Source organism: Verrucosispora sp. WMMA2121, assembly GCF_027460185.1.
GTDB classification, from domain to species: Bacteria; Actinomycetota; Actinomycetes; order Mycobacteriales; family Micromonosporaceae; genus Micromonospora; species Micromonospora palythoicola.
Map to the genome: position 1 here is coordinate 4,764,763 of NZ_JAPZBH010000006.1, position 115,343 is coordinate 4,880,105.

Here is a 115,343-nt window from a genome sequence, read left to right on the forward strand (position 1 = left end):
GGAGCTGGTGGTGAAGGCCGGTGAGCTGGAGTACGGCACGCAGTACGCGTTCACGGTCGTCTCGGTCAACGACAAGGGGGCCGCGTCGCAGGCGTCGCCGGTGAGCAACACGGTGGTGCCGTTCACGGTTCCCGGGGAGCCGCTGGAGTTGCGGGCGGGCACGGTGGCCGACCAGCCGGGGACGGTGGCGGTGCAGTGGTCACCGGCGGTGGCCAACGGTCGGCCGGTGACCGGTTACGTGGTCGAGGTGGGCGGCGAGCGCAGCGAGGTCACCGACACCCGGGCGACCGTGGGTGGGCTCGGTGACGGTCAGAACGTCACGGTGCGGGTCCGGGCGGTCAACGAGGCCGGCGAGGGTGCGCAGGCGACGACGACGGCGCGTACGGTGGCCGCGCCCCGGGTGACGGTGACCGGTTCGTCGGCGACCGCGACGGCGGCGACGGTGACGTTCACCGTGGACGCCGGTGGCGGTGAGGCCAGTTGTACGCTGTCCCGGTCGGGTCAGCCGGCGAAGACTGGCCCGTGTTCGAGCATCACGATGAGCGGGTTGGCCCCCGGCACCAGCTACACCTTCACGGTGACGGCGACCAACGCCGCCGGCCGCGGCACCGCCACGAAAGCGCAGCAGACCGACGCCCTGTTCGGCGTCGCGACCTGCAACAACGGCGACTCGGGCGCGGAGGCCACCTACTGCGACCGGGACCGTGACGGCCGCAACGGCAACGAGATCTTCTCGGTCACCCGGCAGGACAACGACCGCCAGGTCGGCTGGGCGAAGCCCGGCACCCGGTTGAAGGCGTACTGCAAGCAGCGGGGCGAAGAGGTGTACGCGTACATCTACAACAACGAGAAGCGCAGCACCTGGTGGGTGCAGGTCGACTACAGCGGACGCAACTACATCCCCTGGGCCTGGCTCAACCTGGAGGGCGGGGACGACATCGGCGTCCTGCCCACCTGCTGATCCACCCCAGGCGAGGAGCACCACCGTGAACAGCCAGGAACCGCTCACCCAGCAGGAGGTGCAGGGCTTCGCCGCCCTGGCCGCCCGGCTGGCCGAGAACGTGAACACGGTGGTGCTCGGCAAACCGCAGGTGGTGCGGCTGGCGTTCACCGCGTTGTTCGCCCAGGGGCACGTGCTGCTTGAGGACGTGCCCGGGGTGGGCAAGACGACGCTGGCCCGGGCGATCGCGGCGACGGTGCAGGGACAGTGGCGGCGGATCCAGTTCACGCCGGACCTGCTGCCCTCCGACGTGTCCGGGGTGACCATCTTCAACCAGGCCACCCGGGGCTTCGAGTTCCACCCCGGCCCGGTCTTCGCCAACATCGTCATCGCCGACGAGATCAACCGGGCGTCGCCGAAGACGCAGTCGGCGCTGCTGGAGGTGATGGAGGAGCGGACGGTGACCGTCGACGGGGTGCGGCATCCGGTGCCGCAGCCGTTCCTGGTGGTGGCCACCCAGAACCCGGTGGAGATGGACGGCACGTACCGGCTGCCCGAGGCGCAGCTGGACCGGTTCCTGGTGAAGTTGTCGGTGGGGTATCCGGACGAGTCGGTGGAGGTGGAGGTGCTGCGCGGGGCGACGGTCCGCTCCCCCGAGGCGCTCGCGGCGGTGACCGACACCGCCACCGTCGGCGAGATGGTCCGGATGGCCCGGCGGGTGCACATCGCCGAGCCGCTGTACGCGTACGCGGTGCGGCTGGCGGCGGCCACCCGCACCCATCCGCAGGTCCGGGTGGGGGTCAGTCCACGTGGGGTGATCGCGTTGACCCGGGCGGCGTGCGCGTACGCGTTGATCGACGGGCGGGGCTGGATCATGCCGGAGGACCTGAAGACGCTCACCGAGCCGGTCTTCGCGCACCGGCTGCTGCTCACGCCCGACGCCCAGGTGCGCGGGGTGACCGCCGCGGACGTGCTGCGGCAGGCGGTCGCCTCGGTGCCGGTGCCGCTGCCGTCGGGCCAGCCGGCCCCGGCGCACCCCTGACCGGCGAGGTCTGGCGTGGGGATCACCGCCCGGGGCATCGGTCTGCTCGTGGCGGCCGTGCTGCTGCTGGGGGCGGGTTTCCGGTTCGGGTACCCGGAGTTGACGTTGCTCGGCGCGGCGGCCGGCACCGCACTGGTGGTCGCTGTGGTCGCGGCGGCCCGGCGGCCCCGGCTGCTGGTGTCCCGACGGGCCGACCCGGACCGGGTGGCCCGGGGCGAGCCGGCGGCGATGACGTTGACCGTCCGGAATGCGGGGCGGGTGCCGGCGGCGAGCATGCTGGCCACCGACCGCTGCGGTGACCGGGTGGTGCCGGTGCCGGTGCTGCGGTTGCGGCCCGGCGCGGACACCACGGTCAGCTACCCGGTGCCGACGAGCCGGCGTGGGGTGGTGCCGGTCGGGCCGCTGCGGGTGGTTCGCCGCGACCCGCTCGGCCTGATGGTGCTGGCCCGTTCCTACGGTGACGTCGTGCCGGTGTGGGTGCACCCGCGTGTCCATCCGCTGCGGGCGGTGCCCACCGGCGCGGGCCGCAGTCTCGACGGGCGGGTCGACGCGGTGCCGCACGGTTCGATCACCTTCGACTCGCTGCGGGAGTACGTCGTCGGTGACGAGTTGCGTCGGGTGCACTGGCGCACCAGCGCCCGGGTGGGTGAGCTGATGGTGCGGGAGAACGTGGACACCAGCCTGCCCCGGATCGTGGTGCTGCTCGACAACCGATCGTCCGCGCATCCGGATCGGGTCGGCGGGGTGGCGGAGTCGTTCGAGTCGGCCTGTGAGGCGGCGGCGTCGGTGGTCACCGCGGCGGTCCGCGAGGACCTGCCGGTGGTGCTGCTGTTCGTCGCCGCCGAGGACACGTCCGCCGGATCGATAGGGACCGGTCCGGGCCGGACGGCGACGGGCGGTGGTGAGGCGGACGGCACCGGGCGGGACGGCGCGGCCCCGGGCGGCGGAAACGGCTGGGGCGGGAGCGCGGCGGGTGGCGGTGCCGGCGGCGACGGGTCGGGGACCGGTCCGAGTGGACCGTTGGACCGGTTGGCGGCGGTGACGCTTACCGGCGAGGGCACGCTGGAGGCTGCGGTGGCGCGGCTGCGCCGCGACCGGCTCGGCGACACGCTTGTCGTCCTCACCGGACCGGGAGCGAGCGACGATCTGGGACACGTCGGGGCGCTGCGCGGCGCGTACCCGTCGGTGGTGGTCGGGATCTTCGGGGCGGCGGAGCCGACGCCGCCGGGCGCGGCCGGGCTGGTCGTCGTCGACGCGGCCGACGGGGCGGCCTTCGCCGCCGAGTGGGACGGGGTACGCCGGTGGTGAGGCTGCTGCGGGCGGTGGCGGTGCCGGCGACGCTCGTCGTGCTGGTCACGCTGGCCGGGGTGGTGCTCGGTCGGGTGTACGCGGGGTCGCTGCTGACGATGCTGGTGGCCGGCGCGGCGGTCGGGTCGGTGCTGGTCAGCGTCGTGACCCGGCGGCTGCCGTCCTGGCTGGTCGCGCCGGTGTCGGTGCTGGCCATGCTCGGGTGGACGGCGGTGTCCCTGCGGGTGGCCGCCACCGACGCGCAGCTGCCGGGCGGGTTCGTCGAGGTGGCCGGCGACGCCGCCGGCAACGCGATTCCCCGGCTGCTGACCGCGATGATCCCGGTGCAGGCCACGCCGGACACGGTCCTGCTGCCGGTCGTCGCCGCCTGGCTGGCCGGGCTGGCCGGCGCGGAGGTGGCGCTGCGGGCCGGGCGGGTGCTGCTGGGCTACCTGCCGCCGGTGCTGCTGCACGCCGGTGCGGTGTACGTGGTCGGACCCAACGCGGAGCCGGCGATCGGTGCGACGGTGGCGGTGGTGGTGACGGCGGCGCTCGGGTTGGCCGTGTCGTCCCGGCCCCCGGACGGCGACCCGGTCGACGGGCTTTCCCCGGCGGGCCGGTCCGGGCTACGGGCCCGGCTGGCGGTGGCCTCGGCCGCCGGTACGGCGGTGGTGGTGGCGCTTGCCGCGCTGCTCGGCCCGGCGGTGGCCGCCCTGGTGGAGACCCGACCGGTGGATCCCCGGCGCTACGTGCAGCCGCCGCAGGTGGAGACGCTCGACGAGAACCCGCTGATCCGGATCTCCGGCTGGGCGTTGAATCCGGAGCAGGAACTGTTCCAGGTGGCGACCGACCTACCCGGCGACGCTGGCCCGGCGGACCCGGCCGAGGGTGCCGCGTCGACCGGTGCCGGCGTGCGGATCCGGCTGGCGGTGCTCAGCGACTACGACGGGGTCACCTGGCGGGTGGGTGCGACCTACCGCAACGCCGGCCGGGTCCTGCCCGCCACCGAACCGGCGCCCCACGCCACGGTCGAGACCGTCCGGCAGGAGATCACCATGGGTGACCTCAGTGGCCGGTTGCTGCCCGCGGTGCCCACCCCACGCGAGGTCAGCGGTGCCCGGGTCGCCTACGACCCGGGCACCGGCACGCTGATCCGCCCCGAGGGTCTCACCCCCGGCCTGCGCTACACGGTCACCTCGGCCCGGGAGCGCCCGGACAGCAACCTGCTGGCCACCGCGAACACCCCGGCCGGCGACGCGGTGGCCCGGGTGCTGCACGTTCCCGACGGGGCACCGGAGCAGCTGCGCCGGCTGGCCACCCAGCTGGCTGAGGAGAACGGCGCGCCGTACGCGCGGGCGGCGGCGATCGAGCAGTGGCTGGCCGAGCACTACCGGCTGGTCGCCGACGCGCCGAGCGGCCACGCCTACCCGAATCTGGCGTTCTTCCTGTTCGGGCCGCGTAACGGTGGCGGGCAGCGCGGCACGTCCGAACAGTTCGCGGCGTCGTTCGCGGTGCTGGGTCGGCTGGCCGGGCTACCGACCCGGGTGGCGGTCGGCTTCGCTGCCCCCTCGTCGGGTCCGGTGCGGGCCGCCGACGCGTACGCCTGGCCGGAGGTGCTGTTCGACGGTCTCGGCTGGGTGGCGTTCGACCCGCTGCCCCGACCGGACGAGGAACCCCGGCCGGTGGAGGAGGACTTCCGCCCGCAGCCGGAGGACCCGCCACCGTCGGAGCAGCCGGAGCCCACCCTGGAGCCGACCGCCTCGCCACCGGCGCAGGCCGCGCCCGGCGGACCCGCCGACGGTGGCGGCGTACCGACGCCGGTGCTTGTCGGTGGCACCGGCGGTGGCCTGCTGCTCGTCGTGGTGGCGTTGCTGGTCACCCTCGCTGGGCTGCGCCGGGCACAGACCCGGGCCCGGCTGCACCGGGGTGACCCCGGCCACCGCATCGCCGGTGCCTGGCGGGAACTGACCGACGCGTTGCGGCTGGCCGGCCAACCGGTCGCCGCGGACCTGTCCGCCACCGAGGTCGCCGCCGTGGCTGGACGAACCCTGGCCGAGGCCACCCGTCGCGACGTCGTCACCGCCGAAGCCACTTCCACCGCCGACGAGGACCGTCCGGTGTCGACGGCGGCGCAGCTCGCCGTCGATGACCTCGCCACGCTGATCAACCAGGTTGGCTTCGCGCCCGGCACGGCTACCGCCGAACAGGCCGAGGTCGCCGCCGAGGCCGCCACCACCTACAGCGCGACGCTGCGCGCCGCCCACCCCCTCTGGCGTCGCCTGCTCTGGTCGGTCCACCCAGGCCCCCTCCGCTGGCCCCGCTAACCCCAATGCCGCTCAGTTAGGGAGACGGGGCGTCTGTCAAGAGCGTGTCGATAGACGAGGGCGGCGGGGTCTCGGTATAGAGGTTTGTCACTCCAAGACAGCCTCTGGACCGGGAGCCCCGCCGTTGGAACAGTGTGCCATTGCTCGGACCGCCACGGTGGCAGCCGGCCGGTTCGCGCCAGGTCATCTGGGTGAGTTGACGCAGCAGGTGCCCTTCGAGATGGTCGATGCCGTCCTGGCGCAGACGCGGGCGGTGCAGGCGCGGGTGCGGGATCTGCCGTCGCGGGTGGTGGTGTATCTGCTGCTCGCGGCGGGGTTGTTCACCGAGTTGGGTTATCGGCAGGTGTGGGCTCGGCTGGTTGCTGGTCTGGACGGGTTGCCGGTGGCGATGCCGACTTCCTCAGCCCTGTCTCAGGCTCGCCGTCGGGTTGGGGACAAACCTTTGGCAGCGTTGTTCCGGCTGGTGGCAGGTCCGCCTGCCGGGGCTGGGCGATGGCGAGGTCTGCTGGTGTGTGCAATCGACGGCACCAGCATGTTCGTGCCCGACAGCACGGCGAACCTCGCGGTCTATCCTCGTCAGGCCGGAACTCACGGCGGCTCGGGCTATCCGATGCTGCGGCTGGTCGCGGTCGTCGTGTGCGGCACGCGGACCCTCATCGATGCGGTGTTCACTCCCATCAGCACCGGCGAGTTGAGCTGCGCCGCTCGTCTGCTGGGCTGTCTGCACCCGGGCATGCTGCTGCTGGCCGATCGGGGCTTCGCTGCCCGCACGATGATCGAGCAGTTCGCCGGCACCGGCGCTGACCTACTCATCCGTGACAAGGACGACCGGCGGCTACCCGTCATCCGCCGCCATCACGACGGTTCCTGGCTGTCGGTCATCGGCACGATGAGCGTCCGGGTCGTCGACGCCGAGATCGTCGTGAGCATGAACGGCAAACGCCACATCGGCCGGTACCGGCTGATCACCACCCTCACCGACCAGCGCCGTTTCCCGGCCATGGACCTGGTCACCCTCTACCACCACCGCTGGGAGATCGAAACGGCATACCTGGAGTTGAAGTCCACCCTGCTGGGCGGACGGGTCCTGCGAGCCCGAACCCCGAACGGGATCAGTCAAGAGGTCCACGCCCTGCTCACCACCTACCAAGCGGTCCGGCTGGCGATGGCTGACGCCACCGCCAGCCGGCCCACGACCAACCCCGACCGGGCCAGCTTCACCATCGCCGTCCACGCCGCCCGAGACCAGATCACCCACGCCGCCGGTGTCATCGCCGACACCGTCATCGACCTCGTCGGAGCCATCGGCCGCGCCGTCCTGGCCGACCTGCTCCCCCCACGCCGCACCCGAATCAGCCCCCGCGTGGTCAAACGCGCGATCTCCAAACACCGCGCCAAAGGCACCATCGACCGCACCACCTACCACGCCACATTCAAGATCAACATCCTCGACGCGGCAGCATTGACAACCAACCCACCGCCCTAACTGAGCGGCGTTGCCGCTAACCCTCACCCGCCTACCGTGATCATGCAGTCGTGGCACCTGACAAAAAGGATCTTCGCCACCTTTCGGGTGCCACAACTGCATGATCGGCGACGCGGTGCGGCGGAGGGATCGGCGATCAGGGGGTGGCTCGGAGGCGGCGGACGAGTTTGCGGAGGCCGGACTGCCAGCCGTCGGGGTCCTCGGCGCGGCGGCGGGTGTAGTCGGCCACCTCCGGGTGCGGCAGGATCAGGAACCGTTCCTCCGCCATTCCGGCGACCGCAGCGGCGGCCACGTCGTCCGGGCTGAGCACGGCGCCGGAGGCCGCGATGATGCGGGCACCCAGGTATCCGGCGGCCAGTCCGTCGGCCAGCATCGGGGTGTCGACTCCCTGCGGGCACAGCGCGCTGACCCGGATGCCCTGGTCGCGGTAGGTCACCGAGAGCCATTCGGCGAAGCCCACGGCGGCGTGCTTGGTGGTGGTGTAGGCGGCGTCGCCGACGGCGGTCAGCACTCCCGCCGCCGAGCAGGTGTGCAGCAGGTAACCACTGCCCCGGGCGAGCATCGCCGGCAGCACCGCCCGCGCGGCGTACACGTGGGCGAGCACGTTGACCCGCCAGGACCGTTCCCACCCGGCGTCGTCGACCTCCACTCCCCCACCGGTGCTCACTCCGGCGTTGGCGCAGAACACGTCGATCCGGCCGTGGCGACGTTCGGTGTCGGCGACCAGGGCGCGTACCTGTTCCTCGTCGGTGACGTCGACCGCGACCCCACGGGCCAGCGGGCCCACGGCGGCGGCGACCGCCTCGGCGGCGGCACCGTCGAGGTCGGCCAGGACCAGGGCGGCGGCGCCTTCGGCGGCGAACCGCCGGGCCAGTGCCGCACCGATCCCCCCGGCCCCGCCGGTGATCACCGCTACCCGGTCGGTGAGGTTCACGCCGCCTCCTTGGCGTCGCGGCCGAGCCGGGCGAGCAGCGTGGTCAGGGCCGCCGGGTCGGTGGCGGTGGCCTCCGGGGTGGGCAGCAGCGCCAGCACCGGCACGTCCACCCCGGCGTCGACGTACCGGTTCACCTGTGCCCGGCACCGCTCGGGTGAGCCGTGCAGGATCAGCGCGTCGACCACCTCGTCCGGGATCGCGGCCAGGGCGGCCCGTCGGTCGCCGGCCGCCCACGCCGTCCACATGCCGGCGAGTGCCTCCTGCCGGCCGAGCCAGCGGTGGAACTCCGCGTACGCGGGTACGGTCAGATAGCTGGTGATCATCCGTCGGCCGAGGGTGCGGGCGTACCCGGCGTCCTCGGTGGGACAGACGAAGATCCGCGCGACCACCTCGAACTGCGCCCGTCGTCGCCCCAGCTCGGCCACCGCCCGGGGCACGTCGGTGGCGGCGAGCCAGTTGAGGATCACTCCGTCGGCCTCGGCGGCGGCCAGCCGCAGCATGCCGGGACGCAGCGCGGCCAGCAGCAGCGGCGGCGGCACCGCCGGCGGCCGTTCCAGGGTGAACCGGCGGACGGCGAAGGTGTCGAAGGCACCGTCGACGGTCTCCCCGCGCAGCGCCGCTCGCAGGAAACGCAGCACGTCCCGGGTGCGCCGGAACGGTTCGGTGAACTCCACGGCGTTCCAGTCGGAGACCACCACCGGCGACGACGCGCCGATGCCGAGGGCGAACCGGCCGGGGGCGACGTCGGCGAGCGCGGCGGCGCTCATCGCCAGCAGGCCGGGTCCACGGGTGAACGCCGGGGTGATCGCGGTGCCCAGCCGCAGCCCGGGTTGCCAGGCGGCGGCCAGCGTCAGCGGGGTGAACGCGTCGGCCCCGTTGACCTCGGAGGACCACACGTCGGTGAAACCGGCGTCGGCGAGGGCCGCGTACACCGCGGCGTGGTCAGCGAGCGGGATCCCGCCCATCGGCACCGTCATTGCCCATCGCGTCGTCATCGGTCGATGGTGCCCGGCCCGGCCTCGTCGGGCAAGGTCATGGTGACGGTCGCAGGACCGTCACCAGCGCTAACCTGTCCAGCGTGACCTTCTCCCTGGTGGCCCGCTCCGACGACGGCCGACTGCACGGCGTCGTCGTGGCGAGCCGGTTCCTGGCCGCCGGCGCCCTGGTGTCGGGGGCCGCGGCCGAGGTCGGCGCGATCGCCACCCAGGCGCACGTGAACCTGGCCTACCGGCCGCAGGGGTTGGCGCTGCTGCGGACCGGCGTGACCGCCGCCGGGGTGGTCGCCGGCCTGGTCGCCGCCGACCCGGAACGCGATCACCGGCAGCTCGGTGTGGTAGCCGCCACCGGGTCGGGTGCCACCTGGACCGGAGTGCACTGCCGGGGGTGGGCCGGTGGGCAGGCCGGCGACGGCTGGGCGGCGCAGGGCAACATCCTCACCGGCCCGCAGGTCGTCGACGGGCTGCGCGACGCCTGGCTGACCGGTACCGACCTGCCGTTCCCGCAGCGGCTGCTGGCGGCGCTGCGGGCCGGCGAGGCCGCCGGGGGTGACCGGCGCGGCCGGCAGAGCGCGGGGCTGCTGGTGGTGCGCCGTGGCGGCGGGTACGGCGGCACCGGCGACACCATGATCGACCTGCGGGTCGACGACCATCCCGATCCGATCACCGAACTCGACCGGCTGCTCGCGGTGCACACCCTGCTGTTCAGCCGGCCCGATCCGGCGACCCTGCTGGACCTGACCGGTGCGCTGGCCGCCGAGGTCGCCGGCCTGCTGACCGCGCTCGGGTATCCGGCCGACCCGGCGGAGCCGGAGGACGCGTTGGTCGCCTGGGCCGGGTTGGAGAACCTGGAGGAGCGGCTGGCGCCCGGTCGGATCGACCCGGTGGTCCTGGCCCACCTGCGGGCCGCCGTTCCGCACGTGCCGGCGCCGCGCACCGCCGCCTGACCCACCACCCACCGGCCGCGTTCCGGCTATCGGGCCGGTGGCGGCTCGCGCGGGCGGGTGCGCGGCGGTCGGACGCCGGTCAGCCGCCGAAGGCGAGCAGCCGGATGCCGGCGGTGTCGAGGGCCTGCTGCTCGGTCCGGCTGCGCGGGCTGCGGCCGGTGGCTTTGCCGATCAGGGTCAGCTGGTCCCAGCCGAGGTCCGGCGGTAGGGCCTGCCCGCCGGTGAGCAGGTCGGCGATCACCCGGGCTGCGGTCGGGGTCAGCCACGGTGGCCGGTCCAGCGCCTCGGCCAGGTCGAGGCCGTGCACGCCGACCTCCACCACCCGGGTACGCAGGAACTCGGTGACCGTCATCGCGTCGCCGTGCCGGGTGCGTACCACCCGGTCGGCGGGGTGGGCGTCGACCGCGGTGAGGGTGGCCCGCCAGGCACGGTCGAAGTCCGTGGCGAGCACCGTGCCGGTCCGGCCCGGCGATGGTCCGGCGTCGCCCGCGGCGGCCTGATCCCGGGCGGCGGCGATCCGGGCGGCGTCCACCGCCGGGAGGAACTTCGCCGCGCCGAAGTAGCCGGCGGCGTCGACCTGGGCGGGGCCGGGCGCCGGGGCGGCCAGCATGTCGGCCAGCCGGCCGGCTCCGGTGCGCACGTGGGCCAGCAGGTCGGCCACCGTCCACGGCGCGCAGCGGGTCGGACGGTCCAGGTCCGACCGGTCGAGGGTGCGCAGTACCGTGCCGAGCCGGTCGCACTCGTCGTGGAAGGCCGACCGTACGGCGCCCATCGGCTCAGCCCTTGTAGCGGGGGACCAGACGGTGCACGGCGGTGAGTACCAGCGCCATCACCACCGCCATGGAGCCGGCGATGCCGGCGGCGCTGCCCGCGTAGCCGACGAACAGCGGACGGCGGGACAGCTCCGCCGCCGGGGTGGACCGCAGCCCCACCAGCCACCACAGGGCCAACGCACAGCCGGCGATCGCCAGCAACCCGCCCACGCCCAGCAGCAGGGCGGTGAGCCGGTGCGCGTCGCCGGCCGCGACCTCCGCCCGTTCCCGTTGGGTGATCAGCAGCAGCAGGCCGGCCAGGGCTGCCCAGACGCCGACCACCAGGAACGCGGCGACCGCGTCGCTGGGCCGGTGCCAACCCGCCGACAGGGTCGCCACCCCGGCGGTCGCGGCGTAGCCGGCACCGATCACGGCGCCGGCGGCCCGCACCTTCGGCGGCAGTACGAGGACCAGGGCCACCGCCACCGACCCGGCGACCGTGGTGTGCCCGCTGGGCAGGCTGTTGCCGACGTACACCCGTTCCAGGTCGATGCCGTAGTCGGGGCGGCTCAGCCCGTACTTGAGCAGTTGGGTGGTGACGTTGGCGCCCGCGATCAGCAGGGTCGCCGCGACGGCGAGGGCGACCCGACCCCGGATCAGCGCGATGAATCCGATCATCACGGTGACCGCCAGCAGCGACACCACGGACATGGCGTTGAGGATCCGGTCGACCGGCTCCTCGATGTGGTCTTGGCCGATGCGGTTACCGGTGAGAGCCACCGTGTCGATCCACTGACCGACCTCCGTGTGCAGGGCGAACCGCCAGACGGCGATGAAGGCCGCCGTCTGGATGAGGGCCAGCACGACCAGCCAGACCGCTGTACCACCCCGGGGCGTCACGCGCACCCGCACAACTTAGCGGCACGCTCGCGGCGTCCGGCCGCTGGCCCGCCCGTGGCGTGGCGATAGGTTGGCCGCGGGTGAAGGAGGGCACGTGACCGGTACCTCGGAGCGGGACGCCACCACGGTCGGGCGGGGCGAGTCACTGGCCGATCTGCTCGGTGGGCGTCGAGGAGCCGTCGACGCCACCGTGCCGCCGGTCGCGGTCGCGGTGGGCTGGCTGGTGGCCGGTCGGTCGGTCCTGGTCGGGGTGGTGGCGGCCCTGGTCGCCGGGGCGGTGGTGGCCGGCTGGCGGTTGCGCCGTGGTGACCGGCCCCGGTCGGTGCTGGTCGGGCTGCTGGCGGTCTGTGTGGCCGCGCTGGTGGCGGTGCGCACCGGTCGGGCCGAGGACTTCTTCCTCGTGCAGGTGCTGGCCAATGCCGCCAGCGCGCTGGCCTGGGCGGTGAGCATCATCGTCCGGTGGCCGCTGCTGGGGGTCGTCGTCGGCACCACGCTGGGTCAGCGCGGACGCTGGCGACGTGACCCGGCGCTGCTGCGGGCGTACGGGCGGGCCAGTTGGGTGTGGACGGGAACCTACCTGCTGCGGGTGGCGGTCTTCGTGCCGCTGTATCTCGGCGGTCACGTGCTCGCCCTGACCGCCGCCCGGGTGGGGCTGACCTGGCCGCTGGTCGCGGCGGCGTTGGCGGTGAGTTGGGCCGTGCTGCGCCGGTCGCTGCCGGCCGGTCATCCGGGGCTGCGGCACCCGGTGCCGCCGCCGACCGGCCCGGCCGCGAGCCGGCCGGACACCGGCGAGCCCGACGCGTCGGGGCTGGGACAATAAGGGAGAGGCCGCCACGGGGGGAGCGGCCTCTCCGGTGATGTACGTTACTCCGTCCCGGGCCGGGTTGTGATCCCGGGGCGGTCACTTTTTTTCGCTATGTGCGCGCCGTGCCCGGCGGCTCGTCGGTGGTGGGGTGGGCCGACCGCTCCGCTGCGTCGGCCAGAGGGCCGACCCACCCCGGCCTGACCGTGGGTGTCAGGCCGTCAACCGGACCTGCCTCTACCCCCGAGGCCCGGCCGGCGCCTCCGGGTGGGTCAGTGCCCACCCGGAGGAGTTCGTTCAGCCGTTGGGGAACAACTTCCCGTAGTCGGCGTAGGCCATGGCGACGTCCGCCTGGGCCCAGAAGCGGTGGTAACGGAACTCTGGCTCCGGCCCACCGTCGAGGTACGCCTGCACCTTCGGCCACGCCGGGTCGTCCTTGTAGAACGACCGGATGTCGACGAAGCTCTTGCCCGGGGCGATGACGTCGCCGTTGGGCATCTCACCGGTCCAGCCCGGCGGGATGTACAGGCCCTGCCCGGTCGAGGCGTCGTAGACGTCGTCGAAGCGCCGGTAGTCGCCACGCTTCTCCACCGTCGAGACACCCTGGGCGTCGCTGTGCGAGTGCAGCGCGTCCAGCAGCCCCTTGGCGGTTTCCTTCGCCTCGGTGTTGCCCGACTTGGCCGCGTACGCGATCAGGGTGCGGGCGTAGGCGGCGGCGACGCCGACGTCCTGGCCCCGGTTGATCACCTCGACGTGCAGGTTGTTGTTCGGCTGCGGGTTGGTCGGGTTCCAGTTGGTGGGCTGGCCGGTCCATTCCATGTCCGACGGGATGGACCAGTCCTCACCCAGCGTGGTGTGCTCGATCGCCCACGGCACCCACTTGTCCAGCAGCGCCTTGGCCTGGGCGTTGCCGCTGACCAGGTACAGCTCGGCGATGCGCTGCATCGACCAGGCCTGCATGCCGAACCACTGGTTCGACGGCGGGTCGTTGTAGACCGGGTCCTCGTCGTAGAACATGCCGTAGAAGGTGGCCGTGCCGGCCGGCGGCTGGCCGTAGTGCCCGCCCCAGCTGTTGGTCGCGCCACCGGCGATGCCGCCCTCGGCCGACTGGAGCCAGGTGTAAAGCTCCAGTTGCCGGTTGAGGCTGTTGGTCCAGTCCGCCGCCGCGGTCGGCGAGCGCGGCTTGAGCTCGTCGACGTTGGTCAGCGCCCAGGCCGCGAACGGGTTCTGGTAGCCGAAGTGGCTGTGGCTGGAGCCGATCCGCCAGGACCAGTTCTGGCTGGTCTCGTACGCGCCGCCCCAGGCGTAGTACCAGGACAGCAGGTAGTGGGCGGAGGTGCGGCCGGAGCCGGCCGGGCAGGCGCTGGCCCCGACGCAGTTGCCGACCCGCTTGAAGTACTTGTCGAACAGGGCGTACCGCAGGTAGTCACCCATCTTGGCGGCCTTGGCCACGGTGGCCGCGACGTCGGCTGCCTTGTTCTGCTCCTTGGCCCAGGTCAGCGCCCAGTACGCGGCCTGCACGGCGCGCGCGTCGGCGTCCGGGGCGTTGGTGTACTTCCACTGCTTGGCGGGGGCCTGCGACTCCTTGATGAACAGGTCCAGGTAGCCGTACTGGCCACCGTGGGCGAAGGTGTCGCAGGACGGCTGCGGCACGGTCTCCCACACCGACTCCTGGGTGCCCCGCTGGAAGGTGTTGATGTACGCGGGGCGGGTGGTGCCGTCGCCGCAGCGGCCGTAGCCGTAGACGTTGTCGACGTCCAGCAGCCAGTGCATGCCGTAGACGGAGCCGGTGTTGTAGGTCGACCGCAGTTCCGCGCGCAGCGGGTCCTGGCCGACCGGCACGTTCGAGTCCAGCTGCGACGGGTACTGGCTGGGCAGGTCGTGCTCGGCGGCGTAGGTGGCGTCACCGGCGGAGCCGGCGGTCGGCTGGTCGGCGTCGGACGGGATGATGTAGCGCTCCATCACCGTCCAGGCGTTGTTGAACGGCGTCCAGTTCTGGGTCACCCGACCGTAGTAGGCCTCCAGCCACAGCCAGAAGCTGAACGCCTCGGAGGTGGTCTCGTGGCCGTGGTCCGGCGCCTCGACGATGAGCGTCTCGATGGAGTGGTACGGCACGCCCTCCGGGCTGAAGTAGCCCGCGTTCTTGATCTTGTTGTACTGGGTGAGGAAGCGCTGCACGTACTCGTCGTCCCCGCCGGGCACGTCGTTGTCGATCTCGGTGACGGTGACCGTGGCCGGGGTGTGGCCGGTGGCCGAGGCGGTGACGGTGGCGGTGCCACCGACGGTGTCGGAGTCCTCCGCCGCCCGGACGGTCACGGTGACGCCGGTGTTCCAGTTCGACGTGGTCAGCGTCGCCGAGGTCGGCGTGACGGTGACGTCCGCGTCACCGGTCCGCGCCAGGCTCACCGCGACGTTCGCGGAGGGCGCCCGGCTCAGCTTGAGGTTGAACGTCGAGCTGCCGCCCTCGGGGACGGTCACCGCGGTCGGCGTGGCGACCAGGGCCGGCGAGGTGGAGGCGGCGACGGTGAACGACCGCTCGGCGATCGCGGACAGGCCGCTGTTGTCGTACGCCCGGGCCTGCACCGTGTAGTCACCGGCCGGCAGGCTCTCCAGGGTGTACGCGTACGGCGCGCTGGTGTCGGTGTTGACCAGCAGGCCGTTGCGGTAGAACTCGACCCGGGCGACGGTGCCGTCCGGGTCGCTCGCGGTGGCGGTCAGCGGCACGGTGGCCGGGGCGGTGAACGGGCCGGCGGGCACCGACAGGCTGACCGTCGGGGGTTGCTGCGCCGTACCGCCACAGGTGACCCCGTTGACCGAGAACGAGGTCGGCTTCGCGTTGGTGCCGGAGTACGAGCCGTTGAAGCCGATGCTGGTGCTGCCGCCGGCCGGGATGTTGCCGTTCCAGGACTCGTTGACGGCGGTGACCTCGTTGCCGCTCTGGCTCCACCGGGCCGACCAGCCCTGGGTGACCCGCTGGTTGCCGGGGAAGGCGAACTTCAGGGTCCAGCCGTTGATCGCGTCACCGGTGTTCCGGATGGTGACGTTGGCGGTGAAGCCGTTGCTCCAGTCGTTCGTCGTATAAACCACGTCGCAGGCCGGTGCGGCCTGTGCGGCGGCGGCGGGAACCGTCGCCCCACCGATCGCCAGCGCCGCGGCGGCGAGCCACGCCAGGCGCCGACGTCTAGCCAGGTTTCTCATCTGCGCGGTGTCTCCTCGGACCAGGCCGGTGGCGATGGCGCCCCGGCGGTGACACCTCGGGAACGACAGGTCCGCCGAGGTGCCAGTGGATGGTGGTCGCTGCGGCCCGGGTGGGGCCGGCGCGGCGGGGCACCGTACGGGACGGCAGCTGCTCCCGCTGCTGGCAGGACGCCGTACCGGACGAGCCGGAAGCCCTCGGCGACCCGCGCTCACGCGTACCTTGGCTCCGCGCGGTCGATCGACAGTGTGCCATGGAAGCGCTCCCAACACCAGCGAGTGAGCTTCCGGAAACACCGACTTGTTTCGATCTCGTTTTGGGGCTTTCACAAAGCCGTGACGGGCGTTACAGTCGCAGCAACGTCGATGGGAGCGCTTCCATCGACAGAGTTCCACCCGGAATATCGCCCGGGGTCGTGCCCACGGCTCCGGGGAACAGACCACAGGCCGACGGCGGGCCAGCCCGGACACCGCCGTCAGCCGTCACCCCACCACAGTGGAGGGAGGTGGATCCTCAGCCACTCGCGTGGCCCGGCTCCCGCGCGACACGCACACTGGGACGCCAATCCGAACGTGCGTGTACCGCAACACGGTGGGGACGGGGGTTGCCCTCCCCCGTCCCCACACTAAACCCCCGTTCACGATGGGAAAAGAGGCCGACGGGTCAGACGCGCACCACCCGCGCGCCCCGCACGGCAGTCGACCCGCCCGCCGACCGCCATCCGCGACGCCCCGCCGACCGCCCGGGCGCGCACCACCGGTCCGCCCGCGGCACTCGGCGCAACCCGGTCCCGCCGCACCAGCTACCCGACCGGCACCGCGCCCTTCCCCACCCACGTCATCCCGCCACCGAAGCCGTCCGCCCCACCCCCTCGTGACGACTCGGCCCAGCGGGGACCGCCTACCCTCTACCCTTCTTGGGAGCGCTCCCGGGCGTAGGCGGTCGTCCCCATCCACGAGGAGAACCCATGTCGATACTCACCAGGCGGCACCTGCTGCGCCGCGCGGCGCTCTCGGCCACCGCCGCCACCCCGGTCAGCGCCGTGCTCGGCGCCACCGCCGCAGCCACCACCGCCACCGGTCTCGCCGGCTGCCAGACCGGCGACCCGGCCGACGACACGGCCACCGCGTCGTCCCCGGCCACCCGGCGTTCCTTCCCGCCCGACTTCGGCTGGGGTGCCGCGACCTCCGCGTACCAGATCGAGGGCGCCGCCAAGGAGGACGGGCGCGGCGAATCGATCTGGGACACGTTCAGCCGCACCCCCGGGCGTACCCGCAACGGTGACACCGGCGACGTGGCCGCCGACCACTACCACCGATATGCCGAAGACCTCGATCTGATGCGCGACCTGGGGCTGCGCAGCTACCGGTTCTCCATCTCCTGGCCGCGCATCCAGCCCGACGGAACCGGCGCCGCCAACCAACGCGGCCTCGACTTCTACCGTCGCCTCGTCGATGGCCTGCACGAACGCGGGATCGCCCCGATGGCCACGCTGTTCCACTGGGATCTGCCGCAGGGTCTGCAGGACACCGGCGGCTGGGAGAACCGCGACGTCGCCCAACGCTTCGCCGACTACGCCGCGATCGTCTTCGACGCCCTCGGCGACCGGGTACCGGTCTGGCTGACCATCAACGAGCCGAAGACCGTGGTGCAGAACGGCTACCTCTTCGGCCATCACGCCCCCGGTCGGCAGGACCCCGACGCGGCGTACCTGGTCGCGCACCACCTCCAGCTCGCCCACGGCCTCGCCGTCCGTGCCCTGCGCGCCACCGGGGGGAAGAGCCGCATCGGCCCCGCCTTCAACCTGCACCCCTGCTATCCCGCCGACGACTCGGCCGCCGCCGCGGAGGCCACCCGCCTCTTCGACGGCTACGAGAACCGCCTGTACCTCGACTCCGCGTTGACCGGCAGCTACCCGGCCGACGTGCTGGCCGACCTCGGACCCGACAGCCGGATGGTCCGCGGCATCCGCGACGGCGATCTGGACATCATCTCCACCCCGATCGACCTGCTCGCCGTGCAGTACTACACCCCGATCTACGTCACCGCGTCCGGCGGCACGACGCGCCGCTGGCCCACCTCGGAGGCGGAGTGGCAGCAGATCTACCCGGACGGGATGTACGACATCCTGACCCGGGTCACCCGCGACTACGGGCCGATCCCGCTCACCGTCACCGAGAACGGCCTGCCCACCGCCGACGAACTCGGTGCCGACGGCACCGTCGAGGACGACGGCCGCGTCACGTTCCTCCGCGACCACCTGACCGCCGCCCACCGGGCCGTCGCCGAGGGCGTGCCGCTGGAGAGCTTCCACGTCTGGTCCCTGCTCGACAACTTCGAGTGGGCCGAGGGCTACGAGCAGCGTTGGGGACTGATCTACGTCGACTACCCCACCCAGCGGCGGGTGTTCAAGCGCAGCGCCCACTGGTACCGCCAGGTCATCGCGGACAACGCGGTCTGACCCGCCCGCCTCGGCGGCGGCCCGGCTTCGGGCCGCCGCCGAGGCACGTACGATCCCCGCATGCGTGATCGAAGCGGGTTGGGCCGGCCGTTCTGGACCTTCTGGAGCGCGGCCGCGCTGGCCAACCTCGGCGACGGCATCCGGGTCGCCGCTTTCCCGCTGCTGGCCGCCGCCCTCACCGACGACCCGCTGGCCGTCGGTGCCGTCGCCGCGGCCCAGTTCCTGCCGTGGCTCGTCTCCGGTCTGCTCGCCGGCGCGCTCGCCGACCGCCGAGGGGCCCGCACGCTGCTGGCCGCCGCCGACACCGGCCGCGTCGTCGTGCTGGCCGCGCTGGCCACCACGGTCGCCCTGGGCTGGGCCACCATCGCCCACGTCGTCGCCGCCGCGTTCCTGCTCGGCGTCGGCGAGACCATCCGGGACACCGCCGCCCAGACCGCCGTGCCCAGACTCGTGCCCGACGCGCAGCTGGAGAAGGCCAACGGACGCCTGGTCGCCGGGGAGATCGTCGGCAACGAGTTCGTCGGTCCACCGGTGGGCGCCCTGCTGTTCGTGCTGGGTGCCGCCATCCCGTTCGCCGTCAACGGGGCCGCCCTGGCGCTGGCGGTGATGCTCGTCCTCTCGCTGCCGCTGACCCTGGCGCACCGCGCCACCCCGGACCCCGCCGACGCCCCGCCGGCCACCGACGGTGACGGCGTCCTGGCCGGCCTGCGCTGGCTCCTCCGCCAGCCGATGATGCGTACCCTGGTGCTCGTCACCGCCGCCGTGGCGGCCGCGGACACCGCCTGGTTCGCGATCTTCGTACTCTACGCCCGCGACGCTCTCGGCCTCGGCGCGTTCGGTTTCGGTCTGCTGCTGGCCACCGGCGCGGCCGGTGGCCTGCTCGGCTCGTTCGCCGCCGACCGGGTCCTCGCCCGCTTCCACCACCGGTCCGTGCTGACCTGGTCGATGGCCGTCACCGCCGGCGTGCCGGTCCTGTTGGCCGTCGTCGGGCACCGCGCCGTCGCGGTGGTCGTGGTGGTCACCACCAGCGCCGCGTTCGCCGTGCTCAACGTCGCCGCGCTGTCGGTACGCCAACGGCTGGTGCCGGGCGGGCTGCTCGGGCGGGTCATCGCCGCCTCCCGCCTGGTCACCTACAGCTGCACCGCGCTGGGCGCGCTGGCCGGTGGTGCGCTGGCCGCCCGGGCCGGCATCGAGGCACCGTTCCTGTTCAGCGGCGTCGTCGCCGTGGCCGCGACCGTCGCCTGGTGGCTCGCTTCCCGCCCCACCACTCCCGGTGCCGGGCTCGGCCTACGGTAACGGCCGGCAGCCGCCGCCCCGCCGGCTCAGCGGGGCAGCGCCTGCTGCAGTTCGGCGCGCAGGGCCGGGGTCAGCATCTCGCCGGCCTGCTTGGCCAGCCGGGCCATCTCGTAGCCCACCACGCCGATGTCCGCGTCCGCCGCCGCCAGGGTGGCCAGGATCGAGCCGTCGCGTACCTGCATGACCAGGAAGTAGCCCCGCCCCATCTCCACCACGGTCTGCTTGACCACGTCCCCGTCGAACATCTGGGCGGCGCCGGCGGTGATGCTCATCAGCCCCGAGGTGACCGCGGCGAGCTTGTCGGCGTGGTCCCGTGGCAGGTGGTCGGATATCGCGACCAGCAGCCCGTCGGAGGAGACCACCACCGCGTGCGCCACGCCGGGCACCCGCTCCGCGAACGCGCTGACCAGCCAGCTCAGGTCGCGAGCCTCCTGCGACAACGTCATCACTTCCGTCCTCCTTCGCTCCACGCCCCGAGCGGTGGCACGGGTATCTCGGTGGTCTCCTCGGCCTCGGCCCGCCGCACACCGCTGTACAGCCTGGACAACATCCCGCCGACGGCTTCCGGGTCCGGATCGTCGCGGGTCGGCTGCCGCTGCTCCGGGCGGGCCGGCTGGGTCACCGCACTGAGCTGCGCCATCGGCACCCGCATCGGCAGGCCGCGCTCGTTCGTCCCGGCGGTCACCGGCACGGCCGGCGGTGCCGGTGCGCCGGCACCGGCCGCGGGGACCGCCGACGTCGGTCCCTCCCGCGACCACCAGCCGCCACCGCCGCTCGGCGGCACCGCCGCCGGGGCGAGTACGTCCTCCGCGCGTACCGGCACCGGATGGGCCTGGCGGGGCACCGTGGTCGGACGGCGTCCGGCCACCGGCAGATCCGCCGGCCCCGGGTCGGCCGGGGCGACCGCGGCCGGGCGAGGTGTCGCGACCGGCAGCCCGCGCGGCGACGGCACCGGGTCCAGGCTCGGCGGTGGCGCCGCCGCGAGCAGCGGACGCGGCAGCCGTACCCGGGCCACCAGCCCACCGGCACCGCCGTGCAGCCGCACCTCGATGCCGTGCCGGGCGGCGAGGTGACTGACCACGAACAGACCCATCCGCTCGACCGTGGCCACGTCCGCCGCCGGCGGGGCGGCCAGCACCGCGTTCGCCTCGGCCAGCGCCGTCGCGCTCATCCCGAGGCCCTGGTCGGCGATCTCGATCACCGCACCGGGTCCCTCCACCCGGGCCATCACCTGCACGATGGTGTCCGGCCGGGAGAAGGCGGTGGCGTTCTCCAACAGCTCGGCCAGCAGGTGCACCAGCTCACCGACGGCGTGCCCGACCACGTGCAGGTCCGCCACCGCCTCGTGTCGCACCCGCTGGTACTGCTCGATCTCGGCGCTGGCCGCCAGCAGTACCGCGCTCAGCCCGATCGGCCGGTTCCACCGGCGGGTCGACTCGGTGCCGGCCAGCACGAGCAGGCTCTCGTCGTTACGGCGCATGCGGGCGGCCAGGTGATCGAGCTTGAACAGGTTCTCCAGCTGCTCGGGGTCGCCCTCCTCGCGCTCCAGGTCGTCGAGCAGCTCCAGCTGCCGCTCCACCAGCACCTGACTGCGCCGGGCGAGGTTGACGAACATCGCGTTGACGTTACGGCGCATGTTCGCCTGCTCGACGGCCACCCCGACGGCGCTGCGGTGCACCGCGACGAACGCCTCGGCCAGCTCACCGATCTCGTCGAGGGACCGCACGACCGCCGGCGAGACGTCGATCGGCGGTACGCCACCGGAGACCGACCGCAACCGGGCCAGCGCCTCGGGCAGCTCGATCTGCGCGATCCGCAACGCCTGGGAGCGCAGCAGCCGGATCGACCGGGCCAACGACCGACCGATCAGCACCGAGATCAGCACCGCCACCAGCAGGACCGTGATGATCACGCCGACGACCAGCAGCGTCTCCCGCAGCTGGGTGTCGCTCGCGTCGTCGGCCTGCCGCGCCGAGGCCGCCAGCACGCTCGCCTCGAAGCGCTGCAACAGCTCGTGGCGGGCCTCGCTGGCCGTCCACCACTGCTCCGCGTCCAGCACCGCCGACCCCGACACGCCCTGCGCCAGCGCCTGTTCCTCCATCCGGGAGGCGGCGACGAAGGCCGGATCCAGACTCATCTCGTCGTAGCGGTTCACCTGTGCGGTCGTCGCCGCGATCCGGAACGCGCCGAGCGCGGTCAGCTGGCGCGCCCGCAGGTCGGGCAGCTGGGCCGCGTCCTCGGAGTCGTAGCTGCCGGCCCGGGCCGCCGAGTACAGCTCCGCCCGGACCCGCGAGGAGAGTTCCTTCGCCCGGGCGAACTGCACGTAGCGCAGCACCGCGTCGGCCAGCTCCGGCCGGTCGGCGCCCGGCGTCGGCTGGGCGAGCAGATTCAGCAACGCGTCGATCGCGCGGTGGTAGTTACCGATGATGGTGTCGTCGGTGAGCAACACCGTGGTCATCGTGTTCCGGATGTAGTCGACCTGCTGGTACGCCTGGGAGGCCACCACGTAGACGTCCCGCCACGAGGCGTCCGCCTCGGCCAACGGCTCGGCCGCCGCGCGCAGCTCCGCCGCCGCCTGGTCGGCGGCGTCACGGTAGGGCTGCAACACGGCCAGCCGCTCCTCGCCGGCCTCCTCGTCGGCGGCGTCACGCAGGGCGGGCAGTTCGCCGGCCGTGCGGTCACGCTCCAGCTGCAACCGATGGGTCAGCGCGGTGATCTCGCGCCCGATGCCGACCTGCGCGGCGAAGTCACCCAGGACGCTGGCCCGGCCGACCAGGCTCTGGGTCTGCACGCCGGCCAGCACCAGGAAGGCGACCGACGGGATGACCAGCACCGTGGCCAGCTTGGTGCGCATCCGCCAGTCCTGCAGGCGCAGGGCAGAGCGACGCCGGTGGGGTACCACCCGGACGTCGAACCGACGCCGGCGGTGCTGCGACACCCCGGGCGCCTGCTCCGGTCCTACACCCACCCGCTCCTCCTCCCCCACGCGTCCGCCGCGGTCCGGGGAGCGCGGTCCATCCAACCAGGCCCGAGAGCAGTGTCAACGCCCTGCCCTTATGAACGGTTAAGGAAGGGTACTGCCGGTCGCCACCCTATGCCGAGGTCGCCGAGTCTTGATCATCCGTCCGGCCGATGTCGGCGACCACCACGGCATCGGCGATCCGGCCGGTGGCCACCAGCGCCGCGCCGGTGGCCCCGATCTCCGGGTGCCGCGCGAACCGGACCGGCCGGGGAGCCAGCACCGCGGCGAACGCCTCCCGCCACCACGTCGAGGCGGCTATCGCGCCGCCACCGAGGACCACCTCCACCGGCCCGCCCACCGTGGACTCGAGCACCACCAGATCCTCGACGACCTGCTCGCACACCCCGTACATGAGCCCGGCCAGCATCTCCACCGCGGTGGTGCCGAAGCCCAGTCCGCGCAGCTCGCCCAGCCCGGCCGGGCGGATGCCCGGCGGACGGTCGCCGCCGAACCGCACGTTGGCCGGCCGGCCGCCGTCGGGCGGCAGCAGCGCCAGCGCCTCCTCCAGCGCCCGGCCGGTCGGCAGCCGTAGCTCCCGGTCCGCCCAGGCGAACAGGTTCCCACCCGAGGAGTACGCGACCCCGGTCACCACATGGTCGTGGTCGACGCGGTAGCGCCACAGCCGGTGCGGCAGCACGGTCGACCCGGCGGACGTCGGCATCCGCTGCAACAACCGGACCGCGGAGGACGTACCCACGGTCACCGCCGCCCGGGTGGGATCCACACAACCGGAGCCGACGTTCGAGGCGGCACCGTCACCGAGCGGTGGCGCCCAGCGGGCCCGGGCCAGTGCCGGCCACCGCCGGCCGTACTCCGCGCGCAGCCCGCCGTGCCAGTCGCGGGGGGCCAGTTCGGGCAGATCGGCGCCGTCGCTGCCGGCCAGGGCGCGTGCCTCCGGGTCCCAGTCCAGGGTGTGCAGGTCCAGCAGGCCGGTGCCGGACGCCTGTGACATCGACATCGGCGCCTCGGCGAGCAGCCGGCCGAGCACGTACTCGACCAGGCCGGTGAAGCGGGCGATCCGCGCCCCGGTGCGGGCGCGCAGCCAGGGCAGCCGCACCGACCAGTAGCAGCGGTGCCACCAGGTGCCGGTGCGCTGGTGGAAGGCGTCCGGGTCGGCCGGACCGACCGCCGTCGCCGGCGGCTCGGGCCGGGTGTCCAGCCAGGTCAGCACCGGCCCGAGCGGCTCGTCGCCGGCGCTCAGCGGCACCACCGAGTGCCACTGGCCGCTGACCGCCACCAACTGGACTCCGTCCAGCCAGCCCTGCCCGTGCAACTCGTCCAGGCACTCGATCAGGCAGGCCAGGTAGGCACGGGCGTCGAGGGTGCCGGCACCCTCGTCGTCGACGGTGACCACCATCCGGCGACGGGCCAGCGCCCCCGGCAGCGGTTGCGCGTCGTCCAGCACGAGCCCACGCACCGAGGAGGTGCCCAGGTCCAGCGCGAGAATCTTCATCGCGGGTCAAGGTACCCGGTGATCCCCACGGCACAACGCTGGCGCGCACCGGGTCCGCCGATCGGCTTCCACGACGGCCGTCCGACGCGTAGGGTGTTCGCATGCTCGCGCGACTGACCTGCTGGTGGCCCGCCGACCCGGCGGCCCTCCCCCGCGCGTAGCTTCAACCCACGCGGCCGCCCGACGAGGCGGCCGCCGGTCATGTCCCGGTCCCCGGGGCCGCCCCCGACAGCGGTCGCCCGGCCCGAGGAGACCGATGCACCAGCTGACCGACCTGCTCACCACGCTCGCCGCCGGCCTCGACCCCGGCCCGTTCGCGCTGTTACGCCGCGACGGCGCCGAGCATCTCGACCTGTTCACCGGCACCGTGACGACCGTCGACCGGCTCGCCGACATCCCCCTGCCCGCCGCCACCGCCGGCCCGCAGACACTGGCCCTGGTGCCGTACCGGCAGATCGCCGAGCGGGGCTTCGCCTGTGTCGACGACGGGGTGCCGCTGGAATGCCTCCGCATCGACCACCACCACCGGCTGCCGTTGGCCGGTGTGCTGGACGCGCTGCCGACCGAGCCCGTCCGCACCACCGGCGCCGCCTTCGACACCAGTGACGACGAGTACGCCGCCACCGTGGCCCGGGTGCTGGCCGACGAGATCGGCCACGGCGAGGGCGCCAACTTCGTCATCCACCGCACCCTGCGCGCCCAGGTGCGGGGCGCCCCGCTGACCGCCGCGCTGGCCGCGCTGCGTTCCCTGCTGACCCGCGAGCGCGGGGCGTACTGGACGTTCGTGGTGCACACCGGAGCGCGCACCCTGGTCGGCGCCAGCCCGGAACGGCACGTCAGCGTCGACGACGGTCTGGTGATGATGAACCCGATCAGCGGCACCTTCCGGCACACCGGTGCCGCCGCCGACCGGGCCGCGCTGCTGCGCTTCCTCGCCGACACCAAGGAGACCGAAGAGCTGTACATGGTCCTCGACGAGGAGTTGAAGATGATGGCCACCGTCGCCGAGCGGGGCGGGCAGGTCGTCGGGCCGTACCTGAAGGAGATGTCGCACCTGGCGCACACCGAGTACCTGCTGGCCGGACGGGGCACGAAGGACGTCCGTGAGGTGCTGCGGGAGACGATGTTCGCGCCGACGGTGACCGGCAGCCCGATGGAGAACGCCTGCCGGGTGATCGCCCGACACGAACGCACCGGGCGTCGCTACTACTCCGGGGTGCTGGCCCTGCTCGGCCACGACGAGACGGGCCGGCAGAGCCTCGACGCGCCCATCCTGATCCGTACCGCCGAGATCTCCCCCACCGGTGAGCTGCGGGTACCGGTCGGTGCGACGCTGGTGCGCCACTCCACCGCCGCCGCCGAGGTCGCGGAGACCCACGCCAAGGCCGCCGGTGTGCTGGCCGCCCTCGGTCTCGGCCCGCAGGCGCCGGCCGGGCCGCACCCCACGCTCCGTCTCGCCGACGACCCGCAGGTACGCGCCGCCCTCGCCGCCCGCAACGCCCCGCTGGCCCGGTTCTGGCTGGACCAGCGGCCACCGGGAGCGCTGGCCCTGCCCGCCCTGGCCGGCCGCCGGGCCCTGATCGTCGACGGGGAGGACACCTTCACCGGGATGCTGGCCCATCAGCTCGGCGCCCTCGGCCTGTCGGTGACCGTCCGGCCTTGGCACGACGAGCAGCCGGTCGGCGCGTACGACCTGGTGGTGGTCGGTCCGGGCCCGGGTGACCCGAACGGTGACACGGAGAAGATGACCAGGCTGCGTGCCCTGCTCACCCGGTTGCTGGACGCCGGACACCCGACGCTCGCCGTCTGTCTCGGTCACCAGCTCCTCGCCGGTCTGCTCGGGTTGCCGGTGCACCGCCGCGACGCGCCCTACCAGGGGCTGCAACGCACGGTCACCCTGTTCGGCACGCCCCGCCGGGTCGGCTTCTACGCCACCTTCACCGCCCGCGCCGCCACCGACCACCACGACGGCCCGTACGGACCGGTGGCACTTGCCCGTGACGAGGCCGACGGTGCGGTGCACGCCCTGCGCGGGCGCGGCTTCGCCGGGGTGCAGTTCCACCCCGAGTCGGTGCTCAGCCCGGACGGGCTGGCGGTCCTGACCGACCTGCTGCGCGATCTGCTGCCGGCGCCGGCCGGTGAGTTGTCCCCGGCGGCGCAGGCATAGCCGGATCGATCCGGGGTAGCGCTGTGAACAGCCGGCGGTCCGGGCGGGTCTGAGAGCCCCCGCCCGGACCGCCGGTCCTGCTGTCCCGACCTAGCCGGCGAGGCCCTGCTTGAGCGCGGCACCGATGCGCACCGCCCGCTTCGCGGTCAGCGCGGTCGCCTCCAGCGCGATGTGGTCGGGCGCGGTCTCGCCGTTGTTGCTGGTGTGCGAGGCGCCGTACGGGTTGCCGGCGGTGAACTGGCTCGGCTCGGTGTACCCGGGGGTGACCACGATCCCGCCCCAGTGGTAGAAGACGTGGAACAGCGACAGCAGCGTCGACTCCTGCCCGCCGTGCTCGGTGGCGGTGGAGGTGAAGCCGGAGTAGACCTTGTTCGCCAGCGCCCCCTGGGCCCACAGCGGGCCGGTGGTGTCGATGAACTGCTTGAGCTGGGCGGCGATCAGGCCGTAGCGGGTCGGCGAACCGAAGATCACCACGTCCGCCCAGCTGAGGTCGTCCGGCTGTGCCTCCTCCACGTTCTGGGTCTCCAACCGGTGCGCCTGCCATCCCGAGTTGGAGCGGATCGCCTCGTCCGGCGCCAGCTCGCGCACCTTGCGCAGCCGAACCTCCGCGCCCGCCTCACCGGCGGCCTCCGCCGCCGCCTGCGCCATCTGGTAGGTGATGCCGGTCGCGCTGTAGTAGATCACCGCCACCTTGACCTGTGCCGCCATCGCTCGTCCTTCCTCATCGGGATCAGCTCCGGCGACTACCCGATGTTTGCGGCGACAAACATCGGTCGGTGTCCACCGGTCGACGGACACCGCCGTTCCGTCCACCGGTCGTCCCGTCCGCCACCCCAGCCGGCAGACGATCGGAACCATGAGCGACACCCCCACCGTCCGCGTACGCGGACTCCGTAAGACCTACGGCGACACCGTCGCCGTCGCCGGCCTCGACCTTGACGTCGCCGCCGGCGAGGTGGTGGCCCTGCTCGGCCCCAACGGGGCGGGCAAGACCACCACAATCGAGATCCTGGAGGGCCACCGGGACCGCGACGCCGGTGAGGTGAGCGTGCTCGGTCACGATCCGGGTCGCGCCGACCTGGACTGGCGGGCCCGCATCGGCATCGTCACCCAGGACAGCGGCGACCTCGGCGAGTTGACCGTCCGGGAATCGGTACGCCACTTCGCCCGCTACTACCCCCGCCCCCGCGATCCAGCAGAGGTCATCGAACTGGTCGGCCTCACCCCGAAGGCCACCGCCCGGGTACGGACTCTCTCCGGGGGCCAGCGCCGTCGTCTCGACGTCGCCCTCGGCATCGTCGGCCGCCCCCGGCTGCTCTTCCTCGACGAACCGACGACCGGCTTCGACACGCAGGCCCGCCGCCGATTCTGGGACCTGATCCGGCACTTGTCCGGTGCCGGAGGCTGCACGATCCTGCTGAGCACCCACTACCTCCAGGAGGCCGAGGCGCTGGCCGACCGGGTCGCCGTCATCACCGGCGGCCGGATCGTCGCCGACGCGACCCCGGCCGCCCTCGTCGGGCAGGCCTCCGCACGCACCGTCGTGCGATGGGCCGACGGCCGGCAGGAGACCGACGACCCGGCCGCGCTCATCGCGACGCTCACCGCCCGGTACGGCGGTGCCGTGCCGGGGCTGACGGTCAGTCGCCCGAGCCTGGAAGACGTCTACCTCGACCTGCTCGGAGGCGGCTCATGACCACCACCGTCCGACCCCGCAAACCGCAGCGTCCGTCGGCGGTGCGGCTCGGCCTGCACCGCGCGACGATCGAGCTGAAGGGCTTCCTCCGGGAACGAGACGCCGTGGCGTTCACGTTCGCCATGCCGGCGGGGATCCTCGCCCTGCTCGGCTCCATCTTCGACGGGGTCTACCCCGGCAGCGACGTGACCTCCGCGCAGTACCTGGCGCCCAGCATGATCGCCGCGGGGGTCGCCTCGACGACCTTCATCAACCTGGGCACCGGCATCGCCGCCGACCGGGACGACGGCACCCTGCGCCGGCTGCGTGGCGCGCCGATGCCCCCGTCGGCGTACTTCATCGGCAAGATCCTGATGGCCCTGGTGGTCACCGTCGGCGAGGCGGTCGTGCTGCTCGGCATCGCCGTGCTCGCCTTCGACCTGTCCCTGCCCACCGCCCCGGTCCGCTGGGTCACCTTCGGCTGGGTGTTCCTGCTCGGGGCCACGGCCTGCGCCCTGACCGGCATCGCCGCGAGCAGCCTCGCCGGCTCGGCCCGCAGCGCCGGTGCCGTGATGAACCTGCCCTACCTGGTGCTGGCCTTCATCTCGGGGGTGTTCTACACCCCCGTCGGTCAACTGCCCGAGCCGCTGCTCACGGTCGGCTCACTGTTCCCGCTCAGGTGGATGGCGCAGGGCTTCCGATCGGTGTTCCTGCCCGACAGCATCCTCGCGCAGGAGGTCGTACCCTCCTGGGAACACGGCCGGATCGCGCTCGTGCTGGCCGCCTGGTGCGTCGGAGGGATGGTGCTGTGCCTGACCACCTTCCGCTGGCGGGGTCGACGCTCCCGGTGACCGCGCCGGCACCCGTCCCGGACTCGTGGAGCGGACGGTACCGGCTCTGGGACAGCTACTTCGCGCTGGCGGGCGCCGGCGTAGCTGTGGTCGTGACCGCCGACACGTGGTGGTCGCCGGCGACCCGCGTCGGCTGCCTCGCGCTGTTCCTCGCCCTGGCCTGCTGGTACCTCGGCTTCGGCCGAAGGCTGATGCGGGAATCCATCGAGGACTGGCGGGGCTACCTCTACCTCGCCGGAGTGGCCCTGCTCTACGTGCCGGCGGTGCTGCTCAACGGCAACGCGTCGTTCCTGTTGTTCGTGCTCTGTCCGCAGATGTTCATGGTGCTGCCGGCCGTGCCGGCGGTGCTCGCGGTGGTGCTGTTCAACTCGGTGCACATCGTCGTCCTGGCCACCCGCCTACCGGACCTGGGCGACCTCGTCGCGCCGCTGCTGGTCGCGGTGATTGTCGTGTTCGTCGTCTGCGTCCTGGGCGTGTGGTCGCAGCGCACCGTCTACGAGAGCGCCCGACGTGCCTACCTGATCGCCCAGCTGGAGCGGACCAGGGCCGAGCTGGCCGAGCTGTCTCACCAGGCAGGCATCGCCGCCGAGCGCCAACGACTCGCCGCCGACATTCACGACACCGTCGCCCAGGGCCTGTCCAGCGTGGTGATGCTCGTCCAGGCCGCCGAGGCCGACCTGGACGGCGCCCCGGACCGGGCCCGTCAGCACCTGGCGCTGGCCCGGCAGACGGCCCGGGAGAACCTGGTCGACGTGCGGACACTCGTGGCCGCGTTGACGCCCGCGCAGCTCGCCGGCGCGCCGTTGGAGCGGGCCCTGCACCGGCTGGCGGAGCGGTTCAGCCAGCAGACCGGCGTACCGACGAACTGCGTGGTCTCCGGCACCGGCCCGGCGTCGCGCACGGATCTGGAGGTGGTGCTGCTCCGCGCGGCACAGGAGGCGCTGGCCAACGTCCGCCGGCACGCCGACGCCCGGGCGGTCGCCGTCCTGCTGTGCCACGACGACGGGCGGATCGCCCTGGAGATCGCCGACGACGGCACCGGCTTCGACGTCGATGCCGCCACCGACGGCTACGGCCTGGCCGGGCTGCGGGCCCGCGTCGAGCAGGCCGGCGGCTCGCTCGTCGTACGCTCCGCACCCGGCGCCGGGACCACCGTCCGGGTGGAGGTGCCCTACTGATGATCACTGTTTTGCTGGTGGACGACCATCCCGTGGTCCGGGCCGGTGTGGCCGGCATGCTGGCCGGCGCGCAGGACATCACGATCGTCGGTGAAGCCGGCGACGCGGTCGAGGCGGTGACCTGGGTGCGCCACCGCCGACCCGACGTGGTGCTGATGGATCTGCGGCTGCCCGGCGGTGACGGGGTCGAGGCCACCATCCGGATCCTCGCCGAGTCACCACGGACCCGGGTGGTGGTGCTCACCACCTACGAGACGGACACGGACATCCTGCGCGCCGTCGAGGCCGGTGCGGCCGGCTATCTGCTCAAGGACGTCGCGCGGGCCGACCTGATCACCGCCGTCCGCACCGCGGCGCGCGGCGGCACCGTCCTCGCTCCGTCGGTGGCCACCCGGCTGCTGCACCAGGTCCGCCGGCCGGCCCGCGGCGCCCTGTCCCCTCGGGAGGTGCAGGTGCTGCGCCTGGTGGCCCAGGGCTTGTCGAACGCCGAGATCGGTCGCGAACTGCACATCAGTGAGGCGACCGTGAAGACCCATCTGCTGCGTACCTTCAACAAGCTCGACGTCTCCGACCGCACCGCCGCGGTCACCACCGCGATGGCCGCCGGCCTCCTGTGAACCGTGCCCCGGCGGGCGGATTTCCGGTGGCCGGCAGCGGCGGCGGGGTGGCAGGCTGTCCGGCGATGGAGATCAGGATCGCGACCACCGACGACTGGCCCGGCATCTGGCCCTTCCTGCGCGAGATCGTCGCCGCGGGTGAGACGTACACCTGGCCCCGGGACGTCGACGAGGCACAGGCCCGGCAGATGTGGCTGGTGCCCCCGCCCGGGCGCACCGTGGTCGCCGTCGGCACCGACGGCACGGTCCTCGGCTCGGCGAAGCTGACCCCCAACCAGCTCGGCCCCGGGGCGCACGTCGCCAACGCCAGTTTCATGGTCGCCCCGGCGGCGGCCGGGCGCGGCGTCGGGCGGGCCCTCGGCGAGTACGTGCTGAACCTGGCCCGCGCCGACGGCTACCGGGCGATGCAGTTCAACGCGGTGGTGGCGGTCAACACCCGTGCGGTGGCGCTGTGGCGGTCGCTCGGCTTCGAGGTGGTGGGGCGGATCCCGGAGGGCTTCCGACACTCCACCGAGGGCTACGTCGACCTGCTGGTGATGCACCGGCGGCTCTGAGCGGCGCGCCGGCCGTCGCCGGATAGCCTGGGCCGGTGATGCTGCCCCTGCCGATCGGCGAGTTCCAGGCGTACCTGTTCGACTGCGACGGCACGATCGTCGACTCGATGCCCCAGCACTACACCGCGTGGCGCGACACCCTCGACCGGTGGGGTTGTGCCTTCCCCGAGGACCTCTTCTACGCCTGGGCCGGGCGACCGAGCGCTGACATCGTCGTCGCCCTGAACGAACAGCACGGCCTGGACATGCCGGTGGAGACGGTCGTCGCCCACCGCGAGACCCGTTTCCAGCAGCTGCTGCCCACCGCCACCGGTATCCCCGGGGTGCTCCGGCACATCGACGACGCGCACGGCCGCATCCCGTTCGCCGTGGTCTCCGGCAGCACCCGGGAGGCGGTCACCGCCTCACTCGACGCGCTGGGCATCCTCGACCGATTCGACGTGCTGGTCTGCGCGGGCGACTACGCCCGTCCCAAGCCCGACCCGGAGCCGTTCCTGCGCGCCGCCGAACTGCTCGGCGTACCGCCGACGTCCTGCCTGGTCTTCGAGGACGCGGACCTGGGCATCGAGGCGGCGACCGCGGCGGGCATGGCCGCCGTGCGGGTGCCGCCGCCGCGCCGGGGCTGACCGCGCGGCTTGCTCAAGATATCCGCAAGTTGCGTGGTTCACAGTTCTCGGACAGGTAGGAAAACGTCATCCTGATGACACCGGTGCCGGCGATCCGCGTCGCCGCCCCGCACCGGTCGACCTGAACGGGGGATCGCGCTCCGCCACCAATGATGTTGGCGTAGCGCGATCAGGGGAGCCGCCCGGCCACCGGGCAGGTCGTGTTGTCGGTGCCCGCACCTATGCTGCCGTCGACCACCGAGTGGAAGGCGGCCGACGTCGTGGCAGCTCCCGGCACGATCGCGCTGAGCGGCTCCGAGGCCCTCGCGCTGCGGATGACCAGCCTGTTGCTGCGCCCCCATCCCAGCGTCGCCGCGCCGACGACGGTGGCCGACGTGGTGGAGTGGTTCGGCGCCATGCAGGCACAGGACCTGGCCAGCGGCATGTGGTCGCTCGGCGTACGGCTGCCCGGGTTCACCCAGGCCGAGGTGCACGCCGCGTTGGAGCGCCGCGAGGCCCTGCGGACCTGGCCGATGCGCGGCACCATCCACCTGGTGCCGGCCCGCGACGCCCGCTGGCAGTTGGAGCTGACCGGCGTACGCGCGCTCGCCGGTGCGGCCAAGCGACGCGAGTTCCTCGGGCTGTCGGAAGCGGAGGCGGACCGCGCGGCCGACGTGCTGGGCGAGGCCCTCGCCGGCGGCGGCCGGCTGACCCGCGCCGAGTGCGTGGCCACGCTCGTCGCGGCCGGCATCGACGGCGCCGGCCAGCGCGGCTACCACCTGCTGTGGTACGCGGCCCAGCGCGGCGTCACCTGCATCGCCCCCAACGTCGGCACCGAACAGACCTTCGCCCTGCTCGACGAGTGGGCGCCCGGCCAGCGCCAGCTCGACCGCGACGAGGCGCTGGCCACCCTGGCGCTGCGCTACTTCCGCGGCCACGGTCCCACCACCCGGCAGGACTTCGCCGGCTGGACCGGCCTGACCGCCGCCGACGCCAAACGCGGCATCGCCGCCGCCGGTGCCGACCTGACCACCGTGCTCGTCGACGGCGCCGAGGCGGTGCTGCACACGCCGCTGCTGGACGCGCCCCGCGCCGCGGTGGACGACGTGCTGACCCTGCCCGGCTTCGACGAGTACCTGCTCGGCTACAAGGACCGCGCGCTGATGCTCGACCCGGAGCACAAGCAAGCCATCATTCCCGGCGGCAACGGGGTCTTCCAGGCCACCGTCGTGGTCGGCGGCCGGGTGGTCGGCACCTGGAAACGCAGCCTGGCCAAGACCCGCGTCACCCTGACCGTGCACCCGCTGGTCGACCTCGATCCGGCCCACCGCGAGCAGGTCGAGCAGGCGCTGCACCGGTACGCCGACTTCCTCGGTCTGCCACCCCGGATCACCTGGAACGACTGAACCCGGCACCGACCACGGCGAACAGGCTGGCGAGCCCCGCCAACACCGCGACCGGCCCGCCCGGCCCGAGCGACGGGCGGACCGCGGGGACGACCGGGCCGAGGAACACCTCGGCGTAGCCGGCCATGACGACGACGGCGGCCACGATCGTGACGACACCGAGCCCACCGGCCACCAGCGGCAGCCACCCTCGACGGCCCGGCCCGACGAGCGTCCACGCGGTGACCACGTTGAGCAGCACGGCCGCGCCGACATACCAGGCCCATCCGGGGAACTCGGTGAGGCGTACGGCCCGGTCGCCGTACCAGGCCCAGGGCAGGCCGACGGCCGCGACGAGGGCTCCTGCCGCGCCAGCGACCGCAGTGGCCCGAACGACGACCTTCGACATCACGTCCTCCCACCACGTCTGCTGGCCGTTACCCGGACCATGGCACGGGTCCGCAACCGGCAGGCGACCTCCAGGTCGGCACCGCCCTTCAGGACGTCAGGTCGGCGGTCAGGAAGTCGCGCACCGTGTCGGAAATGGTCGGCCAGTCGGCGGCGAACTCGTAGAAGTGATGATCGGCCTGGCTCTCGATCAGGTCGGCTCGGGGTATCCCGGCGACCAGAGCCTCGGCGTGCGCGAACGGCACCGCACCATCGCGGCGGCTGGCGATCACCAGGGCCGGTTGGGTGACCTGCCCGGTGAGGTCATCCCGGGGGCGCAGGTCGTTGCGGAACCCGGCGCCGGAACGCATCCGGGAGAAGAGCCAGACCAGTCGCGTACGCTGCGCCGGGGTCAGCCCGGCCAGCACCTGGTCCGCCGGAGGGGTGGCCAGGCCGGCGAGCAGTTGCCGTAAGCCCCGGTCCGGCGCACGGCGCAGCAGTGACCGCATCCCGCCCCACGTCACGCCCTCGGTCCGGGGCGAGAACATCAGCCCCGCTAGGAGGCGGGTACGGCGGTCCGGATAGGGCAGCGGCCCCAACGCGCCCTGCAGAATCAGCCGCTCCACCAGGTCCGGATGACGGGCCGCGAAGGCCACCGCGGTCGGTCCGCCCGCGGAGATGCCGACCGCCGCCGTGACCCGCTCGAAGCCCAACTGCCGACACAGTTCGGCGGTCACGTCGGCGAAGCCGGGCACGGTCGTGCCGGTGGTGACAGGAGTACGGCCGTACCCCGGACGCGACGGCGCCAGCACGGAGATGTCCGCGTCGGCGTAGACCCGCTCGTCCAAGGTCAGACCGGCGCGCATGTGACCACCGTGAAACACCACGACGACCGCGGCCCCGCGCTGGTCCAACCGATACTCCACCGGGCCGGCGGACAGGGTCACGGTGGTCGTCGGCCGCTCCATCATGGAGGTCATCGGGTCGACACCCCGCTGCGGACCTCGCCCGCCGCGATCCGGGACGCCGCCGTGCGCAGAACACCGGGCACGAGCCGGCGATGCAGGACCGACAGCGGAGGCCAGACCAGGCGTGCCAGCCAGCGGTCGTAGCGTAGGAATGTTCCGAGAGCCACGCTGTCACCGCTTGCCTGGACGACCAGGTTGGCGGCCAGGAACCACGAGGCGGCCTCGAGTCGGATCCATTCCACACCCTGCTCGCCGGTCTGCCAGCCGGCTACGGTGTTCGCCGATGCGGTCCGGCTGAGCCGCAGGCCCAGCAGGCCCCGCCACAGAAACAGTTCGATGGCGTCGGGCGTGTCACCGAACATCACCCGAGCCCACCGTTCGGCCGTTGCGGCGACGTCGGTCGGCAGCACGAAGTGGTCGGCGTAGTCGATCCGGGACAGGGAGCTGAGGGTACGCACCGACGCGGGCACACGTTCGGTCCCGACGGTGCTGGCGGTGCCGCCTACGGTCATGGTGACAGCTCCATTCCTAATATACGGTGGCGTATATAGCTACGGTAGCGGATGTATACGGTGGTGTACACAACGGAACGAGGTGAGACGCAGTGGCTGTCACCCGCACGCCCCGCGACCGGTGGATCGAGGAGGGCCTGCTGGTCTTGGCCGAGGGCGGCCCGGACGCCGTCCGGGTCGAGGTGCTCGCGAAGCGGCTCGGCGTCACCAAGGGCGGCTTCTACGGCTTCTTCGACGACCGTGAGGCGCTGCTACGCGCGATGCTCGACGTGTGGCAGCGCGAGAGCACGGACGAGGTGATCGCGCGCGTCCAACGTGAGGGGGGCGACCCGCGCAGCCAGATCCAGCGGGCCGGCGTGCTCACGTTCTCAAGTAGCCGGTTGCTGCCGATCGACCTCGCGATCCGCGCCTGGGCGCGGCGCGATGAGGTGGTCGCCGAGCGGCTGCGCGCGGTGGACAACCGGCGGATGGCGCTGCTGCGCCAGATGATCGGCACCTTCTGTTCAGACCCGGAAGAGATCGAGGCCCGCGCCCTGCTCGCCTTCTGCATGGCGATCGGCGTGCACTTCCTGGCCGCCGATCACGAGCAGCGCACCCGACGTGCGGTGACACAGCGTGCGGTCGACCTGTTGTTCGATCGCGCGCCCCGACCAGCAGCGGCCGAAACAGCGACACGCGAGCGCTGATATCCCCGGCGCGAGGCCGTGTGCGTTGCGGACGGTTGCGCACAGCGCTGTGCCACGTCGGCATCTCGCGCGGCCAGAAAAGCCCCCAGCCCACAAGGGACGGGCACTCCTACGCGGGTCCGGGTCAGGTCCGACCAGGGACCCGGGCGACGAACGCCCGCCATGCGGACAAGCGAAGCTCAACGCCGGGCCGCGCCGTCGGACTCGTGTTCTGCCTCCGGCAGAGTCCATTGGCTATGTCGCGCCGCCGCTGCTTGGCTGGGCGGCATGGAGATACTGGTGCTGGGCGGGACGGCATGGCTGGGGCGGGAGGTGGCCCGGCAGGCCGTCGGACGGGGACACGGTGTCACCTGCCTGGCCCGTGGCGAGAGCGGCGCGGTGCCGGACGGTGCGACCCTGGTCGCTGCGGACCGGAGCGACCCTGCGGCGTACGGCGCGTTGCGTGGCCGCGACTGGGACGCCGTCATCGAGGTGTCGTGGCAGCCCGGCTTCGTCCGGCAGGCCCTGCACGCGCTTGGCGACCGGGCCCGGCACTGGTGCTACGTCTCGTCGGTCAGCGCCTACGCCAGCCACGACACACCCGGCGCCGACGAGTCGGCGGCGACCCTCCCGGCGACGGTTCGGGACGTGGTCGACCGTGCCGAGTACGGCGAGGCGAAGGTGGCCTGCGAGCAGTTCTCCACGACCGAGGTGGGAGACCGGTTGCTGGTGGCCCGCGCCGGGTTGATCGGCGGCCCCGGCGACCACACCGATCGCTCCGGCTACTGGGTGGCGCGAGCCGCCCGCGCCCCCGAAGCGCCGATGCTGGTACCCCGTACCCCCGATCTGCCCACGCAGGTGGTGGACGTGCGCGATCTGGCCGCCTGGCTGCTGGACAGCGCCGCAGCCGGCACGGTCGGCACGTTCAACGCGGTCGGGCCGGTGATCCCTTTCGGCGAGTGGGTCGCGCTGTGCCGGGCCGTCGGCGGGCACACCGGACCGGTGGTCGACGTCGACGCCGGCTGGCTGGTGGCCCGCGGCGTGGCCCAGTACATGGGCCCGGAGTCGCTGCCGATGTGGCTGGTCGAGCCGGGCCACTCCGGCTGGTCGGCGCGCAGCGGTGCGGCGGCGGCCGCCGCCGGCCTACGCCACCGGCCGCGCCCGGACCTGCTGGCGGACACCCTAGCCTGGGAACGGGAGACCGGACTGCACCGCGACCGACGCGCCGGCCTGAGCGCCGGCCGAGAAGCCGAGCTGCTCGACGCCCTGCCCTTGCCCGACCGGCCGACGCCGTAACTGGCCGAGGATGCGCAACTTCGGGGAGCTTGTCTCATCCTGTTTGTGCTGGTGGGCGAGTCTTGACATGGGCATGGCAGGTGTTTGGTTGCAGGTCAGGGGCCGGATGATCTTTGTGGTGATCGTCTGACTCGGATTCCGCGGGAAGTCTGCGGCGTGGCGACCCGGGACATGAAGGAACCCTCGGCGAGGGTTGCTGGTCGTGACACACATCAATCCGCCCACCGAGGGCCACGAATTGGTCTACCAAGTCCGCCTGCCCGTGTCCAGTGACACTGTCGCGCTGGTGACCGAGGCGATACGCACCTACCGGCGGCAGGTGAAGTCCCGCTGGCGCAAACTATCCGACCTGCAGACCACCACGATCGTCCTGGCGGTACTGCGCCACGACCAGCGTCCCGCCGACCTCGCCGCCGCCCACGGGGTGTCCCACCACAGCGTCCGCCGCTGGGTCAGACAAGTCATCACCACCGTGGCGCGGATGGCGCCACGTCTGGACCGTGTCCTGGCGGCCGCCGCCCGCACCTACCACGAACAGCCACTCCTGCTCGACGGCACCTGCGTGCCCGTGCACGCACCCGCCGACAAGGCCAAAGAACGACGCCACTGGTGCCTGAAACACAAAGTCCACCACCTACGCGTGATGACCCTGACCGACCAACACGGCCGACTCCTCTGGCTCTCCGCGGCCACCCCCGCACGACTCCACGAAGCCACCCACGCCAAACGCCTGCACCTGCCCGCCCGCCTGCGCCACCATCACCTCGCGATCATCTGCGACCGCATCCACACCCGCCTCGACGACCAACCCACCACCAACCCCACCGTCCTCGTCGGCCGCCGCGCCTGCCGCAACCACAAACTCACCCCCGCCGAGAAAACCGCCAACACCCTGCTCGCCCGCGAACGCGTCGCCAACGAACACGCCCACGCCCACCTCAAGAACTGGCGCATCCTCACCCGACTACGCCACGGCTGGCACCACCACGCCACCACCCTGCTCCGCGCCCTACTCGTCCTCACCAACACCGAAATCAACCGCTGACCCAGACAAACGATCACCACAAAGATCAACTAACCCATGGCCTGCGACCAAACACCTCACACCACCACGTCAAGCCCCCACCACCAGCACAAACAGGATGAGACAAGCTCGGGGATGTTGCTGCCCCGGCGCGTCCTGAGGCAGCAGTACCCCCGAAGTTGTCGGCGGCCCGGCCCGGCACGTGAAGGACGGGCACTCTCGTGTGTCGGGGTCAGGCCCGATGGGTGAGCTGGGCGACGAACGCGCGCCATGCGGACGGGGCGAAGGTCAGCGCCGGACCGTTCGGGTTCTTCGAGTCGCGGACGCCGACGACACCGGGAAGATTGTCAGCAACCTCGACACAGTTGCCGCCGCTGGTGCCGCTACGCGTCGCCTTGCGCCACCGCGCGCCGTTCAGGTCCATTGGTTCGCCGCTTCCTTGATGAGGTTTAGGGACTGTCGCCGAGGAAGGGCCTCAGTCCGGACGCTCTCCCACCGCTGAAAGAGCGTATCGAGGTCGGCTGGTCGGTCCACCACATCACCGCCAAGCTGACTTTCGAGGTGCCCGATCCAGCTCCCGTCCGACATGTGTGCCAGGGAGAGCGGCCCGGACAACCCGGCGTGAAGGCCGACATCGGCCGGGATGACGTGGACGCTGATGTTGGGTCGCTCCGCGCAAGCTACAAGGTGCGAAAGCTGCCCGGCCATCATTTTCTCGCCCCCGTCGCCCACACGCCGGATTGCTCCCTCATCAACGACAACGACGAGTTGGGGTGGAGACTCCCGCGTGAGGATCGCCTGCCGTTCAAGTCGACCGGCGACCCGGCGATCCACCTCGTCATCGGTCAGGCGGGGGTCGAGCCGGAGGACGGCGTGAGCGTATGCCTCGCTCTGCAACAGGCCCGGGATCAGGTTGGGTTCGAAGTAGCGGAGTTGCGTGGCGCCGCGTTCGGCGTCGAGCCACGGCAGGAACCAGGACGGTGTGCCGAGCTTCATCGCCAGCCGCTCGAACAGGCCACCGGTGCTCAGCGCGCGGTCGGCGCCTCGGGCGAAGTCCAACGTCAACGCCCGAGTGCCACCCTCGACGGCGCTGACGTGGGAGGCGCTGAAGCCCGCGCCGCGACCGAATGCCTCCTGCGTCATGCCGGCCGCTCCCCGCGCCCGGCGGATCTCGCCCACGATGAAGGACGCCACCGGGTTTGGCGTGTCTCGCATTCAGGGCTCCTCACACTGAAGATCGACTAGCCATGTCGCCACCGGGTCAGCAGCCGTTTCGCCAGCTCAGCCCAGACGACGAAAGCACCTTCCGAGAGTAATGGCCGCCCTAGCAGAGTGTCACCAGCGGAACCGCGGACGTGGCACGGCCCGTCGGCGGGACCAGCACCGGGCCGCCCGACGGGCGAGCACTCTCGGGCGGCCCTCCCCCACTCTGTCGACTGAGGAGGCCCACGGTGCCCGTTCCGGAGCCCGCCACCGCCATATCCGCGTTCCGCCGGCCGGCCCGCCTTGATCGTCGCCATGTCGGGTGACGCGGGAGGACGGCACCCCTCGGGTCTCCCCCGGCGTGTACCTCCTGGACCGCGCGGCCTCCCCGCAGTTCGCCAGCCCGATCCTGGTGCGGGTGATCCGCGAGTTGCCCGACCGGCACCCGCCGCACGGGTGGACCTGGGTGGACTGCTATCAGCTCGACCGGCACGGCGACGCGACGGAGAAGCGGCAGTTGTTCGTGATGCCGCACGGCATGCGGCCGGTGAACGTGCCACCGGTCCCCTACGCCGCGCGTGGACGCCCGCCCCGCTCCCGCCCCACGCGGGCGGACGGGTGAGCACCGGCCCGCACGAGCATGTCGCGTCCCGTCCGACCTGGCGGTGCCGGGCCTGCGGGATCGCCTGGCCCTGTTCTCCCGCGAAGCTACGGCTGCTCGCCGAGTACCGGGAGAACCTGCCAGGCCTGATGGTCTATCTCGTGACGCTGCGCGAGGAGGCCGCCGAGCAGTTCGCCGCGGCGTGCGGCGGCGAGCCGCCCACCGACCTGCACCCGCGGTTCACCGACTGGGTGCCGGCCCGATCCAGGTAGGCCGCCCGCCCCGGTCCGCGCACTCCCCCGGTGCGGGCGCGGGGCGGGCTCTGCCGACGACCGGCGTTTTCGGTGATCGCCCGGTGGTGACCTGGCCTCGTACGCTTCGGGGCATGGCACGGCGATCGTCGATGGAGCTGCTGGCCCGGTCGGCCTGGGTGCGTCTGGCGCACGGCGTGCGGACGCGGACGCTTCCGGTCCTGCTGTTCTTCGCCGGACTGTCCGCCGTGATGCTCCTCCTGGCTCGCGGTGCCGCCGAGTACGGCCGCACGCTGGCGATGGAGTTGGGCGCCGAGTTCGTCGGTGCACTGGTGGTGATCTTCGCGCTCACCCCGATCGTCCGGCGCTCCCAGCAGGGCCGCGTCCGCGAACACCGCCACCTCGACTTCTCCTGGTACACCGACCGGGTGATGACCGCGACCAGGTCGGTGCGCGTCCTGCACACGTTCTCGCGGTTGTTCTCGCCGCCGTACAGCCAGCGATTCCTCGCCGCGGCGGCGGGTCTGATACGCCGGGGCGGCCGGGTCGAGGTCCTGCTGATGCACCCTGACTCGGTGGCCGCGGTGCTGCGGACGACCGAGTTGGCCGGACGCCGCGACGTGAGCCAGGAATCGCGCCGCAACCTGCAAACACTCGAAGCCTTTCGGCAGGGCCTTGACGAGACCTCCCGCGCACGCTTCGAGGTCCGGCTCTACACCGCCGCCGCATCGGTGCAGATGTACCAGTGGGACGACAAGTTGCTGGCGTCGTTCCTACCGCTGGGCAAGCTCTCCGGCGATCACTCGCAACTGGAGGTCTCCACGGTGTCGCCGCTCGGCAGCTTCGTCACCGAACGCGCCGACGAGCTGTGGGACGGTGGCGTGGCGCTCACCGAGTACTGGCTGACGGGTGTCACCCTCACCGACGAGGAGGGACGACGGCGGTACTCGTGCCGGTTTCTCGACATCGGCGACCGGCACTACCTGGCCGACGCTCGGGTGATCGCCCATCTTGCCCGCGCCCACAACGGCTCGGTCAGAGTGGAGCTGCGACGGTGCCCCGGGACGGTGCACGAGGTGGATGTGATCACCGACGGCGACCCGGACCTGGCGTTCGTACGGCAGCGATTCCTTGAGAAGTACGGCCATCCCGAGCACGTCTTCGCCCGCCTCAACCCGCTCCCGCCGGTCTGACCGGTACCGCGACGCTCGATCAGGCGGGTTCGGCGGTGTGGCCGAGTTCGCCGGAGATCTGGTTCGCGGTGTCGAGCAGCAGGGGAAGGCTCTCCTTGAGCTGGTCGAGGCTCGCGATGACCTCGATCGCGGTCATCGAGGCGGCGGCGATGACCCGTCCACGGGAGTCCCTGATCGGCGCGGCCACGCACATGACGTACGTGTCGTGTTCGCCGTTGTCGACGGCCCAACCCTGGTCGCGGATGCGGACGAGTTCGGCGTCGAGCGACTCGCGGTCGGCGTACGTGGTGGGGGTGAACCGTTCGAAGACGACGTGGGACAGGAGGCGGTCGCGTTCCGCCGTCGGCAGGTACGCCAGGATGGTCTTGCCCACGGCGCTCGCGTAGATCGAGACCGCGCGCCCGATCCGCGACGGTAGCTTGACCGCGTCGACGGCCGGGCTGTCGACCTTGTCGATATAGATGATCTCGTCGCCGGTCAACTGCGCCAGGTGCACGGTGTGGCCGGTCTTGCGCTGGAGCGTTCGCAGGGGCGCGGCGGCGAACTGGCGCAGGTCCATCGAGCCCAGCGCGAGTTCCGACAGTTCGATGATGCCGCTGCCGAGCACGTAGGTCCCGGCGCCGGTCCGGCGGACGAAACGCGCCGATTCGAGCGTCTGGAGGATCCGCAGGGCGGTGGACTTGTGGACCCCCAGGACGTCCGCCGCCTCGGTGAGGGACAGCGGATGTTCCGCGGCGCGACGGATCAGGTCGACCGCACGGCGAACCGATTGCGACACGGTGGCGTCTCCCTCCACGCGGCGACCCCGACGATCGCCCGTTGCATCATACGCAACGGCTTGCGCTGCTCTCGCAACAGGCCGTTGACACCGTTGCATATAGCGCTACGATCGTTGCAGATTCCAGCTCGGCGACTCTGACCTGCCACAGGGGAGCGACGATGAGCAAGGAGCCCTGGTTCGGCGGTGCCGCCGAGGCGTTGCCGGACGATGCCGAGGACAGCGTCCTCATCGGCCGGATCTGGGACCCGTCCGTCGACGGCCCCTCCCCGGTGACCGTCCGCGACGGCGACGTCATCGACCTCAGCCGCCGGTTCCCGACCGTCCGGGACATCTGCGAGCTGCCCGAACCCGCCAAGACCGTGGCCGGGTCGGACGGGCCACGGGTCGGCGGCTTCGACGAGCTGCTGGCCAACACCGGTGCCACGGACCGGGACCGGAGCCGGCCCTGGCTGCTCGCCCCGGTCGACCTGCAAGCGCTCAAGGCTGCCGGCGTGACCTTCCCCGTCTCGATGCTCGAACGCGTCATCGAGGAGCGGGCCCGGGGAGACCTGACCCGCGCGGCGGACATCCGTGGCCGGATGTTCGCCGACATCGGTGCCGACCTGGACAGCCTGGTCCCCGGCTCGGTCGAGGCGGAGCGGCTCAAGGCCGCACTGGTCGCCGAGGGCCTCTGGAGTCAGTACCTGGAGGTGGGGATCGGGCCGGACGCCGAGATCTTCACGAAGGGCCAGCCGCTCTCCGCCGTCGGCACCGCCGTCCCGGTCGGCGTACTCGCGGCCTCGACCTGGAACAACCCGGAGCCCGAGGTCGCGCTCATCGCCCAGTCCAGCGGCCGGATCGTCGGTGCCACCCTGGGCAACGACGTGAACCTGCGCGACGTCGAGGGACGCTCGGCGCTGCTGCTCCCCCGGGCCAAGGACAACAACGCCTCCTGCGCCCTCGGTCCGTTGATCCGGCTGTTCGACGAGCGGTTTCCGCTCAGTCGGGTACGCGAGCTGACGGTGGGGCTCCAGGTCCACGGGGTGGACGACTTCCACCTGGCGGCGACCTCGGAGATGGCGCGGATGGCACGCGACCCGGAGTCGCTGGTCCGGCAGTTGATCGGCCCGCACCACCAGTATCCCGACGGCGCCGTCCTGATGCTCGGCACCATGTTCGCTCCCACCCAGGACCGCGAACGCCCCGGCGAGGGCTTCACCCACCAGGTCGACGACGTGGTGCGGATCGACTGCCCGGCGCTCGGCACCCTGGTCAACCGGGTGTGGCACGCGGAGCGGTGCGAGCCGTGGCGGTTCGGCGTCCGCGATCTCATGGGCAATCTGGCAAGGAGAGGACTGCTGTGAAAGTCACCACCACCGATCCGCGCGACGGCCGGCAGCACCCGACGGATCTCGTCGAGACGGACGAGTCCGGCGTGGCGGCGATCGCCGGCCAGGCGTCCCGGGCGGCACAGTGGCTGTCCGACCTGGGCAGGGCCGGCCGGGCGCGGTTGCTGGAGGCGGTCGCGGCCGCCCTGGAGTCCCGACGGGCGGATCTGGTCGCGACGGCGGAGGCGGAGACCGGGCTGGGTCAGGCGCGACTCGACTCGGAGCTGACCCGGGCGGCGGTCCAGTTCCGGATGTTCGCGGCGGTGCTGCGCGACGGTGGGTACCTGGAGGCGGCCATCGACCACGCCGCCGACACGCCCCTCGGGGCCGGCCCGGACGTGCGACGGATGCTCGTACCCCTCGGGCCGGTGGCCGTCTTCGGCGCCAGCAACTTCCCGTTCGCCTTCTCCGTCGCCGGCGGCGACACCGCCTCGGCGCTGGCCGCCGGCTGTCCCACGGTGGCGAAGGCGCACCCGTCCCATCCGCTGACGTCGCGCGCCTCCGCCGACGCGATCGAGTCGGCCGTGCGCGACCTGGGCGGGCCCGACGGTGTGCTCACCGCCGTGTACGGGGAGCGGGCCGGCCGTTGGCTGGTCCGCCAGCCGGCGATCCGGGCCGCCGCCCTGACCGGCTCGGTCGGCGCGGCCCGCGCCATCCAGGCGGCCATCGGCGAACGCGCCGACCCCATCCCGTTGTATGCCGAACTGGGCAGCGTGAACCCGATCGTCGTGCTGCCCGACGCGGCGGCCGGCCGGGGGGACCAGATCGCCGACGGTTTGTTCGCCTCCTTCACCGCGTCGGGCGGCCAGCTCTGCACCAAGCCGGGGCTGGCGTTCCTCCCGGCGGACCCGGCAGGTGACCGCCTGGTCGACACGCTCCGGGGCAAGGTCGCCTCCGCTGGCGGATCGGTCCTGCTGAACCAGCGCATCCGGGACGCGTACGAGAGCGGAGCCACCGCGTTGGAGAAGGCCGGCGCCCGCCTCGTCGCGCAGCCCCGGATCGACGCCGGAGCGGGCTTCACGGTGGCACCGACGCTGCTGGAGGTCGACCTGCCGGGCCTGACCGCCGAGATCGCCGACGAGTGCTTCGGCCCGCTGCTGGTCGTGGTCCGCTACCGCGACGTCGCCGACCTCGACGCCGCGCTGGCGACCGTGCCGCCGTCACTCACCGGCTCCGTGCACCGCGGGCCGGGCGACGACACCGACGCCGTACGCCGGCTGGTCGACGTCTTCGCCGCCCGCGCCGGTCGGATCGTCTTCGACGGCTACCCCACCGGCGTCCGGGTGTCGTGGGCGCAGCACCACGGTGGTCCCTGGCCGTCGACCAACGCCGTGCACACCTCGGTGGGCGCCACCTCGATCCGACGCTTCCTGCGCCCGCTGGCCTGGCAGAACGCTCCGGAGTGGATCCTCCCCGAGGAGTTGCGAGACGAGTACACCGCCATTCCCCGCCGAGTCGACGGGAGGTGGGTGCCCGGGACCGATCCCCAGCCCTGACGTCGACGCATGGCACCTCGCGCACCGAGCCCGAAGGGAACCACGTCAATGAAGACGACACGAACACTCGCCACGGCCGCGATGCTCGCCGCCACGATCGGCCTGGTCGCCTGCTCCTCGGACGACGGCGGCAGCGACGCGAGCAACTGCACCAACACCATCACCAAGCAGGATCTGCCGGTTGTCACGATGTGGGCCTGGTACCCCAACATGCAACTGGTCGTGGACAACTTCAACAAGGCCAACGACGAGGTCCAGGTCTGCTGGACCAATGTCGGACAGGGCGGTGACCAGTACGACAAGTTCCAGACGGCCATCTCGGCGGGCACCGGCGCGCCCGACGTGGTCATGGTCGAGATGGACCGGATCCCGACCTTCCAGATCCAGAACGCGCTCGTCGACATCAGCGGGTACGGCCTCGACGCGGTCCGGGCCAACTACGGCGAAGGCGCCTGGAAGGACGTCTCGGTCGGTGACGCGGTCTACGGCGTACCGGTCGACGGTGGTCCGCTGGCGATGATCTACCGGAAGGACATCTTCGACAAGTACGACGTCACCCCGCCCAAGACCTGGGCCGAGTACGAACAGGCCGCCCAGAAGGTGAAGGACGCCGGTGGACCGCTCTTCGGCGACCTCGGCGCGAACGTCCCGGCGCTGATGATGGCGCTGCAGATCCAGAAGGGCGCGGCCCCGTTCACCTACGATCCCGCCCAGCCCGAGTCGATCGGGGTACGGCTGAACGACCAGGCCTCCAAGGATGTGCTCGACTACTGGGGCGGCCTGGTCCGCAAGGGCCTGGTCGGAACGCAGGACCAGTTCACCCCGGAGTACATCTCCGGAGTCATCAACGGCAACTACGCGACCTACATCTCCGCCGCCTGGGCGCCCGGGTACCTGACCGGCGCGGGCGTCGGCCAGGGACAGGACACCGGCACCTTCGCGGTGGCGCCCCTGCCGCAGTGGGACCTGAGCAGTCCGGTCCAGGTGAACTGGGGCGGGTCGGCGTTCTCGGTCACCAGCCAGTCGAAACAGCCGGAACTCGCGGCCAAGGCCGCCTACGGCCTCTACGCCGACCAGGAGTCACTCACCGACGGCTGGACCAACCAGATCATCTTCCCGCTCAACCTGACCGCGCTCAACGATCCCGAGTTCGTCGACCTCGAGGTGGCGTTCTTCGACGGCCAACAGGCGAACAAGGAGGTGTACATCCCGGCCGCCAACGCCTACCAGGGCGTCGTCTACAGCCCGTTCGGTCAGTACTACTTCGACGCGATGACCAAGCAGATCAGCGAGATGAGCGCCGGCTCCATCACCGGTTCGCAGGCTGCCGACCGGATCCAGGAAGACGTGACGAAACACGCCACCGAACAAGGTTTCACCGTTCAGTGACCGACCGGGTGGGCCGGCCGTCCTCCCCCGGCCGGCCCACCCTCGACCCCCAGCGGCCCACGTCCCGGAGCCCGAGATGACATCGATCACCGCCAAACGCGCACCGCGCACCCGCCATGAGAAGCGCAAGACCCGAGGCACGATCCACCGCCGGGAGCACCTGACGGGGTGGCTGTTCGTCGGGCCGTTCGGGGTCGTCTTCCTCGCCTTCCTCATCGCCCCGCTGGGGTACGCGCTCTACCTCAGCCTGTTCCAGAAGAAGCTGATCGGCGGCACCAGCTTCGTCCTGTTCGACAACTACGTGAAGGCGTTCACCGACCCGAGCTTCCTGTCCGGAGCGTGGTTCGTCATCCGCTTCGCGTTGGTCGCCATTCCGGTCCAGATCGCCGTCGCGCTGGCCATGGCGCTCATCCTGGACGCGGTGACCTCGCTGTTCACCCGCTTCTCCCGCCTCATGATCTTCCTGCCGTACGCGATCCCCACGGTCATCGGGGCGGTGATGTGGGGGTTCCTGTACAGCCGGAGCTTCGGCCCGCTCACCGACGTCTTCGGCTTCTTCGGTGCCACCGCACCCGACTTCCTCAGCAGCAACCTGATCTTCTACGGCCTGCTGAACATCGTCACCTGGCAGTGGGCCGGCTACTACATGATCATCCTGTACGCGGCCCTGCAGGGCATCGACCCCACGCTCTACGAGGCCGCCCGCATGGACGGCGCCGGACGATGGCAGGTCGCCCGGCGGATCAAGATTCCGCTGATCGCGCCCGCGCTGATCCTGATCCTGGTCTTCTCGCTGATCGGCACCCTGCAGTTCTTCAACGAGCCGCAGATCCTGCGATACCTCGCGGCGGGCACGATCGGCTCGGACTTCACGCCCAACATGTACGCGTACCAGCAGGCGTTCGGGCTGGCCAACTTCAACTACGGGTCGGCGATCTCGTTTGCCCTCGGCGGAGTCGTCTTCATCTGCGTCTACGCCTTCCTGTTCTTCACCCGCAAGCGGAGGAGCTTCCTCTGATGTCCGAGAGCGACAGCGCCAGCGCCGGCCACCGCCGCGCGCAGCGCCACCTTCCGCTGCAGATCCTGCTCGGCTTCCTGGTGATCTACTTCCTCGTGCCGTTCTGGTGGGTCGTCGTCAACAGCTCCAAGGACGCACCGGGCCTGTTCGGCGGCGGCAACACCCTCTGGTTCGCCGACCAGGTCGACTACCTCGGCAACCTCAGGCAGTTGTTCACCTACGACGGGGGCATCTACCTGCGGTGGCTGCTGAACTCCACGTTGTACGCCCTCGCCGGTGGGGTCGGTGCCACCGTCCTGGCGGTCATGGCCGGCTACGGGTTCGCCAAGTACCGGTTCGCCGCCCGGCGCTTCAGCTTCGCCGTCGTGCTCGGCGCACTGATGGTGCCCGCCACCGCCCTGGTCATCCCGACCTTCATCATGTTCGCCCGGCTCGGCCTGACGAACACGGTCTGGGCCGTGATCCTCCCCTCGCTGCTCAACCCGTTCGGTGTCTACCTGATGCACGTGTACGCGCGCGACGCGGTGCCCGACGAGATCCTGGACGCGGCGCGGGCCGACGGCGCGGGCGAGGTACGGACGTTCCTCCAGATCGCCCTCCCGCTGATGCGTCCCGCGGTGGTCACCGTTCTCCTGCTGTCCGCCGTCGCGTCCTGGAACAACTACTTCCTGCCGCTGGCCATGCTCTCCGACAACCGGCTCTTCCCGGTCACCGTCGGCCTGGGCCTGTGGCAGGGGGTCGCCTCGGCGAACAACGCGGGCGGCACCTCGCTGTGGAGCCTGATCATCCTGGGCTCCCTCGTGTCGGTCATTCCACTGATCATCGCGTTCTTCAGCCTCCAACGACACTGGCGCGGCGGGCTGTCCGTCGGGGGCCTCCGGTAGCTCGCCACCGCCGACCGATCAACCGTTCATCCCCCCTCGACCGCCGCGCACCGCGCGGCCAGACCGTTGACAGGAAGGTGTGCCGATGTCGATGACGAGTCGACCGTTGCGCAGCGGCCAGTGGTTCGGTGCCGACGGCCGCAACGGGTTCATCCATCGCTCCTGGATGCGCAACCAGGGCTTCGCCGACGACGTCTTCGACGGCCGGCCGGTGATCGGCATCGCCACCACCTGGTCGGAGCTGACCCCGTGCAACGCCCACCTGCGCGAGCTGGCCGAATCGGTGAAGCGCGGCATCTGGGAGAGCGGCGGCCTGCCGCTGGAGTTTCCCGCGATGAGCCTCGGCGAACCCCTCATGCGGCCCACCACCATGCTCTACCGCAACCTGCTGGCGATGGAGGCGGAGGAACTGATCCGGGCCAACCCGCTCGACGGCGTGGTGCTGCTCTCCGGCTGCGACAAGACCACACCCGGTCTGCTGATGGGGGCGGCCAGCGTCGACCTGCCGACCCTGTTGATCACCGGCGGGCCGATGCTCAACGGCAAGTTCCGCGGCCAGGACATCGGGTCCGGCACCGCCGTCTGGCGCTTCACCGAGGATCTCCGCGCCGGCCTGGTGACCGCGGCCGACTGCGCCGAGGCGGAGGTCTGCATGTCCCGTAGCCGGGGTCACTGCATGACCATGGGCACCGCCTCCACGATGGCCTGCGTGACCGAGGCGTTGGGCGTGCAGCTGCCGGGCGCCGCCGCGGTTCCGGCGGTCGACTCCCGACGGTACGCGCTCGCCCACGCCGCCGGGCGGCGCATCGTCGCCATGGTCGACCAGGACCAGCGCCTGTCCACGGTGCTCACCCGCGAGGCGTTCGAGAACGCCATCCGGGTCAACGCCGCGATCGGCGGCTCCACCAACGCCGTGGTGCACCTGCTGGCCATCGCCGGCCGCGTCGGCGTGCCCCTGTCGCTCGAGGACTTCGACGCCCTCACCGGCGACGTGCCCATGCTGGTCAACCTGATGCCGTCCGGGACGTACCTGATGGAGGACTTCGCGTACGCCGGTGGGGTGCCGGCGGTGATGGCGGAGATCGCCCCCTTCCTGCACCTGGACCAGATCACGGTCAGCGGGAAGAGCGTGGCCGACAACATCGACGGCGTCCAGTGCTGGAACCGGCAGGTCATCGGCACCCTCGCCGAACCCTTCCAGCCCGCCGGATCGGGCACCGTCGTGCTGCGTGGATCCCTCGCCCCGTCCGGGGCGGTGCTGAAGGTCTCGGCCGCCTCGGCGCACCTGCTCACCCACACCGGGCCGGCGCTGGTCTTCGACCGGATCGAGGAGTACGCCGTCGCCGCCGACGATCCGGATCTCGACGTCACGCCCGACACCGTCATCGTGGTGCGCAACGCCGGACCGCGCGGCTACCCGGGGTTCCCCGAGGTGGGCAACGTGCCGATGCCACGACGGCTGCTCGCCGACGGCGTCACGGACATGGTGCGGATCTCCGACGCCCGGATGAGCGGCACCGGCTACGGCACCTGCGTCCTGCACACGGCGCCGGAGGCGTCGGTGGGCGGTCCACTCGCGCTGGTCCGCACCGGCGACCTCGTCCGCCTCGACGTCCCGACCCGCCGCCTCGACCTGCTGGTCGACGAGACCGAACTCGCCGAACGCCGCGCCGCCTGGCAGCCGCCGCGACCGGCGGCGGACCGCGGTTGGCTACGCCTGTACAGCGAGCACGTCCAGCAGGCCGACAAGGGCGCCGACCTGGACTTCCTTGTCGGCGGCAGCGGCAGCGCGGTGCCCCGGCACTCACACTGACCGGTCACCTGGGTACATCTGTTGTCGCTGGGACGACAACAGATGTACCCAGCGGTCATCGCGACCGGTCAGTCGGCGAGGGTGCCGGCCGCGCGGCCCTCGTGCAGCGTCAGGTTGCGGCCGTCGGACGGGTCGAACAGGTGGATCTTCTCCAGGTTGAACCAGACCCGCCGGTCCTCCCCCTCGGTGACGGTCGACTCCGCCGACAGCCGGGTGACCAGGTTCGACCCGGCACCGCCGAAGTCGGCCGCGCCCGCGTCGGCGGCCAACTCCTCGAGTTCGGCGGAGGTGGCCCGCTCCCCCTCGACGCTCAGGTAGACGTACTTGTCCGAGCCCATCGACTCGACGATGTCCACCGGGGCGGTGAACTCCGTGCCCCGACGGCGGGTCTCCTCGTCGACCAGCTCGGCGTCCTCGAAGTGTTCCGGACGGATGCCGAGGATCAGCTCCCGAGGGGCGTCGGCCCCCTCCAGCTCGCGGCGGATCCGGTCGCCGATCGGCACGTCACCCAGGGCGGTACGCAGCGTGCCGTCCTCGACCGTGGCGGTGAGGAAGTTCATCGACGGTGAGCCGATGAACCCGGCCACGAAGAGGTTGTTCGGGTGGTCGTACAGCTCCTGCGGCGGACCGACCTGCTGCACCGCACCACCGCGCATGATCACCACGCGGTCGCCGAGGGTCATCGCCTCGGTCTGGTCGTGGGTGACGTAGACGGTGGTGGTGCCGAGCTGCTTCTGCAGGCGGGACACCACGGTCCGCATCTGCACCCGCAGCTTGGCGTCCAGGTTGGACAGCGGCTCGTCCATCAGGAACGCCTTGGGCTGCCGGACGATCGCCCGGCCCATCGCCACCCGCTGCCGCTGCCCGCCGGAGAGGTTGGCCGGCTTGCGGTCCAGCAGCGGCGTCAGCTCCAGGACCTTCGCCGCGTCCTCCACCTTCTGCGCGATCGTCTCCTTGTCCAGCTTCGCCAGCCGCAGCGGGAAGGCCATGTTCTCCCGGACGGTCATGTTCGGGTAGAGCGCGTACGACTGGAACACCATGGCGATGTCCCGGTCGCGGGGGGCCTTGTCGTTGACCCGCTGCCCGCCGATGCGCAGCTCACCGGAGCTGATGTCCTCCAACCCGGCGATCATGTTGAGGGTGGTGGACTTGCCGCAGCCGGAGGGGCCGACCAGGATGACGAACTCGCCGTCGGCGATCTCCAGGTCGACGTCGCGCACCGCTGTGGTGCCGTCCGGGAACTTCTTGCTCACCTTGTCCAGCACGATGTCAGCCACGAGTTTCTCACCTATCCCTTGACGGCGCCGGAGGTCAGACCGGAGACGATGCGGCGCTGGAAGAAGAGGACGAAGAGGATGATCGGCACCGTGATCACCACGGCGGCGGCGCAGATCGCGCCGGTCGGGTCCTCGAACTGCGAGGCACCGGTGAAGAACGACAACGCCACCGGCACCGTGCGCGAACGCTCCGTGGAGGTCAGCGAGATGGCGAACAGGAAGTCGTTCCAGCAGAAGATGAAGACCAGGATGGCCGTGGTGAACAGTCCCGGCGCGGCCAGCGGGGCGATCACCCGCCGGAACGCCTGCCCCTGGGTGGCGCCGTCCATCTTGGCGGCCTTCTCCAGGTCCCACGGGATCTGCTTGAAGAACGCCGACAGCGTGTAGATCGCCAGCGGCAGCGCGAAGGTGATGTACGGCAGGATCAGGCCCGGCCAGGTGTCGAACAGGCCCAGTTGCCGCTCGATCTCGAACAGTGGCGAGACCAGCGACACCTGCGGGAACATCGCGATCAGCAGCGAGACGCCGACGAGCAGCCGCTTGCCGGGGAAGTCCAACCGCGAGATCGCGTACGCGGCCATCGCGCCGAGCACCACGGCGATCGCGGTGGCGATCAACGCGATGCCGATGGAGTTGACCAACGCGCGAACGAACTGGTCGGTGGCGAAGATCGTCCGGTAGTTCTCCAGCGTCCATTCCCGTGGAATGAACTTCCCGTCGGTGAGCGTCGCCGGCGTCTTGAACGACAGCGACATGATCCACAGCACCGGGGTCAGCGCGAACACGACCACGGCGACGTCCAGCAGGCCCCAGCGCACCTTGGCCCGGGTGGTGGTGTCAGCCATGTCAGCGCCTCTCTCCGTCGTCGCTGCCCGGGGCAGCGGTACCGAACAGCTTCACGAAGACGAACGCGATGATCGCCACGGTGATGAAGATCAGCACCGACATGGTCGAGCCGATGCCGAGGTTCAGCCCTCGGATCAGGTTGTTGTAGGCGATCATCGACACCGACGAGGTCTCGTTGGCCCCCGACGTGAGCACGTAGATGTTGTCGAAGACCCGGAACGCGTCCAGGGTGCGGAACAGCAGCGCCACCAGGATCGCCGGCTTCATCACCGGCAGCATCACCTTGGTGAACCGCTGCCAGGCGGTCGCGCCGTCGGTGGAGGCGGCCTTGAGCAGATCCTCCGGCACCAGCGCCAAGCCCGCCATCAGCAGCAGCGCCATGAACGGCGTGGTCTTCCAGATCTCCGCCAGCATGATGATCGCCAGCGAGCTGGCCCGCTCGGTCAACGGCGCACCGTCGGAAAACAGGTTGGCCAGGTACCCGGTGCCCGGCGTCCACGCGTACCGCCAGGAGAAGGCGGCCACCACCGTGACGATGCCGTACGGGATCAGCGCCGAGGTCCGGACGATCCCCCGCCCGACCAGCGTACGGTGCATGATCAGCGCGAGGCCCATGCCGAGCACCAGCTCCACGGCCACGGTGACCACTGTGATCAGCATGGTCACCCCGAACGCCGTCCACCAGAACTCGTTGGTGAGCACGGTGGCGTAGTTCTGCAGACCGACGAACTCCCGCTCGGCGGGGAACCGCAGGTCGTAACGCTGCAACGACAGCCACACCGAGTACAGGATCGGATAGGCGGTCACCGCCAGCATGACCAGCGCCGCCGGGGCACACAGCAGCCAACCCAGCCGGCGCTCGGCCCGCTTGTTCTCGCTCAGCGCCGCCTTGCCGCGCCGGTTGTCGCGTTGGGCGGGCACCGCGGCGTGCCCCCCGCTGCGGGTGTCGGTGCCGTCGGCGGCCACGTCCGCGCCGGCCGGGGTCGAGTTGACGCTCATGCCGTCCCTCCGCTCCGCTCCGGGCCGGCCTGAGGCACCGGCGCACTGAGCCCGATGGTTCGCTCGCGGTGCTCGCTCACGGCAGGACTCCCCTCGACTCCAGGGCGGCGGCGACCGCCTCGCGCAGTTCGTCGGCGGTCGCCTGCGGGTCGATCGCCGACGGCGGCGACAGGATCGCCGAGGTCACGGTGGAGATGCTCTGGTACGCGGGGGTCAACGGCCGCACCGCCGAGTCCCGCAGCTGTTCGAGGATGGTCTCCTTCATCGGGTACGCCTCGTCCATCTCCGGGTCGTCGTAGACGCTCTCGATGGTCGGCGGCACCCCGTCGTTGATCGCGGAGAACTTCTGGTTCTCCGCGTTGCGCAGGCACCTGGCCGCCTCGAAAGACTCCGCCGGGTGCTCCGAGTACCGGCTGACGGCCAGGTTGATGCCGCCGATGGTGACCCGCCCCGGCGTGCCCTCCTCGACCCCGGGCACCCGGGCCCAGGCGACCTGCTCGGCCAGCTCCGGGTTGGCCTCCTGCATCGCCGGATAGACGTACGGCCAGTTCACCTGGAACGCGCCGTTGCCGCTCTGGAACTCCAGCCGCACCGGATCCTCGGTGGCGTTGCTGAACGACGGCGAGGTCACCCCGGAGGTGGCGAAGTCGCGCAGCACCTCGAGCGCCCGGACGGCGCCGTCGTCCACCACGGCCTCGGTGCCCTCGTCGTTGAGGATGTTGCCGCCCGCGCTGGCCACGAGGGTGTTGTAGAGGACCACGAGTCCCTCGTACTGGGCGCCCATGGTGAGCACCTGATGCGGCCGGCCCTGATCCCGCAGCCGCTGCGCCATCGAGATCATTTCGTCCCAGGTGGTCGGCGGCTCGGGCACCAGGTCCTTGCGGTACCACAGCAACTGGACGTTCGTGTTCTTCGGCGCGGCGTACAGCTTGTCCTCGTACCGGGCGGTCTCCAACGGCCCTTCGAGGGTGCCGTCCTCCACCTCGGCGCGGTCCTGCCCGGTCCACTCCCGGATCCAGTCGGCGCTGGCGAACTCCTGGGTCCAGGTCACGTCGAGGCCGAGCACGTCCATGCCGTCATCCTCGGCCGCGAGCCGGCGCACCATCTGCACCCGCTGCTCGTCGGCCTCCCGCGGCAGCACCCGGTTGACGATGCGGTACCGCCCACCCGCCTCGGTGTTGCACCGGTCGACCACCTGTTGGAGGTTCTGCTCCGGCGGGTAGTACAGGTTGATCGTGGGCACCCCGCCGTCGTCGCCGGAGGCACACGCCGCCATCGGTGCCACAAACGTCAGTGCCGCGGCTGCCGCCGCCATCCGCACGCGGGGCCGGCGTCGAACGCCGACCGGATCACTCCGCTCGCTCATGACCCTCCCCTCGATCTCGGCCAACAGCCGGGGAGGTCTCCGTGCCCCGGCGCACGGCGAGACTGCCAGGGCGTGTGACCTGCGGTTTCGCACCCCTGCGTTTCGTGGTTGAAACACTGCCCGAGCGGGGGAGCCGCGAAACCTGCCCGAGCCGAGGCGCGCTAAACACCGAAGTGTGTGGCCCATGTCACGGCGCACCGGCAGCCGCGGCACGGGCGGGGCCGCGCCCTCCGGCGGCGGATGTCGGTGCCGGCCGGCATGATCGGCGGATGATCGCACGCTTCAAGGACCTCTGTCTCGACGCCGCCGACGCGCACGCCCTCGGCGGGTTCTGGGCCCGAATTCTGCACGGGGAGCGTGTCGACGTCGGTGACGGCGACACCCGGGTCGACCCGCCCACCGGTGCCAGCGCGGAATCGATCTGGGTCAACCGGGTGCCCGAACCGCGTACCGTCAAGACTCGCGTACACCTCGACCTCCGATTGGCCGAGGCGAGCCCGGCGGCGCTGCTGGAAGCCGGCGCGCGGCTGGTCCGCGAGCCGGACTCGGAGATCAGCTGGTGGGTGCTGGCCGACCCCGACGGCAACCTGTTCTGCGCGTTCGCTCCCGGAGACGAGTCCCGCCCGGGGCCGTTCGAGCTGGTGGTGGATTCCGCCGACCCGAGCGCCCAGGCCACCTGGTGGGCCGGCGTCGTCGGCGGCGAGGTCGAGGTCAGCGAGCAGGGGTACGCCTCGGTCAACGGCGCGGCCGGCTTCCCCTGGGACCACTGGGTCTTCGACCCGGTGCCGGAGCGCAAGAGCGTCAAGAACCGGATGCACTGGGACGTCGACCTGACCGACCCCGAGCCGTCCGCACTGATCCGGGCCGGAGCCACCCTGCTGCGGGAGCCGGACGACGCGGTGTCCTGGTGGGTGTTGGCCGACCCGGAGGGCAACGAATTCTGCGCTTTCCCACCGGGGGACTGACCGGCCGGTGCTACCGGGCGACCGTCAGGTGGACTAGCGTTTAACAAGCTCCGCCGCCAGCGCGTACGCCGTCGCCGTCGATACGCCACCGGCCGACCCCGACCCGCCCGATCGGTTGGTTCTCGCGGGAACAGCCCCTCACCGGTTACCGGTTGGGCAGGATCGTCCCCAACGAGGAGGTGCCGCCGTGGTGCAGGACACCCGCGCTCTCACCCTGACGTTCGAGGTGAGCGGCCTGCCACCGGTCAAGACCGAAGCGCTGTCCATCTTCGCCGCCGGACATCGGCAGGCGACGAGGGTGCGCGCCCTGTTGCAGGCCGCCTGCGCGGCCGCGCAGGAGACCGGCTGGACGCCACTGTCCGGCCCGATCGAGATCGACCTGACCCTGCGCTGCCCGTCCGGGCACCGCACCTCCGACGCCAGCACCCTGCTGGGTGGGGTGTGCGCGGTGCTCCAGGACAAGAAACGGGTCGCCAGCATCGGACTGGCCCACCTCGGCGTGCTGGTCGACGTCGCACTCTACGACGACGACAAGCAGATCCGCCGGCTGTCCTACCTGGAACAGCCAGCCGAGGAGTTCTCGTACCAGGTGCGCGTCGCCGCCGTGCCGGACGGGGTTTGACCGACGGCAGCGGTGGGGTACCGCAGCCGCCGATGAAGGGAGCACCAATGTCGGAGCCACACGTCACGCTGGATCCCCACGACCCGGTGCAGGAGAAGCTGCGCGGGCCGCTGGAGGAGCAGCTGACCTCTGCCCTGCAGGTGGCCACCGACCGGGTGCGCGACAGCTACGCCGGCGAGCCGGTGGAGCAGGTCTGCCAGCGGCTGCTCGACGAGACCCGGGCCGGCCTGCACCCCGACATCGCGGCCGGCTTCGAACCGGACATGGACGAGTTGTGCCGGGTGGCGGTCGCTATTGTCCGGGGCGCCGTCACCTGACGTTCATGCCGCGACCGGTCTCGCCCGCGCTTCCGTCCTCGGCCGGGCCACCAGCTCGGCCAGGTAGTCGCTGACCAGCGCGGGCAGCCGGTAACCGAGGGGCTCGTCCCGGTAGACCAGGTGCGCGTCGACCAGGCCCTCCAGTGCCCGCCACACGCGCTCGGTGGTGACGCCGAGCCGCGCCGCGGTCTGCTCGGGAGCGACCGACGCCTCAGGTGACTCCCCGAGCAGCGCGAGGATCCGGCCGGTCACCTCGTCCGTGGCGCGGACCGCGGCGACCCGGGTCGCCAGACTCCTCCGCACGGACAGGTCACCGAACGCCAGAACGTCCAGCCGGCCGCGCCCGTCGTCCGCCCGCTCCGCCAGAACGCCGACCGGCAGCTCCGGACGGCTCGCCAACCGTGCGGCGGCGATCCGCAGGGCCAGCACCGAACCGGCGCAGAGCCGGACGAGCCTCGCCGTGGCGGCGGGTTCCGCCTCGAGCCGGTCGGCGCCGACATGGGCCGCCAGCAGCGCCCGCGCCTCGGAGTCGGTAAGCCGCCGCAACCCGACCGACGTGACGTCGTCCAGGCCGTACAGTTTCCGCAGGCCCACGACGATCAGCGCCGGACCGGGCCCGGCGGGGACGAGCGGTCGCACCTGTTCCGCCCGGATCACCCCGTCGAGCACCAGCAGGATCCGCCGGCCGGCGACCCGGGTCCGGTACCAGCCGGCCCGCTCGTCCACATCCTCCGGCACCTCGTCCGCCGGCACACCCAGGGCGCGCAGCACCCGGCCCAGCACCTCACCGGAGGTCACCGACGGCCGGGACCCGAGGTCGACGAAGACCTGCCCCTCCGGGAACTCCGCGGCGACCGCGTGCGCCGCCCGGACCCCGACCGCCGTCCTCCCGCTGCCGGCCGGCCCGCTGACGACCACGGCGGCCGGCCTGCCGCCGCGCGCGGCCGCGACCACGTCCGCCACTTCCCGGGTACGCCCGACGAACGTCGTGAGGTCCGCCGGCAGTTCCCGGGGTACGAGGGCAGCCGGGGTCACGAGCCGGGACTTCTCGTCCGGCCGGCTCCGGGCACTGTCGCCGTGCGCCAGATCGGGCGACCGATCCAGCATCGACCGGTGCAGCGCTGTCAGGTCCTCCCCCGGCTCGATACCAAGGTGTTCGTCGAGCGCCGCGCGTGCCTCCTGGTACGCGGTGAGCGCCGCCGGCATGTCCCCGCACCGGTAGAGGGCGAGCATCAACTGCCCCCACGCGCGCTCCCGCAGCGGGTGCGCGGCGAGGTGGCGCCGCAGTTCACCGAGGAGATCGCCGTGCTCGCCGACGGCCAGGCGCGCCTGCGCCCACTCCTCGAACACCTGAAGGCGCTGCTCCTCCAGGCTGGCCCAGTGGCCGTCCAACGCCGGACCCGACGGAAGTCCGTCACCGGCGCGGCCCCGCCAGAGATCAAGCGCACCGGTCAGCGAGGCGACCGCCGAGCCGTGACGCCCGGCCGCCAGGTCCACCCGGCCCGCACGGGCCAGCCGCTGGAACCGGTCGACGTCCAGTTCCTCGTCAGCCACGCACAACTCGTACGCGTTGGGACGGGCGACCAGCCGGTCACCGAGCACCTTGCGGAGCCTCATCGCGTGCGACCGCAGGTTGGCCACCGCAGAAGGCGGCGGCTCGTCGCCCCAGGCCACTTCGGAGAGACGGTTCAGCGAAACCGGCCGGTTCGCCGCCAGGGCCAGGGCGGCGAGGACCGCCTGCCGCTTCACGGATCCCGGCGTGACGGTGGCACCGTCTACGATCAGTTGCATCCGGCCGAGTAGCCTGAGGTCAACCTGCATGTTTCGCTCCCCCGTTGAGCCTTCGAGCGCGCTCAGGCTAAATGCCGGCCGCAGGCGACAACAAGATGCATCGATCGACGACAATCGTGGCGATTGTCTATCGGCTACGACGGCGCGTCAGCGTAACGATCCGGCGGGTAAAAACGCCTAGCCAGCAAACCCATGCAGGCCAGGCCCGCTCTCACACAGATCATCTTGCAGCTAGCGCCGTTGAGATCTCGAGCAGGTCGGCGGGTGAATGCGCAGCTGGTCCCGCCGGGTTGCGCCGACTGTGTCGCCCATCGCACACCAGGGCACCGTTGACGTCGGACCGCCAGCGAGGCCACCTCTCCGGCTGCCGCAGCATATACGCGGCCAGTTCACCCGCTCCCACTCCCGCGCCACAACTCCTCAACGCGGCGGCCACCATCCCGTTCGCGTCGGCCGGCAGGTCCGCGTCCCCGAAGGCGGGTAGCAGCAACAGCAGTCGAGCATGCGGCTCGACGATCCCATGCGGATCGCCGGAGAGGTTGGCGGCGGCTACGAGCTCCGGCCAACTCATTCCCGGCCGGAACTCGTGCCCTCCCACACTTGCCAGAACCAGCTTGGAATTCTGACCGGATCGACGCAAAACAAACTCCGTACTGTTGTCGTCCGGCTCATTCCAGTAGACCAGATCGATCTCGTATCCATCACGCAGGCTGATCCGAAACACCGGCCACTCGTCAGGATCGGTCAGTCGATCGAAGTATTCAAAGCAGGCCGCTACGTCAACCGCGAAAGCCTCGGTGACCAGCGAATCCCGGTGGGGCGCCATCGTGGCCGACAAGTAGGTCGGCCAGAACAGGAAATCCTGAAGCATCGACGCGCCATCGATCAGCGGGAATTCTTCAAACCCGGCGATCACGGTTCCCTCCTCCCAACCTCAGGGCAACACATGTTCCGAGCCCTCCTGTGAGTCGAGGGTGCGGCTGACGTTCAGTTTGCGTTTTGTCGACGTCCAAACCCCTACAGATTTTCCAAGCGAGAGGTGAAGGGTGCGCCGGCAGGCAGCCGCCGCACCCTTCACACCGTTCAGGAACCAGTCGCGTTACGACAAATCGTTTCGGCGTACTCCACCTCGGATGCCGTCCAGCGCGAGCGGTCCAAACGACAGACGCCATGCGCAGCTTGAAGCGCCGATGGATGCCACTCGATAAGCTCAGCCATCGCGTGCAATGCCGCTTCTCGAGGACGAGCGCTCAAACCATCGATGACCATTCGCGTCAGGCACCATACGACCAGGTAAGCCTCATCGTCCGAGTAGGCGCCGAGCTGGTCAGTGAAGGAGTCTAAAAGGTCACCTTCATCGAAGCCTACCTCTCTTATGCAGCGGACAAGTGTCGTGATTAGATAGGACGCTTCGACCATATTATCAGCTCCACGGATACGGAACGTTCGACGGCCAGGGGATGTGGGTCGCGTTGGCCGCAGCCGGATTATAGTTCGAACTCCGTGGATTGTGCACTCCACTCGGGTAGAGATTGCCAGCCGGGTCGAGAAACCGCTGCCCGACCTGCACGCGGTAGGTGACACCACTGGCCGCGTTCGAGCCGGCTGGCGCCGTCGAATCAGGGCCGTGGATGCGAAGACGAATCGTCTGCCCATCCTGCAACCATTTGTACTCCACCCCGTACTGAGCACCACCACCGGAGTGAGGGGTAAGATCCCGCTTCGACGCGGATGCCGGCACCAGGTCCAACGGGTTGTCCGGAAGGGCCACGCCCGCCTTGGCCTTCGGCTTGGGAAAGGCAGGATCCGGCCGGCCGGCCTTGGCCGCCGTCCTGAGCGCCTTTAGACCAGCGCTGATTCCGCCACCGGCTCCCGCTTTCCCGGCACTGATCGCCAGTTCAGGCCCCATCCCTCCCGTTTGATAGCCGGCCTCATAGTAATTCCCTGCCTTGATATTCTCGTAGATCTCGCAGGCGCCGGTGAGGGTGCAGCCCCAACCGATACCGTTCCCCATCGGAGTCCCGGGAGCGTGCCCGTACTTCTGGCTCCAGTTGATCGACTCCTCAGCCATCCCCTTAAAGGCTCCCACCGGATCCTTTGCGAAAGAGATCAGGCCGCTCGCCGTGTCCGCACCCCAGTTGTCCCAGCCAGCTCTGGCTCCGGCCACAAACTCACCAAGGCTCCTAAAGAAGTCATGACCATCAATCTCGATCGCACTGACAGGGTTGCCGCCGCCGTAGGCGTAGCGGTTGCCGGTCCAAGGGTTCGTACCGAGGTTCATGTCGGCCAGGGCCCCGTTGTAGCTGTCCCGGGACAAGAAGCGGTTGAGGCCGGGGCTGTAGTCGCGGAAGCCCATGTCGTACGACTCGGAGGCTTGGTCCCACCGCTTGGCGTTGAACCGGTAGGCGTTGTACGGCTCCTTCGTCGGATCCGCGGCGTCGGGCTTGTCGATACCGGTGAACTCGGCCTCGTTATTCATGCCGTACGCGGTGTAGCCGTACGTGGCCTTCGTGTTGCCGGTGGCGTCGGTCAGCTGTTCGACGTCGGTGTGCGGGTTGTACCCGTAGTACGCCTCCTCCTCGGTGCCGTCGTCCTTGTGCGTGATCTGCGAAAGCCGCTGGCCCCAGGGCGAGTACTGGTAAGACTTGGTGAGCTCGCCAGCCACCTCCTCGTCCAGCACCTCTGACGACAGGCCCAGATAGTTGAAGGTGGTGGTCTTCTCCTCCGCCCCGCCAACGTCGGTCGTCTTGGTCGCCGTGCGGTCCAGCGGGTCGTAGGTGTACTTCGTCACCGTGGTGCCGGTGCCGATGTTCTTGCGGTTCTCGATGACGTGGTCGAACCCGTCGTACAAGTTCTTTTCGATCACCACACCGGCCGCGGTCACCGTGTCGAGCCGGCCGAACGGGTCGTAGTTGTACGACGCGGTCGCGCCACCCGCGGTGGCCGTGTGCAGCCGGTTGCGGTCGTAGTTGAAGGTGGTCGTGGTGCCCTTGATCGTCTGGTTGATGACGTTGTTGTTGGCGTCGTGGACGTAGGTTTCCGTGTCGGCGCCGTCACCGGCCCTGACCAGTTGTGCGAGGCGGTCACGCGGATCGTAGGAGTAGTCGCTTGTCGTGTTCAGGTACGCCGAGTTGTTGTCGGCGTTCATCTTCTTCGCGACGTCCCGCGTGCGGTTGCCGTTCAGGTCGTAGGTGAAGGTGTGCTCGGACACCAACGTCCCGTTCGACTTCTTCTCGACCTGGTGCCTCAGCAGACCGTCGAGGTAGTACGTGTAGTCGACGGTGTTGCCGTTGCCCTTGGTCTCCTGCTTCTTCTCACCCCGATCGGTGTAGATGAAGGTGGTCGTCTTCTTGTCGGCGTCGGTGGCGGACTTGCCGTTGACCACCGTCGACACCAGGTCACGCTCGTCGTAGCCGTAGCTGGCGTACTGCTTGTCGTGCTCCGTGGTCAGCGGGGCACTGTTCTCGTTGTAGGTGAACGACGTCGTGTTCTTGACCGTCCCCGACTTCCGCTCGGTCACCGTCTGCACCTGGTTGAGGCCCGTGTAGGCCACCGAGTACGTGTCCACTCGGGCGTTGGGCGACGAGTCGGTGATGGTTTGCAGGTTGCCGTTCGGGTCGTACCGGTAGGCGTAGTCGACCTTCTCGTTGTCGGTCACACCGGTGGTGTCCCGCACCACCTTCACCGCGTCCGCGACGACCGTGCCTGTCGCCTGGTCGGACAGCGACACCGTGTGGCTGTTGCCCTCGGTGAGGCTGTACGAGCCGAGGCTCACCCACGTCCCGGCGTTGGCGGTCTGGTTGACCGTCTTCACCGTGTCCCCGCCACCGTGCTTGACGGTGTACCGAGCGTCCGTGGCGGCGCCGGACACCTGCGGGTAGCGGGCGAACACCTCGTACGTGCCGGCCTGCGGCACGTTGAGCTGCCAGGTGAAGGTGTTCGTGCCGGTGCCCGCCGGCCGGGTGGCGTAGTTCGGGCCGTACTTGTTCCCGGCCGTGGTCGCGGCCGTCCAGGTGCCGGTGGTGGTGACGTTGTTGAAATCGGAGTTGTCCACCAGCACCACGTGCTTGCCGACCGGCACGCCGTCGTCCGTGCGGGACGCCAGCTTGCCGTCCGGGAAGTACGACCAGGTCATCGTGCGGTTCGACGATCCACCCGCCGACGTCACCGTCCGCGCCGTCTGCGCGCCGAGCTTGTTGTAGTCGTACGTCGTGACGATGTCCCACGGATCGCTGCTGGACTTGGTCCAGCCGTTGTCAAAGTACGAGTACGTCGTGTCGTTGCGAACCGACTCACCCGCCGAGGGCGGCATGCTGGCCCTCGCCAGCCGGCCCACGTCGTCGTAGTGGTAGGTGGTGACGTCCGCGGTCTTGTAGCGGGCGTCGTCCTTGTCGTACGCGGTGCGGGTCTCCTTCACCCGGTTCAGCTCGTCGTAGACGCTGACCGTGGCGAAGTCGTCCGGGTCGTCCGTGGTGGCCACACCGCGCGGGCTGATCACCCGCGTCTGGTTGCCGACCTCGTCGTACTCGTACTTGGTCGTCCGGTAGGTGATGTCGCCGTTGTCGTTCTTGTGCGGCACCTTCACCTCGGTCGGCTTGCCCCGCCGGTCGAGGGTGACCTCGGTCGTGTTGCCGAGCTGGTCGATGGTCGCGGTGACGAGACCGTCCCGGTCGTACCGGCTGGTGGTGAACTTGCCGATGGCGTCGGTGACCTTGGTGACCCGGTGCGCCCAGTCGTAGTCGTAGAGGGTCGTGTAGTCGGTGGTCGGCGCCGACGCGTTCTTGCGCGGGTCGACCACCTTCTTCACGTTGCCGACGTTGTCGTACTCGTAGGTGATGCGGTGCCCCTCGGCGTTTGTCACGCTGGTGAGCTGGTAGATCGGGTCGTACGCGTTGGTGGTGACGTAGTCGCCGGCCACCGTCGGCGTCAGGTTGCCCTTCGGCTCGGTGGCGGTCAGCAGGTTGCCGACCTTGTCGTAGGTGAAGGACGTCTTCCGCTCCGGGTCACCGGTCTGGTCGACCGGCGCCAGCGTGTAGGTCAGCTGGTCCGCCTTGTCGTACGACGCGGTGGTGAGGGCGCCGTTCGGGGCGTACGACTTCACGACGTTGTCGTTCTGGTCGTACTCCGGGGCCGGGGTGACGACGAAGTCGCCGGCCGCCTGGTCCTTCGGTACCCGGTTCTCCAGCGGACGGCCGAACGTGTCGTACGTCTGCGTGGTGTCTTTGCCGTACGCGTCGGTGACCTTGGTGACCTGGCCGCGCACGTCGTAGACGAACGTCGTGGCCTTTGTCTTCGCGTCGATGATCTTCTGTGGGTAGCCGTTGTCGTCGAACAGGTCGTTCTTGGTGGTGTTGCCGTTGGCGTCGGTCGCCGTCAGCATCTGTCCCCACGCGTCGTAGGTGTAGGAGGTCTTGTAGTCCTCCGGGTCCGACGTCGTGTTGCCGATCGGGTCGACCACCCAGGCGAGGTCACCGTCGGCCTCGTAGCCGAAGGTGTGCTTGCGCCCCTCCGGGCTGGTCTTTTCGACCAGATCGGCGACATAGCCGTTGAGCTGGCGCTGGTAGTTGAGCACCGTGCCCGAGGTGCCGTTCTTGACCGCCTCCGCGTCCTTGATCTCGGTCGGGTAGCCGGTCTTGGCGTCGTACGCCCAGGTCGAGACCGCGCCGTTGGCCTCCTCCAGCCGGGTGACGTTGTGGTCGTCGTCCCAGCCGAGCTTGGTGATCTCGTTCTTCGCGTTGGTGGTCTGGTACGGGCGGCCGTAGCCGTCCATCCGGTACGCCGTCGCGTGGTCCTCCGCGTCGGTGACAGTGGTGTCGATGTTGTTGCCCTGCGGCCCGTCCGGGTCGGTGTACGCGAATTGGGTCGCGTGGTTGAGCCGGTCGGTGTAGGACTTGGTGGTCCAGTGCCACTTCGGGTCGTCCCCGGTCTGCGGGTAGTTGTAGACCAGGTTGGTCGCGTTGGCCCGCGGGTCGGTGACCTTGACCAGCTTGACGTTCTTGTTGCCCTGGGTCATGTCGTAGGCGAACTTGAACGTCTTCGGCGCGCCGTTGGTGGAGCCGGCACCGTCGATCAGCTCACCGAGCAGGCCCTTGTCTGTGTAGGTGAAGGTGAGCTTACGGCCCGAGATGTCGGTGATCTGCGAGACCTTGTCGATGATGTGCGGGTTGGTCAGGTTGGTGCCTGACTTCCGCGTCCAGGTCGTGTCATCGATGTAGTCGAACGCCTGGCCCTTGGCGTGGTAGTCGACCGTGAGGGTGCGTCGGTCGGCCGCGTCGGTGATGTAGCGGAGAAACTTCGTCGGCTTGTTGTTGGACTTGCGCTCCTCGTACACGAAGCGCATCTCGTTGCCGTTGTTGTCCACCACGCTGGACAGGAAGCCCTCGCAGTCGTAGAAGAACTGCGTCCGGTCCGGCTTGGTGAGCACCCAGGCCCGCGGCTCCTGCGTATTGGGCTTGCAGTCGACCGGGGTGTGCTTCTGCAGGTAGAGGTGCACGCCCTTCGGGCTCTTCCACTCGTTCGCCGCCGCGTCCCAGGTGAACCAGTGGCTGGTGCCGTCCCCATCGGTCAGGGTGATCTTGGTCGGGTTCGGGTTGGGGTGGAAGTCCAGCGGGGTGCCCAGCCGCATCAGCGACGACGCCTGCAGCGACCAGCCGTAGCCGGCGACCGTGTCGGAGGTGTCCAGCGAGTTGTACGCCAGCCGCACGAACGTCGACAGACCCCGGGACGGGTTGGTGAACGCGTTGTACGACCAGACGGTGTTGCCGGCGTACAGGTTGTTCATCACGGTGGAGCCGGCGCCGGTGTTCTTGCCCGCGTACGAGTAGAACTTCTCCAGGCCGAGCTGATCGGAGGTCGGCTCCTCGACCGCCACGTTCTGCGGCAGCGCCTTGATCGGCGTGGTCTCCGACAGCTTCTTGCCGGTGAGCTTGTTACGCAGTTCCCACTGAAGTACGTAGGGCGTGCGCTTGCTCCCCTCCGTCGACGACGGCGGGGCCTTCACCTGGGCGGCGACGTCCACCGTGCCGCCGGCCGGCACGTTCTTCGGCAGCGGCGTGCGCAGCTCGAAGCTCGCGTCGGCACCGTCGGTGACACCGTCGGCGCGCTTCCAGTCGTACGACAGCTCCCAGTCGCTGGTGTTCCAGGCCGCGAGCGTCGGGTTCGACACGGTCACCGGCAGCGTGTACGTGGTGTTCGGCGTGAGCACCTGCGGGGTCGAGGCGGCGTAGTACGTCGACTCGGCGGTCTGCTCAAGGTAGGTGACCTCAAGCGTCGGCCGCAGCATCGGCTCGGCACCCTCGGAGGAGAGCAGCATCGCCCGGGCGGTCTGGTTGACCTCGTCGCGCTGGCGCAGCAGCAGGCCGTAGTTGCTGGCCGGGGTCTTCACCCAGCCGTCGACGGCGGCGGTGACGTCCCAGGTCTCCCACTCGGGGTCGTTGGTGAAGCCGTTGAAGCTCGCCTTCCAGGCGGCGTCGTAGTCACCGCCCGGCGTGGTCCAGGCGTTCACCCCGTCGTAGGTGTTCCACGTTGCCTTCGTCTCGTTGAAGGCGCGCTTGAGCTTGTAGACGTCGACGTACTCGTCGGTGTCCGTGCCGGGGAACAGCGCGTTGTTGTACATCCGCAGCTCGGCGCCGACGACCCTGGCGTCGGTCGGGATGCCGCTCAGCGTCGGGAACTTCACCACGCCCCGGGAGTCCCCGTAGTACGGCGAGTTGTTACCCGGGCTGACGTAGGGATCCCCGTCGTAGACGTCGACGTTCTCCGTCGGCCGCGCCGCGGAGAGTGTGGTGTCGATGACGCCGTTCGAGCCGGTCGCGTCGGTCGCCGCGGTCCGGTAGATCCGGGTGATCTGGCCGGCCTTTGGCAGCATCGCCGGCTGCGTCGGGCCGGCGAGCAACTGCCCGTCGCGGGTCTTCACCGCGACCATGTAGTAGAAGAACTTGCGGGCCATCGGGTCGGTGTTGTCGGCCGCCGTCGGCTCCGCGGTGGTGTCCTGATAGGTCCGCGTGCCCGACGAGACCGGGGCGACGAGCGTCGCCGCCGAGGGCGTGAAGTTCTGGTGCACGTTCCGGTGCACCTGGTACTCGACGATGTCGTCACCGGTCGCCGTCGACGGGTCGACGTACGCCGGCCAGGACAGCACCGCACCGGTCGAGGTGATCGTGGTCGGCGGGTCCACCGGAACGCCCGGCCGGCCGTAGGTGACGACCAGCTTCGGCAGGTTGTAGTCCCGCCGGTCGTTCGCGTACGCGTACTCCGACGCCTCGTAGATCGGGCCACCCCGGTCCTTGGTGGCCTCGTCCAGGGCCTTGATCATGAAGCCGTGGTTCGAGTGCGTCCCGTTCACCCAGTCCTGCACCAGGTTGCGGACCGGGAACGAGGTCCACACGCTCGACTTGGCGTTCTTCTTGACCGCACCGGCCTTGGTGAAGCGCACCGCGTCGGCGTTCGCCGACGTGCCCGGAACGCCGTTGAGGACCACCTTGCCGGTGGTGCCGGCCACGAACGGGTGGGTGCCGAGGGTGACCCACCTGCCGGCGCTGTCGGGCGTCGTCTGGTCGACGGTGTAGGCCTTCGAGCCGCCGCTGTGGTGCACGGTGTACTTCGCGTTCGTGGGTCGGTCGGAGGCGCCGACGTAGTGCACCTCCACCTGGTAGTCGCCCGACTCGGTGATGGTGGGCACCCAGGTGTGGGTGTCCGACGAGCTGGAGCTGCCGTGGTAGCGGTAGTCGCCGTTGACCGCCTTCGGCGTCAGCGTGGCGTTGCTGGAGTACGGCCACGAGCCGACCACCGACGTGCCGGAGTCCCCGTCGTCCTTGGTCACCACGTTGCCGGCCGGGGCGCCCGCGATGTTGCCGCTCATGTTCGCCCAGGTGGCGGTGCCCTCGGACCATGCCGTGGTGACCCGCCGCGCTTCCATCGGCACGTCGTAGGCCCACTGGGTGTGGGTCTGCGAGTAGTACAGCTGCAGCTGCGCGTCGTCGATGGGCGTGTTCGCCGGGATGGTGCCGAGGTTGAACCTCAGCAGCGACCGCCAGGTGTGGGTCGCCTCGGTGCCGACCTTCAGTTGGTAGGTGTCGTTGTAGTTCTTGCTCGTGTTGCCCGAGTAGATCTGCACGTCCTGCGCGTCGGCGGGGACGGGCTGGATCTTGATCGTCGGGTCGATGACCACCGGGTAGACGCGCGCCGGGTCGGCGAGCCAGCCGGCGTCGGCGGTCACCGTGATCGTCGAGGTGCTGCCGGACCGGGTCACCGTCTGGGTGACCTTGTCGCTCCACACCTTGCCGTGCGGGGACGACCTGTCGTCCTTGTCGTCGTACATGAACGGCGCCGGCATCACGAAGGCCGGCTCACCACCACTCGCCCGCACGAAGGCGATCGAGCCGTCGTCCCGCTGCTGCGCGGTCAGGCCGGCGGTCTCCAGGGTGAACGTGTACGACGCCGGTCCGCTCGGCGCCTTCCGCAGAACGATCTTCTCCTTGAGTGCGGTTGCGGTGACGTCGTAGACGACGTCGGCGCCGTCGGCGATGCCCGGGTAGGTGACCGTCGAGCCACTGACCTTCGGCGTCACGTCCTGCGCCGCACCGGCCAGGCCCAGTTCGATGCTGCGCCCGTCCCGTTCGAAGCGGACCAGTTCGTCGGAGCTGTCACCGAACAGGCTGGTGAAGGTGTTGCTGCGGTTGGCCTGGATGTAGCCCTTCTCGGTGGTCGGGCGGACCTTGGTGTCGATGGGCTGGAAGCGGCCCTTGGCGTCCTGGTAGTGCAGCGGCACCGCGGAGATCTCCGCCTGCGTCCGTCCGTCGGAGAGCTGGTAGACGCGGGCGTTCTCCGTCCGCTTGCCGGTCAGCTCCCGGACCCGCTTCTGCGGCGGCCATGCCTTGGCCGGTAGCGCCTTTTCGTGGACCGTCAGCCCGGCGGTGACCACCTCGGGCTTGGTGCGCCCGACACCTCCGCCGACCAGGTCCCTCGCCGCGCCGCCGATGCGCTCCAGCAGGCCCGGCCCATCCTCGAAACCCGCTGCCTGGTCGGGGCTGTCATGGGTCAGCAGCTGCCTCCCGCCGACGGTGCTGCCCACCAGCGTGACCGCCAGGACCGCGATCAACGATCCCCGTAGTGTTCTCTTCACCCGTCACCCTCCGGTCAAGGGCCAATACGACGGGTAGAAGCTAGGTGCGGTCGATACTTCCCGGGCTATCGATCAGATATCGAGGCGTCAGGCCTTTCCGCGGGTCCTGTCGCCCCTCGAAGCGGGGATTGCGCAGACGCATTGGGGCGGGCGGCCAGCCGCCGCTCAGAAGTGGAGGAGCAGGTCCGGGAAGGCGGCGAGGCGCAGCAAACCCGCGTCCGCCAGGTCCAACTCGTCGTGTTCCAGCACCCAGGTGTTCGCGTTCGGGATGAACACCGCGTTCCAGCCGGCGGTCCGGGCGGGCAGGATGTCCGAGCGTGGCGAGTTGCCGATCATCCAGGCTCCCGCCGGTTCGAAGCCGTGCTCCTTCGCCAGCCAACGGTAGGTTTCCACATTCTTCTCCGCCACGATGTGCGCGGCGGAGAAGTGGTGCAGCAACCCGCAGGCGTCCAGCTTGCGCTGCTGCTCCGCACGCTCGCCCTTGGTCAGCAACAGCAGCTCGTGCCGGGTGGCCAACTCGTCCAGGGCGTCGGCCACCCCCGGCATCAGCTCGACCTGATGCGTCACCAGGGCCACCGCCAGCTCGTCGATCTCCCGGCGCTCCGCCTCGGTGGCCGGCCGCCGGCGCAGCCGTTCCAGACAATCCCGCAGGCTGCGCAGGAAGACCTTGCTGCCGTACCCGTGGGTGACGGTGTTGGCCCGCTCGATGTCGTCGAGCACGGCCCGCAGTTGCACCCGGTCCAGCGTGGGATGGTCCAACCACTCCAGGAAGTCGTCGATCACCCGCTCGAACACGACGTTGTTCTCCCAGAGGGTGTCGTCGGCGTCGAAGACCAACACCCGTCCCGGTTCGATGGCTGCCCCACGCGTCACCTGGCGGACTCTAGGCGAACCGGCGCACGCCCGACGACCCGAATACTGCGGACCCTTGATCGTCTGCATTCCAGTGACCCGACACGCCGGCACGACGGTCACTGGAATGCAGCCGATCGTCGGCTCAGGCCGGCGTGAAGACCACCCGGGAGCGGATCCGCCGGAAGCCGGTCCGCTCCAGCTCCGCCACCACCGCCACCCGGTGCGCGTCCACGTCGGCGACCACCTCGTACGCCCCGCCGCCGGCCAACGCCGCGACCGCGTCGGCCAGCAGTTCACCCAACACCGACTCGTCCAGCAGGCCGAGGTAGGCGATCATGGGGAAACAGGCGTCGGCCGTCGGCCCCGCCAGCCCCACCGGTTCGTCACCGTGCAGTGCGACGCGCCAGTTGCCGAGTGGCGTACCGGTCAACCAGGCCATTGGATCGCGGGCCAGGTCCACTCCGGCCACCGCCCGGGCGGTCTCGGCACCGGTCAGCACGACCGGCTCGGCGATCCGGGCCACCAGCGCCTCGATCTCCGCCGCGTCGGCAGCGGGGCGGAAGGAGAACCGGCCGGACGGAGCCGGCAACGGACCACCCGCCCAACTGAACCGCAGCCGCTCCCCCCGCTCGACCAGTCCCGCGAGCCGGGCCGCAGCCATCGTCGCCTCGGCTACCGCCCGCACCTCGGGCTGCCACCGCCAGTAGGCCGGCAGCGCCGCGTGGTACACCTTCGGGCCGCCCAGCGCGTCATGCGCGGCGCGCAGCAACGCGGCACCGATCTCCGACGCCGTGCCGACCGGCCCCGCAGGGTCGACCGGCCCCGCAGGGTCAACCGGCCCCGCAGGGTCGACCGGCCCCGCGGAGCCGACCGACCCCGCGGGATCGACCAGCCGCACGGTGTCGACCGACCCGGCGGGCTCGGCCGGCCGCGCCGCACCGGTGAACGGACTGAGATCCAGGTCGAAGCGTTCCAGCCACGGTTCGCCGACGGAACCGGGCAGCAACAGCCACGCGGCGCGGCCCACCACCCGGTCGCCGCGCAGCGCGATGAAGGTGTGCTCCGGCCGGTAGCCGCCACCGGCGATCCCGTCGGCGTAGCTGATCTGTCGCAGTTGCGGCAGCGGGTCGGGCATCGAGTCGAACGGCTTCTCCTCGCCCGCGACGAGCGGGCGGATGACCACATCGGTCATGGCAGATCCTCCGGGACAGCGACGCCCCGGGTCAGATCCGCGTGGACGCCGGGCCGCGGACGGGGCGCAGAACATCGGACATTGTTCTGACCTCCTCTCCACTCGATCGGCGTGCCAGCGAACCTACGCCCCCACCCCACCCCCCGCAACCACCCGCCCCCTCCCCTACCTCCTTCCCCCTTCCGGTTGATCAAGAAGTTTGCGTCGTTCCCGCGCACGAACTCCGACCAGAACTTCTTGATCACCGCGCCGGGATGGGCCGGGCGGGGCCGGGAGGGTGGGGTGGGTCAGTGGGGGTTGAAGAGGGTTCTGCTGAGGAGGTGTTCGCGGTGTTCCTGGGTTTCCGGGCGCAGTCGGCCGCCCCGGGTGAGCATCACCATGCCGTGCAGCAGGCTCCAGCCCAGCTCGGCGAGAATGTCGGCGTCCCGGCCGGCGGCCAACGGCGTCAGCGCGGTGCGCAGCTCATCGAAGGTGGCCGCCACCGTCTCGGGGACCTGCTCCGCGCCGAGGGTCAGCTCCGGTGTGTGGGCGAACATCGCGTCGTAGACCTCCGGATTGGCGTACGCGAAGTCCAGGTAGGCCGCCATCACCGCCGGCCAGACGTTCGCCGGGCAGTCGACCGCCGCACGCGCGTCGGTCAGCGCGGCGGCCAGGTCGGCGAAGCCTCGCACCGCGACGGCGGCGACCACCGCGTCCCGGTCGGCGAAGCGCTGATAGAGGGCACCGAGGTCGACGTCGGCGCGTTCGGCGAGCCGGCGGGTGGTCATCGCGGCCAAGCCCTCGGCCTCGGCCAGCTGCCAGGCGGTGGTGACGATGGCGTCGCCGTCCCGCCCGGTGCCTGGTTCGTCTGCTCCGGACACGCCGCTGATGCTAGCCCCGCATCACGCAGGGTCATGGCATCACGACGGATTGGCGACTGAAGGCGGCGGCGCGGTCAGCGGCGCAGGGTGAGGATGAGGTCGGCGACCAGGGCGGTCCAGCCCGTCTGGTGCCAGGCACCCAGGCCGGCGCCGTTGTCGCCGTGGAAGTATTCCGGGAAGGCGACCAGGTCGCGCCAGTCCGGGTGGGTCTGGAACAACTGCGCCGCGCCGTAGATCGGCCGGCGGCCCCAGCCGTCGCGGGTGAACAGCGCGATCAAGCGGGCCGACAGGTCGTCGGCGATCTCGTCGAGGGTCTTCTTCACCCCGGAGCGGGTCGGGTACTCCACCTGGAGGTCGTCGCCGAAGAACGCGGCGTAGTCCCGCAACGCGCTGATGAGCAGGAAGTTGGTCGGCATCCAGATCGGCCCGCGCCAGTTGGAGTTGCCACCGAAGAGGCCGCTCGTCGACTCGGCGGGCTCGTAGCCGACGCAGAACTCCTGCCCGCCCAGCGTCACCGCGAACGGCTTGTCCAGGTGGGCGCGGGACAGCGTCCGCAGCCCGTACTCGGAGAGGAACTCGTCGGTGTCCAGCATCCGGGCGAGCAACCGCACCACCTGCTCCGGGCCGCACATGGACAACAGTCGCTGCTGCCGCCCGTCCGGGCCGAGCCGCCGCGCGCCGACCACCGAGGCGTACTCGGGCCGGTTGGTCAGGAACCAGCGCAGCCGGGCGCCCAGCTCGGGCAGCCGGTGCAGGGTCCGCGCGGTCAGTCGGGTCACCGCGGCCAGCGGTAGCAGACCCACCACCGAACGCACCTTCAACGGCACCTTCGTGCCGTCGGCCAGCCGCAGCACGTCGTAGAAGAACGCGTCCTCGTCGTCCCACAGCCCCTGGTCGTACGCGGCCGCCGCGATGTAGGCGAAGTGTTCGAAGAACTTCGTCGCGGTGTCCACCCAGGTGCGGTCGTGCTCGGCCAGCACGATCGCGATGTCCAGCAGGTTGAGCGCGTACATCGCCATCCAGCCGGTGCCGTCGGACTGCTCCAGCACCCCGGCCACCGGCAGCGCGGCCGAACGGTCGAACGGGCCGACGTTGTCCAGCCCGAGGAACCCGCCCTCGAAGACGTTGTTGCCGCCGGTGTCCTTGCGGTTGACCCACCAGGTGAAGTTCATCAGCAGCTTGTGCATCATCCGGGCCAGGAAGTCGTGGTCCCGGCTCCCGTCGATCTCGAACACCTTCAACGCCGCCCAGGCGTGCACCGGCGGGTTGACGTCGCCGAAGGCCCACTCGTACGCCGGGATCTGCCCGTTGGGGTGCAGGTACCACTCCCGCAGCAGGAGCAGCAACTGTTCCTTGGCGAAGTTGGGGTCGACCCGGGCGATGCTCACGCAGTGGAAGGCCAGGTCCCAGGCGGCGTACCACGGGTACTCCCACGGGTCCGGCATGGAGATCACGTCGAAGCTGGTCATGTGCCACCAGTGGCTGTTGCGCCCGTACCGGCGACCGGCCGGCGGGGTCGAGCCGGGGTCGCCCTCCAGCCACCGTTTGACGTCGAAGTGGTAGAACTGCTTGCCCCACATCAGCCCGGCGATGGCCTGCCGCGCGATCAGCGCCTCGTCGGCGCTGGCCTCGGCCGGGATGACCGCGTCGAAGAACCGGTTCGCCTCGGCGCGACGGGCCCACACCACCGCGTCGAAGCCGTCGCCCAGGTCGGCCGGCGGCGGCTGGCCACCGCCCGGCGGTGGGGCGGTACGGGTCAGCCGCAGCCGGATCCGCCGTTGCTCGCCGGCCGGCACGTCCAGCACGTAGTGCAACGCCCCCTTGGTGCCCTCCAGGTCCGGGTTGACCGTCTCCGCGCCGTCGACCACGTGGTCGTTGATGCCGTCCTTCGGGTACGGGGTACGACTCGGCAGCCCCCACAGCCGCTCGGCGTTCGTGTCGTTGTCGCAGAGCAGCGGCGTCGGGTCGCCGTCGCCTTCGAGCATGATCTGACCGAGCACCCAGTGCTCGCCGACGAGCCGCCGCCCCGAGCCGACGATCCGGGGCACCCGGTCACCGCCGGGCAGGTTCCACGACCAGGTGTTGCGGAACCACAGGTGCGGCAGCACGTGCAGCCGGTCGGCCTCCTCACCACGGTTGGCCACGGTCACCACGACGCACATGTCGGTCGGGCCGGCCTTGGCGTAGTCGACGGTCACCGCCCAGTACCGGTCGTCGTCGAAGATGCCGGTGTCGACCAGCTCGTACTCGGTGTCGTCCCGGCCGCGCAGCCCGTTGACCGCGACCAGCTCGTCGTACGGGAAGGCGGCCTGCGGGTAGTGGTACCGCCACCGCATCCAGGAGTGGGTGGGCGTGGAGTCCTCGTACCACCAGTACTCCTTGGCGTCCTCGCCGTGGTTGCCGCCGTCGCCACCGAGGCCGAACATCCGCTCCTTGATGATCGGATCCCGTCCGTTCCACAACGCGAGAGCGAAACAGAACGTCTGCCGGTCGTCGCACACGCCCGCCATGCCGTCCTCGGACCACCGGTAGGCTCGGGACCGCGAATGGTCGTGGGGAAAGTAGTCCCAGGCCGTGCCGTGCTCGCTGTAGTCCTCCCGTACCGTCCCCCACGCCCGCTCGGACAGATAGGGACCCCATGCGCGCCAGTCCTGCTCCCCGGCATCGGCCTGGGCGAGCCGGATCCGCTCGACGTCGGGGGCGGAGGGCGAACTGTCATTGATCACCTGAACATCTTCGACGCCGCCGGGGTACTTCTCCACAGCGGCCATTGTCGTCGTGTCGTGTTACACCTCGCCGCCGTGGAGGAAAGTTGATCGAGATTCGCTACGGTTCGCAGGTCTGCGGCGAGCTGACCAGCGCCGCCAGCCGCGAGTGGCTGGTCCCCGACGGCCTGGGCGGATTCGCGATGGGCACCGTGGGTGGGTTGCGCACCCGCCGCTACCACGGGCTGCTGGTGGTCCCGGGCGCGACGCCGGCCTCCCGCAGGGTGGGACTGGCGAGCCTCGATCCGGCGGTGCTGCTGCCCTCCGGCGCCCGGGTGCGCCTCGGCGCGCACGAGTGGGTCTCCGGTGACGTGGATCCGCGCGGCTTCGAGCTGCTGGAACGCTTCGACCTGGCCGACGGTCTGCCGCGCTGGCGGTGGCGGGTCGGCGACGTGGTGATCGAGCGGGAGCTGGCCATGCTGCCCGGCCGTTCCTGTGTCGCGGTGGTGCATCGGCTGGTCAGCGGCCCTCCGGTCGAGCTGGAGCTGGCCGCCGCCGGCACCTGGCGGGACGCGCACGGCGAGCGACGCGGCGACGGGCCACCCCTGCGGATGGATCCGGTCGACGGTGGCGCGGTGATCGAGGGGGCGTACCGGCTGTCCGGGCCCGGCTGGTCGCCGCAGGGCCACTGGTGGCGGGGCGTGTACCACCGCGAGGAGGCGGCCCGGGGCCTGCACCCGGACGAGGACCTGTGGTACGCGGGCCAGTTCCGCGACACCCTGCACCGCCCCGGGGACACGCTGTCGGTGCTGGCCTGGGCCACGGACCTGGAGCAGGAACCGCCGCCCGGCCCGCAGGTGGTGGCGGCGGCGCGGCACCGCAACCGGCAGGTGGTCGCGGCGGCCAGGCCGGCCGACGCGGTCGGGGCGACCCTGGCGCTCGCCGCCGACGCGTTCGTGGTGCGGACCGCCACCGGGCCGGACGTGGTGGCCGGCTACCCGTGGTTCGGCGCCTGGTCCCGGGACACGATGATCTCGTACGAGGGGTTGTTCCTGCGTACCGGTCGGGCCGACCTCGGCCGCGAACTGTTGCGCTCGTACGCGGCGACGCTGTCGGAGGGGATGCTCGCCAACACCGCCGACACCGGGCGGGTCGAGTACAACACCGTCGACGGCACGTTGTGGTTCCTGCACGCGGTCAGCCGGCACGTCACCGTCACCGGCGACACCGACCTCGGTGACGAACTGCTGCCGGCGCTGCGCGCGGTGGTCGACGCGCACGTGGCCGGCACCCGGTACGGCATCGCCGTCGACCCGGCCGACGGACTGCTCACCTGCGGCGCCCCCGGGGCCGCGCTGACCTGGATGGACGCCCGGGTGTACGGAGTGCCGGTCACTCCGCGACACGGCAAGCCGGTCGAGGTCAACGCCCTGTGGATCAACGGGGTGGCCGGGATCGCCGAACTGGCCGAACTCGCCGGACAGGACGCCGACGGACTGCACCGGCTGCACGATCGGGCGGTCAAGGCGTTCCGGGACCGCTTCCCCACCCCGGCCGGCTGGCTGCACGACGTGGTCGACGCGCCCGCACCGGCGTACCCGCTCGGTGGTGCCGCCCACCACGACGACGACCTGCTGCGTCCCAATCAGCTGCTGGCCTGGTCGCTGCCGTTCGCGCCGATGGAGCCGGACGTCGAGGCGTTGGGGCACCTCGGGGCGGGCCTGCTCACCCCGCTCGGCCCGCGCAGCCTGTCCCCGGACTGTCCCGGCTTCCTCGGCCGGCACCGGGGCGGCCCGGCCGAGCGGGACACCGCGTACCACCAGGGCACGGTCTGGCCGTGGCTGATCGGCCCGTACGCCGACGCCGTCCGGCGGGCCGGGCTGCCGGTCGACGACCTGTTCACCGGTCTGGAGGCGCACCTGAGCGAGTACGGCCTCGGCTCGGTCAGCGAGACCGCCGACGGCACGGCCCCGCACACCGCCACCGGGTGCCCCTTCCAGGCGTGGTCGGTCGCGGAGCTGCTGCGCGTCCGCCGGTAGCGCTTTACACCCCCGCAACGGTTACGTCTCCGCTGGTTAGCCAGCTACGACCAGGATTGGTCCCGATCCGGCCGCAACGCGAACGCCACCCGTCAGGGGGCTTCCCAGGGGTGCGCGGAGACAACTCAAAGGGGGCGCGTATGTCACCGAACGCCGACGTGATCGACATCAACCCCGCACGCTCGCAGCGGGTGCTGATGCTGTCGTGGGAGTACCCACCCGTGCTTGTCGGCGGGCTCGGCCGACACGTGCACGCCCTGTCGGTGGCCCTGGCCGCCGCCGGTCACCACGTCACCGTCGTCACCCGCCACACCGACGGCGCACCCCTGGAGGAATACGTCGACGGCGTCCACGTCATCCGCGCCGCCGAAGACCCCGTCACCTTCCCCCTCGCCACCGGATCACTACTGGCCTGGACCATGGCCTTCAATCACACCCTCACCCGCGCCGCCCTGCACGCCGCCACCACCGCCACCTACGACGTCATCCACGCCCACGACTGGCTCGTCGCCCACACCGCCATCACCCTGCGCGACCACCTCCACCTCCCCCTCGTCACCACCATCCACGCCACCGAAGCCGGCCGACACCAGGGCTGGCTCCCCGACGAGATGAACCGCACCATCCACGGCGTCGAACACTGGCTGAGCACCGCCTCGAACCGCGTCATCGCCTGCTCCGGCTACATGCGCGATCAGGTCACCACGCTGTTCGACACTCCCGGGCACCGGGTCGACGTGGTGCCCAACGGCGTCGACGACCGGGCCTGGCGGGCCCGGCCCCGCGCGGTCGCCTCGGCCCGCGCCCGCTTCGCCGGTGACGGTCCGCTGGTCGGGTACGCCGGCCGGCTGGTCTATGAGAAGGGCGTACAGCACCTGGTCGACGCGGTGCCGAAGCTGCGCGCGCGGCATCCCGGCCTGCGGGTGCTGATCGCCGGAGACGGGCCCTACCGGGGCGAGTTGGAGGACCGGACCCGTCAGCTCGGGCTCGGCGGCACCGTCCGCTTCACCGGTTTCCTCGACAACACCCAACTGCCGGCGGTGCTCGGCGCCACCGACGCGACGGTGGTGCCCAGCCTCTACGAACCCTTCGGCATGGTGGCGCTGGAGGCGGCGGCGGCCGGAGCTCCGCTCGCCGTGGCCCGCACCGGCGGGCTGGCCGAGATCGTCGAGCCGGGTGTCACCGGCGTCACCTTCCCGCACAGCGACCCGTCGGCGCTGGCCGGTGCCGTCGGGCAACTGCTCGGTGACGAAGTCTTCGCCCGCCGGGTCGCCCGGCAGGCACGCAGCATGGTCGGCCGACGGTACGGCTGGGCCACCATCGCCGCCCGCACCGCCGAGACGTACGCCGCGGCCCGCCGCGAGCACGTCGCGCCACAGCTCCGGTGCACCGCCGAGCTGCCCACGCGCCGGCAGACCATCGCCATCCCGGACGGCAACCTCCTCGCGGTGGGCGGGGCCGCCTCCTGAATGGACCGGCCGGATAGGTGAATCCCGATCCGCTGGCTAGGGTCTGTGTCGACGTCCACGGTTCGACCGAAGACGTCGACCAGACCCTGGGGGTGTACGCCGGACGCGGCGGATGGGAGCGATGTGCGAGCGGTGATCGCCGGCCGGTACCGGTTGCTCGATCAGGTCGGGCGCGGCGGGATGGGGACGGTCTGGCGGGCCGAGGACGAGCTGCTGCACCGCCAGGTGGCGATCAAGCAGGTGGTGCTGCCGGCCTGGCTCGGTGGGGACGAGCTGGACCAGTTGCGGGCCCGTACCCTGCGTGAGGCGCGCACCGCGGCGCGGCTCAACCACCCCAACGTGGTCCGCGTCTACGACGTGGTCTCCGAGGCCGACGTGCCGTGGATCGTGATGGAGTACGTGCCCTCGCGCACCCTCCAGGACCTCCTCGACGCCGACGGGCCGCTGCCGCCGCGGCGGGCCGCTCGGATCGGTCTGGCCCTGCTGGACGCACTGCGGGCGGCGCACGACGCCGGGGTGCTGCACCGCGACGTCAAGCCGGCGAACGTCCTCGTCGCCGACGACGGCCGGGTGCTGCTCACCGACTTCGGGCTGGCCGTGTTCGACGGCGGCGATCAGACGATGACCGGGCCCGGCACCATCCTGGGCTCGCCGCAGTACGTCGCGCCGGAACGGGCCGCCGAGGGGGTGTCCAGCGAGCAGGCCGACCTCTGGTCGCTCGGCGCCACGCTGCACGCCGCGGTCGAGGGCCGCGCCCCGTACGCCCGCAGCACCGCCATGGCGACGCTGAGCGCGCTGGCCGCCGCGCCACCGGACCCGGCGCCGCACGCCGGGCCGCTGTCGGCGGCGCTGGCCGGGCTGCTGCGTCGCGACCCCGCGCACCGCACCGACCACGCCGAGACGCGCCGCCGGCTGCTGGCCGCGGCCGGGCCCGCCGACGAGCCCGCCCGGCCGGGTGAGCAGACCACTTCGCTGCCCACGGCCGGCTCGTCGCCCGCCGGCACCGCCGCGTCGCTCGGGGCCGCAACCGCTCCGGCGACGGCAGCCGCCTCGCCCCGTCGTGAGCCGGCCGGGCAGCCGACCGCCGACGAGGCGGCCCGGCCGCCGGTCGGGCACCGGAACCAGACCCGGCACGATCCGGACCAGACCCACCCGGAAGCGCCGGACCGGGCCCACCGGCACGACGCGGACCGGAGTCACCGGGACGAGCCGGACCAGACCAGCGGGCACGGCCCGGAGCGGATCGGCGACTCCCCGTCGCCCACGTCGTCCGCCGGCACCTCGACGGGCACGCCGGACGCCGGGCCACGCCGGGATGCCGTGGCCCGGCCCTGGGCCCTGGCGGCGGTCGCGGTGCTGGTCGCCATGGCGGCCGGGATCGGCACCGCCCTCACGGTGGTCGGCACGGGCGCGGACCAGTCCTCGGAGCCGGGCAGCCCTCAGCCGTACGACGTGGGCGCGCCCGGGCCCGACAACCCGTTCCCGCGCGACGGGCGACGCCCGCCCCCGCCACCCGGCGGCTTCGTCCCTCCGCCGCTGCCCTGCGTCCGGCCATGGGTGGACGGTGCCTCGCTACGCTCCGCCCCACCTCGGGCCGGCGACAGGTTCCGGCCGCCCGCCGGGTGGGTGTGGCATGCCGACGCCGGCGGCTTCCGGGTGGCGTTGCCGGCCGACTGGCGGCACTCCCGCGAGGACGACGTCGCCTGCTTCCAGGATCCGGCCACCGGTCGCGCGTTCACCGTGGCGGACAGCGCGGACGCCACCACCGAGCCGACGGCCCGACTGCGGGCGGTGCGGGATCGGGAGTTGGCCGGCGGCACCCTGCCGGGCTACCAGGAGTTCCGGCTCGGTCGGGTCGGCGACGCGATCGAGTGGGAGTTCAGTTGGCTGACACCGCACGGTGACCGGCTGCGCGCCACGCAGATCGTGCCGGACGGTCCGGCGCGGGGCCGCTCCTGGACGTTGGGCTGGATCACGCACGAGCGGGACTGGACGACCGCGGCGAGCCAACTGGCCACCGTCCGGCTCGGCTTCCGAGCCGGACGGTAGAACCGGCGGCACCCGGCGTCAGCCGGTGAGCGCCACGACGCCGCTGACGGTCCAGCGGTTGCCCTCCGCGTCTTCCGTGGTGAACGCACCGACCGGCGGCAACACAGCCACCGCCGTCCCATGGCCGACAGATCGTGCCGACCGACCGCTACGCGCTGCCATACTCCCTGGTGGTCGGCGCGGTCCACGGACCAACTCCGACAACTGTCCGAAGTGGACGAAAAAGACGGTCCCCCTGCGGCGCCGCCGCGAACTACAGTGGCGTAGTTTTGGCGCTCAAGATCCCTGGGGAGGGCGAGCCGAGATGATGGGACCGTCGCACGCGCTGTCTGGCGCGGCGGTATGGCTGAGCGGGTCCTGGGCGCTACAGCACTTCTACGACTACGAGCAGTCGCCGTTGGCGTTGGCCGTCGGCACCGCCGTCTGCGCCGGTGGGGCGCTGCTGCCCGATCTCGATCTGTCCGGCAAGGTCACCCGCAACCAGGGTGGCGCCACCGTGGCCCGTACGTTCGGCGTCTTCTCGCTGTTCGTCGCCGAGGTGGTGGAGAAGGTCTCGCTGGGCGTCTACTACGCCACCAAGCTCAGCCGCGACCCCAAGCGCAGCAACGGTCACCGGACGCTCACCCACACCATCCCGTTCACGGTGCTGGTGGGTTGGGGCACCACCACGCTGTGCGCCCGGTACGGCAAGTGGGCGGTCATCGGCATCCTGTTCTTCATGATCGGTCTCGCCCTGCGCGGCCTGTTCGACGAGTGGGCCGAGCGCGCGGGCTGGGTCATCGTCACCCTGGTCTCGGCCGGCGCTGCCACGTTCACCGCGGCGAACCTGCCCGGCGACCGGGGTTATCCGATGATCGGGCTGGCCGTCGGCGTGGGCTGTTTCGTGCATATCATCGGTGACATGATCACCCGGGCCGGCGTACCGATCCTGTGGCCGATTCCGATCAAACGCCGGATGTGGACACCGATCAGCCTGCCCGACAGCATCGCGCTGCGGGCCGGCGGCAAGACCGAGATCGTCGTGGTCCGCACCGCGCTGACCGTCGTGTCGGTGCTGGCCGCGGTCGGGCTGGTCGCTCCCTCGGTGCTGCAGAAGTTCAATCTCGACCTGTGAGCGTCGAAGCCGTCGACCCGGTGGTCGTGGCCGCCGACGAGGTGGTGCCACGGTTCTGGCAGCGGCTCGGCCTGCCCGGCCTGGTCGACGTGCACGTGCACTTCCTGCCGCCGAGGCTGCGCCGCCGGGTGTGGGAGTACTTCGACTCGGCCGGCCCGCTGGTGGGGCTGGAGTGGCCGATCCGGTACCGGTGGAGCGACGCCGAACGGGTCGACCACCTCCGTCGGCTGGGGGTACGGGCGTTCAGCGCGCTCGCGTACGCCCATCGGCCCGGCATGGCCGAGCAGCTGAACCGGTGGACGCTTGACTTCGCCCGCGACACCCCCGGATGCCTGCCGTCGGCCACCTTCTTCCCCGAGCCGACGGCGCCGCGCTACGTCGCCGAGGCGATCGACGCCGGCGCCCGGGTGTTCAAGGTGCACGTCCAGGTCGGCGGTTTCGCGCCCACCGACCCGGCGTTGGCGCCGGTGTGGGACCTGCTCACCGAGGCCGGCGTGCCGGTGGTCGTGCACGCCGGGCACGCCCCGGTGGGCACCGCGCACACCGGGCCGGAGCCGTTCGCCGCACTGCTCGCCCGGCACCCACGGCTGCCCGCGATCGTCGCCCACCTGGGTGCTCCGGACTATCCCGCCTTCCTGGATCTCGCCGAGCGGCACGAGCGGGTACGCCTGGACACCACGATGGCCTTCACGCCATTCTTCGACCGGTTCGTGCCTTTCCCCGCCGACGAACTGCCCCGACTGCGCGAGCTGGGGCTGGCCGGCAAGGTGCTGCTGGGCAGCGACTTCCCGAACATCCCCTACCCGTACGCCGACCAGTTGACCGGTCTGGCCCGACTCGACCTGGGCGACGACTGGCTGCGGATGGTCTGCTGGCAGGCCGCCGCCACCCTGTTCCACCTGCCCACCCCCACCCACCCACCTTCCCGTTGATCAGATCGACTGTGCCGCCAACCTCATGATCAACAGGGCTGGACGGGGGGTGGGTCAGACGCCGACGCGTTGTTCGGGGACGGTCAGGCCGTACAGGGCCATCAGTTCTGGGGTGTCGACGCGGCTGCCGTCGGCGACCGCGTCGCAGGCGATGTCGACGATCTGGTCCTTGTGCGCCAACAGGTACGGGCGGGCGCCGACATCGGCGCTGGCCAGGGTGGCGATGCCGGGCCAGTGCCGGCGGCCGAACAGCATCGGGTAGCCGCGTAGGCCGTTGTAGGTGGCACAGACCAGCACGTCGGGGAAGGGCAGCGCGGCCACCCGACGGACCGCCGCGGCCGTGAGCCCCGGCATGTCCACCGGCACCACCACCGCCGCCTCGACCCGGTCGTCGTCGATGCCGGCCAGACCGGCCCGGATGGACGAACCGACGCCGGTGCCCCAGGCGCGGTTGACCACCACCGTGGCGCGACTCAGGTCGGCGGTCTCGCGGACCTGGTCGGCCGCGGCACCGAGGACGACCACGATCTGCCCGCAGCCCGCCTCCGTCAGCGTGTCGATCATCTGGTCGACCAGCGGCTTGCCGCCCTGGTGCAGCAGGGCCTCCGGCCCGCCGATCCGACGGCCACCCCCCGCAGCGATGATCATTCCTGCGATCCGGTTCAGAGCTGCGCTCCCTCCAGCGTGGAAGCGGTCGGAGCCGCGCACGGCCCCGACCCTCCCGTCCTACGCACACCGTTTGCAACGACAGCGGTCGGAGGAGAGTGGCGGGGCATTTGGTGTAAATTGGGTATCTATCCGGACTGCATGGACAGTTCTCGGGTACGAGCGGCAGCGGCCCGGCCACCAGTGCGTTCAGGCCGGGCTATGGCTCGCGACGGGTGGCCAGCCGCAGCCGGCGCTTGACACCGCCGGCCGCGCGGGTCCGCAGCCGGGAGAGGACGTTCACCTTGTCGGATGGTGCGTCCAGCTGCTGGCTGAGGATGTCGGCGTTGTCCAGCATGCCGACGATCGTCTCGACGGCGACCTGGAGTAGCTGGTTCTCGTCCAGATCGTCGGGGCTGATGCTCTCCCGCATCACGGTCGGCCGCAGTTCGTCGAGGTCACCGACGATTCGACACGGATAGTCCTGAAGCTCCTTGATCTGCTGCTCGGCCAGCTCCCGCACCCAGTCGGCCCGGTCCAGACCGACGCCGAACGGCGTCCCCTCGCGCTGCTTGAGCACCGCGTCGACCAGGTGCCGATGGACCACCTTCTGGTACGGCGTCCGCAGCGGATACCTGTCGCCCAACGCCAGGTTGACCCGGCGGAGCAGTTCGATCTCGGCCGCGCCGAGCGACGGGTTCGAGATGGGTTCGGCCAGTTCACACAGCCCGTCCGGGATACCCAGGATGCCGGCGAACCGCTGCCACAGCAGGTCCCTCGGTGCGCCGGGCGGCGGAACCGTCACCAGATACCGGTGCTGTGGGGGGACCAGGTCGCCCCAGCGGCGCAGCATGCCCGGTGCGGTGTGGTTGTGCCAGAAGGTGTCGGCCCTGCCCTCCTCGACGGCGCGCAGGAAGGCCCCGAACCGCCAGCCGCTGCGCGCCCGGATGCTCTGCTGCCAGAAGGACGGGAACGTCCGCCACAGGTCACGGCCGGCCGCGATGACGTGGACCTCGGCGGCCTCCAGGCTCTGCACCGCCCGGGCGGCCTGGGCATCGGTCGCCGCGCCCAGCCCCTCGTTGCTGATGATCGCGTCACCGGACCAGTCGCGCACCTTCTCGGCCAGCCGGTCCCACGTCCAGTAGGCGTCGCTGTCCCGCCAGGGCGCCACGCGCAGATCGGCCATCGCGTGGTCGTGCGCCGCCGCACTGGCCGGCAGCAGAATGCCGGCGTCGGCCAGGGCGGCACTGTTGTTCCAGAGCACGTTCTGCACATAGGTGCTTCCCGTTTTCGGCGCACCGATGTGCAGATAGACGCGCCTGGCCATGCCGCCTCCCTGGAATCGACATCACGTCGACCGACGTGGTCACGTTTGCGGAGCCAGGGTGACATACCGCGGGCGTACGCCAAAACAGCGGGCGACGCCTTTTGAGGCGGGCGAATTCCGGGTTGTTCGACGATGCACGGACCACGAAAACGAGGTGAACATCTGGTTGCCGGCGTACGCGGTCGGCGGTTCGTCGAGGGCGATCACGCCGCGTCGGCGTAACACTCCACTATGGACAGATCCACCGGAAAGCGGACCGGCGTGTCCCCGAACAGCAGCGTGGTGGCGCGCCGACCGGCCCGGTCGACCGCCTCGGCGACCTGCTCGGCCTGCTCCGCCGGGCAGTGCACGATCACCTCGTCGTGTTGGAAGAAGACCAGCTCGGCCGGGCTGCCGGCCAACTCGCTGCGAAGCACCGCGAGCAGGGTGGAGGCCCACTCGGCCGCGGTCGCCTGGATGACGAAGTTGCGGGTGAACCGGCCCCGGGACCGGGCCGCCCGGGCTCGCGGCGACTGGACGTCACCGGCATCGTCCGGGTCCGCCGGGGCGTCGTCGGCGCCGAATCCCCCCGTGCCCGGCGGACAGGTCCGCCCCAGCCAGGAGCGCACCAACCCGCCCGCCTCCCCGGTCCGCGCCGCCGCCTCGACGTAGTCGAACGCGGTCGGATAGCTGTGTCGCAGCACCGCCAGGGCCGGCACCGCCGCCCCGCCGGTCTGCCCGTACATGGCGCCGAGCAGCGCCAGCTTGGCCCGGGCCCGGTCGCCGTCGAACGCGTCCCGGGCCAGCGCGGCGTAGAGGTCACCGGTCGCCCCGGCGGCGGCGAGCCGAACGTCACCGGAGACGGCCGCCAGCACCCGTGGCTCCAGTTGCCCGGCGTCGGCCACCACGAGCCGCCAGCCCGGGTCGGCCACCACCGCCCGGCGGATCACCTTCGGGATCTGCAACGCGCCGCCACCCCGGGTGGCCCACCGCCCGGACACCACCCCACCCGGAACGTACTCCGGCCGGAACCGCCCGTCGCGGACCCAGGCGTCCCGCCACGCCCGGCCGTGTGCCGTCCAGATCCGGTACAGCTCCTTGTACTCCAGGACCAGCGGCACCGCCGGATGGTCGACCCCGCGCAGCACCCAGGCTCGGGTGTTCGGCAGCTCCACGCCGACCCGCGCGAACGCCTTCAGCAGCTCGGCCGGACTGTCCGCGTGCACCTGCCGGACCCCGAACGCGTCGGCGATCCGCGCGGCCAGCTCCGCCAGCCGGCGCGGCGGCCCACCCACCGGAGAGGGCTCGCCCAGCAACTCGGCGAGCACCGCGTCGTGCACATCGGCCCGCCAGGGCAGCCCGGCCGTGCCCATCTCCGCCGCGATCAGCGCACCAGCCGACTCGGCCGCCACCAGCAGCCGGAACCGCCCCGGGTCGCCGGTCGCCGCGACCCGGGCGAGCTGGTCGGCGTACACCCGGGTCAACGCGGTGATGCCGGGCCCCGGCGGCCCCGGGACGGCGTCGAAGAGCGCGGCCTGACCCGCGCCGGGCGGGGTGGCGGCGCGCGGCGGCGGATCGGCCGGCACCGGCGCACCGGTCAGCCGCGCCCAGGCCGCCGCCAGCGCGCGGGGCTCACCCCACCGGCCGGCGTACCCGAGCAGCAGCGCCTCGGTCAGCTCCACGTCGTGACACCGCCGCACCGCGACCCCGGCGCGGAGCAACGTCGGGTAGAGCGTGGCCCCGGACGCCCAGACCCAGCGCGGCCGATCGGTGCGCTCGCGGGCGGCCACCGCGGCGGCCAGGTCGACGACCGGTTCGGGCGCGCCCAGCGGCGCACCGGTCGGGTCGAGGGGGTGCAACACTCCCCCACCCCGCTCGTCAGAGACCACCGCCACCAGCACGAACGTGATTCTGCCCGGACCGTGCGACAGACCGGAGCCCTGCTCGTCAGTCTCGACGCAGGTTCATCCGTAGCAGTTCGGATTCGTCGGAGATCCCCGGTGGCGCCTTGGTGCCCGCCGGGAGCAGCGACCACACCTCCTGCTTGCGCACCAAACGGGGACCATCCAACTGCAGCCGCTCGCCGCCGACGGACAGCCGCGCCGTGCCCGCCGCCAGGACGTTTCGCACCCAGTCGGTACGCGGCCCGTACAGGGGCACGAAGAGGTATCCGTCGGGCAGCGGATGGGCGTCGAGCGGAGTCTGGTACGTCCTGCCGGACGACCTGCCGACGTGGGTCAGGACCGGTCGAACCCCCCGACGGATCTCCCGCGGGTTGACGACCCGCTTGTTGAACCGGGCGAGCCAGCGCGGTAACGGCATGCGAACCTCCTCGTTCCTCGTGCGCGTCAGCGAACACCACCGAACCACCTGGCCAACGCCACCTCAAGGGTCTGCTGGTCCTCGCCGACCCAGGCGACGTGTCCGTCGGGCCGGAGCAGCACCGCCGGCACGTCCAGTTCCTCGCTGGTGTCGACGACATGGTCAACCCGGTCACGCCAGCCGCCCACTGAGAGCCGCCCGGTCTGGTCGAGCAGCAGCCCGGCGCCGGAGCGCAGCAGCCCGAACAGTCGCCCGCAGGTGAGCTGGACGTCACGCAGCCGCCGCCCGAGCAGGGGATGCCCCTCGCCGAGGTCGTACCGGACGCTGATCGCCGTGATCTTCTCGATCAGGTACCGGTTGACGTCGTCGAAGTCCATCAGCTGCGTCAGCAGCCGTCGGACGGCGCGCGGCCCCGGTTCGTTGGTGGTCAACTCCATCTGGGCACGCGTGTTGTCGAGCACGTCCGCCGCCACCGGATGCCGCTCGGACTCGTAGGTGTCCAACAGGTCGTCCGGTGCCCAGCCGTCGATCGCCGCCGCCAACTTCCAGCCCAGGTTGAACGCGTCCTGGATCCCGAGGTTCAGCCCCTGCCCGCCCAGCGGCGGGTGCACGTGCGCCGCGTCGCCGGCCAGGAACACCCGGCCGACCCGGTAGCGCTCGGCCTGGCGGGTCGCGTCGCCGAAGCGCGACAGCCAGCGGGGCGAACGCACCCCGAAGTCGGTGCCCGCGTACGCCCGTAGCTGTTGCGTGAACTCGGCGAGCGTCGGCGGCGTCGACCGGTCCTCGGCCACGCCCTGCGCCGGCACGACCACCCGGAACACCCCCGGTGTGCCGGACGGACCGACGCCGAACCGCTTCTCGGTCCTGCGTACCCGCGCCACCACCTCGCTGATCTCCTCCGGGGAGGCGGTCACCGCCATCTCGCCCAGCAGCGTGTCCACTCGCGACGGCTCGCCGGGAAAGCCGACCCCGAGCAGCTTGCGCACGGTGCTGCGCCCGCCGTCACAGCCGACCACGAACCGCGCGCGCACCGGCGACGCGCCGTCGCCGAGCTGGACGGTCACCCCGTCGTCGTCCTGCTCCAGCCCGACCGCCGGGCAGCCCCGCCGGATCTCCGCGCCCACCTCGGCCGCGTGCGTGGCCAGCAGCCGGTCGGTGAGCGGCTGCGGAATGCCGAGCACGTATCCGTGGGCGGTGTCCAGCCGGTCGGGGGCGGGCTTGTCGATGCCCGCGAAGAATCCCCGGATCGGAAACTGCTTACCGTTCTCCAGAAACCGCGCCAACAACCCGCGCTGATCCATCACCTCGATACTACGCACGTGCAGCCCGAGCGACCGTACGAACGGTGGTGGCTCGACCTCCTTCTCCAGCACGAGCACGCTGGCGTGCCGCAGCCGCAATTCGCTCGCCAGCATCATGCCGGTCGGCCCGCCACCGACGATGACCGCATCGAACATGAATCCCCCCGGAAATGCCAATTCTTCAGCTCGGTGGACGATTGTGCGTCACGACCGGGGTCTTGCCGCAATACCGGGGGTGCGGTATATGTTGACAGTGACAAGGAGTTCTCCTCCTTGCCGTTGTGCTTTCCAGGTCCAGCAGGTCCAGGCACGCGATGACCGACAAGATCGACTTCAAGAAGACCATCGACGCCTACCGGGCACCACGGGGACGGTTCCGGATCGTGGACGTGCCCGACCTGCGGTACCTCATGGTCGACGGCCACGGCGATCCGAACACCTCACCCGCGTTCACCACCGCCGTCGAAGCGCTCTACCCGGTGGCGTACAAGCTGAAGTTCGCCAGCAAGCGCGACCTCGGCCGCGACTACGTCGTCCCGCCGTTGGAGGGCCTGTGGTGGGCCGACGACATGGCCGCCTTCACCACGTCGCGGGACAAGTCACAGTGGAACTGGACCCTGCTGCTCATGGTCCCGGACTGGATCGACCGGGCCATGTTCGACGCCGCCGTCGGGCAGGCGGGGGCGAAGAACAGGCCGGTACGCCTCGACGACATCCGCCTGGAACCGCTGGCCGAGGGACGATGCGTCCAGACACTGCACGTGGGCTCCTTCGACGACGAAGCCGCCGTGCTCGCGGAACTGCACGACGAGTTCATCCCGGCCCAAGGGCTGCGCATGACCGGCAAACACCACGAGATCTATCTCAGTGACTTCCGCAGGGTCGCGCCCGACAGCAGGCGCACCCTCCTGCGGCAGCCGGTCACCGCCGAGGCCGCGCCGTCGAAACCAGGATGACCGCGACACCGGCGGCACGTAGGGTCCGGCCATGTCCCGCACCGAGCTGCGGCCGTTCACGGCCGCCGACCTGGCCGCCTGCGCCACCTTGCTCGCCGAACGGCACCGCCGGCACCGCGTCGCCCAGCCGCTGCTGTCCGCCCGGTTCGAGGACGTCGCCGCGACGCTGGCCGAGCTGACCACCGCGTACGAGACGCCGGACGCGTCGGGAGCGGTCGCTCACCGCGGCGGCGTCCCGGTGGGTTTCGTCCTCGGCGCGCCGAAGCCGTCCCCGCTGTGGGGGCCGAACATCTGGGTGGAGGCCGCCGGAATGGCGGCCACCGATCCCGAGGTGATGCGCGACCTGTACGCGCTCGCCGCCACCCGCTGGGTCGACGAGGGCCGCACGGCGCACTACGTCGTCGTGCCGGCGCACGACCCGGAGCTGGTACAAGCCTGGTTCCGGCTGGGTTTCGGCCAGCAGCACGCGCACGCAATCCGGCCCGCCGCCCCACCGGCAGCGATCACCCCGGCCGGGCTGTCGGTGCGTCGGGCGACCCGGGCCGACATCCCGGCACTCGCTCAACTCGACCGTGAGTTGCCGCTGCACCAGGGACAGTCGCCGACGTTCTCCGCCGGCCCGATGAGCACGCTCGAGGAAGCCGCCGCCGAATGGACGGCCGACATCGACAACCCCGCGTACGCCACCTTCGTGGCCGAAGCGGACGGCCAGGTGGTCGGCTCCGCCACCGGTTGCGCCTTGGAGAAGTCGAGTTCGCACCTGAGCCTGGCCCGCCCCGAACACGCCGGGTTCCTCGGGTTCGCGGCGGTCCTGCCGCACGCCCGGGGCGTCGGCGCCGGACGAGCTCTCGGCGCCGCGGTCGTCGACTGGGCGGTGTCGGCCGGCTTCGACAGCGTGGTCACCGACTGGCGAGTCACCAACCTGCTCTCCTCGCGAGCCTGGCCGAAGCTGGGCTTCACCGAGACGTTCCTCCGGCTGCACCGGCTGATCCGCTACTGACCGCCAGATCCGTCGCCGTCGTAGACGTGGGCCGGCTCGTCACGCCAGCCGGCAGTGCGCTACCACCGTCGACGCGGTCCGGCCGCTGCGATCAGGTGGCCGGCTGCTGCCCCGGCCAGAACGGCCACTCCTCGAACGACCGGCAACGTCCGTCGTCGGTGAACCGCATGATCCAGAGGTCGCGGTATTCCTGGTCGACCGGGTCGCCGTAGCGGACCTCCTGGCGCGACACCGCGGTGTCGCCGTCGACCGCGACGATGTCCGTGGTCATCTCGAACACCTCGTCGGGGCCCTTGCGCTGCTGCTCCCACATCTCGGCGATGGCCGGCAGACCGACCACAGGCGTCCAGTACGGTCCCTGCCGATAGCTCGCGTCCTCGGTGAAGAGCGTGACCAGCGCCTGCGTGCCCGGCGTCCGCCAAAGCCGCTCGTAGGCGGCGATCCAGTCGGCGACCTGCTTCCTGTCCATGGACAACACCCTGCCATCCAACGGCGACCGGCGGCGGGATCGTGGACACCTCCCACGCTATTCGCCGGTCCGAGTGCGCCGCTCGCGCAGCCACACGAGCAGAACCATGCCGATGTTGACGACGGCGAGGATCAGCAGGGACGCGTCGCCGGTGTCGGTGGACCTGTCGATCGCGAAGCCCTCGCCGCCGGCCATCACCGTGTTGACGGTGGTGAACAGCACGTTGTTGGCGACGTGGAACGCGACCGGCGCCTCGACGCCACGGCTGACGATCGCCATCAGGCCGGTGCAGACGCCGAACAAGGCGTAGTACCCGAAGAGCCAGGGGTCGGTCGACCCGTGGACCACGGCGAAGCCCACGCTGGAGATCACGAGCCCGAGGGCCAGGGCCGGACGTACCGGACGCAGCCAGGACGCGGCGGCGGGCAGCACGGCGCTGCGGAACATCAACTCCTCGCCGGTGGCCTGGATCGGGGTGCTCAGCATCACGATCACCAGCATGGCGATCGTGGTGCCGGTGACACCGAAGCTGGTCCAGCCCGGCGCGTCGGGTGCGACCAGCGCCACCACACCGATCCCGGCGCCCACCAGCAGCGCCGCGCCGAACAGGTACCGCACCAGGCGGCCTGCGTCGAACGCTCGCGGGAAGCTGATCAGGCTGCGCCACGGCACCCTGGCGGTCCACGCCAGGAGCAGGATCGCCAGCACGCCCGCCATGCCCACGCTGATGTTGACAGCCAGGAACTTCAGCGGAGTGAAGGTGGGTGCCATCGGATCGTCGCTACCCTCGACGACACCGACCACCAGATAGAGCAGAACCTGCAGGACCAGCATCACCAGCGGCGGCACGACGATGACCAGGAGCGGCTTCCACCAGTTCATCCGCAGGTGGGCGCCGAAGGGTCGGGAGCTGTCGACCGCTGGTCGGGACCGCGCGGGGGTCAGCCGGGTACTGGGCATGTCATCCATTGCAGCGCGCGCCGCTCGCACCGGACAGGGCCGCGATGTCACCACCTGACCATGACATTCCCGCAGCCAGACAGGTGACGCGATGTCACTGGCGCCCACGAGGCCGACACCGACAGTGCGACACAACCCATCGCCCGGCACACCAGCGCCGCCCCGCCTCCGCCGACGTGGTGCGCGGTTCGCTACGGCTGCTGCTGTCCGGGCCGACCAGCTCACGGATCCGAGGGCGGAGGGGGTCTTGTTTGTAAGTGGTTACTAGTGTCAGGCTGCGGCTGTGGCGGAACAACGGAGCACGGCCCGACGACGGCGTACGGACGCGATCGACATCGGCATGCGGGTCTTCGCCGACCACGGGCTGACCACAGCGTCGATACAGCAGGTGGCCGACCGGATGGGTGTGTCCCAGCCGTACGTCTTCCGGCTCTTCGGTAGTAAGCGCAACCTGTTCCTGGCCTGTCTGGACGAGTTGGAGGCCCGGATCGGGCAGGCGCTCCAGCAAGAGGCCGGCGCGCACCCGGCCGACCCGTTGCCGGCGATGCGCACCGGCTTCCGGACGCTCATCGCGGACGGCGTCGTGACCGGCCTGTGGTTGCAGGCCTGCGCTGCGGCCCGCTCCGACGCCGTGGTCGCGGCGCACTGCCGGGCCCTGGTCGGCCGGATTCTGGAGCACGCTGGGCGGCTGTCCAGCGCCGGGCCGCAGGAGCTGCGGGGCACCCTCGCGCTCGGCGCGTTGGTGGTGATGCTTCAGGCGTTGGGCATGGACCTGAGCGAGGGCAGCCAGGCCGCGCTCGACTCGCTACGCGGGGCGGAGGCGACGTCATGACCGGAGGGAGTGCGGTGGTGGACGTCTTCGGCGCGACAGCCGAGCTGTACCAGAGCGTCCGGCCGGGCTATCCGCCCGAGATCGCCGACCAGCTCGTCGCCTACCACGGCGGCACACCGGCGTCGGTTGTCGAGATCGGTGCTGGCACCGGCAAAGGGACCGACGTGCTCGCCCGCGTCGGCGCACCCCTGACCTGCCTCGAACCCGACCCACGAATGGCCGCGCTGCTGGCCGCCCGGTATCCGCGCGTTCGCATCCACGGCGACACCTTCGAACAGTGGGCACCGCCCGCCGGCGGGGTCGACGTGCTGGCCTGCGCCATGGCCTGGCACTGGCTGGACCCGGCCACCCGCAACACGCGCGCTCGGCAGGCCCTCGCGCCCGGCGGCACCTTGGCCATCTTCGGGCATCGCTACGACTACGCCGACCCTGATCAACGAGCGGCGATCCGGGCCGCGCTGCACGCGATCGACCCGACCGCACGGGAACGGCCGGCGGACTGGTTCCATCAGGACGTCGTCGACCACGGGCAGTTTCTCGACGTCCGCAAGGAGGTCTTCGGTCACGAACTGCCGCTGGCCAAGGAACGCTACCTCGACCTGGTACGGACCTTCGGACCGTTCCTGACCCGGTCGCCGGAGCAGCAGCGACGCGGGCTGGACGCGCTCGGCCGACTGGTCGACGAGTTCGGTGGCGCCGTGACGCTCAACCTGCGTACCACCCTGGTGCTGGGCCGGGCCGATGCTCGCTGACCGGTGGGGAGTGACGGAGACCGAGGTTCGGCGTGCCTATCCGTGCGACGACTTCGTCGACGCACCAACCCTGCGGGTGTGGCGGGGAGTACGCGAACGTGGTCCCGAGTGAGCTGAGACCGCTCTTCGGGACCGGGCCCGATGTGAGGCGCGAGCCCGGTCCCGGAGCCGCTGTCGTTCCGGGCTACTTGCTGACGCCGGCGGTGAGGCCGGACTGCACCTGGCGCTGGAAGACGATGTAGACGATGAGCACCGGCAGCATCGCCATGGTGACCCCGGCGAACAGGCCGGACCAGTCGGAGCGGTAGCCCTGGTTGACCGACAGCTCGATCAGGCCCTGGGAGATGACCTGGTTCTTCGGCTCCCCGGCCACCGACTGCATGAGCAGGGTCGGCAGGTACCACTGGTTCCACTGGCCGAGGACGTTGAAGATGCCGATGCTGATCAGGCCCGGCTTGGCCATCGGCAGCATCACGCTGAAGAACAACCGGCTGTGCGAGGCACCGTCGACCATGCCCGCCTCGGCGATCGCGGTCGGCAGGGTACGGAAGAACGAGTGCATGAAGAAGACGGTGAACGCCAGCGACCAGGCCACGTAGACCAGGATCAGCATGAAGTGGCTGTTCGGCCCGAGGAACGGCAGCACCACGCCGGTGTTGTAGACGCCCTTGAACAGCGGCACCGCGGCCAGGTAGATCGGCAGCGTCAGCCCGGACAGGAACATGTAGTAGATCAGCCGGTTGCCCCGGAACTCGTAGCGGGCGAGCACGTAGGCGGCCATCGAGCCGAGCAGCATGGTGAGGAAGACGCTGCCGGTCAGCACCAGGACGGTGTTGAGGAAGAACGACCCGATGTGCCCCTCGGTCCAGGCCCGGGCGAAGTTGTCCCACTGCAACCGCTCGGGGATCAACGACAGCGGCTTGCGGATGACCTCCGAGTCGGTCTTGAGTGCCGACATCACCACCCACAGCAGCGGGTAGACCACCATGATCGCCCAGACGGCGAGGAACAGGTGCGAGAAGCCGTTGAAGAACCTGGCCCCGGCCCGGCCGCCGCCGACGGCGGCGCGCGGTGCCGGCGTACGGCCCGGTGGTGGAGTCTGGTCCGGGCCGGCCAGGCCACCCGGGGTGTGGGTCACCGTGCTCATCGTCCAGGTCTCCTCAATACTCGATCCGCTCACGACGGGTGATCCTCAGCTGGAGAGCGGCCAGCAGGATCGTGAAGATCGCCAGTGCCACGCCCATCGCGCAGGCGTAGCCGAACTGGCCCTTCTGGAAGGCGGTGAAGTTCAGCACCGACGCGAAGATCTCACTGGCGTGGTTCGGGCCGCCCTGGCTGGGCGTCATGACGAACACCAGGGCGTACATGTCCAGGGCGATGAAGCCCAGGTAGACCCAGGCCACCGAGACGGTGTCCCGCAGCAGCGGCAGGGTGATCCGGAAGAAGGTGTGGAACCGGCCGGCACCGTCGAGGATGGCCGCCTCGTAGACGTCCTTCGGGATGGACTGCATGGCCGCGGAGAAGAGCACCATGTAGAAGCCGGCGCCGCTCCAGACCGCGATCAGCAGCAGCCACCACAGCACCGCCGGTACGCCGAGGAAGGGCTCCGGGTCGTACATGAAGGTGATCGGGTCGTCCTCGCTGACCAGCCCGATCTTCATCAGCATGCCGTTGATGAGGCCCTGGCCGTCGGCGCGGTAGATCTGCTGCCACATCACCGCGATGACGACCAGGGACAGCACCTGCGGGAAGAAGAAGATCACCTTGTAGAGCCCGGAGCCGAAGACTCCCCGGATGCCGGCCTTGTCCTCGCGTCCGCCCACGTTGAGCAGGAACGCGAGGAACAGGGCCAGCGCGATGGTGAACAGCGGCACGGTGATCAGGAAGAACACGTTGTGCCAGAACGCCTTCCTGATCAGCTCGTCGGAGAAGAGCCGGAGGTAGTTGTCCAGCCCGACGAACTGCTGCCTGTCGGAGTAACCTCCCCAGTCGGTCAGCGAGTACCCGGCGGCCTGCAGGAAGGGCCACACCACGTAGAAGAGGTACAGCCCGACCGGCAGGGCCAGGAAACCCGTGACGAAACGCGCAACACCGTGCCGCATGGGACTCACTCTTTCCGTTCGGATCAGGCGTCGCGGGTCTGCTTGGTGATCGACGAGTCCTTGGCGACCTTGTCGGCGGCGGCCTGCATCTTGTCGACGAACTGCGCGGCGGTCAGCCGGCCGGCCATCAACTCGGCGGACAGGTTCTGGCTCTCCTTGTCCAGGTCGGCGTAGAAGTTCCAGAGCTTGATCGAAATCAGGTCCGAGCTGGCGTTCTTCATCAGCTCGTTGGCGCTGGCCAGGGCGGCGTCCTGGACGTTGTCGCCGGAGCCCTTGGTGGAGGCCAGCGACTTGGTCAGCTCGGCGAACTTCGCCGAACCGGCCTTGGAGAGCACCGCGCGCAGGAACTCCTTGGCGGCGGCCTTGTTCGGCGCCTTGGCCGGGACGACGATGCCCTCGCCGGCACCGGCGTAGACGTCGTTGGGCGCCTTGTCGGTGGCGCCCAGGCCCCAGTAGTCGGAGATCTTCATCTCGAAGCCCGGCGGGATGGTCGCCGCCATCTCGTTCTTCAGCCAGGTACCGACCTGGATGAACGCGGCCTTGCCGTCGAGCCACGCCTGCTGCGACTGGGTGTGGTCGAGCTTGCCGGGCAGCAGCAGCTTGTCCTTGACCAGCTTCTCCCATGCCTCGAGCGCCGGCAGGACGCCCTCGGCCCGCCAGGCGTTCTCCTTGAGGTTGTCGATGTCGATGACGGCCTGCTTGCCGGCGGACTTCCAGACCGTCGCCATCAGCGCCCAGCGCGGGTAGTAGCCGTGCACGGCGTCGTACACGTACGGGGCCATGCCCTTGGCCTTGATCTTCGGAGCGAGGGCGAAGAAGTCGTCGAAGGTCTTCGGCGGCGTCCAGCCCTCCTTGTCGAACAGCACCGAGTTGTACCAGTTGCCCCAGACCGTGTAGGCCACGTTCACCACGAAGAACTTGCCCTGGTAGGTGCCGTCGCCGACGGTGCCCGGCAGCAGCGTGTCCGCCACGGTGCCCTCGCTGTCCCAGGCGGGCGCGGCGAGCAGGTCGTCCAGCGGCTCGATGGCACCCTCGTTGACCAGGGTGCTGATGTCCATCATGTCGGCGCCGGAGTTCATGACGACGTCGCTGGGCTGCGTCGCCATCTTCGGCTGCTCTTCGGTCTTGATCTTCTGGGTGGAGCTCATGTTGACGGTGACGTTCGGGTACTTGGCGTTGAAGATCGCCTGGTCCTCCTTGGCCCAGGCGTCACCCAACCCACCGTTGAAGATGACCACCTTGACGGCGCTGCCATCCTGCACGCCGAAGGGGTTGTCGTTGCTCTTCTCCCCGGCGCTGTCGTCGTTCTGGCTCGGCGTGCTGCCGGCGCAGGCGCTGAGCAGACCGGCGGCCGGGGTCACCAGGAGGCCCGCGGCCGCCGCGCGGCGCAGCAGGGTCCGGCGGTCGAGATCGGGGGTAACGGACATCGTGTGACTCTCCTTGTGATGTCGGGTCAGGCGGTGCGCCGGAGACGCCCGGCGTACCGCGACTCGAGGGCGAGGTTGTGCTCGTCCCCACCGGGGACGTTGGCGGAGAGGTAGATAGGGGGTACCTCTCCGGCCTGGTGGAACCGTCGTACGACCTCCGCGGTCAGCAGCTGCGCCAGCAGCGCCGAGGTGACCGAGGAGACCGCACAGACCGCGCCGCCGCCCTCGAGCGGCAGCAGTGCGTCGCCGTACGGCGCGCCGTTGTCCAGCACGACGTCGGCGAGATCGACGAGCCGGCGGCCGGAGGGGTGCCGCGGGGACACCCGTCCGGTGTGCTCGACCGAGGTGACCGCGATCAGCGGGTGACCGCGCCCGGTGGCCAGCAGGGCCAGTTCGACCACCGAACCGTTGATGCCGGACTGGGACGCCACCACGAACACGTCCTGCGGCTGGGGTGCGGCGATCGCGTAGAGCTGATGCGCGACGGCGGGGTCGCGCTCCAGTTTGGGGTCGGCGAGCACCTGGCGCGCGGCGTCGCCGTGCAATACCAGGTCGTGCAGGGAGATCCGGTTGGTGGGGACCAGCCCACCGGCCCGGGCGACCAGTTCGGCGGCGAAGACCTCCGAGTGCCCGGCGCCGAACGCCTGCAGCACCCCACCGGCGCGCAGGCTGGTGGCGATCAGGTCGGCGGCCCGGCCCACCGTCTCGGACCCCCGCTCGATCAGCCGGTCGAGAACCGGCCGGACCGCGTCGGCGTACCCCTGGGCGCTGATCATGCGGTGGCCTCCCGCGCGGCCTTGTGCCCGTCGACGGCCTGGGCGGTACGCCGGAAGGCCGCGTGGGCGCGGTCGTGAGTACGTTGGGCGACGGCGATGTAGAGCAGGTCGAGCACGACCAGCTGAGGGTGCCGGGCCGACAGCGCGTCCGGCCGGAACGTGGTGGCCTGGCTGGCGGTGAGCAGCACGATGTCGGCCAGTTCGGCCAGCGGCGACCGGCGGAACCCGGTGAGCGCGATGGTGGTCGCGCCCCGGCTGCCACCCTCGGCGAGCATCTCGATGGCCTCGCGGGTCTGTCCGCTGTGCGAGATGCCCAGCGCGACGTCACCGGGGCGCAGCAACGCGGCGGCGGCCAGCCCGGAGTGCACGTCGTTCCAGGCCCACGCGGCCACGCCGATGCGGTGCAGGCTGAACTGCATCTCCTCGCCGACGAGTGCGCTGCCGCTGGCGCCGAAGATGTTCACCCGCTCGGCGCCGGCGATGGCGACGGCGGCCCGCTCCACCTCGTTCAGGTCGAGCAACGCGGCGGTGTCGTGCATGGCCCGGGTGTCGGCGGCCATGATCTGCTCCAGCACCCGCTCCAGCGGGTCACCGGGCTGGATCTCGCGGCCGATGTCGACGGTCCAGCCGGCCGAGCGGGCCCGGCCGGTCTCGGCGGCGATGCCCAGCCGCAGGTCGGCGTAGCCGTCGAAGCCCATCGCCCGACAGAACCGGGTGACCGTGGCCGGCGACGTGCCGCTGCGTTCGGCCAGTTCGACGATGGTGGCCCGGGCCGCCGCCTCCGGGTCGCTGAGCACGTGCTCGGCGACCCGACGCAGCGCTCCGGTCAGTTCGGCGGCACCGGTGCGGACCCGAGCCAGTGTCCCGTCGGAGGTGACGAGGCCGGCGCGCCGGTCGATCCCGTCGGGGACGACGCCGAGGGCACCCCGTCGATCGATCTCGTCGGCGTCGGCCACCGCGGTGCCCGCGGAGGTGTCCGACTCGTGATCAACCATGGGATGCCTTTCGGAAAAGACTGTTAACTGTTAGTGGTAAAAGTTCTTACTGAAGGCCCCTCCGTGTCAAGACCATGGGCGAAGTTTTCAAACTGTTACCTGGCGCACAGCCCGCCACCGGGCCCGCCCGCTGCCCGACGTCGCTGCCGTGACCAGCATGAACGCGAGCCGGACCAGGAGCCGACGCGGGTGTGCCCGGGCCGGCGCCGCAACCACCCCGACCGCTGCCGGGACTGGCCTACGCTCGAAGGATGCGCCGCCTGGCCCGCCTCGCCGCCCGCACGCCGCCGGACCGGGAGCGCTACCTCGACCTGCTCCGGGCAGTGGCCATCCTCCTGGTGGTCCTCGGCCACTGGGCGATAGCCGCAGTCGAGTACGACGAGAGCGGCCGACCCGACGGGCACTCGGCCCTGACCACGATGCCCTGGGCGTATCCGCTGACCTGGGCGGTCCAGGTCATGCCCGTGTTCTTCCTGGTCGGCGGGTACGCCAACGCCGCCTCGCTGGCCGCCCACCGGCGCCGCGGCGGCGACGCGATCGGATGGCTGCTCGGCCGCAGCGCCCGCCTGCTGCGCCCGACCAGCGCCCTGGTCCTGGTGCTCGCCGGTGGTGCGCTGGTGGCCCGGCTCGGCGGCGCCCAGCCGGACGAGGTTCGCCCGGTCGTCTGGTTCGCCACCATCCCGCTGTGGTTTCTCGCCGCCTACCTGGCCGTGGTGCCGCTGACCCCGGTCATGTACGCGCTGCACCGCCGCCTCGGGCTGCTGGTGCCGCTGACGCTGGTGCTGCTGGTCGCCGCCGGTGACGCCGGCCGGGCCCTCGGACCGGCCAACCTCGCCCTGCCCAGCTACCTGCTCGGCTGGCTCGCCGTCCACCAGCTCGGCTTCGCCTGGTACGACGCCCGCCAGGGACACTGCCGCCGGTCCGGCCCACGCACCCGGTGCCTGCCGATGTCCCGCCGGGCCGCGATCGTCATGCTGCTCGGCGGTCTCGCCGTGGCGGTCCTGCTCACCGGCCCTGGCCCGTACCCGATCAGCATGATCAACCTGCCCGGTCAGCGGTTGGCCAATGCCGCCCCACCCAGCGTGGCACTGCTCGCGGTCGCCACCGCCCAACTCGGGCTGATCCTGCTGCTACGGCAGCGGGCGGAACGGTGGCTGCACCGCGACCGCCCGTGGCAGGCGGTGATCGCGGTCAACTCGGTCGTGCTGACGGTCTTCCTCTGGCACCTGAGCGCGGCCGTACTGCTTGTCGGCGCGCTGCACGGCCTCGGCCTGCTGCCCACCCCGCCGGCCGGAACAGCGACCTGGCTGGCCTGGCGGCTGCCGTGGGTGTTGATGCTGACGGTGGTGCTGGCCGTCCTGGTCGCAATCTTCGGTCCGATCGAGGCGTCCACCGGTCGTCCCCGGCACCTGAGAGCACCGGCCAGGTGGGCGGGTGCCCGTGCCGCGCTCACCGTCGCCGGATTCGTCGCCGTCGGGTACGCCCTGGCGGCCAACGGCGTGGCGGCCAAGACCGCGCCGGAGCCGCTCGGGTGGCCGGTGGCGGCGCTGGTGGCCTACCTGGCCGGTGCGGGCACGCTGCGTCTGCTCAGGTCCGGGTGGGGCAGCCGAGACTGACCGGGTGGCGTCTGCCGTGGCGCCAGGCGGGAAGGTGCAGCGCCACCGCGACCAGCGCGAACCCGGCCCAGCCGGCGACCAGCGCCACCACGATCGAGACGTCCTGGCCCAGGTGGACCCCGACCAGGAACCCGATCAGCGCCAGGCTGTTGCGGGCGAAGTGCCGGCAGAAGGCCGGCAGGTCCCGCCGCACCTCGACCGCCACCAGCACCCCGGCGTACGGGAAGGTCACCACCAGTCCCCGCAGCACCTGGCCGAGCAGCCCGGTCAGCACCGCACCAGCGAGGACCAGCAGCAGCCGGGCCACCACCGGCAACCGCGCCGGGCCAGCCGGATCGGCCGGATCGGCCGGGCCAGCCGGGCCAGCCGGATCGGCCGGGCCAGCCGGATCGGCCGGCTGTCCGGGCCTTGGAAGGCGGTGCAGCACCAGCATGGTGAGCAGCCAGCAGGCGGCCGTGGCGGCCAGTGTCGGCCCGAACGGCAGCGTGATCGGACGCAGCGCCGCCGCGATCGCGAGGTAGCCGGCGACACCCGCCAGGTCGGCCAGCAGGATCGGCCACCGGCAACGGTGATGGGTCAGTGCCACGACGCCGAAGAACAGGTTGAGCCCGACCACCCCGACGAGTTGCGCGCCGTCGACGGGAAGACCCGTGGCCAGCAGCGCGGCGGTCATGGGCAGGGGCAACGCGGCCACGAGGGCCCGCCACCGGACCGGACGGATCAGGGTCACCGCCCAGACCACCGCGGTCACCAGCAGTACGCCCTGGACGGTCACCGTGCGTCAGGTATCGAAGGAGGCCCGGCTGAGGCACGCCTGGAACGTCTCGTCGGTCCAGGCGAGGTCGGCGGCGTTGACCGAGAACCGGTTCTCGTTGATCTCGCCGTGCGCGCTCATGCCGGCCGTCCAGCACGCGGTGCCGTCCCAGCGGATCAGGTTGACGTGCAGGTCGGCCGGGACCGCGCCGGTCGACAGCAGACCCACCCGGACACCCGCCCGACGCTGCGTCGCCACCAGGTCCGCCAACTCGTCGGAGAACTCGGCGTAGGTGAAGATCCGGGTGATCTCCACTCCCCGGGCGAGTGCGGCGAGGTTCTCCGACCAGTACCGCCGGCCGATGTCACCGCTCCACCAGGCCAGTCGAGGCAACACGTTGGTCAGCGCCTCCAACCGCCGTACGCAGTCCCGGGTGGCACCCAGCATGTCCTGGTAGTCCGTGCCCGGCCGGATGATGCGTCCCTGCCGGAGCTGCGCGAGGTCGGCCTGGAACCGCTCGAACCGGCGCTGGGCCTCCTCGGCGACCCGGGTGCCCGGATGCCGGTCGACCGCCTCGGTGGCGGCGGTGGCGACTTCCGGCACCGCCCGCACCAGCCAGTGCGGTCCGGCCAGCAGCGACCGCAGGTGGAACCGACGCTCGGCCCGGGCGATGGAGTCCACGAGCAACGAGATGGTGATGCCCATCAGACCGGCCAGCAACGACTCCACTCCGGTGGCGGCGCCGGTCAGGTCGAGCGTCACGGAGAGCGAGATCGACAGGGCGACACCGACCAGCGCGACCGGGTCGGTGTGCGCCATCAGCCGCGCGACGCCGACCGCGTGCGCACGGGGGCCGGTACGCGGACGACGCAGCAGTTGAACCACCAACCACCTCCGGGAACCGACTCCCGTCAGCGTAAAACCCCCCAACCACACCCCCGCCGACCCCGCCCGACCCCCACCTCAGCAAGGTTGATCATGAAGTTATTGCCCGAGAATCCGACAAAAGGTGGCAACAACTTCATGATCAACGGGATGGGAGGGAGGGTGGGTGGGTTAGGCGGGGGCGGTGGTGCGGATGGCTTCGGCGAAGACCTCGGAGCGGTGCTCGAAGTTGCGGAAACGGCCGTAGCTGGGCGCGGCGGGCGAGAGCAGCACGACGCCGCCGGCCGGGGTGACCTGCCGGGCCAGTTGGACCGCCTCGGCGAGATCGTCGACCAGTTCGGTGCGTACCTTCGGCAGCCCGTCGAGCGCCCCGATGATCCGCGGGCCGCTGTCCGGGATGCCGATCACGGTCAGTTCCCGCTCGGCCAGGTGCTCGCGCAGGGGCGTGTAGTCGACCCCTCGGTCGTTGCCGCCGACGATCACGGTCAACGGCCGCCCGTCGTAGGCGTCGATGGCGTGGATGGCCGCGTACGGGCTGGTGGCGAGGGTGTCGTCGACGAAGGTCAGGCCGGACGGGTCGGCGATCTCGGTCAGCCGGTGGGCCAGCCCCTGGAACTCGGCGACCGCCACGGCGAGGGCGTCCTTGCGGTCGACCAGGTCGATGCCCAACGCGTCGAGCACGGCCAGGGCAACACAGAGGTTGCCCTCGTTGTGCCGACCGACGAGCGGCAGCACCGCCCGGGGAAAGAGTGGCTGGTCGACCCGGTGGAACCAGGGCGCACCGTCCGGGCCGGTGGCAACGTTCACCGAGTCGGCGGTGCCGGCGCGTACCGCCGCGCGGTCACCCAACTCGAACGCCAGCCGGGGGTCCGCGCCGTTGACCACCACGGTGCGTGGCCCGTACGCGAGCAGGTTGAGCTTGTCCCGGTAGTACTCCCGTTCCCCGCCGTGCGCGTCGAGATGCTCGGGGAACAGTGCGGTGACCACCGCCACCCGGGGCGAGTCGGTCAGGTCGCTGCACTGGTAGCTGGACAGCTCCAGCACGTACAGCTCCGCCTCCGGCAGGTCCAGCGTCGGTACGCCGATGTTGCCGCCGAAGACGTTCGGCCGGTCGACCGCGGTCAGCAGGTGGCTGATCAGGCTGGACGTGGTGCTCTTGCCCTTGCTGCCGGTCACCCCGATGGTGCGGTCGCCGTGGTCGGCCATCCACAGCGAGGTGCCCTGGGTGACCGTCGCGCCCTGGCGGCGCAGCTCCATCAGCCAGGGGTGCGTCTGCGGCACACCCGGCGACCGGACCACCACGTCGGCGGCGGCCAGCCGGGCGAAGCCCTCGTCGCCGGTGACCAGCGGGGCGGCCTCCGCCAACGGGCCGTCCCAGGGCAGCGTCAGGAAGTTCGCGCTGTCGTCGACGGCAACGAGGTCGGCGGGACCGTGGGCGGCGATGGCCGTCACCGCGGCCCGCCCCTCCCGGCCGGCCCCCCAGACGGCGACTTTACGTCCGCGCAGGTCAGACAGGCGCACAGGCTCTCCTCGGGTACGACGGCGGTAGGGCGCGGTCCGGCCGAGCCGGGCACGACCGGACGAACCAGGGCCTAGTATGGCGTGTGCTCAACACGCAGCTGGCGCGGATGGACGCGTTCACCTTCCCGTCCTACTCGATCGACCTGTCCACCGGCGAGGTGTTGCTCGACTACGCCCTGACCGGACCTGACGGCGAGCAACGGTTCACCGAGGTGGTCACGTTGCCGGTGCCGGCGGAGTCCCCGTCGGACGCCGCCGTGGCGGCGCTGGGCCGGGTGCTGGAGCTGCTGCACGTGGTGGCCGGGGTCAGCTACTACAAGACGGCCGCGCCGGGGCAGCTGGTGCTGCCGGCACCGCTCGGCCCGGCCGCCGTCGAGTTCGTCACGGCCGTCTACACCAAGGGCCTCGCCGAGTACGCGTACCGCAACCAACTGCCGCACGTGCTGGAGCTGACCCCGCGCGTGCCCGACGGACGGGTCAAGCCGGCAGCCGAGTACGACAACTCCGACCGGCGTCCGCTGTCAGCGGTCGGCGGCGGCAAGGACTCGATCGTCAGCCTGGAGGCGCTGCGTCGGGCCGGCCTCGACCCGGTGCCCTTCTCGGTCAACCCGAACCACGTGATCAACGCGGTGAACGCGGCGTCGGGGCTGCCCGCCCTCGCGGCCCGGCGGCGCATCGACCCGGTGCTGTTCGAGCTGAACGCGGCCGGGGCCCGCAACGGCCACATCCCGGTCACCGCGATCAACTCGCTGATCGCGGTCGCCACGGCGGTGCTGCACGGCCTGGGTCCGGTGGTGATGTCCAACGAGCGGTCGGCGTCGGACCCGAACCTGATCTGGAACGGTCACGAGATCAACCACCAGTGGTCCAAGGGCATCGAGGCCGAGGGACTGCTGCGGGCGGCCCTCGCGGAGCACGCCGGGCTGGCCGAGCCGTACTTCTCGCTGCTGCGCCCGCTGTCCGAGCTGCACATCGCCCGGCTGTTCGCCGGCATCGACCGCTACGACGACGTGGTCACCAGCTGCAACGCCGCGTTCAAGCTCCGCGACGCCAGTGAGCGGTGGTGCCGCGACTGCCCCAAGTGCCGCTTCGTCTTCCTGGCCCTGGCTCCGTTCATGCCCCGCGAGCGGATCACCCGTATCTTCGGCGGTGACCTGCTCGCCGACTCCGCGCAGATTCCCGGTTACCGCGAGCTGCTGGGCATCGACGGGCACAAGCCGTTCGAGTGCGTCGGCGAGGTGGAGGAGTCGGTGGTCGCGCTGAGCCTGCTCGCCCAGCAGCCCGACTGGCGCGACACCCCCGTGGTGGCCGCCCTGGTCGCCGCCGTCCCCGACAGCGCCTGGACGACGGCCGCCACCTCCGACACCTTCACCCCCGCCGCCGCCGACCACCACATCCCCCCCACCTACCAGAAAACCCTCCAAACCCTCACCCCCTAACCACCCCCACCCCCACCCCCACCCGCATCGTTGATCAAGAAGTTTTGGTCTTCAGGAAGATCGAAAATGACGCAAACTTCTTGATCAACGCCGAAGAGGGAGGGTGGTCAGGGGGTGCGGATGGCGTCCAGGGCCAGGAGGGCCACGTGGAGGGAGAGGCAGGCGTCGACCGAGTCGAGGTCGACGTCGAGGACCCGGCCGATCCGGGCCAGCCGCTCGTAGAACGCCGGGCGGGACAGGTGGGCGGCGGACGCCGCCGCCGACTTGTTCCGGCCCTGCTCCAGGTAGGCGCGCAGGGTACCGAGCAACTGCTCCCGAGGATGCTGCGCGTCGTAGGCGAGTAGTGCGCCGAGCTGCCGTTCGACGAAGGTCTGCACCCGGGGCTCGTCCCGCAGCAGGTGCAGCAGTCCGGCCAGCCCGACGTGCGGCAGCCGGAAGATCGGCAGGTCACGCCGGTCCCGGCGGGCCGCGTCGGCGACCTGACGGGCCTCGATCAGTGACCGGCGCGCCTCCCGCAGGCTGCCTACCCCGGATCCGGCGGCGATCAGCAGCCCGGCGACGGACCGTCGGCCGGCACTAAGCGCCAACGCGTCATCGGCACGGCTGGACGCTCCGGAGCGCCCCAGCGGGTCGGTACGCCCGGGCGGGTCGGGGCGGGTCCGGCGCAGCGCGGCGGCGAAGGCGGACAGCGACCGCTCCTCCGCCGCCGCATCGGGCAGGGCGAGCAGGACACCCACCGTCTGGTCGTCCAGGGCGCTCGTGAGCCCGGTCAGCCCGGCCTCGCGCAGCGCCTGTCCAGCGGCTTCGGCGAGGTCACGCAACCGGGCCGGCCCGGTGTCGGCGTGGTCGAGCACCTCGCCGGGGTGTCCCGGCTCGGTGCGCGGTCCGCTGCCCGCCGGTTGCCGGTGGGGCACGGTCTCCGCACCGCCGTCGTCGGCCCGGTGCCGGACCACCACGCCGACGAGCAGACGACGTTCCAGCACCACCCCGAGCGCCCGGGCCCGCAGGGCCACCTCGTCCACCGGCCAGGAGTGATCGAGCAGGGCGGTGAGCAGGGTCCGGTGCAGTTGGCGTTCCAGCCCTTCGGCGTCGCGTCGGATCAGCCGACCGAGGGCCAGCGTCGAGGCCGCCCGCTCCACCAGAATGGTCAGCCTGGTCGGCGGCGCCGACAACGAGCCGCCACCTCCGGCCGGAAGCGCGTCGGCCCGTCCAACGGCCGACACCGAGGCCGACCGCCCACCAGCCGACGCCGAGGCCGACCGCGAACCAGCCGGGGACGAGGCCGACCGCGAACCAGCCGACGCCGGAGCGGACCGCCCATCGGCCGGCGTCGGCAACGGCTGCCCGCCGGCCAGGTCGTCACCGGGCGGCCAGCGCAGCAGCAGCCGCCCCCAGTCCTGCCCCCGGGCGCCCACCATGGTGACCAGCCAGCCTCGGTCCGGGTCGTACGCCGTGCGCCCCTCGGGCCGGATCCGCCGTGAGTGCTGCTCCCACCCGTCCAGCAGCAGCTCGGCGTTCTCCCCCGCCGGGTCGTACGCCAGCACCTGGCGGGACAGGTTCTCCAACACCACCGGGCAGCCGGACAGCTCGGCCGCCTGCCGGACCACCTCGCCCGGGTCCGCCCCCTCCACCGACAGCTCGGTGAACCGCTGGTGGATCTCCTCGGTGGCCCGCAGCTCGGTGAGCTGGGCGTCCACGATCAGGGCGTGCACCGCCTCGGTGATCCGCACGAACGGGGTGGCCCGGCGCAGCTCCACCAACGGCAGCCCGTGACGTTCGGCGGCGGCCACCATCACCCGGGGTACGCCGTCGAGGTAGCGCCGACCCAGCTCGACCACCAGTCCGGAGACGCCGACGCCGGCCAGGTCACCGATGAAGGCCCGCAGCCCGGTGTCGTCGCCGGGCAGCCCGATACCCGTGGTGAGCACCAGCTCGCCGCCGCCGAGCAGGGTGGCGATGTCGGGTACCTCGGCGACGTGCACCCAGCGCACCCGACGGTCCAGCCCGCCCTCCCCCGCGACCAGGCGCGGCGCGCCGTGGCGGACCGGGTCCAGGGCGAGGACCTCACGCACGGTAGGGAACACCCGCGACACGCTACCGTCCGTGACGCGTGAGGGGGCTTGGCGGTGCCTCAGAGCGGGTCGTCGCGGCCCAGTTCCCAGCAGGCCACGGCGGTGGCGGCGGCGACGTTCAGCGAGTCCACGCCACGGCGCATCGGGATCACCACCCGGGCGTCGCTGGCGGCCATCGCCGTGTCGGTCAGCCCGGCGCCCTCGGCGCCGAGCAGCAGCGCGGCCCGGGACCGCTGGGCCGGGGCCAGTCGCTGGATGGGCACCGCGTCCGGTGCCGGCGTCATAGCCAGCACGGTGAACCCGGCGGCCCGCACGTCGGCCAGCGCCGCCGGCCAGGGTTCCAGCTTCGCGTACGGCACGGCGAAGACCTCACCCATGCTGACCCGTACGCTGCGCCGGTAGAGCGGGTCGGCGCAGGTCGGCGAGAGCAGCACGGCGTCCACCCCCAGCCCCGCCACCGCCCGGAAGATCGCGCCCAGGTTCGTGTGGTTGTTGACGTCTTCGAGGATCACCACGCGGCCGGCGGTGGCGAGCACCTCACCGGCGGCCGGCAGTGGTTTGCGCCGGAACGAGGCGAGCACGCCCCGGTGCACGTGGAATCCGGTGGCCTCGCGCAGCACGTCGGGGGTGGCGGCGTACACCGGGGCGTCGCCGGTGTCGAGGTCGGCCAGTTGGTCGACCCGCTTGGCGTCGACGAGGAAGGACCGAGCCGGGTAACCGGCCCGCAGCGCCCGCCGTAGCACCAGCTCACCCTCGGCGATGAACAGGCCGTGCGGCGGCTCCCAGCGGGTACGCAGCTCGACGTCGGTGAGCGCCCGGTAGTCGGCGATCCGCTCGTCGTCGGGCTCGGTGATCAGGTGGACGGGCACCCGCCGATTCTGCCGGACTACCCCCGACGCCAGACATCGCAGGTGCCGACGGTACGCCGGCAGCCGCGATGTGACCGTCCGGCAGAATCGGCGGGAGAATTACTTCATGGTGGCGATCTGGATCAGGTTGCCGCAGGTGTCGTCGAGCACGGCGGTGACCACCGGGCCCATATCGGTCGCCTCCTGGGTGAACTCGACGCCCAGTCCCTTGAGGCGCTCGACCTCGGCGTACACGTCGTCGACGGCGAACGAGGTGACCGGAATGCCGTCGGCGACCAGGGCCTGTCGGTACGGACCCACCGCCGGGTGCGCGTCCGGTTCCAGCAGCAGCTCGACGCCGTCGGGGTCGGCCGGCGAGACGACGGTCAGCCAGCGGTATTCGCCGGCGGGCATGTCGTGCTTCTTGGCGAATCCCAGCTTCTCGGTGTAGAAGGCGAGCGCCTTTGCCTGGTCGTCGACGAACACGCTGGTGACATGGATACGGATCATGGATCTGGTGCCTCTCGGTCGATGGGCCACCGCTCGACGATCGAGCGCAGCGGACTGGTGTCGATGTGGTGGAACTTGTAGCGGCCTTGTCGCCGGGTACGGACCAGACCGGCCTGTTCGAGCACCGCGAGATGCTGGGAGATCGCCTGGCGTGACGAGGTCAGGTTGTGCTTCATGGTCAGCCGGCTGCAGATCTCGAAGAGCGTCTGACCGTCCCGGTCGATCAACTCGTCCAGGATCGTGCGTCGCGTCGCGTCACCGATGGCCTTGAACAGGTCAGGGTCGGCGTCCACAGGCACAGTTATAGGCAAGTGGCCACTTGCCTGTCAAGCGGACCCGGCGCCGATGATCCAACCGGGTGGGACGTGGTCGGTGAGCCAGACGCCGTTGACGGCCCGGTAGAAGACGAACCCGTGACGGTGCATGCCGGCCGCGTCGATGCTCAGCACCACCGGGACACCGCGTCGGGCGCCGACCGTGGCGGCGGTCCCCCGGTCCACCGACAGGTGGACGTGGGTACGACCGCGTGGTCGCAGCCCCTCCGCACGGATACCGGGCAGGTAGCGGGCCACCGTGCCGTGGTAGAGCAGCGACGGCGGTGCCACGGGATCGAGCCGCAGGTCGACGCGGATCGAGTGGCCCTGCGCGGCCCGGATCCGCCCGGCGCGCAGCTCGAACCGCCGCTTGTCGGTACCGGCGACCAGCTCGGCCAGCACCTGCCGGCTGACCGGACGACCGTGCCGGGCGAGCGCGGCGAGCAGCACGTCCACCTCGACCCACCCGCCCTCGTCGAGGGTGAGTTCGACGACGTCCGGACGATGACGCAGCACGTACGCGAGGAACCTGCTGGCAGCGGTGAGTCGGCCAGTCACCGTTCCGTGCCGAACTGGTCGAGCAGGTCCCGCACCACGGGCCGTCGAGCCGGCCGCCAGGCGGCCCAGTAGCGGATCCGCGGCAGGCCGTGGATCGGGACGGCACGCAGACCGTCGGGCAGCCCGACACATCCGTTGACCACGGTGGCGCCGACCCCCAACGCGGCCAGGTGCACCAGCAGATCCCAGCCGTCGACCTCGGCGGCGACCTGCCAACGCACGCCCGCGTCGAGCAGGGCACGGTCCAGCGCCCTGCGATGCGGGCGCCCGGCCGGCGGTACGACGAGATCCAGGCCGTCGAGATCACTCAGCCGGACCTGCCGGCGCGTGGCGAGCGGGTGCTCGGCACCGAGTACGAGCACCTGCCCGTAGGCGGCGATCTGTCGCGCCTCGACCTGCCGGCCGGGCGGATCGTGGGCGACCACGGCCAGGTCGGCCCGGCCGCTGGTGACGGCGGCGAGGGCGGCGTCCCGGTCAGCGGTGATCACGTGGACCCGGCGACCCTGGCGGCCGACCCGTTCGATCGATTCGCCGATCACCCACCGCAGCGCGCCCCGGCCGGCCGCGATGGTGAGCGCCGGCGCGGTCTCGTGGTCCAGCTCGCGCAGGAACTCCTCGGCCCGGCGGCGCGAGTCCAGCGCGTACGCGGCGAGGCGGTCACCGGCGGCCGTCAGCGTCAGCCGGCGACCGTCACGCTCGTACAGCTCGATGCCGAGCGCGGTGGCCAGCTTGCGGATCTTCACGTGCAGGGACGGCTGGCTGATGTGCAGCTCCCGCGCGGCGGTGGTGAAGTTGCGGTGCTGGGCGAAGACAGCGAACGAGCGCAGCGCGTCGGCTTCCAGCAGGTCCCGCCCGTCCATAGCCGGCAACTATAGCGGGCATGGCAAACAATAGTTCCGGATGGCAGTGAGAGCGCCGCATCCTGAGCGGCATGACAAAGATCCTCCCCCGCCTCGGCATCGACATCGGCCGGGTCGTCATCGACGGTCCGGCCCATCCGGGCGGCGGTGACACCGCCTTCTTCAGCGGGGACGAGGCGACCATGCTGGCCACCCCCGAGGTGCCCGGTGCCGTCGAGACCATCGCCCGCCTCGTCCCCCTGTTCGACGGCCGGGTGTGGCTGGTGTCCAAGTGCGGTCCGCGCGTCCAGGCCCGTACCCTGCGCTGGCTCGCCGGCCACGACTTCCACCGGCGCAGCGGCGTCCCCCACGACCACGTCCGGTTCTGCCGGGCGCGGGCCGACAAGCGCGCCCACTGCCTCGACCTCGCCCTCACCCATTTCGTCGACGACCATCCCGAGGTGCACGCCGCCATCCGGGGCACCGTCGCCCACCAGTACTTCTTCGGACCCCAGCGCCGACCGGTGCCCGCCTACGGCCGACCGACACCCACCTGGGCCGATGTGGAGCGACACGTCGTCGCTTCGCTGCGCACCAACGCGGCCCGCCGGTGAGACACCACCGGCGCGTCAGGTCGGCGGGCCGGCCGACAGATCGCAGGCCGCCGGCGCGTCAGGTCGGCGGGTCGACCGCAGACCGACGGCGCGTCACGCTGGCGGGTCGACCGCAGGCCACCGGCGCGTCAGGTCGGCAGGTTACCGGCACGTCAGGCCGACGGGTCGGTCGCGGGCCGCCGGCGCGCCCAGGCGAGGAACCGGTCGAACAGCGCCGCCGGCGCGGGAGCATCGCGGGCGTTGAGGTGGTACAGGTCTCGCATGGCCTCGTGCATCAGGCCGGCGAGGTAGATCGACAGGCCGGGGCGGTCACCGTCGTACTCCGCTCGCAGGCGTAGTCGCGCCGGGCCGCACGGCCACGGCTGCCCGCAGGTCCGGCAGCACCACATCGGTCGCAGCGGGGTGTGTGGGGCGTCGCCGCCGCTCGCGACGGCGCGGGACGGCACGGTGCCGGATCGGGGCCGCCCCCGGCACGGGGGAAGCGGGGACGGCCCCGGCGCAGGATCCGCCCCAGCTCTGCCCGGCGTGAAGCGGATCCGCATGCGTGACAGTCTGCTGAGGACCCGACTACGCTCGGAACATGTCAGGCCCAGCCGCGGCGACAGTCGGCGGATCTTGGCGGTCGCTCGGCAGCGGTTGGGGATCTTGACGAGTTCCTGGAGGTCGGATGGAAGGCGAACAGGGCGTGGATCTGCTCCGCGTCCAGTTGCGCAAGCAACGGGCGTTGGCCGGCATGAACCAGGACGAGTTCGGCAGGCGGACGAACTACTCGGCCTCCACTGTGTCCGCCGTGGAGACCGGCACCCGTGCGGTGGACCTGCCGTACGCCCGGCGGGCCGACGAGATCCTGGAGACCGGTGGCCTGTTCGAGTCGCTGCTGCGCACCGCCCAGCAGGACGGTCGGCCGGCCTGGTTCATGCCCTGGCTCAAGGCCGAGCGCGCCGCCCGGCAACTCCGCTGCTTCCATCCGACGCTGATCCCCGGCCTGCTCCAGACCGAGAACTACGCCCGCGCGGTGCTGCGGTTCGACGACACCCGTCCGGAGCAGGAGATCGAGCAACAGGTGGCGGTCCGGTTGGAACGGCAGGAGATCCTGCACCGCGACCGTCCACCACAGCTCGTCGCGGTGATCGACGAGTCCGTGCTGCGCCGCCGGGACGCCATCATGGCCGAGCAGCTCGCGCACCTGCTGCGGATGGCCGAGCTACCGCACGTCCACATCCAGATCATCCCGGCCAGCGCCGGCCTGCACGTCGGCCTCGATGGGCCGTTGCTGCTGGCCAGGCTGCCCGACGGCACGTGGCTTGGGCACCTGGAGAATCACCTCGGCGGCGACGCGATCGGCACTGAGGACAAACTGGCTACCATTCTCGCCAGATGGGAGTGCGTGCGGGGCGTCGCCCTTCCCGAAGACCTCTCGATCGCCCTGATCAAGGAAGTTGAGAGCCAACATGGACCTCAGTAACGCGCGGTGGCGCAAGTCCGCTCGTAGCAACTCGTCCGGCGGCGACTGTGTGGAGGTGGCCGACAACCTGCCCGCGACGGTCGCCGTCCGCGACAGCAAGGATCCGTCCGGCCCGGTCCTCGCCTTCGACCCGGCCGCCTGGCGGTCCTTCCTCGACCACACCAAGCAGCGCTGACCCCCGTTCCCCGGCTTCGCCTGACACCGCTCACCCCAGACAGATCCTTTGACGCCGCCGACGCAGGCCCTACCGCGCTCGCGAGTTGCGGCATGTCGCGCCTTCCCGCTCCGCTGACACCCCAGGATGCCGCAACCCGCGAGCACAGCCTTCGCGAGGGCCGCACCGCCGCCGCGCGTGCAGCGCGGTGGTCAGGGTGGCGACAGCCGTGACAGCGTGCGGTGGACGTCCTCGGCCGCCGGGTCACCGAGATCGTCGAGGATCTGCGCCGCCCGGCGCCAGGCGTCGACGGCCCCGGGTAGGTCGCCCGTGGCCTCGCGGGCCTCACCGAGCCGCTGGAGGGTCTCGGCCTCGTGATAGCGGTCGGCGGACTCGCGGAACAGCGCGATGGCCTCCTCGTAACAGCCGGCCGCCCGATCGTGCTCGCCCAGCCGGGCGTGGGCGAAACCCAGACTGTCCAACGTCGCCGCCTGGCCGTTGTGGTCGCCGCTCGCCCGTTGCTGGGCGAGCGCCTCGGTGCAGCTCTCGATCGCCCGTGGATAGTCCCCGGTGGCGGCATAGAGCCAGCCGACCGCGTTCAGCGCCCGAGCCTCCCCGGCGCGGTTGCCGACCGACCGGTACAGCCGCAGCGCCTCCTGACCGTGGCGCAGCCCCTCCTCGGGTCGCCCGCGCATGTAGCAGACCTCGGCGTGGTTGTGCAGGGTGAGCGCCTGGCCGGTCGGGTCGTCCAGTCGCCGGTGCAGCTCCAGGGCGCGCAGCAGCCGTTTCTCCGCCGCGTCGAGGTCGCCGAGGCGGGTCTGGGCACGGGACAGCAACCGGTTGGCGACGGCCTGGCCGGCGAGGTCGTCGACGCGCTCGGCCGCGGCGAGGGCGACCTGTTGGGCGGCGCGTTGCTCCTGCCACAGTCCACGCGGAGCGAAGAACGTGGTGAGCGCCCAGGCCAGTTGCCAGGCGTACGCCTCGAAGCCGGTCTCGGCGGCCTGCCGCACCGCCCGCAGCAGCACCCGGTGCTCCGCCGCGAACCAGCCGAGCGCCGCGTCGTGGTCCCTGGGAACGGACCTGACGTTCGACGGCACCGCGGGGACCGGATCGATCGTCGGCCACTGCGGCTGGAGCAGCACCGCCGCCGGATAGGAACTGTGCAGGTAGTAGTCGAACAACCGGTGGCGTGCCTGCCGCGACTCGTCGGCCTCCCCGGCGGACCGGGTCAGCTCGGCGGCGTACGCGCGGAGCAGGTCGTGGAAGGCGTACCTGCCGGGCAGGTGCTCGGCCAGCAGGTGCAGCCGGGTCAGCTCCCGCAGCGACGACGCGACGCTCGCCGGGGTCTGGCCGGTGAGGGCCGCCGCGGCCTCGGCGGTCAGATCCGGGCCGGGGTGCAACCCGAGCAGGCGGAACAGGCGCGCCGCCGGCCGGCTCAGCGCCAGGTAGGACCAGGAGAAGACGGCGCGTACGTCGCCGTCGGCCAAGGCGTCCAGCATCGCCTCGTCGGGGCGCAGGCTGGCGGCGAAGGCGTCGAGCGGAAAGCCGGGATGCAGCGCCATCCGGGCCGCCACGATCGACAACGCCAGCGGCAGCCGGCCGGTCGAGTCGATGATGTCCGCCGCGGCGGCCGGCTCGGCGGCCAGCCGACCGGCGCCGAGCCGACTGGCGAGCAGACTCATCGACTCGGTGCCGGTGAGCACGTTCAGCCGGATCGGGTGGGCGCCTTCCGCCACGATCAGCCCGGACAGCTCGTCCCGGCTGGTCACCACGACCACGCAGCCGCCCGCGCCGGGCAGCAGCGGCCGGACCTGCGCCGAGTCGCGGGCGTTGTCGAGCACCAGCAGCATGCGCCGCTCGGCCAGCAGGCTGCGGTGCAGTCCGACGCGGGCCTCCAGCCCGGCCGGTATGCCGGTGGCCGGCACACCGAGCGCCTCGAGGAAGCCGCGCAGGGCGTCGCTCGGATCGACCACGTCGGCCTCGTCGTAGCCGCGGAGATTGACGTAGAGCTGGCCTTCGGGAAACGAGCCGGCGGCCCGGTGCGCCCAGTGCAGGGCTAGCGCGGTCTTGCCCACCCCGGCCATTCCGGAGATCGTGAAGATGGCCACCGCCGGACGCTTCGCCGGTTCCGGGTGGCGGCCGCAGTCGAGGGTCTCCAGTTCGGCGCAGCGGCCGACGAAACCCGGCACCGCCAGCGGCAGTTGCTGCGGTCGTTCCCCCTCCGGCGCGGCCAGGTCGGGGTCGGCGGCGTGGATGAAGTGGACCCGGTCGGCGGCGGACAGGTTGAACGCCTCGGCGAGCAGCCGGACCGTCGACGCGCGCGGCCGGGCCACCCGCCCGCTCTCCACGTCCCGGATGCTGCGTACGGCCAGCCCGGTGGCGGCCGCGACATCCTCCTGGGTCAACCCGAGCCGTCGCCGGTGGGCCGTAACCATCTGACTGAACCGGGCCATGCCCATCCACTCACGGCCTGCGGTCCGAAGTGGACCGATCGGCCTCTCGACGGGGAAATGGATGTCCGGTGATGGTTTCTACTGGATGGCGTCGCCCTTGTCGAGCCGGAGCCCGACGGCCGGGACGGCCCGGGCGGCCCGCGCCGTCAGGAGTCGACCATGCTGCCGGCCAGGTTCTCCGCCACCGCCTCCAGGCTCAGCGGTGGTGCGGCCCAGCGGTCGACGGCCTCGGTCGCGGTGTGGGTGACCCCCACCCGCCAGTGCTCGCGCAGCCACCGTCCGGCCCGGGGATCACCCGGCCAGTCCGGACCGATCTCGTGCGCGAGCAGCCCGGCGATCGACGTGCCGAACTCCCAGGAACGCAGCCGGGTGGCGCTGACGAAGTCACCGCAGAGCACGTCCAGGTACTCGACCGGTCCGGGACGCGCGCCCAGGTGCTCGGCCATCAGCTGGTCGTACCGGGCCCGCAGTTCGGCCGGGGCGGCCGGACGGCGGGCGGCGTCGACGGCGAAGAGCAGCCGGACGCACTGGGCCCGGGTGACGATCATCAGTCGTTGCGCGGTGTCGTGGCGCAGAGCCGCCGCGGTTCGCCCGGGAAACGACCGGTCGAGCCACTCCCGGTGCAGGAACACGTTCTCGGTGACCACGCCCCAACCCTCGACCAGTCCCTCGTCGCCCATCCGGCGTCCGTCGACCGGCAGGTCCGGGCCGGTGTACGCGAAGTGCAGCGCGTGCCCGACCTCGTGGAACAGGGGCCGGCAGTCACCCACACCGCCCGCGGCCGACACGGCGACGACGATGTCGTCGGGCACCCGTACCGGCAGGCAGTAGGCGCCGGGCACCTTGCCGGGGCGGGCCTCCAGGTCGAGCCGGATCCGTGGGGCGAACTCCAGGCCCAGCTCGGCGACCAGGGCGTGCAGCAGCGGCAGGCAGGTCGCCAGGTCCACCGGGTCGGCGAAGGTGGTGCGCGCCGCGCCGATGAGCTGGGCGACGGTGAACGAGCCGGCGGCGAACCGGGGACGCCGGATCGACTCGTACCGCGCCCGGGTCGCGTCGAGGAATGCGCGCGCCTCGCGCTCCAGCCGGTCGAGGTCGTGTCGCTGCACCCGGTCGGCGTAGTCGATCAGATCCTGGTAGCCGGCCGCCGTGACGACGGCCAGCCGCCGCTGCTGCGACTCCAGCCACAGCGGGGCGACCTCGCGGTCGTACAGCTCGTGCAGGTGCTCCTGCGGGGCCGTCGCGTCACGGGCCGCGAGCCGTCGGGCGCGGGCGAGATCGACTCGCCCGCCGCTGGCGTCGGTGATGGTCACCGCCTTCTCCCGCTCGGCGATGCGGGCGTGCAGCGGGGTGGTCTCCGCCTCGATCAGCGCCTGGAGCACCAGCGCGACGAACGGGCGCCCCGCCCCCTCCGCGACGCCGGCGGCCCGCAACGCGCTGACCGTCTCCGCTCGGAACACCTCCGGCCACGCCGCGTGGATCTTCGCCGGCTCGAACGTGGCGGTCTCGCCGAGACAGTACCGCGCCTCGGCGGCGGCGAGCGTGTCCAGGATCGTGGCCACCGGTGGCCGCAGCGACTCGATCAGGGTGTGGGTACTCATCGGGATGCCCCTTCTGCATGCGCCCGCCGCGACAGCACCGCGATCGCCCCCGCGACCGGGACACCGGCCAGCATCAGTAGCTTGTAGGCGTCGACGTGGATCGGGCCGTACGAGACGGCACCGAGGGTGGCGGTCACGGCCAGCACCGCGCCGCCGGCCGCCGAGTAGAGCTGGAGTTTGGAGGAGGCGACCACGTCGCGCAGCGTGAACATCGCCCGGGAGTGGTGGTCCGGCACGGCGTCGTACCAGGTGGTCAGGTTGGCGTTGCCGTAGCCGGCGGCGCAGACCGCGGCGGTGACGACGATGGCGGCGAAGCCGGCGATGCTCGCCCCGCTGGCCGCGCCCTCGGTGGTTGGCACGAAGACCCACAGCACACGGGTGAGCACCGTGCCGGCCATCGTGTAGCCGATGAGACGGTACGTGCCGAGCCGGTGCGCGGCCCGGCTCCAGGCCAGCAGGCTGATCGGCGCGGCCAGTCCGCGTACGGCGAGGATCACCGCCACGGTGCCCGCGGGGATGCCGAGGTGCAGCACGGCGTAGATCGCCAGCAGTGGCGTCACCAGCACCGTGTCGAGGACGAAGATGACGCTGAGCCGGCGGAGCGGGCCGGCGGCGACCAGGT

The 115,343-nt window shown here is 71.3% G+C and carries 98 protein-coding genes (2 of these 98 only partly in view); 46 read left to right on the forward strand and 52 right to left on the reverse strand.

Going from position 1 to position 115,343, the window contains the following annotated elements:
- The 5 genes from O7605_RS30245 to O7605_RS30265 form a co-directional block, all read left to right on the forward strand.
- On the forward strand, positions 1 to 961 hold the 3' portion of the coding sequence (locus tag O7605_RS30245; protein WP_269742375.1) for a fibronectin type III domain-containing protein. The gene continues 1,658 nt to the left of window position 1, outside the view; the window shows 961 of its 2,619 coding nt (coding positions 1,659-2,619); the start codon falls outside the window, past its left edge; the stop codon is at positions 959 to 961.
- 25 nt (positions 962 to 986) lie between these two features.
- Positions 987 to 1,982: an AAA family ATPase gene (locus O7605_RS30250; RefSeq protein WP_269742376.1), complete on the forward strand. Its 996-nt coding sequence runs from the start codon at positions 987 to 989 to the stop codon at positions 1,980 to 1,982.
- A 15-nt stretch (positions 1,983 to 1,997) separates the two neighbouring features.
- Complete coding sequence (locus tag O7605_RS30255; protein ID WP_269742377.1) at positions 1,998 to 3,290, forward strand: DUF58 domain-containing protein; 1,293 nt, start codon at positions 1,998 to 2,000, stop codon at positions 3,288 to 3,290.
- A complete protein-coding gene (locus tag O7605_RS30260; RefSeq protein ID WP_269742378.1) occupies positions 3,284 to 5,593 on the forward strand; it encodes a transglutaminase domain-containing protein in 2,310 nt (769 codons plus the stop codon). Before O7605_RS30255 ends, O7605_RS30260 begins: the two co-directional genes overlap by 7 nt.
- Before the next feature lie 157 nt (positions 5,594 to 5,750).
- The gene (locus O7605_RS30265; protein WP_269738909.1) at positions 5,751 to 7,079 is read left to right on the forward strand and encodes an IS4 family transposase; all 1,329 of its coding nucleotides are present in this window, start codon (positions 5,751 to 5,753) and stop codon (positions 7,077 to 7,079) included.
- Positions 7,080 to 7,215: 136 nt separating this feature from the next.
- Here O7605_RS30265 and O7605_RS30270 read toward each other — a convergent pair whose 3' ends face one another.
- Both O7605_RS30270 and O7605_RS30275 read right to left on the reverse strand, forming a co-directional pair.
- The gene (locus tag O7605_RS30270) at positions 7,216 to 8,013 is read right to left on the reverse strand and encodes an SDR family oxidoreductase (RefSeq protein ID WP_269742379.1); all 798 of its coding nucleotides are present in this window, start codon (positions 8,011 to 8,013) and stop codon (positions 7,216 to 7,218) included.
- On the reverse strand, positions 8,010 to 8,990 hold the full coding sequence (locus O7605_RS30275; protein WP_269742782.1) for an LLM class F420-dependent oxidoreductase: 981 nt from the start codon (positions 8,988 to 8,990) through the stop codon (positions 8,010 to 8,012). The genes O7605_RS30270 and O7605_RS30275 overlap by 4 nt, the downstream gene beginning before the upstream one ends.
- Before the next feature lie 101 nt (positions 8,991 to 9,091).
- On the opposite strand from O7605_RS30275, the gene O7605_RS30280 reads away from it, so the two are divergent.
- Positions 9,092 to 9,955: a DUF1028 domain-containing protein gene (locus O7605_RS30280; RefSeq protein WP_269742380.1), complete on the forward strand. Its 864-nt coding sequence runs from the start codon at positions 9,092 to 9,094 to the stop codon at positions 9,953 to 9,955.
- Positions 9,956 to 10,034: 79 nt separating this feature from the next.
- Here O7605_RS30280 and O7605_RS30285 read toward each other — a convergent pair whose 3' ends face one another.
- Both O7605_RS30285 and O7605_RS30290 read right to left on the reverse strand, forming a co-directional pair.
- Positions 10,035 to 10,727 carry a maleylpyruvate isomerase N-terminal domain-containing protein gene (locus O7605_RS30285; protein WP_269742381.1) on the reverse strand — a complete coding sequence of 231 codons (693 nt, stop codon included), beginning with the start codon at positions 10,725 to 10,727 and terminating at the stop codon, positions 10,035 to 10,037.
- Positions 10,728 to 10,731: 4 nt separating this feature from the next.
- A complete protein-coding gene (locus O7605_RS30290; RefSeq protein WP_269742382.1) occupies positions 10,732 to 11,619 on the reverse strand; it encodes a phosphatase PAP2 family protein in 888 nt (295 codons plus the stop codon).
- Positions 11,620 to 11,701: 82 nt separating this feature from the next.
- On the opposite strand from O7605_RS30290, the gene O7605_RS30295 reads away from it, so the two are divergent.
- Positions 11,702 to 12,427, forward strand: coding sequence for a DUF3159 domain-containing protein (locus tag O7605_RS30295; RefSeq protein WP_269742383.1), 726 nt, complete (start codon positions 11,702 to 11,704; stop codon positions 12,425 to 12,427).
- A 279-nt stretch (positions 12,428 to 12,706) separates the two neighbouring features.
- On the opposite strand, the gene O7605_RS30300 is transcribed toward O7605_RS30295, so the two are convergent.
- A complete protein-coding gene (locus O7605_RS30300; protein WP_269742384.1) occupies positions 12,707 to 15,607 on the reverse strand; it encodes a glycoside hydrolase family 48 protein in 2,901 nt (966 codons plus the stop codon).
- 965 nt (positions 15,608 to 16,572) lie between these two features.
- On the opposite strand from O7605_RS30300, the gene O7605_RS30305 reads away from it, so the two are divergent.
- Positions 16,573 to 18,066: a GH1 family beta-glucosidase gene (locus tag O7605_RS30305; RefSeq protein ID WP_269742385.1), complete on the forward strand. Its 1,494-nt coding sequence runs from the start codon at positions 16,573 to 16,575 to the stop codon at positions 18,064 to 18,066.
- A 60-nt stretch (positions 18,067 to 18,126) separates the two neighbouring features.
- Positions 18,127 to 19,362 carry an MFS transporter gene (locus O7605_RS30310; protein ID WP_269742386.1) on the forward strand — a complete coding sequence of 412 codons (1,236 nt, stop codon included), beginning with the start codon at positions 18,127 to 18,129 and terminating at the stop codon, positions 19,360 to 19,362.
- Positions 19,363 to 19,388: 26 nt separating this feature from the next.
- Here the strand turns inward: O7605_RS30310 and O7605_RS30315 are convergent, their stop codons facing one another.
- The 3 genes from O7605_RS30315 to O7605_RS30325 form a co-directional block, all read right to left on the reverse strand.
- A complete protein-coding gene (locus O7605_RS30315; RefSeq protein WP_166458711.1) occupies positions 19,389 to 19,808 on the reverse strand; it encodes a roadblock/LC7 domain-containing protein in 420 nt (139 codons plus the stop codon).
- The gene (locus O7605_RS30320; protein WP_269742387.1) at positions 19,808 to 22,330 is read right to left on the reverse strand and encodes a sensor histidine kinase; all 2,523 of its coding nucleotides are present in this window, start codon (positions 22,328 to 22,330) and stop codon (positions 19,808 to 19,810) included. Before O7605_RS30320 ends, O7605_RS30315 begins: the two co-directional genes overlap by 1 nt.
- 124 nt (positions 22,331 to 22,454) lie before the next feature.
- On the reverse strand, positions 22,455 to 23,837 hold the full coding sequence (locus O7605_RS30325) for an FGGY family carbohydrate kinase (protein ID WP_269742388.1): 1,383 nt from the start codon (positions 23,835 to 23,837) through the stop codon (positions 22,455 to 22,457).
- A gap of 256 nt (positions 23,838 to 24,093) precedes the next feature.
- Between O7605_RS30325 and O7605_RS30330 the strand changes: the two genes are divergently transcribed.
- Complete coding sequence (locus O7605_RS30330; protein WP_269742389.1) at positions 24,094 to 26,004, forward strand: anthranilate synthase family protein; 1,911 nt, start codon at positions 24,094 to 24,096, stop codon at positions 26,002 to 26,004.
- Positions 26,005 to 26,094: 90 nt separating this feature from the next.
- On the opposite strand, the gene wrbA is transcribed toward O7605_RS30330, so the two are convergent.
- Positions 26,095 to 26,712, reverse strand: a complete 618-nt coding sequence (gene wrbA, locus O7605_RS30335) for an NAD(P)H:quinone oxidoreductase (RefSeq protein WP_269742390.1) — start codon at positions 26,710 to 26,712, stop codon at positions 26,095 to 26,097.
- A 148-nt stretch (positions 26,713 to 26,860) separates the two neighbouring features.
- On the opposite strand from wrbA, the gene O7605_RS30340 reads away from it, so the two are divergent.
- The 7 genes from O7605_RS30340 to O7605_RS30370 all read left to right on the forward strand — a co-directional run bounded on the left by O7605_RS30340 (position 26,861) and on the right by O7605_RS30370 (position 32,890).
- Positions 26,861 to 27,700, forward strand: a complete 840-nt coding sequence (locus O7605_RS30340) for an ABC transporter ATP-binding protein (RefSeq protein ID WP_269742391.1) — start codon at positions 26,861 to 26,863, stop codon at positions 27,698 to 27,700.
- Entirely contained in the window at positions 27,697 to 28,530 is an 834-nt protein-coding gene (locus O7605_RS30345) for an ABC transporter permease (protein ID WP_269742392.1), read from the forward strand. Before O7605_RS30340 ends, O7605_RS30345 begins: the two co-directional genes overlap by 4 nt.
- Positions 28,488 to 29,708: a sensor histidine kinase gene (locus O7605_RS30350; RefSeq protein WP_269742393.1), complete on the forward strand. Its 1,221-nt coding sequence runs from the start codon at positions 28,488 to 28,490 to the stop codon at positions 29,706 to 29,708. The genes O7605_RS30345 and O7605_RS30350 overlap by 43 nt, the downstream gene beginning before the upstream one ends.
- Entirely contained in the window at positions 29,708 to 30,325 is a 618-nt protein-coding gene (locus O7605_RS30355; RefSeq protein ID WP_269742394.1) for a response regulator, read from the forward strand. Before O7605_RS30350 ends, O7605_RS30355 begins: the two co-directional genes overlap by 1 nt.
- Before the next feature lie 65 nt (positions 30,326 to 30,390).
- A complete protein-coding gene (locus O7605_RS30360) occupies positions 30,391 to 30,879 on the forward strand; it encodes a GNAT family N-acetyltransferase (RefSeq protein WP_269742395.1) in 489 nt (162 codons plus the stop codon).
- A gap of 38 nt (positions 30,880 to 30,917) precedes the next feature.
- Positions 30,918 to 31,505 carry an HAD family hydrolase gene (locus tag O7605_RS30365; RefSeq protein ID WP_443084015.1) on the forward strand — a complete coding sequence of 196 codons (588 nt, stop codon included), beginning with the start codon at positions 30,918 to 30,920 and terminating at the stop codon, positions 31,503 to 31,505.
- A 314-nt stretch (positions 31,506 to 31,819) separates the two neighbouring features.
- Positions 31,820 to 32,890: a winged helix DNA-binding domain-containing protein gene (locus O7605_RS30370; protein WP_269742783.1), complete on the forward strand. Its 1,071-nt coding sequence runs from the start codon at positions 31,820 to 31,822 to the stop codon at positions 32,888 to 32,890.
- Here the strand turns inward: O7605_RS30370 and O7605_RS30375 are convergent.
- The 3 genes from O7605_RS30375 to O7605_RS30385 all read right to left on the reverse strand — a co-directional run bounded on the left by O7605_RS30375 (position 32,874) and on the right by O7605_RS30385 (position 34,736).
- Positions 32,874 to 33,278 carry a hypothetical protein gene (locus tag O7605_RS30375; protein ID WP_269742397.1) on the reverse strand — a complete coding sequence of 135 codons (405 nt, stop codon included), beginning with the start codon at positions 33,276 to 33,278 and terminating at the stop codon, positions 32,874 to 32,876. The genes O7605_RS30370 and O7605_RS30375 overlap by 17 nt on opposite strands.
- Positions 33,279 to 33,366: 88 nt before the next feature.
- Positions 33,367 to 34,236, reverse strand: a complete 870-nt coding sequence (locus tag O7605_RS30380) for an alpha/beta fold hydrolase (protein WP_269742398.1) — start codon at positions 34,234 to 34,236, stop codon at positions 33,367 to 33,369.
- Positions 34,233 to 34,736: a hypothetical protein gene (locus O7605_RS30385; RefSeq protein ID WP_269742399.1), complete on the reverse strand. Its 504-nt coding sequence runs from the start codon at positions 34,734 to 34,736 to the stop codon at positions 34,233 to 34,235. The genes O7605_RS30380 and O7605_RS30385 overlap by 4 nt, the downstream gene beginning before the upstream one ends.
- A gap of 92 nt (positions 34,737 to 34,828) precedes the next feature.
- Between O7605_RS30385 and O7605_RS30390 the strand changes: the two genes are divergently transcribed.
- From O7605_RS30390 to O7605_RS30400, 3 genes are all read left to right on the forward strand, one after another.
- On the forward strand, positions 34,829 to 35,422 hold the full coding sequence (locus O7605_RS30390) for a TetR/AcrR family transcriptional regulator (protein ID WP_269742400.1): 594 nt from the start codon (positions 34,829 to 34,831) through the stop codon (positions 35,420 to 35,422).
- Positions 35,423 to 35,689: 267 nt separating this feature from the next.
- Positions 35,690 to 36,697: a reductase gene (locus O7605_RS30395; RefSeq protein ID WP_269742401.1), complete on the forward strand. Its 1,008-nt coding sequence runs from the start codon at positions 35,690 to 35,692 to the stop codon at positions 36,695 to 36,697.
- A 202-nt stretch (positions 36,698 to 36,899) separates the two neighbouring features.
- The gene (locus O7605_RS30400; RefSeq protein WP_269738927.1) at positions 36,900 to 37,742 is read left to right on the forward strand and encodes a transposase family protein; all 843 of its coding nucleotides are present in this window, start codon (positions 36,900 to 36,902) and stop codon (positions 37,740 to 37,742) included.
- A 211-nt stretch (positions 37,743 to 37,953) separates the two neighbouring features.
- Here O7605_RS30400 and O7605_RS30405 read toward each other — a convergent pair whose 3' ends face one another.
- Positions 37,954 to 38,145, reverse strand: coding sequence for a DUF397 domain-containing protein (locus O7605_RS30405; protein WP_269742402.1), 192 nt, complete (start codon positions 38,143 to 38,145; stop codon positions 37,954 to 37,956).
- Positions 38,136 to 38,936 (reverse strand): helix-turn-helix domain-containing protein, encoded by an 801-nt coding sequence (locus tag O7605_RS30410; protein WP_269742403.1) that lies wholly within the window; start codon positions 38,934 to 38,936, stop codon positions 38,136 to 38,138. Before O7605_RS30410 ends, O7605_RS30405 begins: the two co-directional genes overlap by 10 nt.
- Before the next feature lie 310 nt (positions 38,937 to 39,246).
- Here O7605_RS30410 and O7605_RS30415 point away from each other — a divergent pair, with 310 nt between their 5' ends.
- From O7605_RS30415 to O7605_RS30425, 3 genes are all read left to right on the forward strand, one after another.
- On the forward strand, positions 39,247 to 39,546 hold the full coding sequence (locus O7605_RS30415; RefSeq protein ID WP_269742404.1) for a hypothetical protein: 300 nt from the start codon (positions 39,247 to 39,249) through the stop codon (positions 39,544 to 39,546).
- Positions 39,543 to 39,797 (forward strand): flavin reductase, encoded by a 255-nt coding sequence (locus O7605_RS30420; protein ID WP_269742405.1) that lies wholly within the window; start codon positions 39,543 to 39,545, stop codon positions 39,795 to 39,797. The genes O7605_RS30415 and O7605_RS30420 overlap by 4 nt, the downstream gene beginning before the upstream one ends.
- 113 nt (positions 39,798 to 39,910) lie before the next feature.
- A complete protein-coding gene (locus O7605_RS30425; protein ID WP_269742406.1) occupies positions 39,911 to 40,969 on the forward strand; it encodes a hypothetical protein in 1,059 nt (352 codons plus the stop codon).
- 19 nt (positions 40,970 to 40,988) lie between these two features.
- Here the strand turns inward: O7605_RS30425 and O7605_RS30430 are convergent, their stop codons facing one another.
- The gene (locus O7605_RS30430) at positions 40,989 to 41,747 is read right to left on the reverse strand and encodes an IclR family transcriptional regulator (protein WP_269742407.1); all 759 of its coding nucleotides are present in this window, start codon (positions 41,745 to 41,747) and stop codon (positions 40,989 to 40,991) included.
- 161 nt (positions 41,748 to 41,908) lie between these two features.
- On the opposite strand from O7605_RS30430, the gene O7605_RS30435 reads away from it, so the two are divergent.
- The 6 genes from O7605_RS30435 (at position 41,909) to O7605_RS30460 (ending at position 49,717) form a co-directional block, all read left to right on the forward strand.
- The gene (locus O7605_RS30435) at positions 41,909 to 43,093 is read left to right on the forward strand and encodes a fumarylacetoacetate hydrolase family protein (RefSeq protein WP_269742408.1); all 1,185 of its coding nucleotides are present in this window, start codon (positions 41,909 to 41,911) and stop codon (positions 43,091 to 43,093) included.
- Positions 43,090 to 44,613: an aldehyde dehydrogenase (NADP(+)) gene (locus tag O7605_RS30440; protein ID WP_269742409.1), complete on the forward strand. Its 1,524-nt coding sequence runs from the start codon at positions 43,090 to 43,092 to the stop codon at positions 44,611 to 44,613. The genes O7605_RS30435 and O7605_RS30440 overlap by 4 nt, the downstream gene beginning before the upstream one ends.
- A gap of 48 nt (positions 44,614 to 44,661) precedes the next feature.
- Positions 44,662 to 46,002, forward strand: a complete 1,341-nt coding sequence (locus O7605_RS30445) for an ABC transporter substrate-binding protein (protein ID WP_269742410.1) — start codon at positions 44,662 to 44,664, stop codon at positions 46,000 to 46,002.
- Positions 46,003 to 46,078: 76 nt separating this feature from the next.
- Positions 46,079 to 47,020: a carbohydrate ABC transporter permease gene (locus tag O7605_RS30450; RefSeq protein WP_269742411.1), complete on the forward strand. Its 942-nt coding sequence runs from the start codon at positions 46,079 to 46,081 to the stop codon at positions 47,018 to 47,020.
- Entirely contained in the window at positions 47,020 to 47,904 is an 885-nt protein-coding gene (locus tag O7605_RS30455) for a carbohydrate ABC transporter permease (protein ID WP_269742412.1), read from the forward strand. The genes O7605_RS30450 and O7605_RS30455 overlap by 1 nt, the downstream gene beginning before the upstream one ends.
- 85 nt (positions 47,905 to 47,989) lie before the next feature.
- Positions 47,990 to 49,717 carry an IlvD/Edd family dehydratase gene (locus O7605_RS30460; RefSeq protein ID WP_269742413.1) on the forward strand — a complete coding sequence of 576 codons (1,728 nt, stop codon included), beginning with the start codon at positions 47,990 to 47,992 and terminating at the stop codon, positions 49,715 to 49,717.
- A gap of 68 nt (positions 49,718 to 49,785) precedes the next feature.
- Here the strand turns inward: O7605_RS30460 and O7605_RS30465 are convergent, their stop codons facing one another.
- The 4 genes from O7605_RS30465 to O7605_RS30480 form a co-directional block, all read right to left on the reverse strand.
- Positions 49,786 to 50,994 carry an ABC transporter ATP-binding protein gene (locus O7605_RS30465; RefSeq protein WP_269742414.1) on the reverse strand — a complete coding sequence of 403 codons (1,209 nt, stop codon included), beginning with the start codon at positions 50,992 to 50,994 and terminating at the stop codon, positions 49,786 to 49,788.
- An 11-nt stretch (positions 50,995 to 51,005) separates the two neighbouring features.
- Positions 51,006 to 51,839 carry a carbohydrate ABC transporter permease gene (locus O7605_RS30470; RefSeq protein ID WP_269742415.1) on the reverse strand — a complete coding sequence of 278 codons (834 nt, stop codon included), beginning with the start codon at positions 51,837 to 51,839 and terminating at the stop codon, positions 51,006 to 51,008.
- Between the two features lies 1 nt (position 51,840).
- Entirely contained in the window at positions 51,841 to 52,839 is a 999-nt protein-coding gene (locus tag O7605_RS30475; protein WP_269742416.1) for a carbohydrate ABC transporter permease, read from the reverse strand.
- Between the two features lie 76 nt (positions 52,840 to 52,915).
- A complete protein-coding gene (locus tag O7605_RS30480) occupies positions 52,916 to 54,205 on the reverse strand; it encodes an ABC transporter substrate-binding protein (RefSeq protein ID WP_269742417.1) in 1,290 nt (429 codons plus the stop codon).
- 269 nt (positions 54,206 to 54,474) lie between these two features.
- Between O7605_RS30480 and O7605_RS30485 the strand changes: the two genes are divergently transcribed.
- The 3 genes from O7605_RS30485 to O7605_RS30495 all read left to right on the forward strand — a co-directional run bounded on the left by O7605_RS30485 (position 54,475) and on the right by O7605_RS30495 (position 56,109).
- Positions 54,475 to 55,170, forward strand: a complete 696-nt coding sequence (locus tag O7605_RS30485) for a VOC family protein (protein ID WP_269742418.1) — start codon at positions 54,475 to 54,477, stop codon at positions 55,168 to 55,170.
- 190 nt (positions 55,171 to 55,360) lie between these two features.
- Complete coding sequence (locus tag O7605_RS30490; protein WP_269742784.1) at positions 55,361 to 55,792, forward strand: hypothetical protein; 432 nt, start codon at positions 55,361 to 55,363, stop codon at positions 55,790 to 55,792.
- Between the two features lie 47 nt (positions 55,793 to 55,839).
- The gene (locus tag O7605_RS30495) at positions 55,840 to 56,109 is read left to right on the forward strand and encodes a hypothetical protein (protein ID WP_269742419.1); all 270 of its coding nucleotides are present in this window, start codon (positions 55,840 to 55,842) and stop codon (positions 56,107 to 56,109) included.
- 3 nt (positions 56,110 to 56,112) lie between these two features.
- Here O7605_RS30495 and O7605_RS30500 read toward each other — a convergent pair whose 3' ends face one another.
- From O7605_RS30500 to O7605_RS30535, 8 genes are all read right to left on the reverse strand, one after another.
- A complete protein-coding gene (locus O7605_RS30500; protein ID WP_269742420.1) occupies positions 56,113 to 57,900 on the reverse strand; it encodes an AfsR/SARP family transcriptional regulator in 1,788 nt (595 codons plus the stop codon).
- Between the two features lie 220 nt (positions 57,901 to 58,120).
- Positions 58,121 to 58,816 carry a hypothetical protein gene (locus O7605_RS30505; RefSeq protein WP_269742421.1) on the reverse strand — a complete coding sequence of 232 codons (696 nt, stop codon included), beginning with the start codon at positions 58,814 to 58,816 and terminating at the stop codon, positions 58,121 to 58,123.
- 167 nt (positions 58,817 to 58,983) lie between these two features.
- Positions 58,984 to 59,319 (reverse strand): hypothetical protein, encoded by a 336-nt coding sequence (locus O7605_RS30510; RefSeq protein WP_269742422.1) that lies wholly within the window; start codon positions 59,317 to 59,319, stop codon positions 58,984 to 58,986.
- A 4-nt stretch (positions 59,320 to 59,323) separates the two neighbouring features.
- Positions 59,324 to 68,023, reverse strand: a complete 8,700-nt coding sequence (locus tag O7605_RS30515; RefSeq protein ID WP_269742423.1) for a golvesin C-terminal-like domain-containing protein — start codon at positions 68,021 to 68,023, stop codon at positions 59,324 to 59,326.
- A 165-nt stretch (positions 68,024 to 68,188) separates the two neighbouring features.
- Complete coding sequence (locus O7605_RS30520; protein WP_269742785.1) at positions 68,189 to 68,863, reverse strand: HAD family hydrolase; 675 nt, start codon at positions 68,861 to 68,863, stop codon at positions 68,189 to 68,191.
- A 157-nt stretch (positions 68,864 to 69,020) separates the two neighbouring features.
- Positions 69,021 to 70,070, reverse strand: a complete 1,050-nt coding sequence (locus tag O7605_RS30525) for an acetyltransferase (RefSeq protein WP_269742424.1) — start codon at positions 70,068 to 70,070, stop codon at positions 69,021 to 69,023.
- Positions 70,071 to 70,357: 287 nt separating this feature from the next.
- Positions 70,358 to 70,930, reverse strand: a complete 573-nt coding sequence (locus tag O7605_RS30530) for a TetR/AcrR family transcriptional regulator (protein ID WP_269742425.1) — start codon at positions 70,928 to 70,930, stop codon at positions 70,358 to 70,360.
- Positions 70,931 to 71,004: 74 nt separating this feature from the next.
- Positions 71,005 to 73,701 carry an MGH1-like glycoside hydrolase domain-containing protein gene (locus O7605_RS30535; protein WP_269742426.1) on the reverse strand — a complete coding sequence of 899 codons (2,697 nt, stop codon included), beginning with the start codon at positions 73,699 to 73,701 and terminating at the stop codon, positions 71,005 to 71,007.
- 41 nt (positions 73,702 to 73,742) lie between these two features.
- Here O7605_RS30535 and O7605_RS30540 point away from each other — a divergent pair, with 41 nt between their 5' ends.
- The 5 genes from O7605_RS30540 (at position 73,743) to O7605_RS30560 (ending at position 81,238) form a co-directional block, all read left to right on the forward strand.
- Positions 73,743 to 75,674 (forward strand): amylo-alpha-1,6-glucosidase, encoded by a 1,932-nt coding sequence (locus O7605_RS30540; protein WP_269742427.1) that lies wholly within the window; start codon positions 73,743 to 73,745, stop codon positions 75,672 to 75,674.
- 140 nt (positions 75,675 to 75,814) lie between these two features.
- The gene (locus tag O7605_RS30545; protein WP_269742428.1) at positions 75,815 to 77,143 is read left to right on the forward strand and encodes a glycosyltransferase family 4 protein; all 1,329 of its coding nucleotides are present in this window, start codon (positions 75,815 to 75,817) and stop codon (positions 77,141 to 77,143) included.
- 132 nt (positions 77,144 to 77,275) lie between these two features.
- Positions 77,276 to 79,192 carry a serine/threonine-protein kinase gene (locus tag O7605_RS30550; protein ID WP_269742429.1) on the forward strand — a complete coding sequence of 639 codons (1,917 nt, stop codon included), beginning with the start codon at positions 77,276 to 77,278 and terminating at the stop codon, positions 79,190 to 79,192.
- 304 nt (positions 79,193 to 79,496) lie between these two features.
- Complete coding sequence (locus O7605_RS30555) at positions 79,497 to 80,306, forward strand: metal-dependent hydrolase (protein WP_269742430.1); 810 nt, start codon at positions 79,497 to 79,499, stop codon at positions 80,304 to 80,306.
- Between the two features lie 20 nt (positions 80,307 to 80,326).
- Complete coding sequence (locus O7605_RS30560; RefSeq protein ID WP_269742786.1) at positions 80,327 to 81,238, forward strand: amidohydrolase family protein; 912 nt, start codon at positions 80,327 to 80,329, stop codon at positions 81,236 to 81,238.
- 54 nt (positions 81,239 to 81,292) lie between these two features.
- Here O7605_RS30560 and O7605_RS30565 read toward each other — a convergent pair whose 3' ends face one another.
- The 5 genes from O7605_RS30565 to rox form a co-directional block, all read right to left on the reverse strand.
- Positions 81,293 to 81,886 (reverse strand): nucleotidyltransferase family protein, encoded by a 594-nt coding sequence (locus tag O7605_RS30565; protein WP_164448187.1) that lies wholly within the window; start codon positions 81,884 to 81,886, stop codon positions 81,293 to 81,295.
- Between the two features lie 217 nt (positions 81,887 to 82,103).
- Positions 82,104 to 83,210 (reverse strand): hypothetical protein, encoded by a 1,107-nt coding sequence (locus O7605_RS30570; RefSeq protein ID WP_269742431.1) that lies wholly within the window; start codon positions 83,208 to 83,210, stop codon positions 82,104 to 82,106.
- A 203-nt stretch (positions 83,211 to 83,413) separates the two neighbouring features.
- On the reverse strand, positions 83,414 to 85,120 hold the full coding sequence (locus O7605_RS30575; protein ID WP_269742787.1) for a bifunctional 3'-5' exonuclease/DNA polymerase: 1,707 nt from the start codon (positions 85,118 to 85,120) through the stop codon (positions 83,414 to 83,416).
- Between the two features lie 16 nt (positions 85,121 to 85,136).
- A complete protein-coding gene (locus tag O7605_RS30580; RefSeq protein ID WP_269742432.1) occupies positions 85,137 to 85,511 on the reverse strand; it encodes a nitroreductase family deazaflavin-dependent oxidoreductase in 375 nt (124 codons plus the stop codon).
- 26 nt (positions 85,512 to 85,537) lie between these two features.
- Positions 85,538 to 86,968 (reverse strand): rifampin monooxygenase, encoded by a 1,431-nt coding sequence (rox, locus tag O7605_RS30585; protein ID WP_269742433.1) that lies wholly within the window; start codon positions 86,966 to 86,968, stop codon positions 85,538 to 85,540.
- Positions 86,969 to 87,126: 158 nt separating this feature from the next.
- Here rox and O7605_RS30590 point away from each other — a divergent pair, with 158 nt between their 5' ends.
- Complete coding sequence (locus O7605_RS30590; RefSeq protein WP_269742434.1) at positions 87,127 to 87,768, forward strand: GyrI-like domain-containing protein; 642 nt, start codon at positions 87,127 to 87,129, stop codon at positions 87,766 to 87,768.
- Positions 87,769 to 87,799: 31 nt separating this feature from the next.
- The gene (locus O7605_RS30595) at positions 87,800 to 88,768 is read left to right on the forward strand and encodes a GNAT family N-acetyltransferase (RefSeq protein WP_269742435.1); all 969 of its coding nucleotides are present in this window, start codon (positions 87,800 to 87,802) and stop codon (positions 88,766 to 88,768) included.
- A 91-nt stretch (positions 88,769 to 88,859) separates the two neighbouring features.
- On the opposite strand, the gene O7605_RS30600 is transcribed toward O7605_RS30595, so the two are convergent.
- Together O7605_RS30600 and O7605_RS30605 are read right to left on the reverse strand one after the other, a co-directional pair.
- Positions 88,860 to 89,237, reverse strand: a complete 378-nt coding sequence (locus O7605_RS30600; protein WP_269742436.1) for a YybH family protein — start codon at positions 89,235 to 89,237, stop codon at positions 88,860 to 88,862.
- A gap of 57 nt (positions 89,238 to 89,294) precedes the next feature.
- Entirely contained in the window at positions 89,295 to 90,197 is a 903-nt protein-coding gene (locus O7605_RS30605) for a CPBP family intramembrane glutamic endopeptidase (protein WP_269742437.1), read from the reverse strand.
- A gap of 283 nt (positions 90,198 to 90,480) precedes the next feature.
- Here O7605_RS30605 and O7605_RS30610 point away from each other — a divergent pair, with 283 nt between their 5' ends.
- Both O7605_RS30610 and O7605_RS30615 read left to right on the forward strand, forming a co-directional pair.
- Positions 90,481 to 91,029, forward strand: coding sequence for a TetR/AcrR family transcriptional regulator (locus O7605_RS30610; RefSeq protein WP_269742438.1), 549 nt, complete (start codon positions 90,481 to 90,483; stop codon positions 91,027 to 91,029).
- Positions 91,026 to 91,781, forward strand: a complete 756-nt coding sequence (locus O7605_RS30615; RefSeq protein ID WP_269742439.1) for a class I SAM-dependent methyltransferase — start codon at positions 91,026 to 91,028, stop codon at positions 91,779 to 91,781. Before O7605_RS30610 ends, O7605_RS30615 begins: the two co-directional genes overlap by 4 nt.
- A 184-nt stretch (positions 91,782 to 91,965) precedes the next feature.
- On the opposite strand, the gene O7605_RS30620 is transcribed toward O7605_RS30615, so the two are convergent.
- Genes O7605_RS30620 through O7605_RS30640 form a run of 5 tightly spaced genes read right to left on the reverse strand, consistent with a single transcriptional unit; the run spans position 91,966 to position 97,081 of the window.
- The gene (locus tag O7605_RS30620; protein ID WP_269742788.1) at positions 91,966 to 92,928 is read right to left on the reverse strand and encodes a carbohydrate ABC transporter permease; all 963 of its coding nucleotides are present in this window, start codon (positions 92,926 to 92,928) and stop codon (positions 91,966 to 91,968) included.
- A 13-nt stretch (positions 92,929 to 92,941) separates the two neighbouring features.
- Complete coding sequence (locus O7605_RS30625) at positions 92,942 to 93,883, reverse strand: carbohydrate ABC transporter permease (RefSeq protein ID WP_093407322.1); 942 nt, start codon at positions 93,881 to 93,883, stop codon at positions 92,942 to 92,944.
- Positions 93,884 to 93,906: 23 nt separating this feature from the next.
- Positions 93,907 to 95,310, reverse strand: coding sequence for an N-acetylglucosamine/diacetylchitobiose ABC transporter substrate-binding protein (gene ngcE / locus O7605_RS30630; protein ID WP_210828372.1), 1,404 nt, complete (start codon positions 95,308 to 95,310; stop codon positions 93,907 to 93,909).
- 26 nt (positions 95,311 to 95,336) lie between these two features.
- Positions 95,337 to 96,086 (reverse strand): SIS domain-containing protein, encoded by a 750-nt coding sequence (locus tag O7605_RS30635; protein ID WP_269742440.1) that lies wholly within the window; start codon positions 96,084 to 96,086, stop codon positions 95,337 to 95,339.
- A complete protein-coding gene (locus O7605_RS30640; protein ID WP_269742441.1) occupies positions 96,083 to 97,081 on the reverse strand; it encodes a MurR/RpiR family transcriptional regulator in 999 nt (332 codons plus the stop codon). The genes O7605_RS30635 and O7605_RS30640 overlap by 4 nt, the downstream gene beginning before the upstream one ends.
- 251 nt (positions 97,082 to 97,332) lie before the next feature.
- On the opposite strand from O7605_RS30640, the gene O7605_RS30645 reads away from it, so the two are divergent.
- On the forward strand, positions 97,333 to 98,697 hold the full coding sequence (locus O7605_RS30645; RefSeq protein WP_269742442.1) for an acyltransferase family protein: 1,365 nt from the start codon (positions 97,333 to 97,335) through the stop codon (positions 98,695 to 98,697).
- Here the strand turns inward: O7605_RS30645 and O7605_RS30650 are convergent.
- The 3 genes from O7605_RS30650 to murD form a co-directional block, all read right to left on the reverse strand.
- Positions 98,669 to 99,472 carry a hypothetical protein gene (locus O7605_RS30650; RefSeq protein WP_269742443.1) on the reverse strand — a complete coding sequence of 268 codons (804 nt, stop codon included), beginning with the start codon at positions 99,470 to 99,472 and terminating at the stop codon, positions 98,669 to 98,671. The genes O7605_RS30645 and O7605_RS30650 overlap by 29 nt on opposite strands.
- A 6-nt stretch (positions 99,473 to 99,478) precedes the next feature.
- Entirely contained in the window at positions 99,479 to 100,336 is an 858-nt protein-coding gene (locus O7605_RS30655; protein ID WP_269742444.1) for a hypothetical protein, read from the reverse strand.
- Between the two features lie 171 nt (positions 100,337 to 100,507).
- Positions 100,508 to 101,857 carry a UDP-N-acetylmuramoyl-L-alanine--D-glutamate ligase gene (gene murD, locus O7605_RS30660; protein ID WP_269742445.1) on the reverse strand — a complete coding sequence of 450 codons (1,350 nt, stop codon included), beginning with the start codon at positions 101,855 to 101,857 and terminating at the stop codon, positions 100,508 to 100,510.
- A gap of 83 nt (positions 101,858 to 101,940) precedes the next feature.
- Between murD and O7605_RS30665 the strand changes: the two genes are divergently transcribed.
- On the forward strand, positions 101,941 to 103,296 hold the full coding sequence (locus O7605_RS30665) for a hypothetical protein (RefSeq protein WP_269742446.1): 1,356 nt from the start codon (positions 101,941 to 101,943) through the stop codon (positions 103,294 to 103,296).
- Between the two features lie 107 nt (positions 103,297 to 103,403).
- Here O7605_RS30665 and O7605_RS32240 read toward each other — a convergent pair whose 3' ends face one another.
- Genes O7605_RS32240 through O7605_RS30695 form a run of 6 tightly spaced genes read right to left on the reverse strand, consistent with a single transcriptional unit; the run spans position 103,404 to position 108,458 of the window.
- Positions 103,404 to 105,380 carry a PucR family transcriptional regulator gene (locus tag O7605_RS32240; protein ID WP_269742447.1) on the reverse strand — a complete coding sequence of 659 codons (1,977 nt, stop codon included), beginning with the start codon at positions 105,378 to 105,380 and terminating at the stop codon, positions 103,404 to 103,406.
- A 47-nt stretch (positions 105,381 to 105,427) separates the two neighbouring features.
- Entirely contained in the window at positions 105,428 to 106,300 is an 873-nt protein-coding gene (locus tag O7605_RS30675) for a TrmH family RNA methyltransferase (protein ID WP_269742789.1), read from the reverse strand.
- 36 nt (positions 106,301 to 106,336) lie between these two features.
- A complete protein-coding gene (locus O7605_RS30680) occupies positions 106,337 to 106,723 on the reverse strand; it encodes a VOC family protein (protein WP_269742790.1) in 387 nt (128 codons plus the stop codon).
- Entirely contained in the window at positions 106,723 to 107,019 is a 297-nt protein-coding gene (locus O7605_RS30685; protein WP_443083976.1) for an ArsR/SmtB family transcription factor, read from the reverse strand. The genes O7605_RS30680 and O7605_RS30685 overlap by 1 nt, the downstream gene beginning before the upstream one ends.
- Before the next feature lie 33 nt (positions 107,020 to 107,052).
- Entirely contained in the window at positions 107,053 to 107,598 is a 546-nt protein-coding gene (locus tag O7605_RS30690) for an RNA 2'-phosphotransferase (protein ID WP_269742449.1), read from the reverse strand.
- The gene (locus O7605_RS30695) at positions 107,595 to 108,458 is read right to left on the reverse strand and encodes a LysR family transcriptional regulator (protein ID WP_269742450.1); all 864 of its coding nucleotides are present in this window, start codon (positions 108,456 to 108,458) and stop codon (positions 107,595 to 107,597) included. Before O7605_RS30695 ends, O7605_RS30690 begins: the two co-directional genes overlap by 4 nt.
- Before the next feature lie 71 nt (positions 108,459 to 108,529).
- Between O7605_RS30695 and O7605_RS30700 the strand changes: the two genes are divergently transcribed.
- Positions 108,530 to 109,051 (forward strand): hypothetical protein, encoded by a 522-nt coding sequence (locus O7605_RS30700; RefSeq protein WP_269742451.1) that lies wholly within the window; start codon positions 108,530 to 108,532, stop codon positions 109,049 to 109,051.
- A gap of 152 nt (positions 109,052 to 109,203) precedes the next feature.
- Here O7605_RS30700 and O7605_RS30705 read toward each other — a convergent pair whose 3' ends face one another.
- Complete coding sequence (locus tag O7605_RS30705) at positions 109,204 to 109,497, reverse strand: hypothetical protein (protein WP_269742452.1); 294 nt, start codon at positions 109,495 to 109,497, stop codon at positions 109,204 to 109,206.
- Between the two features lie 221 nt (positions 109,498 to 109,718).
- Here O7605_RS30705 and O7605_RS30710 point away from each other — a divergent pair, with 221 nt between their 5' ends.
- Both O7605_RS30710 and O7605_RS30715 read left to right on the forward strand, forming a co-directional pair.
- Entirely contained in the window at positions 109,719 to 110,516 is a 798-nt protein-coding gene (locus tag O7605_RS30710; protein ID WP_269742453.1) for a helix-turn-helix domain-containing protein, read from the forward strand.
- Positions 110,503 to 110,691 carry a DUF397 domain-containing protein gene (locus tag O7605_RS30715; RefSeq protein ID WP_269742454.1) on the forward strand — a complete coding sequence of 63 codons (189 nt, stop codon included), beginning with the start codon at positions 110,503 to 110,505 and terminating at the stop codon, positions 110,689 to 110,691. The genes O7605_RS30710 and O7605_RS30715 overlap by 14 nt, the downstream gene beginning before the upstream one ends.
- Positions 110,692 to 110,882: 191 nt before the next feature.
- On the opposite strand, the gene O7605_RS30720 is transcribed toward O7605_RS30715, so the two are convergent.
- The 3 genes from O7605_RS30720 to O7605_RS30730 form a co-directional block, all read right to left on the reverse strand.
- Positions 110,883 to 113,123: an ATP-binding protein gene (locus tag O7605_RS30720; RefSeq protein WP_269742455.1), complete on the reverse strand. Its 2,241-nt coding sequence runs from the start codon at positions 113,121 to 113,123 to the stop codon at positions 110,883 to 110,885.
- Positions 113,124 to 113,269: 146 nt separating this feature from the next.
- Positions 113,270 to 114,721, reverse strand: a complete 1,452-nt coding sequence (locus O7605_RS30725) for a hypothetical protein (protein WP_269742456.1) — start codon at positions 114,719 to 114,721, stop codon at positions 113,270 to 113,272.
- Positions 114,718 to 115,343, reverse strand: the final stretch of a protein-coding gene (locus tag O7605_RS30730; RefSeq protein WP_269742457.1) for an MFS transporter. The gene runs 739 nt beyond the window's last position; only the last 626 of its 1,365 coding nucleotides appear in the window; its start codon lies off the right edge, out of view — the gene reads right to left on this strand; the stop codon is at positions 114,718 to 114,720. Before O7605_RS30730 ends, O7605_RS30725 begins: the two co-directional genes overlap by 4 nt.

Coding starts and splice junctions, on each gene's coding strand:
- O7605_RS30475 (WP_269742416.1), bottom strand. CDS start 52,839: ATGAGCGTCAACTCGACCCCGGCCGGCGCGGACGTGGCCGCCGACGGC.
- O7605_RS30695 (WP_269742450.1), bottom strand. CDS start 108,458: ATGGACGGGCGGGACCTGCTGGAAGCCGACGCGCTGCGCTCGTTCGCT.
- O7605_RS30425 (WP_269742406.1), top strand. CDS start 39,911: ATGGCACGGCGATCGTCGATGGAGCTGCTGGCCCGGTCGGCCTGGGTG.
- O7605_RS30310 (WP_269742386.1), top strand. CDS start 18,127: ATGCGTGATCGAAGCGGGTTGGGCCGGCCGTTCTGGACCTTCTGGAGC.
- O7605_RS30700 (WP_269742451.1), top strand. CDS start 108,530: ATGACAAAGATCCTCCCCCGCCTCGGCATCGACATCGGCCGGGTCGTC.
- O7605_RS30545 (WP_269742428.1), top strand. CDS start 75,815: ATGTCACCGAACGCCGACGTGATCGACATCAACCCCGCACGCTCGCAG.
- rox (WP_269742433.1), bottom strand. CDS start 86,968: ATGTTCGATGCGGTCATCGTCGGTGGCGGGCCGACCGGCATGATGCTG.
- O7605_RS30345 (WP_269742392.1), top strand. CDS start 27,697: ATGACCACCACCGTCCGACCCCGCAAACCGCAGCGTCCGTCGGCGGTG.
- O7605_RS30435 (WP_269742408.1), top strand. CDS start 41,909: ATGAGCAAGGAGCCCTGGTTCGGCGGTGCCGCCGAGGCGTTGCCGGAC.
- O7605_RS30460 (WP_269742413.1), top strand. CDS start 47,990: ATGTCGATGACGAGTCGACCGTTGCGCAGCGGCCAGTGGTTCGGTGCC.
- O7605_RS30405 (WP_269742402.1), bottom strand. CDS start 38,145: ATGGACCTGAACGGCGCGCGGTGGCGCAAGGCGACGCGTAGCGGCACC.
- O7605_RS30330 (WP_269742389.1), top strand. CDS start 24,094: ATGCACCAGCTGACCGACCTGCTCACCACGCTCGCCGCCGGCCTCGAC.
- O7605_RS30410 (WP_269742403.1), bottom strand. CDS start 38,936: ATGCGAGACACGCCAAACCCGGTGGCGTCCTTCATCGTGGGCGAGATC.
- O7605_RS30445 (WP_269742410.1), top strand. CDS start 44,662: ATGAAGACGACACGAACACTCGCCACGGCCGCGATGCTCGCCGCCACG.
- O7605_RS30495 (WP_269742419.1), top strand. CDS start 55,840: ATGTCGGAGCCACACGTCACGCTGGATCCCCACGACCCGGTGCAGGAG.
- O7605_RS30625 (WP_093407322.1), bottom strand. CDS start 93,883: ATGCGGCACGGTGTTGCGCGTTTCGTCACGGGTTTCCTGGCCCTGCCG.
- O7605_RS30325 (WP_269742388.1), bottom strand. CDS start 23,837: ATGAAGATTCTCGCGCTGGACCTGGGCACCTCCTCGGTGCGTGGGCTC.
- O7605_RS30535 (WP_269742426.1), bottom strand. CDS start 73,701: ATGGCCGCTGTGGAGAAGTACCCCGGCGGCGTCGAAGATGTTCAGGTG.
- O7605_RS30365 (WP_443084015.1), top strand. CDS start 30,918: ATGCTGCCCCTGCCGATCGGCGAGTTCCAGGCGTACCTGTTCGACTGC.
- O7605_RS30600 (WP_269742436.1), bottom strand. CDS start 89,237: ATGGACAGGAAGCAGGTCGCCGACTGGATCGCCGCCTACGAGCGGCTT.
- O7605_RS30385 (WP_269742399.1), bottom strand. CDS start 34,736: ATGACCGTAGGCGGCACCGCCAGCACCGTCGGGACCGAACGTGTGCCC.
- O7605_RS30715 (WP_269742454.1), top strand. CDS start 110,503: ATGGACCTCAGTAACGCGCGGTGGCGCAAGTCCGCTCGTAGCAACTCG.
- O7605_RS30340 (WP_269742391.1), top strand. CDS start 26,861: ATGAGCGACACCCCCACCGTCCGCGTACGCGGACTCCGTAAGACCTAC.
- O7605_RS30315 (WP_166458711.1), bottom strand. CDS start 19,808: ATGACGTTGTCGCAGGAGGCTCGCGACCTGAGCTGGCTGGTCAGCGCG.
- O7605_RS30595 (WP_269742435.1), top strand. CDS start 87,800: ATGTCCCGCACCGAGCTGCGGCCGTTCACGGCCGCCGACCTGGCCGCC.
- O7605_RS30555 (WP_269742430.1), top strand. CDS start 79,497: ATGATGGGACCGTCGCACGCGCTGTCTGGCGCGGCGGTATGGCTGAGC.
- O7605_RS30305 (WP_269742385.1), top strand. CDS start 16,573: ATGTCGATACTCACCAGGCGGCACCTGCTGCGCCGCGCGGCGCTCTCG.
- O7605_RS30470 (WP_269742415.1), bottom strand. CDS start 51,839: ATGGCTGACACCACCACCCGGGCCAAGGTGCGCTGGGGCCTGCTGGAC.
- O7605_RS30570 (WP_269742431.1), bottom strand. CDS start 83,210: ATGGCCAGGCGCGTCTATCTGCACATCGGTGCGCCGAAAACGGGAAGC.
- O7605_RS30285 (WP_269742381.1), bottom strand. CDS start 10,727: ATGGGCGCCGTACGGTCGGCCTTCCACGACGAGTGCGACCGGCTCGGC.
- O7605_RS30395 (WP_269742401.1), top strand. CDS start 35,690: ATGGAGATACTGGTGCTGGGCGGGACGGCATGGCTGGGGCGGGAGGTG.
- O7605_RS30450 (WP_269742411.1), top strand. CDS start 46,079: ATGACATCGATCACCGCCAAACGCGCACCGCGCACCCGCCATGAGAAG.
- O7605_RS30380 (WP_269742398.1), bottom strand. CDS start 34,236: ATGACCTCCATGATGGAGCGGCCGACGACCACCGTGACCCTGTCCGCC.
- O7605_RS30725 (WP_269742456.1), bottom strand. CDS start 114,721: ATGAGTACCCACACCCTGATCGAGTCGCTGCGGCCACCGGTGGCCACG.
- O7605_RS30375 (WP_269742397.1), bottom strand. CDS start 33,278: ATGTCGAAGGTCGTCGTTCGGGCCACTGCGGTCGCTGGCGCGGCAGGA.
- O7605_RS30590 (WP_269742434.1), top strand. CDS start 87,127: ATGACCGACAAGATCGACTTCAAGAAGACCATCGACGCCTACCGGGCA.
- O7605_RS30500 (WP_269742420.1), bottom strand. CDS start 57,900: ATGCAACTGATCGTAGACGGTGCCACCGTCACGCCGGGATCCGTGAAG.
- O7605_RS30580 (WP_269742432.1), bottom strand. CDS start 85,511: ATGCCGTTACCGCGCTGGCTCGCCCGGTTCAACAAGCGGGTCGTCAAC.
- O7605_RS30640 (WP_269742441.1), bottom strand. CDS start 97,081: ATGGTTGATCACGAGTCGGACACCTCCGCGGGCACCGCGGTGGCCGAC.
- O7605_RS30710 (WP_269742453.1), top strand. CDS start 109,719: ATGGAAGGCGAACAGGGCGTGGATCTGCTCCGCGTCCAGTTGCGCAAG.
- O7605_RS30485 (WP_269742418.1), top strand. CDS start 54,475: ATGATCGCACGCTTCAAGGACCTCTGTCTCGACGCCGCCGACGCGCAC.
- O7605_RS30635 (WP_269742440.1), bottom strand. CDS start 96,086: ATGATCAGCGCCCAGGGGTACGCCGACGCGGTCCGGCCGGTTCTCGAC.
- O7605_RS30605 (WP_269742437.1), bottom strand. CDS start 90,197: ATGCCCAGTACCCGGCTGACCCCCGCGCGGTCCCGACCAGCGGTCGAC.
- O7605_RS30525 (WP_269742424.1), bottom strand. CDS start 70,070: ATGACCGATGTGGTCATCCGCCCGCTCGTCGCGGGCGAGGAGAAGCCG.
- O7605_RS30355 (WP_269742394.1), top strand. CDS start 29,708: ATGATCACTGTTTTGCTGGTGGACGACCATCCCGTGGTCCGGGCCGGT.
- O7605_RS30620 (WP_269742788.1), bottom strand. CDS start 92,928: ATGAGCACGGTGACCCACACCCCGGGTGGCCTGGCCGGCCCGGACCAG.
- O7605_RS30565 (WP_164448187.1), bottom strand. CDS start 81,886: ATGATCATCGCTGCGGGGGGTGGCCGTCGGATCGGCGGGCCGGAGGCC.
- O7605_RS30480 (WP_269742417.1), bottom strand. CDS start 54,205: ATGAGCGAGCGGAGTGATCCGGTCGGCGTTCGACGCCGGCCCCGCGTG.
- O7605_RS30615 (WP_269742439.1), top strand. CDS start 91,026: ATGACCGGAGGGAGTGCGGTGGTGGACGTCTTCGGCGCGACAGCCGAG.
- wrbA (WP_269742390.1), bottom strand. CDS start 26,712: ATGGCGGCACAGGTCAAGGTGGCGGTGATCTACTACAGCGCGACCGGC.
- O7605_RS30510 (WP_269742422.1), bottom strand. CDS start 59,319: ATGGTCGAAGCGTCCTATCTAATCACGACACTTGTCCGCTGCATAAGA.
- O7605_RS30370 (WP_269742783.1), top strand. CDS start 31,820: ATGACCAGCCTGTTGCTGCGCCCCCATCCCAGCGTCGCCGCGCCGACG.
- O7605_RS30300 (WP_269742384.1), bottom strand. CDS start 15,607: ATGAGAAACCTGGCTAGACGTCGGCGCCTGGCGTGGCTCGCCGCCGCG.
- O7605_RS30455 (WP_269742412.1), top strand. CDS start 47,020: ATGTCCGAGAGCGACAGCGCCAGCGCCGGCCACCGCCGCGCGCAGCGC.
- O7605_RS30275 (WP_269742782.1), bottom strand. CDS start 8,990: ATGACGGTGCCGATGGGCGGGATCCCGCTCGCTGACCACGCCGCGGTG.
- O7605_RS30360 (WP_269742395.1), top strand. CDS start 30,391: ATGGAGATCAGGATCGCGACCACCGACGACTGGCCCGGCATCTGGCCC.
- ngcE (WP_210828372.1), bottom strand. CDS start 95,310: ATGTCCGTTACCCCCGATCTCGACCGCCGGACCCTGCTGCGCCGCGCG.
- O7605_RS30720 (WP_269742455.1), bottom strand. CDS start 113,123: ATGGCCCGGTTCAGTCAGATGGTTACGGCCCACCGGCGACGGCTCGGG.
- O7605_RS30645 (WP_269742442.1), top strand. CDS start 97,333: ATGCGCCGCCTGGCCCGCCTCGCCGCCCGCACGCCGCCGGACCGGGAG.